The organism is Tenacibaculum skagerrakense, assembly GCF_004345825.1.
GTDB lineage: Bacteria > Bacteroidota > Bacteroidia > Flavobacteriales > Flavobacteriaceae > Polaribacter > Polaribacter skagerrakensis.
In genome coordinates, this window is the sequence record NZ_SLXM01000011.1 from 1 (window position 1) to 94,067 (window position 94,067).

Annotated in this window: 86 protein-coding genes and 1 other RNA gene; 50 read left to right on the forward strand and 37 right to left on the reverse strand. The window is 31.2% G+C overall.

Features of this window, described 5'->3' with window-relative positions:
* The 3 genes from EV195_RS14950 to EV195_RS14960 form a co-directional block, all read left to right on the forward strand.
* A partial coding sequence (locus tag EV195_RS14950; RefSeq protein WP_132795778.1) for an Ig-like domain-containing protein occupies positions 1–2,250 on the forward strand: 2,250 nt, incomplete at its 5' end.
* Positions 2,251–2,267: 17 nt separating this feature from the next.
* Positions 2,268–3,206 (forward strand): PorP/SprF family type IX secretion system membrane protein, encoded by a 939-nt coding sequence (locus EV195_RS14955; RefSeq protein WP_132795779.1) that lies wholly within the window; start codon positions 2,268–2,270, stop codon positions 3,204–3,206.
* 14 nt (positions 3,207–3,220) lie between these two features.
* Positions 3,221–5,359: an OmpA family protein gene (locus EV195_RS14960; RefSeq protein WP_132795780.1), complete on the forward strand. Its 2,139-nt coding sequence runs from the start codon at positions 3,221–3,223 to the stop codon at positions 5,357–5,359.
* 107 nt (positions 5,360–5,466) lie between these two features.
* Here the strand turns inward: EV195_RS14960 and EV195_RS14965 are convergent, their stop codons facing one another.
* From EV195_RS14965 to hglS, 4 genes are all read right to left on the reverse strand, one after another.
* A complete protein-coding gene (locus EV195_RS14965) occupies positions 5,467–5,916 on the reverse strand; it encodes a DUF4199 domain-containing protein (RefSeq protein ID WP_132795781.1) in 450 nt (149 codons plus the stop codon).
* 62 nt (positions 5,917–5,978) lie between these two features.
* Positions 5,979–8,876 (reverse strand): FAD-binding and (Fe-S)-binding domain-containing protein, encoded by a 2,898-nt coding sequence (locus tag EV195_RS14970; protein WP_132795782.1) that lies wholly within the window; start codon positions 8,874–8,876, stop codon positions 5,979–5,981.
* Between the two features lie 152 nt (positions 8,877–9,028).
* Positions 9,029–9,484 (reverse strand): Lrp/AsnC family transcriptional regulator, encoded by a 456-nt coding sequence (locus EV195_RS14975; RefSeq protein ID WP_132795783.1) that lies wholly within the window; start codon positions 9,482–9,484, stop codon positions 9,029–9,031.
* Between the two features lie 23 nt (positions 9,485–9,507).
* Positions 9,508–10,938: a 2-oxoadipate dioxygenase/decarboxylase HglS gene (hglS, locus tag EV195_RS14980; RefSeq protein WP_132795784.1), complete on the reverse strand. Its 1,431-nt coding sequence runs from the start codon at positions 10,936–10,938 to the stop codon at positions 9,508–9,510.
* Between the two features lie 313 nt (positions 10,939–11,251).
* Here hglS and EV195_RS14985 point away from each other — a divergent pair, with 313 nt between their 5' ends.
* Positions 11,252–11,410: a YqaE/Pmp3 family membrane protein gene (locus EV195_RS14985; protein WP_132795785.1), complete on the forward strand. Its 159-nt coding sequence runs from the start codon at positions 11,252–11,254 to the stop codon at positions 11,408–11,410.
* Here EV195_RS14985 and EV195_RS14990 read toward each other — a convergent pair whose 3' ends face one another.
* The 8 genes from EV195_RS14990 to EV195_RS15025 form a co-directional block, all read right to left on the reverse strand.
* Complete coding sequence (locus EV195_RS14990; protein WP_207899796.1) at positions 11,411–11,746, reverse strand: tRNA-binding protein; 336 nt, start codon at positions 11,744–11,746, stop codon at positions 11,411–11,413.
* Positions 11,746–12,210, reverse strand: coding sequence for an Mpo1 family 2-hydroxy fatty acid dioxygenase (locus EV195_RS14995; RefSeq protein WP_132795787.1), 465 nt, complete (start codon positions 12,208–12,210; stop codon positions 11,746–11,748). The genes EV195_RS14990 and EV195_RS14995 overlap by 1 nt, the downstream gene beginning before the upstream one ends.
* A gap of 79 nt (positions 12,211–12,289) precedes the next feature.
* The gene (locus EV195_RS15000) at positions 12,290–13,366 is read right to left on the reverse strand and encodes an energy transducer TonB (RefSeq protein WP_132795788.1); all 1,077 of its coding nucleotides are present in this window, start codon (positions 13,364–13,366) and stop codon (positions 12,290–12,292) included.
* A gap of 172 nt (positions 13,367–13,538) precedes the next feature.
* A complete protein-coding gene (locus tag EV195_RS15005; protein ID WP_132795789.1) occupies positions 13,539–14,216 on the reverse strand; it encodes an energy transducer TonB in 678 nt (225 codons plus the stop codon).
* Between the two features lie 306 nt (positions 14,217–14,522).
* Positions 14,523–15,452, reverse strand: a complete 930-nt coding sequence (locus tag EV195_RS15010) for a peptidylprolyl isomerase (protein ID WP_132795790.1) — start codon at positions 15,450–15,452, stop codon at positions 14,523–14,525.
* 22 nt (positions 15,453–15,474) lie between these two features.
* Positions 15,475–17,034: a hypothetical protein gene (locus EV195_RS15015; protein ID WP_132795791.1), complete on the reverse strand. Its 1,560-nt coding sequence runs from the start codon at positions 17,032–17,034 to the stop codon at positions 15,475–15,477.
* 6 nt (positions 17,035–17,040) lie between these two features.
* Positions 17,041–18,630: a peptide chain release factor 3 gene (locus EV195_RS15020; RefSeq protein ID WP_132795792.1), complete on the reverse strand. Its 1,590-nt coding sequence runs from the start codon at positions 18,628–18,630 to the stop codon at positions 17,041–17,043.
* Positions 18,631–18,717: 87 nt separating this feature from the next.
* The gene (locus EV195_RS15025; RefSeq protein ID WP_207899797.1) at positions 18,718–19,437 is read right to left on the reverse strand and encodes a peptidylprolyl isomerase; all 720 of its coding nucleotides are present in this window, start codon (positions 19,435–19,437) and stop codon (positions 18,718–18,720) included.
* 105 nt (positions 19,438–19,542) lie between these two features.
* Here EV195_RS15025 and idi point away from each other — a divergent pair, with 105 nt between their 5' ends.
* The 8 genes from idi to EV195_RS15065 all read left to right on the forward strand — a co-directional run bounded on the left by idi (position 19,543) and on the right by EV195_RS15065 (position 24,337).
* Positions 19,543–20,073, forward strand: coding sequence for an isopentenyl-diphosphate Delta-isomerase (gene idi, locus EV195_RS15030; RefSeq protein ID WP_132795793.1), 531 nt, complete (start codon positions 19,543–19,545; stop codon positions 20,071–20,073).
* Positions 20,074–20,487 carry a 6-pyruvoyl trahydropterin synthase family protein gene (locus EV195_RS15035; RefSeq protein WP_132795794.1) on the forward strand — a complete coding sequence of 138 codons (414 nt, stop codon included), beginning with the start codon at positions 20,074–20,076 and terminating at the stop codon, positions 20,485–20,487.
* Positions 20,488–21,468 carry a type I phosphomannose isomerase catalytic subunit gene (locus tag EV195_RS15040; protein ID WP_132795795.1) on the forward strand — a complete coding sequence of 327 codons (981 nt, stop codon included), beginning with the start codon at positions 20,488–20,490 and terminating at the stop codon, positions 21,466–21,468.
* Positions 21,469–21,675: 207 nt separating this feature from the next.
* Positions 21,676–22,416, forward strand: coding sequence for a 3-deoxy-manno-octulosonate cytidylyltransferase (kdsB, locus tag EV195_RS15045; RefSeq protein WP_132795796.1), 741 nt, complete (start codon positions 21,676–21,678; stop codon positions 22,414–22,416).
* Positions 22,406–23,098 carry an HAD family hydrolase gene (locus EV195_RS15050; RefSeq protein WP_132795861.1) on the forward strand — a complete coding sequence of 231 codons (693 nt, stop codon included), beginning with the start codon at positions 22,406–22,408 and terminating at the stop codon, positions 23,096–23,098. The genes kdsB and EV195_RS15050 overlap by 11 nt, the downstream gene beginning before the upstream one ends.
* Entirely contained in the window at positions 23,098–23,727 is a 630-nt protein-coding gene (locus EV195_RS15055) for a chloramphenicol acetyltransferase (protein ID WP_132795797.1), read from the forward strand. Before EV195_RS15050 ends, EV195_RS15055 begins: the two co-directional genes overlap by 1 nt.
* 20 nt (positions 23,728–23,747) lie before the next feature.
* Positions 23,748–24,014 carry a hypothetical protein gene (locus tag EV195_RS15060; protein ID WP_132795798.1) on the forward strand — a complete coding sequence of 89 codons (267 nt, stop codon included), beginning with the start codon at positions 23,748–23,750 and terminating at the stop codon, positions 24,012–24,014.
* A gap of 122 nt (positions 24,015–24,136) precedes the next feature.
* Entirely contained in the window at positions 24,137–24,337 is a 201-nt protein-coding gene (locus EV195_RS15065) for a hypothetical protein (protein ID WP_132795799.1), read from the forward strand.
* A 47-nt stretch (positions 24,338–24,384) separates the two neighbouring features.
* Here EV195_RS15065 and EV195_RS15070 read toward each other — a convergent pair whose 3' ends face one another.
* The 4 genes from EV195_RS15070 to EV195_RS15085 are packed head-to-tail and all read right to left on the reverse strand — an operon-like array spanning position 24,385 to position 27,596.
* On the reverse strand, positions 24,385–24,840 hold the full coding sequence (locus EV195_RS15070) for a hypothetical protein (protein WP_132795800.1): 456 nt from the start codon (positions 24,838–24,840) through the stop codon (positions 24,385–24,387).
* Between the two features lie 25 nt (positions 24,841–24,865).
* Positions 24,866–25,519, reverse strand: a complete 654-nt coding sequence (locus tag EV195_RS15075; RefSeq protein WP_132795801.1) for a hypothetical protein — start codon at positions 25,517–25,519, stop codon at positions 24,866–24,868.
* A gap of 33 nt (positions 25,520–25,552) precedes the next feature.
* Positions 25,553–26,098 carry an RNA polymerase sigma factor gene (locus tag EV195_RS15080; protein ID WP_132795802.1) on the reverse strand — a complete coding sequence of 182 codons (546 nt, stop codon included), beginning with the start codon at positions 26,096–26,098 and terminating at the stop codon, positions 25,553–25,555.
* 58 nt (positions 26,099–26,156) lie between these two features.
* A complete protein-coding gene (locus EV195_RS15085) occupies positions 26,157–27,596 on the reverse strand; it encodes a TonB-dependent receptor (protein WP_132795803.1) in 1,440 nt (479 codons plus the stop codon).
* Between the two features lie 83 nt (positions 27,597–27,679).
* Between EV195_RS15085 and EV195_RS15090 the strand changes: the two genes are divergently transcribed.
* A complete protein-coding gene (locus EV195_RS15090; RefSeq protein ID WP_132795804.1) occupies positions 27,680–28,465 on the forward strand; it encodes an MBL fold metallo-hydrolase in 786 nt (261 codons plus the stop codon).
* Positions 28,466–28,479: 14 nt separating this feature from the next.
* Here the strand turns inward: EV195_RS15090 and EV195_RS15095 are convergent, their stop codons facing one another.
* The 3 genes from EV195_RS15095 to meaB all read right to left on the reverse strand — a co-directional run bounded on the left by EV195_RS15095 (position 28,480) and on the right by meaB (position 30,838).
* On the reverse strand, positions 28,480–28,827 hold the full coding sequence (locus EV195_RS15095) for an RDD family protein (protein ID WP_132795805.1): 348 nt from the start codon (positions 28,825–28,827) through the stop codon (positions 28,480–28,482).
* Between the two features lie 90 nt (positions 28,828–28,917).
* Positions 28,918–29,616, reverse strand: a complete 699-nt coding sequence (locus EV195_RS15100; RefSeq protein WP_132795806.1) for an energy transducer TonB — start codon at positions 29,614–29,616, stop codon at positions 28,918–28,920.
* Positions 29,617–29,761: 145 nt separating this feature from the next.
* Positions 29,762–30,838 carry a methylmalonyl Co-A mutase-associated GTPase MeaB gene (gene meaB, locus EV195_RS15105; protein ID WP_132795807.1) on the reverse strand — a complete coding sequence of 359 codons (1,077 nt, stop codon included), beginning with the start codon at positions 30,836–30,838 and terminating at the stop codon, positions 29,762–29,764.
* Positions 30,839–30,942: 104 nt separating this feature from the next.
* Between meaB and EV195_RS15110 the strand changes: the two genes are divergently transcribed.
* From EV195_RS15110 to lgt, 6 genes are all read left to right on the forward strand, one after another.
* A complete protein-coding gene (locus EV195_RS15110) occupies positions 30,943–31,500 on the forward strand; it encodes an RNA polymerase sigma factor (RefSeq protein WP_132795808.1) in 558 nt (185 codons plus the stop codon).
* Positions 31,484–32,044, forward strand: coding sequence for a hypothetical protein (locus EV195_RS15115; protein ID WP_132795809.1), 561 nt, complete (start codon positions 31,484–31,486; stop codon positions 32,042–32,044). The genes EV195_RS15110 and EV195_RS15115 overlap by 17 nt, the downstream gene beginning before the upstream one ends.
* Positions 32,025–32,993, forward strand: coding sequence for a hypothetical protein (locus EV195_RS15120; protein ID WP_132795810.1), 969 nt, complete (start codon positions 32,025–32,027; stop codon positions 32,991–32,993). The genes EV195_RS15115 and EV195_RS15120 overlap by 20 nt, the downstream gene beginning before the upstream one ends.
* 95 nt (positions 32,994–33,088) lie before the next feature.
* Entirely contained in the window at positions 33,089–34,570 is a 1,482-nt protein-coding gene (gene cysS / locus EV195_RS15125) for a cysteine--tRNA ligase (protein WP_132795811.1), read from the forward strand.
* Between the two features lie 4 nt (positions 34,571–34,574).
* Entirely contained in the window at positions 34,575–34,820 is a 246-nt protein-coding gene (gene yidD, locus EV195_RS15130; RefSeq protein ID WP_132795812.1) for a membrane protein insertion efficiency factor YidD, read from the forward strand.
* 8 nt (positions 34,821–34,828) lie between these two features.
* Positions 34,829–35,683 (forward strand): prolipoprotein diacylglyceryl transferase, encoded by an 855-nt coding sequence (lgt, locus tag EV195_RS15135; RefSeq protein WP_132795813.1) that lies wholly within the window; start codon positions 34,829–34,831, stop codon positions 35,681–35,683.
* Between the two features lie 54 nt (positions 35,684–35,737).
* On the opposite strand, the gene EV195_RS15140 is transcribed toward lgt, so the two are convergent.
* The 5 genes from EV195_RS15140 to EV195_RS15160 form a co-directional block, all read right to left on the reverse strand.
* Entirely contained in the window at positions 35,738–37,114 is a 1,377-nt protein-coding gene (locus EV195_RS15140) for a S41 family peptidase (protein WP_132795862.1), read from the reverse strand.
* Positions 37,115–37,180: 66 nt separating this feature from the next.
* Positions 37,181–38,314 (reverse strand): helix-turn-helix domain-containing protein, encoded by a 1,134-nt coding sequence (locus EV195_RS15145; protein WP_132795814.1) that lies wholly within the window; start codon positions 38,312–38,314, stop codon positions 37,181–37,183.
* A 148-nt stretch (positions 38,315–38,462) separates the two neighbouring features.
* Positions 38,463–41,036: a beta-mannosidase gene (locus EV195_RS15150; RefSeq protein ID WP_132795815.1), complete on the reverse strand. Its 2,574-nt coding sequence runs from the start codon at positions 41,034–41,036 to the stop codon at positions 38,463–38,465.
* Between the two features lie 176 nt (positions 41,037–41,212).
* On the reverse strand, positions 41,213–43,663 hold the full coding sequence (locus EV195_RS15155; protein ID WP_132795816.1) for a TonB-dependent receptor: 2,451 nt from the start codon (positions 43,661–43,663) through the stop codon (positions 41,213–41,215).
* Positions 43,664–43,669: 6 nt separating this feature from the next.
* Positions 43,670–45,361 carry a M23 family metallopeptidase gene (locus EV195_RS15160; protein ID WP_243693134.1) on the reverse strand — a complete coding sequence of 564 codons (1,692 nt, stop codon included), beginning with the start codon at positions 45,359–45,361 and terminating at the stop codon, positions 43,670–43,672.
* A 147-nt stretch (positions 45,362–45,508) separates the two neighbouring features.
* Between EV195_RS15160 and EV195_RS15165 the strand changes: the two genes are divergently transcribed.
* The 4 genes from EV195_RS15165 (at position 45,509) to rny (ending at position 47,886) form a co-directional block, all read left to right on the forward strand.
* Entirely contained in the window at positions 45,509–45,799 is a 291-nt protein-coding gene (locus EV195_RS15165; RefSeq protein ID WP_132795817.1) for a hypothetical protein, read from the forward strand.
* 16 nt (positions 45,800–45,815) lie between these two features.
* Positions 45,816–46,106: a cell division protein ZapA gene (locus EV195_RS15170; protein ID WP_132795818.1), complete on the forward strand. Its 291-nt coding sequence runs from the start codon at positions 45,816–45,818 to the stop codon at positions 46,104–46,106.
* 51 nt (positions 46,107–46,157) lie between these two features.
* A non-coding RNA gene (gene ssrS, locus EV195_RS15175) (6S RNA) lies at positions 46,158–46,263 on the forward strand.
* A gap of 57 nt (positions 46,264–46,320) precedes the next feature.
* A complete protein-coding gene (gene rny, locus EV195_RS15180) occupies positions 46,321–47,886 on the forward strand; it encodes a ribonuclease Y (RefSeq protein WP_132795819.1) in 1,566 nt (521 codons plus the stop codon).
* Positions 47,887–47,954: 68 nt separating this feature from the next.
* Here the strand turns inward: rny and EV195_RS15185 are convergent, their stop codons facing one another.
* Together EV195_RS15185 and EV195_RS15190 are read right to left on the reverse strand one after the other, a co-directional pair.
* A complete protein-coding gene (locus EV195_RS15185) occupies positions 47,955–49,751 on the reverse strand; it encodes a DEAD/DEAH box helicase (RefSeq protein WP_132795820.1) in 1,797 nt (598 codons plus the stop codon).
* A 109-nt stretch (positions 49,752–49,860) separates the two neighbouring features.
* On the reverse strand, positions 49,861–51,219 hold the full coding sequence (locus tag EV195_RS15190) for a TlpA family protein disulfide reductase (RefSeq protein WP_132795821.1): 1,359 nt from the start codon (positions 51,217–51,219) through the stop codon (positions 49,861–49,863).
* A gap of 180 nt (positions 51,220–51,399) precedes the next feature.
* On the opposite strand from EV195_RS15190, the gene EV195_RS15195 reads away from it, so the two are divergent.
* Positions 51,400–53,022, forward strand: coding sequence for an ABC-F family ATP-binding cassette domain-containing protein (locus tag EV195_RS15195; RefSeq protein WP_132795822.1), 1,623 nt, complete (start codon positions 51,400–51,402; stop codon positions 53,020–53,022).
* Positions 53,023–53,050: 28 nt separating this feature from the next.
* Here the strand turns inward: EV195_RS15195 and EV195_RS15200 are convergent, their stop codons facing one another.
* Complete coding sequence (locus EV195_RS15200) at positions 53,051–53,992, reverse strand: LysR family transcriptional regulator (protein ID WP_132795823.1); 942 nt, start codon at positions 53,990–53,992, stop codon at positions 53,051–53,053.
* A 106-nt stretch (positions 53,993–54,098) separates the two neighbouring features.
* Between EV195_RS15200 and EV195_RS15205 the strand changes: the two genes are divergently transcribed.
* From EV195_RS15205 to EV195_RS15225, 5 genes are all read left to right on the forward strand, one after another.
* Entirely contained in the window at positions 54,099–54,572 is a 474-nt protein-coding gene (locus EV195_RS15205; RefSeq protein ID WP_132795824.1) for a Dps family protein, read from the forward strand.
* 260 nt (positions 54,573–54,832) lie between these two features.
* The gene (locus tag EV195_RS15210) at positions 54,833–56,365 is read left to right on the forward strand and encodes a PhoX family protein (RefSeq protein WP_132795825.1); all 1,533 of its coding nucleotides are present in this window, start codon (positions 54,833–54,835) and stop codon (positions 56,363–56,365) included.
* Positions 56,366–56,368: 3 nt separating this feature from the next.
* Positions 56,369–58,159, forward strand: a complete 1,791-nt coding sequence (locus EV195_RS15215) for a cytochrome-c peroxidase (protein WP_132795826.1) — start codon at positions 56,369–56,371, stop codon at positions 58,157–58,159.
* Positions 58,160–58,274: 115 nt separating this feature from the next.
* The gene (locus EV195_RS15220) at positions 58,275–59,045 is read left to right on the forward strand and encodes a DUF6503 family protein (protein ID WP_132795827.1); all 771 of its coding nucleotides are present in this window, start codon (positions 58,275–58,277) and stop codon (positions 59,043–59,045) included.
* Between the two features lie 144 nt (positions 59,046–59,189).
* Positions 59,190–60,917 carry a sodium:solute symporter gene (locus EV195_RS15225; RefSeq protein WP_132795828.1) on the forward strand — a complete coding sequence of 576 codons (1,728 nt, stop codon included), beginning with the start codon at positions 59,190–59,192 and terminating at the stop codon, positions 60,915–60,917.
* 4 nt (positions 60,918–60,921) lie between these two features.
* Here EV195_RS15225 and EV195_RS15230 read toward each other — a convergent pair whose 3' ends face one another.
* Together EV195_RS15230 and EV195_RS15235 are read right to left on the reverse strand one after the other, a co-directional pair.
* Entirely contained in the window at positions 60,922–61,443 is a 522-nt protein-coding gene (locus tag EV195_RS15230; protein ID WP_132795829.1) for a PaaI family thioesterase, read from the reverse strand.
* Between the two features lie 89 nt (positions 61,444–61,532).
* Complete coding sequence (locus tag EV195_RS15235) at positions 61,533–62,378, reverse strand: DUF2911 domain-containing protein (RefSeq protein ID WP_132795830.1); 846 nt, start codon at positions 62,376–62,378, stop codon at positions 61,533–61,535.
* A gap of 102 nt (positions 62,379–62,480) precedes the next feature.
* Here EV195_RS15235 and EV195_RS15240 point away from each other — a divergent pair, with 102 nt between their 5' ends.
* A complete protein-coding gene (locus tag EV195_RS15240) occupies positions 62,481–63,143 on the forward strand; it encodes an MIP/aquaporin family protein (RefSeq protein ID WP_132795831.1) in 663 nt (220 codons plus the stop codon).
* Positions 63,144–63,263: 120 nt separating this feature from the next.
* On the forward strand, positions 63,264–64,043 hold the full coding sequence (locus EV195_RS15245) for an NAD(P)H-binding protein (RefSeq protein ID WP_132795832.1): 780 nt from the start codon (positions 63,264–63,266) through the stop codon (positions 64,041–64,043).
* 70 nt (positions 64,044–64,113) lie between these two features.
* Here EV195_RS15245 and gldG read toward each other — a convergent pair whose 3' ends face one another.
* Genes gldG through EV195_RS15270 form a run of 5 tightly spaced genes read right to left on the reverse strand, consistent with a single transcriptional unit; the run spans position 64,114 to position 68,280 of the window.
* The gene (gene gldG, locus EV195_RS15250) at positions 64,114–65,754 is read right to left on the reverse strand and encodes a gliding motility-associated ABC transporter substrate-binding protein GldG (protein ID WP_132795833.1); all 1,641 of its coding nucleotides are present in this window, start codon (positions 65,752–65,754) and stop codon (positions 64,114–64,116) included.
* Entirely contained in the window at positions 65,747–66,466 is a 720-nt protein-coding gene (gene gldF, locus EV195_RS15255) for a gliding motility-associated ABC transporter permease subunit GldF (RefSeq protein ID WP_132795834.1), read from the reverse strand. The genes gldG and gldF overlap by 8 nt, the downstream gene beginning before the upstream one ends.
* A 3-nt stretch (positions 66,467–66,469) precedes the next feature.
* A complete protein-coding gene (locus EV195_RS15260) occupies positions 66,470–67,096 on the reverse strand; it encodes an outer membrane beta-barrel protein (protein ID WP_132795835.1) in 627 nt (208 codons plus the stop codon).
* 18 nt (positions 67,097–67,114) lie between these two features.
* Positions 67,115–67,411, reverse strand: a complete 297-nt coding sequence (locus EV195_RS15265) for a putative quinol monooxygenase (protein ID WP_132795836.1) — start codon at positions 67,409–67,411, stop codon at positions 67,115–67,117.
* Between the two features lie 11 nt (positions 67,412–67,422).
* Positions 67,423–68,280, reverse strand: a complete 858-nt coding sequence (locus EV195_RS15270) for an SAM hydrolase/SAM-dependent halogenase family protein (RefSeq protein ID WP_132795837.1) — start codon at positions 68,278–68,280, stop codon at positions 67,423–67,425.
* 119 nt (positions 68,281–68,399) lie between these two features.
* Between EV195_RS15270 and EV195_RS15275 the strand changes: the two genes are divergently transcribed.
* The 3 genes from EV195_RS15275 to EV195_RS15285 are packed head-to-tail and all read left to right on the forward strand — an operon-like array spanning position 68,400 to position 70,911.
* Positions 68,400–69,353 carry a PhoH family protein gene (locus EV195_RS15275; RefSeq protein ID WP_132795838.1) on the forward strand — a complete coding sequence of 318 codons (954 nt, stop codon included), beginning with the start codon at positions 68,400–68,402 and terminating at the stop codon, positions 69,351–69,353.
* Between the two features lie 5 nt (positions 69,354–69,358).
* Complete coding sequence (locus EV195_RS15280; RefSeq protein WP_132795839.1) at positions 69,359–69,925, forward strand: hypothetical protein; 567 nt, start codon at positions 69,359–69,361, stop codon at positions 69,923–69,925.
* 38 nt (positions 69,926–69,963) lie between these two features.
* Positions 69,964–70,911, forward strand: a complete 948-nt coding sequence (locus tag EV195_RS15285) for a phosphoribosylaminoimidazolesuccinocarboxamide synthase (protein ID WP_132795840.1) — start codon at positions 69,964–69,966, stop codon at positions 70,909–70,911.
* A gap of 51 nt (positions 70,912–70,962) precedes the next feature.
* Here the strand turns inward: EV195_RS15285 and EV195_RS15290 are convergent, their stop codons facing one another.
* A complete protein-coding gene (locus EV195_RS15290) occupies positions 70,963–71,520 on the reverse strand; it encodes a fasciclin domain-containing protein (RefSeq protein WP_132795841.1) in 558 nt (185 codons plus the stop codon).
* Between the two features lie 89 nt (positions 71,521–71,609).
* Between EV195_RS15290 and EV195_RS15295 the strand changes: the two genes are divergently transcribed.
* The 11 genes from EV195_RS15295 (at position 71,610) to acs (ending at position 81,892) form a co-directional block, all read left to right on the forward strand.
* A complete protein-coding gene (locus tag EV195_RS15295; RefSeq protein ID WP_132795842.1) occupies positions 71,610–72,005 on the forward strand; it encodes a glyoxalase in 396 nt (131 codons plus the stop codon).
* Between the two features lie 4 nt (positions 72,006–72,009).
* Entirely contained in the window at positions 72,010–72,489 is a 480-nt protein-coding gene (locus tag EV195_RS15300) for a hypothetical protein (protein ID WP_132795843.1), read from the forward strand.
* A gap of 110 nt (positions 72,490–72,599) precedes the next feature.
* Complete coding sequence (locus tag EV195_RS15305; RefSeq protein ID WP_132795844.1) at positions 72,600–73,016, forward strand: IS1/IS1595 family N-terminal zinc-binding domain-containing protein; 417 nt, start codon at positions 72,600–72,602, stop codon at positions 73,014–73,016.
* 110 nt (positions 73,017–73,126) lie between these two features.
* Entirely contained in the window at positions 73,127–74,341 is a 1,215-nt protein-coding gene (locus tag EV195_RS15310) for a hypothetical protein (protein ID WP_132795845.1), read from the forward strand.
* An 11-nt stretch (positions 74,342–74,352) separates the two neighbouring features.
* Positions 74,353–74,610, forward strand: a complete 258-nt coding sequence (locus EV195_RS15315) for a DUF4212 domain-containing protein (protein ID WP_132795846.1) — start codon at positions 74,353–74,355, stop codon at positions 74,608–74,610.
* 31 nt (positions 74,611–74,641) lie between these two features.
* Positions 74,642–76,354 (forward strand): sodium:solute symporter family protein, encoded by a 1,713-nt coding sequence (locus tag EV195_RS15320; protein WP_132795847.1) that lies wholly within the window; start codon positions 74,642–74,644, stop codon positions 76,352–76,354.
* Positions 76,355–76,447: 93 nt separating this feature from the next.
* Positions 76,448–76,642, forward strand: coding sequence for a hypothetical protein (locus EV195_RS15325; RefSeq protein WP_132795848.1), 195 nt, complete (start codon positions 76,448–76,450; stop codon positions 76,640–76,642).
* Positions 76,635–79,322 carry a sensor histidine kinase gene (locus EV195_RS15330; protein ID WP_132795849.1) on the forward strand — a complete coding sequence of 896 codons (2,688 nt, stop codon included), beginning with the start codon at positions 76,635–76,637 and terminating at the stop codon, positions 79,320–79,322. Before EV195_RS15325 ends, EV195_RS15330 begins: the two co-directional genes overlap by 8 nt.
* Before the next feature lie 13 nt (positions 79,323–79,335).
* Positions 79,336–79,701 (forward strand): response regulator, encoded by a 366-nt coding sequence (locus tag EV195_RS15335; protein ID WP_132795850.1) that lies wholly within the window; start codon positions 79,336–79,338, stop codon positions 79,699–79,701.
* Between the two features lie 50 nt (positions 79,702–79,751).
* On the forward strand, positions 79,752–79,979 hold the full coding sequence (locus EV195_RS15340; RefSeq protein ID WP_132795851.1) for a hypothetical protein: 228 nt from the start codon (positions 79,752–79,754) through the stop codon (positions 79,977–79,979).
* Positions 79,980–79,984: 5 nt separating this feature from the next.
* Positions 79,985–81,892, forward strand: coding sequence for an acetate--CoA ligase (acs, locus tag EV195_RS15345; RefSeq protein ID WP_132795852.1), 1,908 nt, complete (start codon positions 79,985–79,987; stop codon positions 81,890–81,892).
* 45 nt (positions 81,893–81,937) lie between these two features.
* On the opposite strand, the gene EV195_RS15350 is transcribed toward acs, so the two are convergent.
* Positions 81,938–82,582: a 3'-5' exonuclease gene (locus EV195_RS15350; RefSeq protein ID WP_132795853.1), complete on the reverse strand. Its 645-nt coding sequence runs from the start codon at positions 82,580–82,582 to the stop codon at positions 81,938–81,940.
* A 1-nt stretch (position 82,583) separates the two neighbouring features.
* On the reverse strand, positions 82,584–84,488 hold the full coding sequence (locus EV195_RS15355) for a DUF294 nucleotidyltransferase-like domain-containing protein (protein WP_132795854.1): 1,905 nt from the start codon (positions 84,486–84,488) through the stop codon (positions 82,584–82,586).
* Between the two features lie 158 nt (positions 84,489–84,646).
* Between EV195_RS15355 and EV195_RS15360 the strand changes: the two genes are divergently transcribed.
* The 5 genes from EV195_RS15360 to EV195_RS15380 all read left to right on the forward strand — a co-directional run bounded on the left by EV195_RS15360 (position 84,647) and on the right by EV195_RS15380 (position 93,225).
* Positions 84,647–85,108, forward strand: coding sequence for a (2Fe-2S)-binding protein (locus EV195_RS15360; RefSeq protein ID WP_132795855.1), 462 nt, complete (start codon positions 84,647–84,649; stop codon positions 85,106–85,108).
* Positions 85,109–85,120: 12 nt separating this feature from the next.
* On the forward strand, positions 85,121–87,346 hold the full coding sequence (locus EV195_RS15365; RefSeq protein WP_207899798.1) for a xanthine dehydrogenase family protein molybdopterin-binding subunit: 2,226 nt from the start codon (positions 85,121–85,123) through the stop codon (positions 87,344–87,346).
* Between the two features lie 289 nt (positions 87,347–87,635).
* Positions 87,636–91,088 carry a pyruvate carboxylase gene (locus tag EV195_RS15370; RefSeq protein WP_132795857.1) on the forward strand — a complete coding sequence of 1,151 codons (3,453 nt, stop codon included), beginning with the start codon at positions 87,636–87,638 and terminating at the stop codon, positions 91,086–91,088.
* Between the two features lie 66 nt (positions 91,089–91,154).
* On the forward strand, positions 91,155–92,408 hold the full coding sequence (locus tag EV195_RS15375) for an aminotransferase class I/II-fold pyridoxal phosphate-dependent enzyme (RefSeq protein ID WP_132795858.1): 1,254 nt from the start codon (positions 91,155–91,157) through the stop codon (positions 92,406–92,408).
* A gap of 79 nt (positions 92,409–92,487) precedes the next feature.
* Positions 92,488–93,225 carry a DUF4294 domain-containing protein gene (locus EV195_RS15380; protein ID WP_132795859.1) on the forward strand — a complete coding sequence of 246 codons (738 nt, stop codon included), beginning with the start codon at positions 92,488–92,490 and terminating at the stop codon, positions 93,223–93,225.
* The last annotated feature ends 842 nt before the right edge of the window (positions 93,226–94,067 follow it).

Consider the following 94,067-nt stretch of genomic DNA (forward strand, 5'->3'; position numbering starts at 1 on the left):
ATTGATGATGGAGGTACACCAAATGATCCAAGTGATGATATTGTGACGTATGTTCCAAATCCAGATTTCAATGGAACGGATACCTTTACGTATACGATTTGTGACAATGCAAGTCCTGCAAACTGTTCAACAGCTACGGTAACGGTAACAGTTGATGCTACACCAGATGCAGTAGATGATACAGCTACGGTAAATGAAGATGGAAGTGTTGATATTGATGTAACAGCTAATGATAATGATGTTCCGAATGATGGTACTTTAACAGTTACAGACCCATCAAATGGTACGGTTACGATTGATGATGGTGGTACACCAAATGATCCAAGTGATGATATTGTGACGTATGTTCCGAATCCAGATTTCAATGGAACGGATACCTTTACGTATACAATTTGTGACAATGCAAGTCCAGCAAACTGTTCAACAGCTACGGTAACGGTAACAGTTGATGCTACACCAGATACAGTAGACGACACAGCTACGGTAAATGAAGATGGAAGTGTTGATGTTGATGTAACAGCTAATGACAATGATGTTCCAACCGATGGTACCTTAACAGTTGGTACTCCAACAAATGGAACAGTAACAGTTGATGATGGCGGTACACCAAATGATCCAAGTGATGATATTGTGACGTATGTTCCAAATCCAGATTTCAACGGTACGGATACGTTCACATATACAATTTGTGACAATGCAAGTCCAGCAAACTGTTCAACCGCTACGGTAACGGTAACAGTTGATGCTACACCAGATGCAGTAGACGACACAGCTACGGTAAATGAAGATGGAAGTGTTGATGTTGATGTTACGGCTAATGATAATGATGTTCCAACTGATGGTACGTTAACAGTTACAGACCCATCAAATGGTACGGTTACGATTGATGATGGAGGTACACCAAATGATCCAAGTGATGATATTGTGACGTATGTTCCAAATCCAGGTTTCAATGGAACGGATACCTTTACGTATACGATTTGTGACAATGCGAGTCCTGCAAACTGTTCAACAGCTACAGTAACGGTAACAGTTACACCTCTTGATGAAGTTCCAGTTGCGAATGACGATACAGCGACAGTAGCTGAGGATGGTTCAGTAGATGTAGATATTTATGGAAATGACAGTAATGTTCCAACCGATGGTACCTTAACAGTAACGAATCCATCAAACGGAACAGTAACAATTGACGATGGTGGTACACCAAATGATCCAAGTGATGATATTGTGACGTATGTTCCAAATCCTGATTTTAATGGAATGGATACCTTTACGTATACGATTTGTGACAATGCGAGTCCTGCAAACTGTTCAACAGCTACAGTAACTATTACAGTAACAGTAACTCCAGTTGATGAAACTCCAGTTGCGAATGACGATACAGCTACCGTTGCAGAGGATGGTTCAGTAGATGTTGATATTTATGGAAATGACAGTAATGTTCCAACCGATGGTACGTTAACAGTAACGGACCCATCAAACGGAACGGTAACAATTGATGATGGTGGTACACCAAATGATCCAAGTGATGATATTGTGACATATGTTCCAAATCCTGACTTTAATGGTACGGATACATTTACCTACACAATCTGTGACAATGAGAATCCGGCTAACTGTTCGACAGCAACTGTTATTATTACGGTTATTCCTACACCAGATACAGTAGATGATACAGCTACAACAAATTCTGGTGAAGATGTAGATATTGATGTAACAGCAAATGATAACGATGTTCCTACTGACGGTACGTTAACAGTAAGCGATCCATCAAACGGAACGGTAACAATTGATGATGGAGGTACACCAAATGATCCAAGTGATGATATAATTATTTATACTCCTAATGATGGATTTACAGGTACAGATACATTTACTTATACAATTTGTGATAACTTAGTACCGCAAAATTGTAGTACTGCTACAGTAACAGTAATTGTTGAAGACGCTTGTTTGACTGTTTATAATGAGTTTAGTCCAAATCAAGATGGAATAAATGATTACTTAAAGATTAATTGTATTGAGAATTATCCAAATAATACAATTGAAATTTTCAACAGATGGGGTAATACCGTTTATAAAATCGAAGGGTATAGTAATAATGATTCTAACAGAAGATTTGAAGGAATTTCTAATGGAAGAGCAACCATTCAAACAGATGATAAGTTGCCAGTTGGAACATATTATTATATCTTAGACTTGGGAGATGGAAGTGATGTTAAAAAAGGTTGGATATATATTAATAGATAAAATACGAAGAGTAAACGATGAGACTATTTTTGTCAAGTAAAGCAATATTGCTTTTGTTGTTAAGCATTTTTGTTCAAATAAATGTTTTTTCACAACAAGATCCCCACTATACTCAGTATATGTTAAATACCATGTCTGTTAACCCTGCTTATGTAGGTTCTAAAGGTCATACAGTTTTAACAGCACTGGGAAGAACACAGTGGGTTGGTTTTGATGGAGCTCCTGATACCCAAACTCTAAGTTATGATACCAGTTTAGGGTTAAATCGTGTAGGTTTAGGTTTTAATTTAGTTAATGATAAATTAGGTCCTTCACATGAATTATACTTAGATGGTAATGTTTCCTATACCATAGAAACAGGTGAGGAAGGAAATTTAGCATTTGGACTAAAATTAGGAGGTAGAATTTTAAATGTTGATTGGAGTATTGGAAACCCTAATGGAGATGGTAATGATCCAAGTTTTGCTCAAAATATTGTTAATAGATTTTTACCAACAGTTGGAGCAGGTATTTATTATTATGAACCAGAATGGTATATCGGATTATCAGTGCCTAACTTTTTAAGACAAGAACATTACGACGCTCAAAGAGCTAGCGGTGAAGTAGCTGTTGAAAGATTACACTATTTTTTAATCGCAGGTTATGTTTTTGATATTAGTGATGATATTAAGTTCAAACCAGCAGCATTAGCAAAAGTAGTTTTTGGAGCTCCAATGTCTTTAGATATTTCTGCAAACTTTTTGTTCAGCGAGCGTTTTAGAGTTGGAGCAGCCTGGAGATGGGATGATTCTATTGCAGCATTATTAGGAGTACAAGTAAGTGAATCTTTACATATTGGATATGCTTATGATTTGACTACTTCAAATTATAATGTTGTGAACTCAGGAACTCATGAAGTTTTACTTCGCTACGAAATATTTAAACAGGCTAGAATTAAATCCCCTAGATTTTTTTAAAGCATATAACTGTAATGAAAATTATAAAAACCAAATTAGTCATCTTATTTCTTTGTTTGTCTGGTATCATAGTTAACGGACAAAGTAGGAGAGTTGCAGATAAGTACTTTGAAGAGTTTGCTTATTTTAAAGCAGCTAAAATATATGAAGCAGTCTACCAAAAGGGAGATACAACTACATATCTTTTAAAAAGATTGGGAGATGCTTATTATAATAATTCTCAAACCGAAAACGCAGAGTTTTGGTATAAAAAGTTAATAGAAGATAAAAAAGAAAAAGATCCTTCTTATTTATTTAAGTATTCACAGGTTTTAAGAAGTAATGGTTCTGTTCAAAAAGCTGATTCTATTTACAATCTTTTAAAGATAACCATAGATTCCCAAAGTGGAGAAAAGTATGTAAATAAGGAAAATAATTTACAAGATTTTCTAAATAACGGAGATAAAAAAATTAGCCTTAGAAATTTGGCAATTAATACACCTTACTCAGATTTTGGAGGGGTTATTTTTGAAGATAAAGTTTATTTTGCCTCAGCATCTCCTAAAGGAGAGAAAAGAGAAAAATTATATCGATGGAATAATCAACCTTTTCTGAATTTATATAAATCAGATAGTTATTTTGAAAGAGTAGACGAGGCTAAAACAGATTCGATCTTTGAATTGGAAAATAAAACGATTTTATCTCCTGGAATCAATACTCAATTTCATGAGTCTTCTCCTGTTTTTACTAAGGATGGAAAAACCATGTACTTTAGTAGAGTTAATTTTAACGGAAAAAAGCTAGGGAAAGATAAAAAACTAACGGTTAATTTAAAGCTTTTTAAAGCTGAAAGAGTAGGTGACGATTGGGGCAATGTTGAAGAATTACCGTTTAATAGTGATGATTATTCTGTAGCACACCCAGCTTTAAGTCCGGATGGAAAAAGCTTATATTTTGCTTCAGACATGCCTGGAACTTTAGGAGAGACAGATATTTTTAAAGTTGAGATTAAAGAAGATGGTTTTGGAGAACCTGTTAATCTTGGTAAGAATGTAAATACTACAGCAAAAGAGATGTTTCCTTTTATATCTGATGATAATGTTCTTTTCTTTTCTTCAAATGGACACAAAGGATTAGGGTTGTTAGATATTTTCCAAACAAAAATTTACAACGATAGTACGTATAGTCAAATTACTAATTTAGATCATCCTTTTAATAGTAAAAAAGACGATTTTTCATTCTTTATAGCGAAAGATGGAAAAAAAGGATTCTTTTCTTCTAATAGAGCAAAAGGTAAAGGAGATGATGATATTTATAGTTTTTATATAACTGAAATTCCAGAGTCTGAGAGATGTTATCAGTATGTAACTGGTGTGGTAACCGATAAAGTTACTAAAGAAAGAATTCCAAATGCTATTGTAAAATTAGTAGATGATTTAGGAACCGTTTTAGAAGAAAAACTAACAGATAGTAGAGGAAGTTATAATTTTAAGTTAGAATGTAAGCAAGAAAATTACGTTGTTATAGCAGATAAGCGAGATTATAGGAATCCAGATAAGAAAAATATTTCTGTATTAGGTAAAAATAAAGATGAAAGGTATACAGCTGATTTAGTGTTAGATCCGTTAATTATTGGCGATCAAATTGTCATAAAACCTATTTATTTTGACTATGATAAAGATTTTATTCGTGAAGATGCACAATATGAATTGGAAAACATCGTTACTGTCATGACTAACCATCCAAAAATGGTGATTAAGATTGAATCACATACGGATAGTCGGGGAGCAAAATCTTACAATAGAAATTTATCAGATAGAAGAGCAAAATCTACCAGAGATTTTATTATTTCTAGAGGAATTGAACCTGAAAGAATTGAAAGTGCAATAGGTTACGGTGAAGATAAATTGTTAAACCATTGTGATGATAAGAATAGTAAGAAGTGTACAGAGGAGGAACATCAATTAAACAGAAGATCTTATTTTTATATAGTAAGAGGGAAAGAAGTTTCTATAGATAATGTTAAACCAACTGTAATTGATAAAAAAGGGTATAACAATCAAAAAGATATGCTTGAAAAGCTGAATAAGTTTAAGGCCAATAAAACTAAAAAGTTAAGGTCAAAATCTGAAAACGACAAGTGTTTTAAAGAAGACAACGACTGTGGAAAATAACAATTAAAGTAATCCCTAAATTATTTTATTGTACGTAAGTATGTTTAGAAAAGCGAGAAAGAAATTTCTCGCTTTTTGTTTTTTTAGTAAGTATATGTGGATATATGTTATATAGTAGCCTGAGTGCTTTTATAACTCTTATAGTATTGCATAATAATAAAAGAACACATTACAGAAGAAGCAATACCTTCAATAGCTAAAGCAAAAACAACCATTTGTAAACTTAATTCTTTACCCCAAAAAGAGGAGTTTTCTAAAACAGTAATGAAGTTAGGATCTATAAACCCTACATAAATAATTAGTCCAATAATTGTAAGTCCAACACCAATTACTGATGCACCAAAGCCAGCATAAAAGTTACTGAAATATGAATGCTCATTATTGAGTTCTATATTCATTTTTATAGCTCTATTAACACCCCAAAAAACAAAGAGGAAGTTTAAGAAACGTAACTCTGAAACATTATCAAGTCCAAATAGTTTCATTATTAAAAAATAGATAACTATTAGACCATATATCAAAAAAGCATTTTTAAAAATAATTTTATTTGTACTCATAAGAGAAGTTTTAGGATTCGACTCTTATAAATATACGAAATAAACAGATGAAAGTCAATATATTATAAAAGAGCCTCTTTTAATAAAGTTACAGGATGCTTTGCAGTTCTTCCTGTACCATCAAAAATTTGATGTCTGCAACTAGTTCCAGGTGCAGCAATTTCTGTTTGACTACTACATTTTCGTATTTTAGGAAACAAAGTATCTTCGCCAACTTGCATACTAACTTTGTAATGCTCTTTTTCATATCCAAAAGAACCTGCCATTCCACAACACCCAGTATTAAGTACAGTAACTTTATAATTTTTAGGAATATTTAGCATCGTAAAAATTGAATGTGTAGTGGAAAGTGATTTTTGATGACAATGTCCATGGATTTTTATTTCTTTTTCTTCTGAAGTAAATAAGGCTTCATTAATAGAACCATTATTTATTTCTTTAGTTAAAAACTCTTCAATAGTAAAAGTATTTTGAGCAATCTTTTCAGCCTCAGATTTTTGATCTGCTAAGCGTATGTATTCATCTCTAAAACTTAAAATTGCAGAAGGTTCTATCCCAACTAAAGGTGTTTCTTCAGAGACTAAATCTTTAAAAATGGCAATATTTTTATTTGCGATTTCTTTCGCTTCTTTTAAAAATCCTTTTGACAAATAACTTCTTCCACTTTCTTCATGGTTTACAATTTCTACTTTATAGCCAAGTTTATCTAAAAGTTCAACAGCATCTTTACCGATAGTTGCATCGTAGAAATTGGTGAATTCATCATTAAAAAGGTACACTTTCTTTTCTTGTTGACTTTGATAGTTCTTAGAATACCAATTTTGAAGCGTTTTAGAGGCTAATTTTGGAACTTTTCTTTCAATGGCTACTCCCATTATAGTTTTTGCTAAATAAGAGTTTGTAAGAAGGTTTGTAAGTTTTGGAAATTTACTACCTAGTTTATTATACTTTGCATTATTAGCAAAAAGCTTACTTCTAAAAGAATATCCATTGGTTTCTTGATATTGATATAAAAATTCTGCTTTTAAAGAAGCTACATCTACATTACTTGGACATTCACTAGCACAGGCTTTACAGCTTAAGCATAAGTCAAAAACAGTTTTTAGTTCTTGGTGGTTAAACTTGTTAGCTTTATCAGAGTTTGTTAAAAATTCTCTTAATGTATTTGCACGTGCACGGGTGGTATCTTTTTCATCTCTTGTAGCACGGTAGCTCGGACAAAGTGTTCCACCTGCTTCCGGGCTTTTTCTACAGTCACCAGAACCATTACATTTTTCTGCTAATTTTAAAATACCTTCACTATCAGAAAAATCAAGTAAAGTATCAATGTTAGGTTCTTTTCTGTCTACTTCATAGCGTAAACTTTTATCCATAGGAAATGCATCAACAATTTTTCCTTGATTAAAGATATTAAGAGGATCAAATCCTTTTTTGATTCTTTTTAAAAGCTCATAATTCTTCTCTCCAATCATTAATGGGATAAATTCAGCACGTACTATTCCATCTCCATGTTCACCGCTAAAAGAACCTTTATATTTCTTAACTAGTTCAGCTGTTTCAGTAGTTATCTTTCTAAACAAAACTACATCTTCAGATTTTTTAAGGTTTAAGATAGGACGTAAGTGAAGTTCTCCAGCACCCGCATGAGCATAATAAACAGCTTGTTGTTGGTATTTATCCATAATTGCTGAAAACTCTTCAATATACTCAGGTAAATCATTTAAATCAACTGCGGTATCTTCAATACATGCAACTGCTTTTCGATCTCCAACCATATTTCCTAGCAAACCAAGTCCAGCCTTACGTAAATCCAAAACTTTGTTTATATCATTTCCATAAACTTTTGGAAAATGGTATCCAAAATTATGTTTTTGTAAGTCTTCAATCAAAGCATTTGCTTTTTCTTCTGCCTTTTCTGGAGTATCTTCTTTAATTTCTAACATTAAAACAGCTTCAGGATCTCCATCTAAGAAAAAGCGGTTTTGAACCTGCTCTCTGTTATTTTTGGTACAATCTAAAATCACTTTGTCCATTAATTCACAAGTGTATAGATTGTGATTCATTGCTATTAAGGTTGCTTTTAAACTTTCATTTACACTGGTAAAATGAGGAGCAACCATAACACTTGAAGTAGGAGGCAGGTCGTCCAGTTGTATTTTTATAGCTGTTGAAAACGCCAAAGTCCCTTCAGATCCAGATAAAAACTTAGCAACATTAATAGTTTCTTCAGTACCTCCGAATAAATCAGATGTTAAAAATTCATCTACAGCATATCCAGTATTTCGTCTATGAATTGAGTGTTTTGGAAATTGAGATTTTATTTCTTCTTGAGCTTCAGAAGATTTCAATTCGTCATAAATACATCTGTAAATAGTTCCTTCAAAAGAGTTTTCAAAAGTCTTTTGTTTAAATGCTTGTGAAGATATTTCTTCAAAAGTAGCTAAACTTCCATCCGCTAAAATAGCATCAATAGCAATAACCTTATCTCTGGTAACTCCATATTTAATTGAGGTACTTCCTGAAGAATTATTTCCAACCATTCCACCAATCATACATCGGTTAGATGTAGATGTGTTTGGGCCAAAAAACAATCCGTATGGTTTTAAAAACCGATTCAAATCGTCTCGAATAATTCCAGGTTCTACGGTAATGGTTTTATGCTCTTGATCAAACGCTAAAATATTGGTAAAATGTTTTGAAACATCAACTACAATTCCTTCTCCAACACATTGTCCAGCTAACGAAGTACCTGCTGTTCTTGGAATCAACGTAATCTTATGTTCCTTAGCAAAAGAAATTAGTTTTTGAATATCTTCAATGTTCTTAGGATAGGCAACTGCTAAAGGGATTTTTCGATAAACCGAAGCATCTGTGGCATACATTCTTTTATGTAAATCATCAAATAAGAATTCTCCAGTTAATTGTTTAGAAATTGATTGTAGTTGTTCGTTAGCTATCATTGTTAACCTTTTTAAGGTATAATTTATCAAGTTGTGTAAGTAAGAAAAACTGAGTGTAAACTAACTCAGTTTTCTCATTTACAAATATCATTATTTTATGAAACTTAATTACTAAATGTATATTCTTTTCTTATAAAGAAAAAGGAAGAAAATTAAATCAAAATATTCCTTTTGAAACAAGTGTCAAAACAAATAAAAGTATCAGTTCCTGCAACACCATTAATTAAATGTACTTTATCGTATAAGATTTTTTGAAGATGCTCATTGTCTTTTGCATAAATCAAAATAAAAATAGCATAATTACCAGAAACAAAATTACACTCTACAATTTCATCTATTTTTTCAAGCTCTCTCATAACTTCTTTAGCAAAACGAGCTTCTCTTAATCGTATACCTGTATATGATTTGGTTTTGTATCCTAATTTTTTTTCATCTAATACAAATGCTGCATTCTTTATAACACCTTCAGAAGTTAGTTTCTTAATACGTTGGTGAATTAAAGAATTTGAAACCTTCAATTCTTCAGCAATTTGAGAATAGGCTTTACGAGCATCTTTTCTAAGCTGTAAAAGAATTTGTTTGTCTATGTAATCAAATTGATCTTTCAAAGGATAATATTAATTAAAATGAATTAAGCATTTATTTCTGCTAAACATTTCTGAATAGTTTCATCCTGCATATCTTCATACCATTTCATTAGCTTGTATACAGGTTCTCCTAAATCTTTTTCGAATAACGATTGATTTGAGGTTCCTTCATATTCACGTTTAGCATCATCTGTACCTAGGTTAGAAGCAAATATTCCGGCAGCACTTACTGGTAAAAAATCTTCATAAACCATTGGCTCAATTGTCAAATATCCCTCTTTTAATAATTGATTGATATCTTCCTTTGTGTAAACTTTGTCTTTTGAAATGTTTTTCACTTTATCGGTAGTAAAGTAGTGAAAGTAAGCAAGCTCTTCAGATTGTAACTCTCTGTAATCATCAGGAAAAGCTTTGAAGTTTTCAGAAAGTAATCGATTATATTCCGAAGCGTTTTCCGCTGTTGGAGATCCTCCTATAGCTTTACGTGTTTTGCTCAATAATTCATTATATAAGTCAAGACCTTTTTGAGTTACAGCAACTCCACGTTGTTCAATTTCTCCAAAGCGAGCTTTATGTTCACCTGTTTTACCAGTACCAGAATCATTTTTAAACGTTACTTTTTCTGTTAACGCCTTAAAACTAGTTTGACGTAATAAAATAGGGCATTTTCTTGCAGGAGGCCCTTCGATAGTATCTTTTGGTGGAATATTACGAGCTTCCATGCCAGCTTGTACTTTATCAATATCTAATGTTCTAGGAGTTAGGTGATTAATATGTGGTCCTTTAAATGCAACTACATCAGCAATTAATCTGTGTTGACCAAGTAAGGCTTCATACATTTCATAATCTACAGTAGCAGTATCATGCCATCTAAAAGTCTCTAACGCTTCCTGAACAAAGATTTCTGCATCTTCTTTAGTTAAACCACCTTCTTTTTCAGATTTGTCAATTAACTCAAGAGCTTTATCTGTAAATATTTGTCGATCTTCTAAAATAGTTTCTACACTATTACGAAGATTATCATCAGTGATTAAATCTAAACGTAATAGAGAAGTAAAAACTCTAAACGGAGCTTGATTAAGCGCTGTGTTTTCAATAGCTCTAAATGCAGTAGAATGTACAGGAACTCCAGCCGGAGCTAAATCATAATACCCTACAGGATACATTCCCATAACTTTAAACAAACGTCTCATAGTAAATAATTCGTAAGGTTTTCCTAATCGAATTGCTCCATGACGTTCCATGTTCAAACGAGTAATTTCTCCTGTATTAGCTAATTGTTTTTTGGTCTCTTCAGATGTTGTAAGAATATTGTCATTAATATCATGAACCAAATTAAGTAGTTCACCATAAAGAGGTACTTCGTCTTTATACATATCAGACATAATAGTAGCGAAGCGATTACGAATATATTCTGATGACACAAATGCTTTAGTTGTATCATTTAAATTTTCAACCATATTTTTTGATGACATAATTTGTTTAATTTTAATACAAAATAAATGAATTTAATTTTCAAATACCTTTATTATAATGAAATTTACTTTATACGTGATGTTTTTGTGTTATAATGTTTTTCTTAAGTCTATTTTTTTAAATAATTATGGAAATTTTAATCGAATAATGGTTTTTAATAGTCAATTTGACTTTATAATTAAATCAATATAATCACTTATTTGTAAAAAGTAATAATGTTACTGTTTATAAAAGTTAATTAAGCTATTGAGAGAAAAACATTTTGTAACATAAAGAAGTTAGAATCGTCTTTTTAATAAAAACGATTGTTATATGAGCATCTTTAGAGTATTATTAGCTATACTTTTTCCTCCACTTTCTATAATAGATAAAGGTTGTGGATCTTTTCTAATTATTTTTATCTTGACTTTATGTGGTTGGATTCCTGGTGTAATAGGAGCGTTAGTAATATTAAATAATCCAGAGCGATAATTAAGAAACGTTTTCCCCGTTCTTAATTTTTTTATTGCTATGTAGAATTATTACTTCATTGTTTTTATTATGAATTCCAAGTACTAAGCATTCACTCATAAAGTTTGCAATCTGACGTGGTTTGAAATTTACAACAGCACTTATTTGTTTACCTACTAAGTCTTCTTTAGTATATAAATTTGTAATTTGAGCGCTTGATTTTTTAATGCCTAAAGTCCCAAAATCTATTTTTAATTGATAGGCTGGTTTTCTAGCTTTCGGAAAGTCGTTAACTTCTAGGATAGTTCCAATCCTAATATCTACTTTTAAAAAGTCTTCGAAATTAATTTCTTCCATTATCTTTTACTAAGTTTTTCAATAACCCAAAGTGGTCCCACTAATAAAAATTGAAGATCTTTTAAAAAAGAAGGTTTCTTCCCCTCAATTTTATGACCATAAAATTGCCCAATCCAAGCTAACACAAAAAGTATTATCGAAACTAAGAATAGGTTAGTAGTATTATTAATCCAATTATTTCCTGCTATACATATTAATATAACTGCTAGCATCTTAATAAAATACCAAAAAGATAACCTTAAATAAAATCCAACAGATATGAGAATACCAAATACAAATCCCCAATTTTCAATCAAAGGGTTATATAGTTTAAACGTGTTTTTTAGAATGTCATTAGGAATACTCATTATCAATCCTATAACACTAAAGAATATAATAGGGACGCATATATAATGAATAAGTTGGTTTTTTTCGTTTTGATGGCTCTTTGAATATTCTTCAAATAATTTTTCTGCTTTTTTCATTTGTTCTCTATTTGGGTTATAAATATAAAAAAAAGGTCAGAAAATATTTCTGACCTTTTAAATATAAGTAAACTCTTAATTATTGTAATCTGAAGTTAATTGGGAAAGCGTATTTAACGTTTACCGGCTTACCATCTTTCATCGCTGGCTTAACTCTAGGTAATTTCTCAATTAATTTTTTAGTAGCATCCTCTAAAACTTTACTTCCTTGAGGACCTCTAGTTCTAACATCTGCTACATCTCCATTTGCATCAATAACAAAGTACGCATTAATTTTACCTTCGATGTTTTGATCAACTGCTTCTTGAGGATAAGCAAAATACTTATTGATGTGCTTGCTCATTTCAGTATTAAAGCATTCTAAAGAACCATCACTAGAACAATTTTTAAAAGCTGGAATAGTTTGAACTTCATCAAATCTAAAAACTTGAGCAGTTTTCTCTATAACCTTAGAAGTTTTAACGTTTGAAGCTTTCTTTCCAGGGATTACGAAAGCAATTGGTACACCATACTTAACTTTTACAGCTTTACCATTGTGCTTACCTGGCTTAAATTTTGGTAACTTACGTACGATTCTTTCAGCTTCAGCTTCAAGTAACTCTCCTTGGTAAGGACCTCTAATATTTAAGTTTTCTACGTCTCCTACTTTGTTAATAACAAATTGTACAAGAACACGACCTTGAATACTTTTATCATAAGCCTCTTTTGGATAAGTAAAGTTTCTTTTAATGTGCTCTGCAATATTAGCTTTAAAACATTTTTCTTGTTGATAGATTGCTACAGATTCACAATCTTCAAAAAGTGGAATTTCCTCTACTAAATTGAATGGAACTTTTTCAACAACTTCTTCACTACTTAAATCTAAAGTACCTACTAATGATGCTTTTTTCTTTAAAGCAGCTAATTTGTTTGATGTAGCACTAGAAGAATTAACACCTGTTACAGCGTCTCTCTTTCTAATTACTCTTCTACGAGAAGTAACTTCAACAGAAATTTGTTTTGATTTAGCGTCTTTGTCTTCTACCGAACATTTTGTAATGCTATTTAAATCTAATGCCGGTTCTCCGTTTGGGGTATCACAAGTCTCTTTTGATTGAGACACAACATACTGCGTGCTGAACGCTACAGCAGCAACTACTAGTAACTTTTTAACCATATTCTTAGGGATTAAGAGATTAACTTCGCGTCTAAGGTAGGTATTATTACTGATTAAAAAAAATTTTTTAAGATGTTTTGTGTTAATTCTATAGGTAAATGACGATTATCTGTAGATAAACGTAATTAATTAATGGATGAGTTGCAGATTTATGATATTTGCGACTTTGATTTTATTCCGCACTAAAGTTAATTGGCAAACTATACTTAACATTTACAGGTAATCCTTTATGACGACCAGGTGAAAAATTAGGTAATTTACTAATCACTCTTTTTATTTCACTTTCTAGTAAATTGTCCTTTTTTCTAGCTTTAACTAGTAAATCAATTACTTGACCTTTAGTGTCTATAGTGAATTGTATAAATACTCTTCCAGTAACGCCTTCTTCTGATGCTCTTTCTGGATCAAATGTATTGGCAAAGTGATTTGAAAATTGATTATTAAAACAATCTATAGAACTATTACTATTTTTTTCACAATCAGGGAATAAGGGAACATTTTCTACTATATTAAATAGTACTACTTCAGCTTCCATTCTTTTAGTTACAATATCGTTCTTAATTTCTAATTGTGACTCAGTAACATCTGTATTCAAATCTTTAGTATTTCCATCTAGTGAAGTAACTTTTTCTCTTTTTCGAACAATTCTTTTTCGTGTTTTTTTAGCAGCAACATTAAGTATTACATTATTTGAATTGTCTTTGTCTTTTTCAATAGCACATTTAGAAATGGTATTCAAATCTAGAGAAGCTTCATTATTTGGTGTGTCACACTGCTTATTAGTTTGTGAGATAGCAGTAGTGCTTAATAATAGTAAAACTGTTAGCGAAAGGAGGAAAAAATTTTTCATTTAAACTGGGGTATTTAAATTAGATACTTGATTATTGCATTACAAATTTCGTTTAAGATGTTTTAAATGATGTTAATTGTAGCTTATAGAAAAGTTAAGTTCTAAAAATTACGTAACAATCAATTCAAAAAAAAATTACATTAAATTAATATATCGGGGTCAGCGAAGAAAGTTCTTCTATCTACTCAAATATATTAAATAAAAAAGCCAACATAATTAACATATGTTAACTAGGTTGGCTTTTGTTTATAAACTTAAATTATTAATTAATAAATAGTTATAAGTTTTAAGTTTGTTAATAGAAGCTTACTTAACATTCATAAGTTCTACGTCAAAAATTAGTGTTGCATTTGGAGGAATTACACCGCCAGCACCTCTTTCTCCATAAGCTAAATTAGATGGGATAACTAATCTTGCTTTGTCTCCAACTTGTAATAATTGAATTCCTTCATCCCATCCAGCTATTACTTGACCTACCCCGATAGCAAAGTCAATTGGTTGTTTTCTTTTATAAGAAGAATCAAATACAGTTCCGTCTAATAACTGACCTTTATAATGTACAGACACCATTGCTCCTTTAGTAGCTTTTTTTCCTTCCCCTTTTTGGATGATTTTATAACGTAAACCACTTGGAGTTTCATCGTAACCTGCTGCAACTTGATCTAACAATTCTTTTTGCTTAGCTTTTTCAGCAGCTTCTCTTTTTTCACGTTCTCCTTCAAAAGTTCTAAAAGCTTCAACAGCGTTCCATTTTTCAGCAGTTTCTCCTAGACGTAAAATTTCTACTTGCATTTCATCGTCTTGTTCGACAGCATCAACCACCTCTTGACCTTCAATTACACTACCAAAAACAGTGTGCTTTCCATCTAACCAAGGAGTAGCTACATGTGTAATAAAAAACTGAGAACCATTAGTTCCAGGTCCAGCATTTGCCATAGAAAGTTTTCCTGGTGCATCGTGCTTTAAATCTGGATGAATCTCATCATCAAACTTATAACCTGGATTTCCAGTTCCAGTTCCTTGAGGGCAACCACCTTGAATCATAAAATCAGCAATAACTCTGTGAAATTTTAATCCGTTATAATAAGGTTCCCCTTGAGGACGAGCAGCGTTTTCTAAATCTCCTTCAGCTAAAGCAACAAAGTTACCAACTGTTCCAGGTGTCTTTTCATATTCTAAATTCACTAAAATATTTCCTTTAGGAGTAGTGAACTTTGCGTATATTCCGTTATTCATTATTAAGTGTTATTTATCTTTATTATTGTTTTTTTGCTAAAAGTGATGCAAAGTTAAAACTTACACCAATATTTATATTGTTAGAATTTACATTACCAAATGGAGCATATAATTTTCCTCCAGATAGTTGTAACGCTAAGTTGTCTTTTAAATGATAATTTAATCCAAGAGTAGGTCTTACTACAATTCCTTCATCTGTATCAACACCAGCACCTCCAGCAGCACCACCAGTTAAATTGATAAAAGCTTCTATCTTATCATTGATAAATCTATTTGTTTTAAAGCCTAATCCAACTAAACCGTGTGCATAACCACCTGATCTTCCTCCGTAAGCAAATCCAGCTTCACCAATTACATAAACGTTATTGAAAATATCATAATTAAACAGTAAAGCTATTAACTGTAGATCTGTAGAAAGCACATTGTTAGGATCATCTGTTTTGTTTACATCAAAATAAGTTTGATTTTGTAAAGCAGCAGAAATTCCTTGTGTTTCATAGGTGTATTTTTCACCAGAGGTTGGAGTTTTTGTTCCTCCTGAAAGATTCATGTATTTTAGTCCAAAACCTAATGTGTAAGCTTCAAAATCTCCATCAAGAGCTCGGTAATAACCTCCATGCCCGCTAAGCGCTAAATGGTCTGAAATTTTTAAATCTAAGCCAGCTGAAGGATAAATGGTCAAGCCGCCTTCAGGTGCAATTCTACCACCAGCAGCACCAATTCCTAATTTCCCGAAAAAGTTAATGTATTTAGATTGATAAGGATGATAACCGGCCCCAAAGAATAAGTCCATAAACCCAGCCCTTAATCCTTTGTAGATAGCATCAGTGTGTGCGAATAAAAACACATTATCATTCAAATAGCGTTGATACTCAAAACCCAAAACATACAATGTAGTGTCTAACGATGTACCGTTATCTCTTTTCGATTCTCCTCTAGGAAAGAAAAAATCAAAACGAACTTGTTGTGCATTTTTAACACTAGGTTTTTTCCAAAAGAAATCAGTAGTATCTCCTAATACAAATTCTTCATTTGCATTTTTATAATTAGAATATCTAAAAATGCTTGGAATTTCAAAGAAAACAGAGATGCTATTGTCCTTTATTTCTCCAGTGTAAAAATTTACATGACTATATTGAACACCAAAGGCATAATTATTCTTTTTGTATTGTAATCCGATATTAGGATTGATAAATGCACCATCATTTACCAAATAGCGATAACCACCACCGCCACCAAAATGAACATTCGCATCTACATAAAAATCCTTGTAAACTCTTTTAGTTACACCTAACTCTGCACCAAGTGTAAAAAGACCACCTTGGTCTCCTGTAACTGCAAAATGAAAACCAGCCCCACCATATAACCAATCATTAAATGGAATTTGATAATGTAAACCAACTAAACCCATCGTAGCAGCAAGAGAGGGAAACTCATTTGTAGGCATAGAAACGGGAATAAAATTCAATCGAATTTTATTAGTCAGTTTCGTACCTTCAAGCGTTGAAATATCTTTTTGAGAAAAAGAAAATAGTACGCTTACAAGACAAAAAAGAACAGTAAGTTTGGTTTGTATTTTCATGGTTACTTATTTGAATTCACTCGTAAAGTGAAGTTTAACAGTAGGATATTTACTTTGTGTCATTTGAATAGTAAAAGCAGAATCGGCTAAGAATACTAATTGACCTTGCTTATCTTTTGCTAAATAACGTTGCTTTACTCTTTTAAACTCTTTGAATTCTTCATTTTTCTCATCTTCAGGCTGAACCCAACAAGCTTTGTGTACAGCAATATTTTCATAAGAACACTTAGCACCATATTCGTGTTCTAAACGATATTGAATTACTTCATATTGAAGCGCACCTACAGTACCGATAATTTTTCTACCGTTCATATCAAGTGTAAATAACTGAGCAACACCTTCGTCCATTAATTGGTCTAAACCTTTATATAATTGTTTAGCTTTTAAAGGGTCAGCATTATTCACATAACGGAAATGTTCTGGAGAGAAACTAGGAATTCCTTTGAAGTTTAATTTTTCTCCTTCTGTAAGTGTATCTCCAATTTTAAAGTTACCAGTATCGTGTAAACCTACAATGTCACCAGCAAAAGATTCTTCAACAATCTCTTTCTTTTCTGCAAAGAATGCGTTAGGACTAGAAAATTTCACTTTTTTATTGTGGCGGACATGTAAATAAGGTGTGTTTCTTTTGAATGTTCCAGATACAATTTTCACAAAGGCTAATCGGTCTCTGTGTTTTGGATCCATATTCGCATGTATTTTAAATACAAATCCAGTTAGTTTTTCTTCTTTGGCATCAACCAATCTTGAGTCAGACATCTTTGGTTGAGGATTCGGAGCAATATCAATAAAACAATCCAACAATTCTTTTACACCAAAGTTATTTAATGCCGAACCAAAAAATACAGGTTGTAACTGACCTTCATCGTATTCTTTCTTGTTGAAATCTGGATACACTTCATATACCATTTCTAATTCTTCTCTTAGGGTATTCGCAGAAGTTTCTCCAACAAGTTTATCTAATTCAGGGGTGTTTATATCATCAAATTCAACACCAGCCGAAATAGTTTGCTTATTGTCGCCAGAAAAAATATTGATTTTCTTTTCCCAAATATTGTAAATTCCTTTAAAATCATACCCCATACCAATAGGGAAACTTAATGGTGTAACTCTTAATCCAAGTTTTTGTTCTACTTCATCTAATAAGTCGAATGCATCCTTTCCTTCACGATCTAACTTATTGATGAAAACAATCATTGGAATATTTCGCATTCTACAAACTTCAACTAATTTTTCAGTTTGCTCCTCAACCCCTTTAGCCACGTCGATAACTACAATTACACTATCAACCGCAGTTAATGTTCTAAAAGTATCTTCAGCAAAATCCTTGTGACCAGGAGTATCAAGAATGTTGATTTTTTTATCTCTATAATTGAATGCTAATACAGAAGTAGCTACCGAAATACCACGTTGACGCTCAATCTCCATAAAATCGGAAGTAGCACCTTTTTTAATTTTGTTACTTTTTACTGCACCAGCTTCCTGAATTGCTCCACCAAATAACAATAATTTTTCAGTTAAGGTAGTTTTACCAGCATCGGGGTGAGATATAATTCCGAATGTTCTTCTTTTCTGTATTTCTTTTAAAAAACTCATCTATAAAATTTGAAGTGGCAAAGATAGTTTTTAAAAGAAAAAGAGCCAAGTATCTATTACTGTATGTATGAGAATGATTTAGTTGTATTATTTCACAACTTCAATTTTCATTGGAATATCAATTATAGGCCATTCACTCGTGCCTGTTTTTACTTTTGATATCTTTCTTATTGTGGAAAATCCAGAAATAACTTCACCAAAAACAGTATAATCTCCATCTAAATGTGGTGCTCCTCTTTTATCACTAATAATGTAAAAGTTAAAAGGATTTGATTTCTTATACGGATTATAATCCAACTGACGTGCCAATGCCAAAGAACCATATACATGCTTTCGGTGATTTAAAATTTCATTCGGAATCCTGTAGTTTTTGTACTTGTTTTTGATGTCTGTAGATTCTTGTCCGTCTGATTCACCACCTTGAATAGCCATTTCTTTAGCTATCCTATGAAAAACGGTAGTATTAAAGTAACCGATTTTAGTTAAGAATATAAAACTAGCTCTATGTAAAGGTGTTTCCTCAAATAATCTAAGCTTAATATTACCAAACTTTGTTTTAATGAGTACTTGAGTTTCTTTGTTTTGTTTGCCGTATTCCGTTAGAAAAGCAGTAACGTTTTTATGATTTAAACTGTCCCAGGCTTTAATTACAGGTTCTTCTACTTTCTGAATTATTTTTTCAACGGAGTCAACTTTTTGTTCGATAATTTTTTTAGGAGGAACTTCTTTTTCTTTTTTAGGAGCTTCCTTGCAATTGTAAATGAATAAGGTAGTTGATAAAAAGATAAGAGTTCTCAATAATTTCATGTAAAAAAAGATTTAAATGAGCCACAAATATAGTTTATGTATCTATAAGAATGATTTATGAGGAATATTTTGTGAGCGTTACTATTTTAGTACATTTGTCTTTATATGATAGAAAATGTAATTTTAGTAGACGAGCAAGATAATGAAGTAGGTTTCATGGAAAAGATTGAAGCTCATGAAAAAGCACTATTACACAGAGCTTTTTCAGTTTTTGTGTTTAATGATAACAATGAATTGATGCTTCAGCAAAGAGCAAAAGGAAAATATCATTCTCCTTTGTTATGGACTAATACATGCTGTTCTCATCAAAGAAAAGGTGAATCTAATATTGCTGCAGGTAAAAGAAGATTACAAGAAGAAATGGGATTTACGTGCGAGTTAGAAGAGGTATTTTCGTTTATTTACAAAGCACCATTTGATAATGGTTTAACAGAACATGAATTAGATCACGTAATGGTTGGAACTTATAATGGTGAGCCACATATCAATCCTGAAGAAGTTGAAAGTTATAAATGGATGTCTTTAGAAGATGTAAAAAGAGACATTGAAAATAATCCAATGCATTACACCGCTTGGTTTAAAATTATTTTTGAAAAATCGTACGAGAAAATAGCTAACTTTAATTCTAAGAAATAAATGCCTAGAGTTACAGTACATAGAAAAGCACATTTTAATTCAGCACACCGATTGTATCGAAAAGATTGGTCGGATGAAAAGAATTTTGAAGTTTTTAATAAATGTAGCAATCCTAATTTTCATGGTCATAATTATGAACTTATCGTTTCATTAACTGGAGAAATAGATGAAGAAACAGGTTATGTGTATGACTTAGGAAAATTAAAACAAATAATTAAAGAAGAGGTAGAAGAGCCTTTTGATCATAAAAATTTAAACCTTGAAGTTGAAGAATTCAAGAATTTAAATCCAACTGCTGAAAATATTTCAGTAGTTATATACAATAAGTTGCGTACTATTATTCCTAATACGTTGGATATAAAAATTACGTTATACGAAACACCTAGAAATTTTGTAACCTATTCTGGTAAGTAAATGCAAAAACTAAATCAATTTTTAAAGTTTGAACCTATTCTAAAAGAGAAAATCTGGGGAGGTGAAAAACTTGCTACTCTTTTAAAGAAGCAAACCAATAAAAAAAATATTGGAGAAAGCTGGGAAGTGTCTGATGTTGAAGGAGATACTTCTGAGGTTGTTAATGGTGATTGTAAAGGCAAGAATTTAAAAGAATTAATAGCAGAATTTAAAGGTGATTTAGTAGGAGAAAAAGTTTTTAAAAGTTTTGGTACTAAGTTTCCTCTTCTTATTAAGTTTATTGATGCTAAAGAGGCTTTAAGTATACAATTGCATCCTAATGATGAGCTAGCAATGAAGCGTCACAATTCGTTTGGGAAAACAGAAATGTGGTATATCATGCAAGCGGATGATAAAGCAAATTTGATTGTAGGTTTTCAAAAAGATAGTAATAAAGAAGAATATCTTCATCACTTAGAAAATAAATCACTTTTAGAAATCCTTAATGTTGATGAAGTTAGCAAAGGAGATGTTTATTTTATTCCAACGGGAAGAGTTCATGCGATTGGAGCAGGAGTACTGTTAGCTGAAATTCAGCAGACCTCAGATATTACGTATCGTGTGTATGATTGGGATCGACAAGATGATCAAGGAAATTATCGTGATTTGCATACCGATCTAGCTTTAGATGCTATTGATTACAAAGCAGAAAAAAAATACACAACTAGTTATTCTAAACAAGAAAATAAGAGTTCTGAAATTGTTTCATGCCCATATTTTACTACTAACGTGTTACCTGTAAATGGAAAAATTGCGTTAAATCACAATGATAAAGATAGCTTTGTGATTTATATGTGTGTAGAAGGAGAAGTTACTCTATCAAATGAATTTACCACTGAAACGATAGCATTAGGTGAAACTATTTTAATTCCAGCTTCAATCAAGGAATTTTCAATTACTTCTTCTGTGAAGTCAGAATTATTAGAGGTATATATACAGTAAAAAGCTCGAGATTTTAATGCCCCGAGCTTTTTAACAAACAAACCAAATTAACTTACAAAAGAATCTATTCAAACTTAAAAGGTTTATAATCAGCGGCAAAACCAAGTCCGTAGTTTAAGTGTTAAAGTTTTACCTTTTTAACATTTATTCAATTCTATTTTCAGAATATGGAAATATGTATCTTTGAGCTATTCTAATTCACATTTTATGAAAATCATTGCGATGATTCCAGCTCGTTATAATGCGAGTCGATTCCCAGGAAAACTATTGAAAGATTTAGGAGGTAAATCGGTAATTGTAAGAACCTATGAAAGTGCTGTTCAAACTAAATTGTTTGATGAAGTTTATGTAGTTACAGATTCTGATGTTATTTTCTCGGAAATAGAAAATGTAGGAGGAAAGGTGATTATGAGTAAAAAAGAACATGAATGTGGTTCTGATCGTATTGCTGAGGCTGTTGAAAATATGGATGTAGATATTGTTGTGAATGTTCAAGGTGATGAACCTTTTATAGATAAAGTATCTTTAGAAAAGTTAATCAACGTTTTTCATCTAGATACAAATAAAGAAATTGATTTAGCATCGCTGAAAGTAAAAATGACTCAAAAAGAGGAGATTCAAAATCCTAATAATGTAAAGGTTATTACCGATATTAATAACTTTGCAATCTATTTTTCTAGGTCAGTAATTCCTTATCATAGAGATCAAGATATTAAAGCGACTTATTATAAACATAAAGGTGTATATGCATTTAGAAAGGAAGCTTTAATGGATTTTTATACCACACCGATGACTCCTTTAGAAGCTATAGAAAAGATTGAAGCTATTCGTTATTTAGAGGTAGGGAAAAAAATTAAGATGATTGAAACTTCAGTAGAATCAATCGGAATTGATACTCCTGCAGATTTAGAAAAAGCACTTAAAATTATTAGAAATGATGTACAGTAATATTAAAGTAATAGCTTTTGATGCAGATGATACTTTGTGGGTAAATGAAACGTATTTTAGAGATGCTGAAAATGAGTTCGCAAAACTCTTAAATGATTATGAAACCGAGAACAAAATTCACCAAGAGTTATTTAAAAAAGAAATTGAGAACTTAAAAATTTACGGCTATGGTGTAAAAGGTTTTATGCTTTCAATGATTGAAAGTGCCTTAGAATTATCTAATAATCAAATTGAAACAAATTTAATCAATAAGATAATAGATATTGGTAAAGACATGTTAGAAAAGCCAATTGAATTATTGAATGGAGTAGAAGAGGTGTTACAGAAGCTACATGGAAAATACAAATTAATTGTTGCGACTAAAGGAGATTTACTGGATCAGGAAAGAAAATTAGAGAGATCTGGAATTCTTAAATATTTTCATCACGTAGAAGTTATGAGCGAGAAGAAAGTTCCAGATTATCAAAAATTAATAGGACATTTAGATATTCATCCTTCAGAGTTATTAATGATAGGGAATTCATTAAAGTCAGATGTTTTACCACTAATCGAGTTAGGCGCTTCTGCAGTTCATATTCCATTTCATACCACTTGGGCTCATGAAGAGGTAAATGAAAAACAAGCGCTAAATAAAGATTTTAAAACGCTGTCTTCTATAGATGAAATTTTAGAGTTCTTATAATGAAGAAATATTTAGATATTGAGAATTGGAATCGAAAAGAATTGTTTCAGCATTTTAGAACTTTAGAAAATCCAAGTTTTGCCATAACAGCGAATGTTGATGTAACAAAAGTCTATAATTTTGCTTCAAAAAGTGAAATCTCTTTTTTTGTAATTTATTTACATGCCTGTTTAAAAGCTCTAAATTCCGTTGAAAATTTTAAATATAGAATTGAGGATGATGTAGTAGTTATATATGATACAATTCATGCTTCAGCTACTATTTTGAGAGAGGATAAAACATTTGGTTTTTCTTTTATTGATTTTGATGAAGACTTAAAAGTATTCAATAAGAATTTTTTAGAAGAGAAAGAAAGGATTATCAACAGTACAAACTTATTTCCCCCAAAATATTCTTTAGGATGTATTCATTGTTCAGCGCTGCCTTGGATTCATTTTACAGGACATAAAGAACCGGTTTCTGGAAATAAAAACGACAGTGTTCCCCAACTTGCTTTTGGAAAAATAGAGAATCAAGGGAATTCAATTATAATGCCAGTAGCTATAAATGTTAATCATGCTTTAGTTGATGGATATCATGTAGGTCAGTTTTTTGAAAATTTTCAGATTGAATTAGATAAAATGGTTTAATTTTGCTAAAAATTATTATTATGGCAAGTGTTAAAAATTTAAAGAAAGACATCAACTATACTTTAGGAGATATTATCGGAGAATGTAATGTATGGGAATTAGAAAACCCTAATGAAGATGCATCAAAATCTCAAGCAATTATAGATGAAGCTATCTCAACATTTGATGAATTAATTGCTAAAGTTCATGTAAAAGACGTTGAAAATAAAAAAGCACATTTTAAGTCTATAAATGCAGAGCTAGAAACAAGAGCTAATGCTTTAGTAGGTAAGTTAAACGCTTTATAAAATGTAATGTTTTATGTGTAAAAAGTCAATTTTGTTAACAAATTGACTTTTTTTTTGTTATTACTTTAACAAAATGTACAAAACATTTTTGTATATTTAATTCGAAATTTTAATTCCCTATTATGCCAAGAGCAATGTTCGAGTATACTAAAGTTGTACTCCAAAAAGTTAGCTTCAATGCAGAATTGTTTTGTAAAGAACTTGAAAAGGCTGTAAAGAGATTATTACCATACGAGGTTAAAGAACTAGAGATTTGGTTACGAAAATTTACAGCGAATAAGCCAGAATTATATGTTTGTATGGCTGTTGTCAATAAAAATTAACATTATAAATTAAAGAAAAAAAAGAAGCATTTTAAATGCTTCTTTTTTTATCTTCTTCTTTCCATTCTTCTGTTTTTAAGACGTTCCATTAAACGTCTATTAAACTCATGCTCAGCTATTTCTAATAATAATATTTTCTTTGCAGGCAAAAACTCAATTAAACTATTATGAAATTGGATTTTATTATCATATAGTGCTTTTCTAACTTCTTGTAGTTTAGATAAGTAGGTTTCAGCCTCTTTGTCACTAATTTTTTCTATTCCACCAGCTTCTTTTACCTTTTTTCTAATCTCTTTTTTTTCTTTCTGAATAAGACTAAGATTAGTGTCTTCAAATTTATTGTAGATAGGCCAAAACTTTGCAGCTTCAGTTTCATTTAGATTTAATTTCTCTGTAATAAAGGCTATTTTAAAGGCCTTTATTTTAGGATTTCCAGGTCCTCTTTGCGCATTAACTTTAAAGGTTAAAAGGCATAAGGTTGTTAAGAGTACTATTCTTTTCATTTGCTTTTGTGTTTACAAAAAGTAATTATATATCGTTATTGTTTAAATCTATTTCTTCAAATTCAATTAAAGTCGAGGTATCAACTGTGTTTAGATAGTCCTCAATATTATCAGTACTTACATTAACTGTAAATTCATCATAATTTAGATCTTCATTAGAAAGTAATGTTGCTAGTTCATAAGCGTTAGCTTCACCATATCCATTCTGAAACCAAGTTACTATTTCTGCTTCTTTAATTTGAGATTCGGTTTCTTTGGTTGTTTTAAAAAAGTAAATAGAAACAAAAAGAATTACAGAAGCGGCAGCTGTTGCAGGTATAAACTTCTTTATTTTTTGATATAAAGAGATTACTTTTACTTCTTTACTATCAGTGTTTTCTAGCTTTATTTTATCAAAGATTGAATCTTCTAATGAATCAAAATAACCTTGTGGTACTCCTAAATCTGTTTTCTTAGGTAAAGTAATTTCAGGAATTCGTTCAATAAGGTCGTTTTCAAGTTTTTCAAAATAATTTTCTGGTGTTTTTAATCCATTTTTATCAGGAAAACTGCTAGCTATCTGATTATTTAGAATTTCATTTTCTAATTCATTAAAATAGTTTTCAGGTATCGTAAAGCCATGCTGCTTACCAACCTTGTAGTTTAAAAACTCGATACTATTTTTCAAATTATTTTCCATCTCTATTCTAAGACTCTTTATTTTATAAAAGGTTTAATTATAGTTTTTTATAAAACTTTCAATTTTTTTTACCGCATGAAAGTAGGAGGCTTTTAAAGCTCCTACAGAAGTATCTAACACTTCTGCTATTTCATTATACTTCATATCATCGAAGTATTTCATGTTAAAAACAAGTTGTTGTTTTTGAGGAAGTGAAGCGATTGCTTTTTGTAAAATAAGTTGAATTTCGTCTCCAGAAAACCAATCATCACTCTTCAAATTAGAAACTACCTGTTGTTTATAATCGGCAATATCTATATTTTGCTGTTTTGCCCTTTTGTTTAAAAAGGTAATTGCTTCATTAGTAGCAATTCGATACATCCATGAATACAATTTACTATCACCTTTAAAATTGTCAATATTTCTAAAAACTTTTATAAAAGTATTCTGTAGTACATCGTCAGTATCATCATGAATAATAACGATTTTTCTTATATGCCAATACAATCGTTCTTTATATTGGGATATAAGATTACGAAAAGCTACTTCTTTAGTCGCAGCATTTTGTAATTGTAAAACAAGTGTAGTTTCTTCAGTCAAATGAATTGTTTTTCATTATGACTATAAATTTAAGAAAAGGTTTAATTAAAAAATAAAATTAATTTCTTCTGCTACATCCAAATAGCCTTTTTTCTTTAATTACTTCTGCGATTCCAGTTGGCAACATGTCTTCCCAACCATCTTTACCTTCTTTAATCATTTTTAAAACTGTTCGAGAGAAGATATCAAGAATTTCAGGATCAAAATTTTCTATATCAACAACTCTTCCGTTGTTTTTAAAGAACTTGTATAACTCTTTCATTCTTGGATGTACCTTTAAGTTCTCAGAATCAATAAATTGTCCTGTTTCTTCTTCTTTATAAGGATACATGTATATTTTTAAATCTTTGTAGAAAAGTTTTCCAAAAGCCTCTAAAATACCACCACTTATATGTCGATAATATTTTTCGTCGAAAATTTCAATTAAGTTGTAAACTCCCATAGCTAACGCCATTCGCTCTTTGGTAAATTCACTAAAGTATTCAACTAATCTATAATACTCTTGATAGTTGGTAATCATTACATTTTGACCAAGAGAACAAAGTAGTTCAGCTCTATCTAAGAAATCACGTTCATTAATTTCTCCTTCAGCTTTTAAATTACTCAAGGTAATTTCAAAAATAACCTGAGATTTATCTGGGTCTACCTTCTTTTCATCAAAAAACATCTTTTTAGACTGTTCATACATATCCATATTAACTTTGGTAACAGGTCTAAAACTACCACGAAGTGCTAATATGTTTTTTTTGTATAAAACTTGAGCAGGTAATAGGTTATTTCCATCAGGACCAAACATTACTGCATTTGTCATTCCGTTTTTAACAAGTTGTAAACTCATTAAACGGTTATCAACATAAGTAAAACGAGGACCAGAGAAATTAATCATATCAATTTCTAATTTATCCTTGTCTATATTATCATAAAAAGATTTTAATAATTCTTTAGGATTATCATTTAAGTAAAAAGCTCCATAAATTAAGTTTACACCTAAAATACCTAGCGTTTCTTGCTGTAATCTTGCTTCAGTTTCTTTAAAACGTAAGTGTAAAATAATCTCGTTATAATCCTCTAGAGGGTCTAACTGAAAACGAATTCCAACCCAACCGTGACCTTTAAATTTTTTTGTGAAATTTATGGTAGCTACTGTATTGGCGTAACTAAAAAACAGCTTTTCAGGATGCTTCTGACGATCTAATCGATCTTCAATCAAATTCATCTCATGCTTTAGCATTTTTTTTAGTCTATCTTCCGTTACATAACGTCTGTCAGTTTCAATTCCGTAAATAGCATCAGAGAAATCTTTATCGTAGGCACTCATTGCTTTTGCAATAGTTCCAGAAGCTCCTCCAGCCCTAAAGAAATTACGAACGGTTTCTTGTCCAGCTCCAATTTCAGCAAATGTTCCATAAATATTTGCATTTAGGTTAATTTTGAGTGCTTTATTTTTAGTAGTAGGCACGCTACTAATTTTTTGATCTCCCTTTAAGGTAATTGCCATTTATAATTGTTTTTGTTTACAATGAACAAATGTACTGAAAATAGCAAGTAATAGTAAATATTTATGTTATTTTTGTTGAAAGAATGAGTAAAAAAAAACAATTAAAAATAACTTTTTTAGGTACAGCTACATCTACTGGTGTACCTATGATAGCAAGTAAAAACCCTGTCCGTTTTTCTGAGGATATCAGAGATAAACGTTTAAGAGCTTCTATATTGATTTCTTGGGATGATAATAATTATATAATTGATTGCGGTCCAGACTTTAGACAGCAAATGATTAGGGCAAACGTGGAATCGATTAATGGTATTTTATTTACTCATGAACATGCCGATCATATTGCTGGTTTTGACGAAATTCGTCCGTACTATTACCAAATGGGGCCAATACCAATTTATACTGATGAGCGTGTTTTAAACGCTTTGGAAAGAAGATATGAATATATTTTTACTACCGAAAATAGATACCCTTCAGCTCCGGCAGTAAACCCAACTATAATAAGCAAAGATGATGTTTTGAATTTCCATGGAGTAGAGGTAACTCCGATACAAGTTATGCATGGAGATCTACCAATTTTAGGTTTTAGGTTTGGAAATATGGCTTACTTAACAGATGTAAAGTACATTCCTGAAGAAGAGAAAGAAAAGCTAAAAGGATTGGATGTTTTAATTACTACTGCACTTAGAAAGGAATCTCATAAAACGCACGCTAATTTACAAGAAGCATTAGAGTTAGTTGAAGAGTTAAAACCAAACAGAGCTTATTTTACCCATATAAGTGAATTACTTGGCTTTCATGCAGAGATAGAAAAAGAATTACCTGAAAATGTATTTTTAGCCTATGACGAGCTGGAAATCTATAGCGAATAGGTTATTTGTAAAATTTAAACGTTAATTAATTTTGTCTTCGATATTGAGTCATGACCTTCTTGTCCGACTAAATAAGACATTATATCAAAAGGATTTAATCGTAATAAAGTTCGCCATAATATTCTACGAAATGTAGGTTTTTCATTAGTTAAATTTACTACTCTAGTTTTGGTAACTAATTTCCCTATAGTTTGACCATTATTCAAAAATTCTAATAGTAAATAATAGAATATATAAATTAGAAAATACATTAACTCAGAACTACTAGTTAGCAAAATACTAATAATTGAAAAAAGAATTATAATTATTAGATGGTCTATAATGTAATTTACAAAACGTGTACCTTTAGTTATTTCTTTCATAGTACAACAAAATTAAAAAACTGAATTAAACAAAAACAAAAAAGCTACCAGAAAATCTGATAGCTTTTAATATTGTATACTTTATGTCTATTAATTGTCTTCTAAAGCAAAGTTTATAGGGAAACCATATTTAACTGATACTGCCTCTCCGTTATTAGAAGCAGGTTTAAACTTTGGTAAGTTTGAAACTACTCTGATAGCTTCGTCATTTAAAAGTTTTCCACCTTTAGGTCCTAATGCTTTTATGTTGGTAACATTTCCATCTTTATCTATGATGAAACGAACCCAAACCTCACCTTCAATCTTATTAACTAGCGCTTCGTCAGGATATTCGAAATACTCTTGAATGTGCTTCATCATTTCGGTATTGAAACAATTGAATTGATCATCATCTGAATTATTACAATTTGGAAATGCTGGTATTTTGTCTACAAGATTAAATTTTTGAGCACTTCTAATTTCTTCTTTTGATAACCTATTTGTTAAAGCAGCTAAATTAGTTTTGAATTTAGAAGCCTTAGAAACATTTGAAATTCCAGTACCGCTTAAATTATTTGCGCTTGATACTACTTCTTTATTTCTTCTTTTTAAGAAACGTTTATTAGACGCAGAAACTCTAACCGCAATTTGTCTTGATTTTTTATCATCTTTTTTGTCGATTTCCTTGATAGTACATTTTGTAATACTATTTAAGTCTTCAACTGTCTTAGTATCGGTTTCGCATGTTTCTTTTTGAGAATATACAGCAGAAACAAAACCTATAGCTAAGATGTATAGTAGTTTTTTCATGGGTCTATTTGTTTACATTTAGATTGTTACTAAATCTATTTTTGTCAATATAATAAAATATTTCGTCAATAAAAGATTTTACACAAAAAAACAACTTTTTAATAAGAATATTGTAAAAATATCGATTATTGGCTTGTTTTTAACTTTAATCGGTATTATTTAGTAGATTATTTGCGGCATTAAAAGGAGTAGTTTTTCCTTTTTCTAGGTTAATAATTTCTTTTTGAAGTAGTTCGTTAATTTTTGGGTTTTCGTAAAACCGCTTTTTTAATTGATCGTTGATGGTCGTATATAACCAATGTTTATTTTGATCATTTCTTCTATTTTCAAAAGCTCCCGATTTTTTAGTAGTACTTATATATTCTGAAATCATAGTATAAATATCTTCGATTCCAGAGTTGTTAAGAGCGCTAGCTATCATTACTTTAGGTTGCCATCCGTTTTCTTTTGGAGGATATAAATGCAAAGCTCTATTAAATTCGACTTTCGCAATTTTAGCATTCTTAACATTATCTCCATCAGCTTTGTTAATTACAATGGCATCTGCCATTTCAATAATTCCTCTCTTGATTCCTTGTAACTCATCACCGGCGCCAGATAATTTTAGTAATAAAAAGAAATCAACCATAGCATGAACAGCAGTTTCACTTTGTCCAACACCAACTGTTTCAACAATAATTGTATCAAAACCAGCAGCTTCACAAAGTAATATACTTTCTTTAGTTTTTTGAGCAACTCCGCCTAAAGATGTACCAGAAGGAGATGGTCTGATAAAAGCATTTTTATCTGTTACTAATTGTTCCATTCTGGTTTTATCACCTAAAATACTACCTTTATTAATAGAACTACTAGGATCTACGGCAAGTACCGCAACCTTTTTTCCTAAACTGGTTAAGTATTTTCCAAAAGCTTCTATAAAAGTACTTTTTCCAACTCCAGGAACTCCAGTAATTCCAATTCTGATGGATTTATCAGCATGAGGCATACATGCATTTAAAATTGTGTTCGCTTTTTCTTGATGTTTTGAGTTTGTACTTTCAATTAATGTAATAGCTTTACTTAAAAAAGTAATATCGCCTTCTAAGATTTTTTCAATAAAAGTATCTGTCGAAACTTGTTTTCTTCTATTTAATTTGATTTTTTGAGCAGCTGATTTACTGGTTGTTTCAGGTTGAGAAACACCTTGTTTTTCCGATAAGTTTGATTTTGAATCTTTTGTCATTAATTACTGCGGTAAAAAAGCTATTTGTAAATTTAAAGATAAAAAAGTGGATTAAAATGCAACGTGCAGAAAAAACTATCGTCTTTAAGACAAGAAATCAATAAATGAGATCAACTAAGCAGTTACATTATAAGCTCATTCAAGAGTGTAAAAAGCAAAATACCAAAGCTCAATTGCAATTGTATAACAATTACGCACAAGGAATGCTTTCAGTAGCTAATAGATATGTGAAAGATATTCATTTAGCAGAAGATGTAATGCAAGATGCTTTTATAAAGGCTTTTAAAAACATAGAAAGCTATAAAGAGGAGGTTTCATTTGGAGCTTGGTTAAAAAGAATAGTCATTAACCAAAGTATTGATGAGCTAAAGAAAAATAAGTTAGCTATGATTTCTATTAATGAAGAAGTTTTAAATGTTGTGGAAGATGGGAATTGGGAAGTTGATAATGGTGTAACCTCAGAAATGGTTGTAGACGCTATACATAAACAAAAAGAGAAATATAGGTTAGTATTATCCTTGTACTTGATGGAAGGTTACGATCATAGTGAAATATCTCAAATTTTAGGAATTACAGAAGTAACTTCTAGAACACATTTAATGAGAGGAAAAAAATTAGTAAAAGAATATTTAAAAATTACAAATCATGCCGAAGGATATTAGAAATTTAGTGAATGATTTCCAACAAAAATCGGTTGAGTTATCTGATAATCATGAAAGTAAATTCTTGAAAAAACTTCAAGAAGAATTACCTAAGAGAAAAAAGTCGTATGCATGGTTATACGCCGCAGCTTCTGTAATTGTTTTATTAGGTGTAGGATTAAAGTTTTATACCAATATTGATCCTGTTGATCCAAAGCCATTGACAAATCCAGATGCAACACAGGTAGTTGATTTAGGAGATATTTCTCCAGAGATGCAAAAAATAGAAAATTACTATTTAACAGCTATTAATTATGAAATAGCAAGTTTAGAAGTTACTCCAGAAAATAAGGCCTTATTGGATGAGTATTTTGAGAGGATAAGTAAGTTAGATGCAGATTACAAACGTTTAAACCAAAAACTACAAAAAGAAGGTGTAAACAACGAAACAATCAATGCATTAATTACCAATCTTCAATTACGTTTACAATTATTAATCCAGTTAAAAGATCAGGTAAATGATCTACAATCAAAACAAAATAAAAATGAGAAGTATACCATATAAGTTAATTTTAGTACTCGTATTATTTGTAGTACAGCTTAGAGCTCAAAAGAAAAGCTTTAAAGAAGAGTTTAATGTAAATTCTGATGTAGTAATTGATGTGAATACAAGGCATTCTGATATTGAAATAGAAACTTGGAACAAAGATAAAGTTGTTATTGAAGCCTACATGGTTGTGGATGGGGAAGAAATTACCGAAGAGATGCGAGATAATTTCTATAATAAGTGGGATTTTAAAGCTTATGGCAATAGTTCTAAAATTACCGTAAAATCAAGGACTAATTCTTTTATAGATTTAAATACTTTTGATTTTAATTCGCCTAATTATAGTTTTTTCAGTGGAGATTTAGCTGACTTAGCCTTAGGAAGTTTAGATATTCTTGATTCAATTGATTTTGTGTTACCTGAGGAAGCTATTGTAATACCAGAAGTAGCGTTTCCTCCAATGCCACCATTACCTCCAATGCCGCCAATGCCACCAATGCCAACAGAATTTGATTTTGAAGCTTATAAAAAAGATAAGTCGTATTTAGAACGCTGGAAGAAAGAAAATAAAGAAATCATTGGAAAAAATGCAAAGGTAACTATCGGTAAAAATAACATTTCGATTAAGAGTGACGATACAGATATCACTATGCTTAAACAAAATGAAAAATATCAGCAAGAGTTAGAAAAAGCAAGAGTAGAATATGAAAAGGAAAGGTTAAAAGCCAGAGAAGAATATAAAAAAGCTAGAGAAGAACTTTTAAAAGAAAGAAAAGAGTTTCATAAAAGACGTAAAGAAGAGTATAAATCATCTATAAAAAAATATGCTCAAGAAAGGAAAGAAATTCAAGAATTACTAAAAAAGAGGAGTAAATTAAAAGTGAAACGATTGATTAAAATTAAAGCTCCTAAAAATGCTAAATTCAATATGGATGTGAAATACGGAGCATTAAGTTTTTCAAAGTAACCGTTTAAAAGTTAATTAATACAAAAAACCACCAATTTGAGTGGTTTTTTTTTGTTAAAACTTGTTACCTTTACCTTTTTGAAAAGGAATTTTTAATGGAATTATACAAGGAAAATCAACTAAAAATATACAATTCATTATCTAAATCTAAAGAAGAATTTAAACCCGTAACAGAAGGCCGTGTAGGAATGTACGTTTGCGGTCCAACGGTGTATAGCAATGTTCATTTAGGAAATGTTAGAACATTCATGTCTTTTGATATGATTTTTAGGTACTTATTACATTTAGGCTATAAAGTTCGCTACGTTCGTAACATTACTGATGCAGGTCATTTAGAAAACGATGCAGACGAAGGTGAAGATAGAATTGCTAAGAAAGCACGATTAGAAGAAATTGAACCGATGGAAGTGGTTCAGCGCTACACAGTTGATTTTCATGAAGTAACTGCAAAGTATAATTTCTTGCCTCCAAGTATTGAGCCAACAGCTACAGGTCATATTGTAGAGCAAATTGAAATGATTAAAGAAATCATGGAGAAAGGTTTTGCTTATGAAATGAATGGTTCAGTATATTTTGATGTTCTTAAATATAACGAAGCTGGAAATAATTATGGAATTCTTTCAGGAAGAAATATTGAAGACGCAATTCATAACACAAGAGCGTTAGACGGACAATCTGAAAAGAAGAATCCACAAGACTTTGCACTTTGGAAAAAAGCAGATGATCGTCATATTATGCGTTGGCCTTCACCATGGAGTGATGGTTTTCCAGGATGGCATTTAGAATGTTCGGTAATGAGCTCAAAGTATTTAGGTGAGCAATTTGATATTCATGGAGGCGGAATGGATTTAAAGTTTCCGCATCATGAGTGTGAAATTGCACAATCGCATACTTGTACAGGAGTTCAACCTGTTAATTATTGGATGCATGCAAATATGTTATTGTTAAATGGTCAAAAAATGGCTAAATCAACAGGGAATCATATTTTACCTGATGAAATTTTAACTGGAAATAATAAGATTCTTAGTAAAGCTTTTGGAGCAGGAGTAGTTCGTTTTTTCATTATGCAGGCACATTATCGTAGTATTTTGGACTTTTCAAACGATGCATTATTAGCATCAGAAAAAGGCTATAGTAAATTAATGGAAGCTGTAAGCATTTTAAAAGAGTTAAAAGTTTCTAATGAATCTACTTTTGATGTATCAGCATGGAAACAGAAATGTTATGATGCTATGAATGATGATTTTAACACACCAATTTTAATCGCGAATTTATTTGAAGCTGTTAAGTTTATCAACCAAGTAAAAGATGATAAAGCTTCTATTTCTAAAGCAGATTTAGAATTGTTAAGCGCAACTTTAAATGCTTTTGTTTTTGATATTTTAGGATTAGTTAACGATTCAAAAGAGCAAGGTTCAGATAAGCTAGAAGGTGTTGTTGAGTTGCTTATAAAGCTAAGAAAAGAAGCAAGAGATAACAAAGATTGGGCGTTGTCAGATCAAATCCGTGATGAGTTAGCAGCACTAGGAATTCAATTAAAAGACGGAAGAGAAGGAACTACTTTTTCTGTAAACTAAGACATTGAAGAAAATACTAGCATATCCATTTATACTTTTAATCCGTTTTTATCAAACGGCAATTTCACCTTTTACGCCTGCAACATGTAGATACACACCAACGTGTTCTTCGTATTCATTAGAAGCGTTAAAAAAACATGGTGTATTTTATGGTGGATGGTTAGCTACTAAAAGAATTTTTAGTTGTCATCCTTGGGGAGGAAGTGGTTACGATCCAGTACCAGAAAAGAAACAAAAAACTAAACTTTAACCAAATACATGAGTTATTTAGCAATTAAATGGGATCTTGATCCTGAGATTTTCAATATTGGCGGATTTAGCATTCGTTATTACAGTGTAATGTTTATCATCGCTTTTGTTTTAGGATTACATCTGATGAAGAAAATTTTTACAGAGGATAATATTTCTCACGAAAAAATGGATCCTCTATTCATGTACACATTCGTTTCTATGTTAATTGGAATGCGCTTAGGTGAAGTTTTCTTTTACAGTTGGGCAGATTATCAAGATAATTTATTGCAAATAATATTACCGTTTAGAAGACAAGAAGGAGCAGAGATGTTATTTGGTTTGGTAAAAGGATGGAAGTTTACTGGGATTTCAGGTTTTGCGAGCCATGGAGCTGCAATTGCAATTCCAATAGCGTTGTACTTTTATGCTAAAAAACACTTACAAAAATCATGGTTATTCATTTTAGATAGAATGGGAATTATGGTAGCGTTGGCAGGATTTTTCATTAGAATGGGTAACTTTTTTAATTCTGAGATTTACGGAAAACCAACAGGTTCTAGTTTTGGTGTTATTTTTACGAGAGCAGGAGAGAAGTATCCTTGTCATCCAACACAGATATACGAAGCAGTTAGTTATTTAATATTATTCTTTATTCTATGGAGATTATATTGGAAAACAGATAAGAAGCAAAAAGAAGGTTACTTATTCGGAGTGTTTATGATAGCGCTTTGGTCGTTACGATTTGTTATTGAGTTTATTAAGAAACCACAAGTGCAAGAAAGAGGAGAGTGGGCTTTAAATACCGGACAGTGGTTAAGTATTCCCTTAATTTTAATAGGAGTTTGGTTAATGTTTAGGAAAACAGCATCAGAGAAATCTTAATAAAAGATACTATAAAATAAAAAGGAGTAACATTTTTCGTTGCTCCTTTTTTATTTATTGCTTTATTCTTTTTAAAAGTCCATCTAATATTTCATCATTTTCATCTAAGAGGTAATCTTTAATATAAATATCCGGAATTACGCCTTCTGGTTTTGTACTTCCATTTACACGAATCATTTTTCCTTTTGACATTTGAACTTGTATTCCTGTGTTTGGAAGATTGAAATAAAAAACAGAAGCAATCAATGATGGATATTCAGCAGTTTCTTCTCCTACAATAGTTCCGAAGTTGTAATCTTGAATTTCTGCAGCGGTTACAGTTGCTTGTGAATGAGATTGTCTATTTACCAGTGAATATACTTTTCCGATGAATCTTTTTTCTTTTGGTTGAGGTCGCATCTTTTCAAAATTAAATTCATAGCGTTCGCCATTCTCATGACTAAAAATAGATTTCCAATAATCACTTTCCTTGTTTTTACTGTTCTTAACACTTTCTTTTAAAAGCGCGCTCGTTCTTAGTTTAAAACAACTACTCCAAGTAAAAGGTTTGTTGGCAATAAATGAAAGCAAGTAATCACTATAATCATTATCACCTCCTGAATTATTCCTTAAATCGATAATTAGAGTTTTACAACTCTTTGATTTTATTTCAGAAAAAGAAGCATCAATAAACGATTTAAACTTATCGATATTACCACCAAAACTTCCTGGGTTTAAATAAGCTATGTTATCGTAGAATTTTAGACTCATAGTTGAATTTAGAACTTCAGATCTTTTGCTCTCATAATCTTCTATAAGTCGAATTGCATTAAGTTTATAAGTAGTCTTTTTCTCGTTTTGTTTTAGCTCAACTTTAAACGTGTCGTCTTTTCCAAAAACCTGCCAGTAATATCTAGGAAAATTATACATTTCAATTTTTGTGTTTTTCATAAGTAAGCGTTCTCCTGAAACTTGTTGGTAGATTTTATCTAGAATTTCATTTATAGAAGTTCCATTAATACTTATAACTTCATCTCCACAGTTTATGTTTTTGTTTTTCGACCAGTTTTTTCGAACTAAAGGTTTTCCTTGTTCAAAAGCAATTTCCAAAGGAAAAATGGTTGCTGTACCTGAATAGGCATAATTCATATATTCAGAACTGGGAAAATTAATACTTGTATGTCCGTTGTTAACTAAAGCAGGTAGTTGTTGTAATAAATTTGTAGCTTCTAATAAGGAAAGAGAGTCTTGTGTAATCTTGTTTTTTATTTGTTGATATCCTCTTTCAAAAGTATCTTCTGAAACAGATTCGTATATGTTGTATTGAGCTTCAATTAGTGCTTTTTTTAAATAGGAAAGATCGTTTAAAACATGTTCTTTAGAGAATTTTGCTTGCCCGTTAATATGAATTGAACTGAATAGTAATAGTATGATGTAATGTTTAACTTTCATTGATGTAAATAATAATTTCACGTTGCAAAATTATACGCTAATTACTAACAAATCGACCGAATGCTTCTATTCGTACTTATTTTTTAGTCTTTTAATAAGCTGACTAGGAGTTTGTTGTGTTTCTTTTTTAAAAGCACTGTTAAAAGTAGATTTAGAATTAAATCCGCAGTCATATGCTAATCCTAACAATGAGATTTTTTGAAGGTCTGTAGCTTTTACTCGCTCCTGAAATTCTTTTACACGAAAGGAATTTACTAAGTCATAAAAGTTTTTTTCAAAGTTTTGATTTATTTTCATCGAAACTTGTTTGGGTTTCATTTCTAATAATTCCGAAAGTTTGGATAAGTTTAAGTCAGGGTTTAAATAAGGTTTTTCATTTTGCATCAACCTTTCTAATTTTTCTATGAAATTTTTATCTAATTCAAAGGTAATTTCCTTAGGAGAACTATTTGAGTTTTCAATAGATAACAGATCAGAAGTATTTGTTGTCAAATATCCTTTGAAACTTATCCATGTACATGCAATAGCTAATAGTACAAAGTTTGGCAAGAAATAATATTCTCTCAAGTTTCTGTCGAAAGCAAAGCGATCAATTTCTGTAAGAATATTCCAAAAAATAGGATATATAGCAAAAATAAGAATTGGAATTTTTAACCAATTATACGATCTGTTTTCAAGTTTAGAGTAAAATTGTTTTAATTGATGTTGATGTTTATACAGTATTCGAAGTGAGATGATACTATAAATTAAATTTGAAAGAACACCAATCCATTGTTGTGTTAAATACACATAAGTTATGTTTGACATTGGATCGATATATAACCCGTTTGCTCCATCTCTGTAAAACGAAGTTCTGTAGAAAATAAACTCTAGGAGCAAAGGAATGAAATGAATAAAATCCTTGTTTGAGAATTTAAAGTTCGGTTTGGTAATACTAATTGTATAAAAATACAAGGCAGGTCCCATTCCATAGAGAAGTTCTAACTGGATATATCGAAATATATGAAGCTTTCCAATATCTTTTAAAACGTTAACCAATACAATGTTTACGGCCATAATCGCGTAAAATATGATTAACATTGCTAAAAACTTATTCGCAAGAACTCTAGGTTGTTTTTTTAAAATTAGAATACTTAAAACAATTGCTTGAATAGCAAAAACACAGATTATAGTGAATAAAATGGAGTTTGAAGTAATCATTTAAAAGGATTAGAAATTTAATCTTCACTTAGAAAATCTAAAGTAATTAATATGAACGATTTTTAATCTTTTTTCCAAAAGAAAAGGAGCAGCCAAAATTGCTACTCCCAATACATCGAAATACATCGATTTTGAATAAAACTATTTTTTAATAACTATCTACCAAGCTCATGATTTTTAACTGACTATTAAAATCTGTCAATGTTTTTATGTTTCCTTTTTTGATTGTTATTTTCTTTTCTGTATTTGGTAACATGTTGAAATAATTGTCAGAGAAATTCTCGTCAAAATTTCCAGATGCAAATACTCCGATAGCTAGTTTTTTAGATTGAAGAGTTACGATATATTCTTCTTCGTTTTCACTAGCATCAAAAGTAATTTCGGGTTGAGGTAACTTCAAATTTTTAAAAGGAATAAAGAAATGTTGTTTTACGTCAATAACCTTGTTATTTACAATCAAAGTAGCGTTTAAAAATTGTTGATCATTATTCTCAGATAATGTAATCAATTCTTTTTTATTCAAACTGAAATAGCTTTGAGAATCATTTCCTTTTACTTGAATTTCCTTGTTCCAAGAATGTAATTTATTTCCTTCAAAATCCAGTAAGTTTAGCACTAGTTTTGCTGAAAAATCTGACAAGGAATCTGTGGCGATAAACAGTTTAATTTCGTCTTTTTTATCATCAAAACTCACAATTGTTTTTTTGAAAGATTCTTTAACTCCGTAATGTAACGCTTTCCATTTACCATAATAGTCAATACTTGACCAAGAAGCAACGGGCCAACAATCGTTAATTTGCCAGTATAACGAACCCATGCAACGATACCTGTTTTTTCGATGTGCTTCAATTCCAGTGGTAATTCCGTATGCCTGTAATAAATGACTTACATATAAAAAGCTCTCGAAATCCTTTGGTTGTTTATAATGACGAAGCATGTATTCTTTAATGGTTCCATTTCCAATACTAGAACGTTGATGAGATTTCATTACTTCTGAGAAAATATCATGATCTTCTGGAATTGTATATTTATTAACAGTTGCTAATTCAGGAAAAGATTGAAATCCGAATTCAGACATGAAACGCGGAATTTTTACATTATAATTATTAAATGGTTCTTTTCCCCACCAAACTCCCCAGTAATGAGCATCGCCATCGGTGTGAGATTCTGGCACACCTAATTCACTACTCGGAGAAGAAGCCCAATAGTTTCTATCAGAATCATACTGTTCAACAACTTCTGGAAGTACTTTATGAAAAATATCTACATACGATTGCCAAGTAGTATTTGCTGCTTTTTCCGATTGCTCTTTAGTCACTTTCTGTTTCCAACCCCATCGCTCCCAAGCCGATAAAACTTCATTATTTCCACACCATAAAGCAATAGAAGTGTGATTTCTTAGATGTTTTACATTGTCAATTGCTTCTTGTTTTACATTCTCTAAAAATTCTGTATCTCCTGGATACATAGCACAAGCAAACATGAAATCTTGCCAAACTAATAATCCCATTTCATCACACAAATCATAAAATTCTTTGTTTTCATAAAATCCGCCGCCCCAAACACGAATCATGTTCATATTAGCTTCTTTTGCAGAACTTAAAATGTGATGATAATTAGAATCTTTTACTCTCGGTAAAAATAAATCTTGCGGAATATAATTAGCTCCTTTCATAAAAGTTGGAACTCCGTTAACCTTAAAATAGAAGGATGTTCCAATTGAGTCTTTTTCTCGTAAAAGTTCTATTGTTCTTAATCCAACTCGATTTTGTTTTTCATCGGAATGATTTTTATGGCTCACTTTTACATTGATATCATATAAATACTGATTTCCCATTCCGTTTGGCCACCATAGTTTGGGATTTTTAATAATAAACGGGATTGTGAACTTATTTTTCCCTATAGATAAAGGAAAATCTTTTGTAACTAAAATAGTATCATTAATGCTAATTTCTAATTCACTCTTTTCTAATTCTTTGGTGCTTAAAATTTCAATTTCAGCGGAAAGTTGAGCGGAATCTTTTAGTATTTTCTGACGAATAAAAACATCTTCAATTTTAAAATGATTCCAGTTTTTTAAAATTACAGGACGCCAAATTCCAGAAGTAACCAATCTAGGTCCCCAATCCCAACCAAAATGATATCCAGCTTTTCTAGAAAATACACTTACTTTTTTATCACCTTCAACTTTTCCAATTTTGGCTAAATCATTATCTGAAACTTCAATTTGATAATCGATTGCATCGTATTTCTCAATTCCTTTTTTTATTGGAGATTCTAGAATGATTTTCAGTTCGTTATCGCCTTCTTTTAAATATTCTTTTACGTCAACTTTATAACTTCGAAACATGTTGTCTGTAGAAAGAACTTTTGAATTGTTTACATAAATATCACTGTAAGTGTCAATACCTTGAAATTCTATTTCCAATTGTTCTTTTTCGAGTATTTCTTTTGAAATGGTAAATGATGTTTTATAAACCCAATCTTCTTTATCAACCCATTGAACATGGTGTTCATTCAATCTATAAAAGGGGTTTTCAATTATGTTATGTTTTAGTAAATCAGTGTGTACTGTACCTGGAACTTCAGCAGTTCTCCATATTGTATCGTTAAGTTGTTTAAATACCCAATTATTCGAGAGATCAATTTTATTTACGGTCGATTTTTTACATCCAATTATCATAAATGACATTAGTATAGCTAGGTATTTACAGGTTTTCATTTTGGGTTGCTTGTTTGTAGATTGAAGTAGACAATATACTAAAATATCGTGGAGTCCATTTTTACTATTCTTACATAATTTGTTAGTAAAATGACAATGAAAGCCTACTTTAAAAAAGAAACCTCATTCATAATTGAATGAGGTTTTAATAGTTTTATAATTTATTTGTTAAGTTTTTAAAACTTCATTCTTAGTTTAAAGTTTAAAACTCTTCCTGTCATGTAATTTGGAATTGCAAATTGTTGTTTACTGTATACATCTCTAACCCAAGTGTTTGTGATAGAGTTTCTAATGTCAAAAATATTGAACAACTCTAAACCAGCAGTAAGTTCTTCAAAATTGTTCAGAAATTTATTTGAGGTTTTCTTATTGTTGTCGACAAAAACGTATGAAACTCCAACATCTGCACGTCTGTAATCTTCCAATCTGTTTTGAAAGCTATACACATCTGCATAGGCTGGAGCGCCACCTGGTACACCAGTATTATAAACTAGATTTAAGTATGCTTTTAAATCTGGTAGGTTTGGGACATAATCTTGAAATAATACACCCAATTTTATTCTCTGGTCTGTAGGTCTGGCAATATAACCTCTGTTATCAATGTTTTCTTGAGTTTTTAAATATCCAAAACTAACCCAACTATCATTACCTGGAACAAATTCACCATTTAAACGAACATCAAGTCCATATGCATAAGCGTTAGTTACATTGTCTGCTCTATATCGAATTCGAACATTATCAATTGAATATGCATTTACATCACTTAAATCTTTGTAATACAATTCTGTCGTCAATTTAAAAGGCCTATTCCACATCGTGAAACTGTAATCATTTCCTACTACTGCATGAATTGACTTTTGAGCTTTTACATCAGCTGATATTTGTCCGTTATAACCTCTTAACTCCCTGTAAAAAGGAGGTTGAGAGTAGTAACCTCCAGAGATTCTGAAAAGCATATCGTCATTCCAATCTGGTTTTATAGCAAATTGAGCTCTTGGACTAAAAATTAGTTGACTTTTAGATTCGGCTCCAACTGGACTTACATTCCAATATTGAGATCTGACTCCGGCATTGAACCATATTTCATGATTTCCCCAAGTAGTTTTTCTACTGAACTGTAAAAAACCAGAAAAACGATTTATATCAACAGTATTTTGAGCTCTTACATTTTGAAAAGGCTCAATAGGGCCAGTAAAAGGAGTATAAGGTTGGTCATTGCCAATATTGTGATGTGGAGGTCTAACAGAAAACCCTACACTATCAATAACTTCCCATTCTCTAATACGATCTCTTATATTTTCTTTTTGATATTTGATTCCTGCTCTCCATTCGTTATTGCCATCTTTAAGAGTGGCTTTTACTTGAGCATTTACAATTAAAGCATCTAAATCGTTACGAGCATGGTTTAATTGAGAGCCAATACCCTGAGAAAATTCAACTTCACCGAAATTTTCAGAGCCTAAATTAGTATTCACTTGCCCTAAGTTATATTGTGCAGCAATGTCAAAGTATTCTTCTTCCTGTGTGTTAAATGAAGATACAATTCCAGTTAACTCTAAATTATCATTTATTCTGTAATCCATTGAAAATGCTCCAAAAAATGTTTGGAAACGATCAACTTCTTGACCTTGATAGAATACAATTAACTCTAAAGGATTTGCAATAGTTCCAAAACGTGTTCTTCTTGATAAAGGTTTATAGTTGTAATTATTAAGCGAAAAGTTTCCTAAGAAATTGACATCAACTTTTGAAGAAAGTTTATAAGATAAAAAGGTTTGGATATCAGTAAAGTTTGGTCTAAAGTTGACTTCTGTTTGTTTGTCATTAACAAATAAACTATTATCTCTGTAACGTACACCTAAAATAGTACTTAGTTTATCGTTAAATAAAAGTCCTTCTGTAGTTACACTTGCACCTAAGAAACTCAAATCAATTTGTGTACTACTTTTTGTGGGTTTTCTGTAGGTGATATCTAAAACAGACGATAATTTATCACCATATTTAGCTTGAAATCCACCAGCAGAGAAATCAATATTCTGAATCATATGAGGATTTATAAAACTCAATCCTTCTTGTTGTCCAGAACGAATTAGAAAAGGTCTGTAAACTTCAATTCCATTTACATACACCAAGTTTTCGTCAAAGTTTCCACCTCTAACATTATATTGTGTACTTAATTCGTTATTATTGCTAACACCCGGTAGTGTCATTAAAACAGCTTCAACACCCGCATTTGGTCCAACTACAGTTGCTACTTTTTTAGTGTCGATTTTAGTAATTCCTTCCGCCTCTTTTTTTCTGTTTTTAATGATAATTTCTTCTAACTCTTCATTTTTAATTGTAAGAGTAGGAGAGAAGTTAATGGTCCTTTTACCACGAGTAGTAAATCTTTTTACAACTGTTTTGTATGAAACATGTGAATAAGTTACTTCAACAGTTTTTCTTATTGGAATTTCAAAAGAGTAATTTCCATACTCATCGGTTGTAGTTCCTTGATTAAGATAACTGATGGCGACACCTTCTATAGGGTCATTGAATTTATTGACTATTTTTCCTTTAACTGTGGATGTTTTTTGCGCAAAAACCAGTATAGGAAACAAAAGAAGGAATAAAGTTTTTTTCAAAATGATTTATTATTTACGATAAAACGTAGTAGAAATAGTTTCAGTATTTCCAACATTATCAGAAACTACAAGTTTAAAGATATGTTTGCTACCAACCAATTTTTTATCCGAAAAATCGTAGGTTAAAATTCCTTTCTTATGATTGTATTCCATTAAAACCCATTCGTTATCTATGGTAGCTCTGTATTCATCAATCCCGGATTCTTTATCTTCAATTTTTACTTTTAGAGTTTCATTATTTGTTAACCATCTTCCTTCAGCAAAATTAATAAGCGTAATTTCAGGTTTTTTATCATCAAAAAGCAATGTATAACTTCCTAATGTTTTCTGATTAGTAAAAACTTTGTCGTCTTTTTTTTTGGTCGTTACATATTTCGGGTATTTTTCTTTTGTAACATTGGCTATATACACCTGCTGTTTCTGAATTTCAGAAAGATGATTTGTAGTAAAAGTTAAGGTGAATTTTTTATCAAGTGGAATGGTAGGTTCGTGAAGTTTAACAATTCCGTTTTCAAAACTAAAATCAATAAAACAATCGTGATAAAAGGTGTTTTTAGGAAAAGCAACAGAGACGTTTTCTAACTCAAACTTGTGAAAATCTTTTGCAATAATCTTATAATTTGTGGTGTCTTTCTGAGAAAACATAGTATTGGAAGGTACTCCTTTAATAGGAATTCTTAGTGCAGTAGCATTTCCATTAAAATCTTTTGCAATAATTTCTACATTATAATTTTGATAGGCATTTATATTGATTTTACCATTATCAATTAAATCTTCATACAAGCTAAGTTTATTATTTTCTACTTTATGAGTTTTTTGAAAACGGTCTCTATAAGTATTGTAATGTTCGTAATCAATTAAAAGATTGATATACTTACTTTCTGCAAAAGAGAAAGTTTCAACATCGTGATAATATACTCTTTTACCATTTACATTCATTTCTAAGCTATAAATTCCATTTTTATTCATGGCAGCATTTTGATGATCATACACGAAAACACCCAAGCCAATAGTTCCGCTAGCATTAATTCTTTCTGCTACATAATTTCCGTTGTCTAATTCTCTAATCGGAATTAAAGAACTATTATTTGAATTATTAATTCTAGAGCTATTATCTATGGCAAAAACCTTAAGTCCTTTTATGATTGGTTTTTTAGTATCATCTGCTTGTAAACCAAACAACATAGGGTTTATGATGTTTTCAGTTTTTGTATCACGAATTTCATAATGTAAATGTGGTCCACCAGAGCTTCCCGTATCACCAGAGTAAGCTATTATCTCGCCTTTTTTTACCACAAATTGTTCAGGTTTAGGAAATAAATTTCCAATGTTACCTTTTTCTCTTTGATATTGAGTTTTTCTAACGTATTCCTGAATTTTAGGAGCAAACCTTTGTAAGTGAGCATAAACAGTTGTGTATCCATTGGGATGGTTCACATATAAAGCTTTACCATAACCATATTGTACGATTTTAATCCTTGAAATATAACCATCGGCAGTAGCTTTAATAGGAATTCCTTCTTTCTTTTGAGTTTTTAAATCAATACCTGAATGAAAGTGGTTACTTCGAAGCTCACCAAATGTGCCCGCTACAACTACAGGGATATCCATAGGAGGTGAAAAATAGTTTCTTGGATACTTCTTTTGAGAGAAAGAGTAACTATAAATAAAGGTAAAAATTAATAAGAAATAATATTTCAAAGCGATACAATTTGGTAACGAAATTACTAAAATTATACCAAAATAATAATAGGTTGTATTTCAGTTAATTAATAAAAATGTATTTAAGAGTTGCTATTGTTAAAAGAGATTGTTAATTTTGTGGAAATGGTTTTATCTCAATAATAGATGAGTAATACTTTAGAAGCAATTCATTTACTGGAACTTAAGTTACAAGAAATGTTAGCTAGATATGAGTTCTTAAAAGAAGAAAACGAGATATTGCTTCAACAAAATGGAGAATTACAACAGCTATTAAATGAAAAACAGCAACAATTGGTTAGTCAGAGAAAACAATATGATGTATTAAAAGTTGCCAAAACCATTGAAGGCAGTAATGAAGATTCGAGAAATACAAAACTCAAAATAAATGCTTTAATTCGAGAGATAGATAAATGTATCATACTCTTGAATGCATAAAAGTTCTTTTAAAAAAATGGAAAAATTAAAAGTTAATGTGGTCATAGCTGGAAGAACTTATCCTTTGATTGTAAAAGATGCATTGGAAGAGGAAGGGATGAGAAAAGCCGCTAAGCAGATTAACAATTTAATTTTAAATTTCGAACAAAATTATGCTGTAGCTGATAAACAAGATGTTTTAGCCATGTGTGCATTACAGTATGCATCAAAAATGGAAATAAATTCAATTAAAGCATCTGAAGAAGCTACAGAAGTATTAAATAAAATAAATGACCTGACAAATTTGTTAGATAATCATTTAAAATAAGTTCATTATATAACAGTAAACATACTGCCTATATTAGTAAAAGTTTAATAAACTCAACACTATTCAATTAAAAAGAATGAGTCTTGGTTAGTAAAGCAAGCCGTTAATTCGGATCCTTGAGCAACCGGTTAGTTCTAAACCTGTTTATCAGGAGTTTATAAAATCACTACTAATATGGGCTTTTTTTATTTTTAAGAATATAGATATTCAATTTATGGAAGGATTAGTATTACCAATTTTGGTAGGTGTTGTAGGAATTGTAATAGGTTTTATTATTGCAAAAATGCTTGAGAAAACTAAAGCTAATAAGCTTTTAAAAGAGACAAATAAGGAAGCACAAAGCATACTAAAAGAAGCAAAAATAGAGGCAGAGGCTATCAAAAAAGATAAAATTTTACAAGCGAAAGAAAAGTTTATAGAACTTAAATCAGAGCATGAGAAAGTAATTTTATCAAGAGAAAAAAAGATGTCTGATGTGGAGAAAAGGATTCGTGATAAAGAATCTAGAGTTTCTTCTGAATTAGACAAGAATAAGAAACTAACACAATCTTTAGAAAAAAAGACTTCTGATTTAGATTTTAAATTAGACTTTTTAGAAAAAAGAGAATCAGAAGTTGAAAAGTTGCATAAAAGGCATGTAGATATGCTTGAACAAATTTCTGGGTTTTCTGCTGATGAGGCAAAAACAGAGTTAGTTGCTTCTCTAAAGGAAGAGGCAAAAGCGGATGCTATGAGTTTTATTCAAGAAACGTTAGAAGAAGCTAAAATGACTGCTCAGCAAGAAGCAAGAAAAGTAGTGTTAAATACTATTCAACGAGTAGGAGTAGAGCAAGCAATTGAAAACTGTGTTTCTGTTTTTAACCTTGAGTCTGATGATGTAAAAGGAAGAATTATTGGTAGAGAAGGTAGGAATATTCGTGCTTTAGAAGCTGCAACAGGTGTAGAGATTATTGTGGATGATACACCAGAAGCGATTATTCTTTCTTGTTTTGATCCAGTTCGTAGAGAAATTGCAAGGTTATCAATGCATAAATTGGTAACAGATGGAAGAATTCATCCAGCTAGGATTGAGGAGGTAGTTCGTAAGACTGAAAAACAAATTAGCCAAGAGATTATTGAAGTAGGTAAGCGTACTGTTATCGATTTAGGTATACATGGTTTACATCCTGAATTAATCAAAACAGTTGGTAGAATGAAATATCGTTCTTCTTATGGTCAAAACTTATTACAACACTCACGTGAGGTAGCAAATTTATGTGGTTTGATGGCTGCTGAAATGGGCTTAAATGCAAAAGCAGCAAAAAGAGCAGGTTTATTACATGATATTGGTAAGGTTCCAGAAACTGAAAGTGAATTACCGCATGCTTTACTTGGAATGCAATGGGCAGAAAAGTATGGAGAAAAACCAGACGTATGCAACGCTATTGGTGCTCACCACGACGAAATTGAAATGAAGAGTTTAATAGCACCAATCGTTCAGGTTTGTGATGCGATTTCAGGAGCTAGACCTGGAGCTAGACGTCAAGTTTTAGACAGCTACATTCAACGTTTAAAAGATTTAGAAGATATTGCATTTGGTTTTACAGGTGTACAAAAAGCGTATGCTATTCAGGCCGGAAGAGAATTAAGAGTTATGGTAGAAAGTACCAAAGTTAATGATGAAAAAGCTGCTGAGTTATCATTCAATATTTCTCAAAAAATACAAAATGATATGACCTATCCAGGGCAAGTTAAAGTTACTGTAATTAGAGAAACAAGAGCAGTTAATGTAGCGAAGTAATAGATAAAATATACTCAATAAAAAAACCACTGTTGTAAACAGTGGTTTTTTTTATGGTATAATTTTTCTTAAGATCTTCTTCTTGATCTTCTAGAATCTTTATTTTTGAAATCTCTGTTTTTAGTATTCTCTTTTTTAGGAAAAGATTTTTTCTCAGAACTGTTTCTGGTTCTTCCAAATCCTTTAGAAGGACTGTCATCATTTCTTTTCTTGGTTCTTCTACCTCCACCACCTTTTCTTTCCGTCTTTGTAATTTCAATATTCACTCTTCTTCCATTAAATTCAGGAGAATTGGCAGCAAACGCATCAAGGGTATTGTTTTCGTAGTTCTTATCTATTTCAAAGAATGAAAAAGTGTCTAATATATCAATAGCACCTATTTCAACATTATTATTAATTCCTTGCTCGTTGATTAATCCCATTAGTTTAGCAGGATTTAATCGATCTTTTCTTCCTAAATTAATAAAGAAACGTGTCATATCTTCACTAGGCATTCTTCCGTTTCTACCATTGCTACGACGATCACGTTCATTTGAGATGTCATTATTTAAGTCAGGTGCATTTTCATAATATGATAGGAATGAATTAAATTCAAGTGAAACAAATTTTTGAATTAATTCTTCTCTTGAAAAATTCTTAAGCTTATCGTAAATATTTGGTAAATAAGTGTCAATTTCAGACGTGTTTACTTCTGAGTTTTCAATCTTGTCAATTAAATGGAATAATTGTTTTTCACAAATTTCTTTTCCAGTAGGAATTGAAGTCTCAACAAACTTCTTCTTAAGTGCTCTTTCAATAGGGTTTAATTTGCTTCTTTCTTTCCTGTTTACTAAAACAACTGAAACTCCTTTATTTCCCGCTCTACCTGTTCTTCCACTTCTGTGGTTGTAGTTTTCAATTTGGTCTGGCAATTTATGATTGATTACATGCGATAGGTTATCAACATCTAAACCTCTAGCAGCAACATCTGTAGCAACTAACATTTGGATATTTTTCTTTCTGAATTTTTCCATAACACTATCACGTTGCGCTTGTGATAAGTCACCATGTAATGAATCTGCATTATATCCATCCTGAATAAGTTTATCTGCAACTTCTTGAGTCTCTCTACGAGTACGACAAAACACAATTGCATAAATATCAGGATTAATATCTGCTATTCGTTTTAAAGAAGCATAACGAGTTTTTTCTGATACTAGATAGTATTCGTGAGAAACGTTATCAGAACCTTGGTTTTTTTCTCCAGAAGATATTTCAACTGGATTATGCATATAGTTTTTAGCAATAGATTCTACTTCTTTTGGGAAGGTAGCCGAAAATAATAATGTTTGCTTTGAGCTAGGAGTTGCATCAAGAACTTGGTCTAACTCGTCTTTAAAGCCCATGTTTAACATCTCATCAGCTTCATCTAACACTAACCATTTTATGTTTCCTAGTTTTAAAGCTCTACGTCTAATTAAATCTACGGTTCTACCAGGAGTTCCTATTACTATTTGCGCGCCTCTTTTTAATTGCTTTATTTGTTGCTCAATATTAGCACCTCCGTAAACGGTAACCACTTTTAAATCTGGTAAATATTTAGAAAAATCTTCAATGTTTTTTCCAATTTGTACAGCTAATTCTCTTGTTGGAGATAAAATTATGGCTTGAGAGTTATCATCTTTATCATCAATTAGTTCAACTATAGGTAAACTAAAAGCAGCTGTTTTACCTGTACCGGTTTGTGCAAATGCTTTTAAATCTTTAGAAGATGATAAAATTTGTGGAATAGCTTTTTCTTGAATAGTTGTTGGAGTTTCATAACCTAAATCTACCAACGCCTTACTAATAGGTTCTTTTAAACCTAAGTCTGCGAATTTTGACATAATGTGAATTTAACGAATTCACAGATGCCCTATCCGCGAATTCTTATATTAATATATTTTAAGGACGGCGCAAAAGTAGTAAATTAAAAACAAACTGATTCTTAATTATTTAATAAAGTTCAGTTATTTGTTTTTCAATCTTTTTTGAAGACAAAGCACAAAAACCGTTTACTACAGTTCCTTTTTTATCTATTAATACCATTCTAGGGTATTTACTTGTTAAAAACTTATGAGCGTCACTCTCTTTATGAAGATAAAATTGATGCTTAATGTTCAAGTCTTTAATATATTCATTCTTGTTATCATTTATATTGATAACTAAAAATTTGACTTCAGGATGATTGTTGATTAAATAATTCATTCTTGAAGACACCCAATTATCAGAAGAAAAATCTTTATTTCTGAAATAAATTACGGTGCTATTTCCTCGGATAATATCATTAATATTCTCCATTGAACCTTGTGGAGAATATAACTTAAAATTAGGGAATAACTTGCTTTTTGGTATTAACTTCACATCAGATAACAAACACGCAATTTCTTCTTTGTCTGCATCATTAGATGAAAAGTTAGAAAAATAATTGTAAGCTTTTTTATTAAGATTACAACTTGTCTTTGTATAGAAATGCCTTATTATAGTTTCTTTTAATAATTTATTCTTTAGTTCTTGAGAATTTATTTTATTGTTAACGGTCTCTAAAACGGCAACTGTGAATTCATCACTATCGTCTTTTATGTTTTTAGCATATACATCGTAATATATGTTATTGTAAACATATTTTCTGTAAGGAGAGAAAAACATCAGAGAGTCACTGTTAATATTTACATTTTCTCTATGAGCAATAAATTTACTCTCGTTAATATCCTGAGGGTTATCTTTCAAACGATTGTTTATAACGTATGTTTCTAACTTAGTATATAAAGGATAATACAAAGCTATTTTTAAAACGTCAAGATATTTTGTAGAAGTTTCTGGATAGTCTGATGTAAAACTGTTTATGTAAGATTCTTTAATTGATTTTAAAGAGTCTACAGTTTTTAAAAAAACATCGTTTGGTAGTTGATAGTACTTGTAAAAATCTTTAACCTGTTGTTCATTGATTAAAAAATTTTCAATCAAAGCATTGTTTTTCTCTGCATTACTTCCACTAAAAACTAAAGATTCATCAAAATCCCATGTATTCAAGCGAATTAGTAAACTGTCTTGAGGCTCTAAAAAGATATATTGGAATTCGGCTCCGTGTTTAAAAAGGTATAATCCTGTTTTAATATTTTTAAAAGTCCCTGTAAAAGTATTGTCAGATTTTAACTTAACTGTGTCTATAAGTTCTTCATAATGATTGTGTAAGGTGATAAAATCAGATTTGGGATTGATGATTTTTCCTCCAACATAAGTGTAGTTCTCTTTTTTTACGTCATTACAACTTATTATAAAGATTGATAAAAGGGGAACTAAATATTTAATCATTTTATTCAAAACGGCACATAAATTAACGCTCAAAAATAGAAATATAGAGGGGATCAAGATGTTAATTCGATGTTAATATTCAAAAAAATAAGAGATTTTTAACGATATAATTTATCAGCTATAAATGCTAGAAAAGAGAGGAGATTTCATACTTTTGCATAGAATTTTAAAAAACGAAAAATGTTAACAGTTTCTAATTTATCAGTTCAGTTTGGTAAGAGAGTATTGTTTGATGAGGTTAATACTAAGTTCACGCAAGGAAATTGCTATGGTATTATTGGAGCAAATGGTGCAGGGAAATCTACTTTTTTAAAGATTTTATCAGGTCAGATTGATCCAACTTCTGGTCAAGTTCATTTAGAGCCTGGAAAAAGAATGTCTGTATTATCTCAAAATCACTATGCTTTTGATGAGTTTCCGGTTTTAGAAACTGTGGTGATGGGTAATAAAGATCTGTACGAGATTAAAAAAGAAATTGATGCATTATATGCAGATTATACTGATGAAAATGCTGAAAAGATAGGGGAGTTACAAGTTCAGTTTGAAGAGATGAATGGTTGGAATGCTGATGCAGAGGCAGCGGCAATGTTATCAAATTTAGGAATTAAAGAAGATTTACATTATTCTTTAGTTAAAGATTTAGATGGTAAACAAAAAGTACGTGTGTTATTAGCACAAGCATTATTCGGAAATCCTGATGTATTGATTATGGATGAGCCTACCAACGATTTAGATTTTGAAACTATTTCTTGGTTAGAAAATTTCTTAGCTAATTATGATAACACCGTAATTGTTGTATCTCACGACCGTCACTTTTTAGATGCAGTTTGTACGCATATTTCTGATATAGATTTTGGAAAGATTAATCACTTTTCTGGAAACTATACGTTCTGGTATGAGTCAAGTCAGTTAGCAGCTAAGCAAAGAGCGCAACAAAACAAGAAAGCAGAAGACAAGAAAAAGGAATTAGAAGAGTTTATTCGTCGTTTTTCTGCAAACGTAGCAAAATCTAAACAAGCAACTTCTCGTAAGAAAATGATTGAGAAGTTAAATGTAGATGAAATAAAACCATCTAGCCGAAGATATCCTGCTATTATCTTTGAAAGAGATAGAGAAGCTGGAGATCAAATTTTAAATATAGAAGGTTTATCTGCTAAAGATGCAGAGGGAGAATTATTATTTTCTAATGTTGATTTAAATCTAAATAGAGGAGATAAAGTAGCTGTAATTTCTAAAAACTCTAAAGCTACAACTGCTTTTTATCAGATTATTGCTGGAAATGAAGAGCCATTAGAGGGAACATACAATTGGGGTGTAACAACTACTCAATCTTATTTACCTTCGGATAATTCTGAGTTTTTCCAAAATGGAGATTTAAATTTGGTAGATTGGTTACGTCAGTATGCTAAAACAGAAGAAGAAAGAGAAGAAGTTTTTTTACGTGGATTCTTAGGGAAGATGATTTTCTCTGGAGAAGAAGCTTTAAAGAAAAGTAATGTATTGTCTGGAGGTGAGAAAGTTCGTTGTATGTTATCAAGAATGATGATGACTAGAGCAAACATTTTAATGTTAGATGAGCCAACAAATCACTTAGACTTAGAATCAATTCAGTCGTTAAATAATTCGTTAATCAACTTTAAAGGAACAGTATTGTTTACAACTCATGACCACGAGTTTGCGCAAACCGTAGCTAATAGGGTTGTTGAGATTACGCCAAATGGAGTAATTGATAAGTATGCAACTTTCGACGAGTACTTAGATGATCCTAAAATAAAAGAATTAAGAGAAAAAATGTATGTATAAAAAAAGGAAGCTGAAAAGCTTCCTTTTTTTATTCCTTTCGTATAGGACTTATTATATCTACATCACTAAAAGCTATTGCTCCTCTTATAATTCCATCAATATTAGACTTTAAAGCTTCAATTAATTGCATTTTTAATTGCGATTTATGATAAATCAAACTTACTTCTCTTGCAGGAGGCGGAGTTTCAAACTCACGTAAATGAGTTTTATCTTCATCATTTAAATCTAAAGTATTTAAATAAGGAAGTAAGGTCATTCCCAATCCATCTTTAGAGAGTTTTATTAATGTATCAAAACTTCCGCTTTCTAAATGAAATTTTTTGTGATCGTCTTTTTTATTTACTTTACATAAATTGATAACACTGTTTTTAAAACAATGCCCATCTTCTAGAAGTAAAATATCTTCTAACTCTAAATCTTCAATAGATAATTTATCTTTTTGAAACAAACGATGTTCATTTGGAATTAAACCAACAAAAGGTTCATAATATAAAACACGCTCTTTAATAGATTCGTTTCCTAAAGGTGTAGCAGCAATAGCAGCATCAATATGACCGTCTGTAAGTTTTCTGATGATTTCTTCGGTTGTTAACTCTTCAATAATCAATTGAACTTTAGGATAGGTTTTAGTAAAGTGTTTTAAAAACATTGGTAGCAATGTTGGCATAATTGTAGGAATTATACCTAACTTGAATTCTCCTCCAATGTATCCTTTTTGTTGATGAACGATGTCAATAATTCTATTACTCTCATCAACAATTACTTTTGCTTGTTCAACAATTCTTTTTCCTACAGGAGTTAACTCTATTGGTTTTTTAGAACGATTAAAAATTTTAGCATCTAACTCTTCCTCCAGTTTTTGAATTTGCATACTTAACGTAGGCTGTGTTACAAAACAATGTTCTGCAGCAACAGTAAAATTTTTGTGTTCGGCTACGGCTAATGTATACTTTAATTGTGTAATGGTCATTAATAATAATTTTCGATAAAGATATTAAAACTATCAATTATACTAATGGTTGAGACGCTTTATTTTGGGGTAATTTTGTAGTAACGTAAGACAAAAGATTAAAAACATGGCAAAAACAATAATAGGATTAGATAAAGAGAAATCAAGTAAATTAGTAGATGATTTAAATGTATTACTAGCTAATTTTCAGTTATATTATCAAAATTTAAGAGGGTTACATTGGAATATTAAAGGAAAAAATTTCTTTGAACTTCACATGAAGTTTGAGGAATTGTATACCGACTCTCAATTAAAAATAGACCTAATAGCTGAAAGAGTACTTACATTACAAGGAGAGCCTTTACATACTTTTGAAGATTACATCAAAAAAGGTTCAGTGCCAGTTGGGAAAGGTATTAGTAATGATGAAAAAGCAGTAACATTGGTTGTAAATTCTTTATCTGAATTATTAAAGATAGAACGTACTATTTTAGAAACTTCTGATAATGCAAATGATGAAGGAACAAATTCTATGATGAGTGATTTTATCGCAGAGCAGGAAAAAACAGTTTGGATGTTAAACGCTTGGTTATCTAAATAGGATTAACATATTATTTACAATAGGTTTGAGAAGAGTAGTTGTTTTTAACTACTTTTTTTTATTTTATAGTATTGATTTTCATTGTTTTATTACTCTTTGTTTTTCTGTTAAAAATTCTATTTATAATCATTCTAATTATTAAGGCTAGCTTTAATTGTGTAACATTTTCTTAAAGAGAAATTAAAGTAGGATTGATTTAAACTTTAAACTCGTGCTCTTGATTTGTACCATCAAAAAAACAAAACTTAAATAAGGACACGATGAAAAATTTAAAACTAAGCTTAACTGCATTATTAGCTTTGTCAATTGGTTTTACTACACTTACTTCTTGTGAAGATGGAAAAGACGGTATTGATGGAGTTGATGGTGTAAATGGTCAAAACGGACAAGATGGCGCTACAGGTGCAACTGGACCAAATGGTTCTGATGCTTCTGTATATTTAGCAGCTTCTAAAACGCCAAACTTCTTAAAAGTAACTAGCGATTTCGTTGGATTAAAAATTACAACAATTTTATCTTCTGAAGATGTAATTCCAAATACACCAGATTTCGTTTATGGATCTATGGCTGACGGAGCTGGATTATTAAGAGAAGCAGATGGAACTTTCACTTTAATCAATAATATCGAAGCTGATTATTCTATTGCTAGAATCAAATTAAATCAAAACTTAAGGCCAACAGAAGGAGAGTACATTTTAAATGCTGCTGCTACTGCTGAAACTGCTCAATGTTCTGGTTCAATGATTACTATGGAAGAACATGGTTTTGGACCAATGTATTTATCTGGTGGAGAATGGGGTGGATCTTCAAAAGGTGTATTTGCAACTGATCCATATAAGCCTGCTACCGAAGCTGGAACAGGGAGATTATTATCTGCTTTTGGTCAATGGTCTACAGAAAATGCTGTAGTTATAGGTAAAGATGCTTACCCAAACAAAACGGTTGCTTTTATTGGTGACGATCATTCTGATAACGATGTGCCGTCAGGACAATTAGGAATGTATGTTGGAAACAGAGGAGACTTAGAAGGAGGTAAATTATACGGTTTAAAAGTTTCTACTGCTGGAATCACTTATGAAGTCGATATGGTTGAAGGAACTGAGTATGATGCTGAGTTTGTTGAGTTAACTGAAAGAGAAATCAACGCTTTAGATGCTGAAGCAAAGTCTAAAGGTGTTATGGGATTCTCACGTTTAGAGGATATCGACTGGAGAAGAGGAGTTGCTGGAAATCAAAGAGAGATTTACTTTGCTGTTACAGGTAGAAACAAATCAGGATTAGCAGGTAAAGGAACTTTCTTAGGACGTATTTATAAGGTTGTTTTAAACGATACTGATCCAACAGGAGCTGCAAAAATTACATGTGTTTTAGATGGTGATAAAATTGGTGGTAAAGCAGAAGGTTTCCATTCACCTGATAACATTTTAGTAACTGAAAACTATGCTTACATTCAAGAAGATCCAAATGGATATTTAGATACTTCTGTAAATGGATATGCGAAGTTATACCAGTACAACTTAAATACTGGAGAAATCAAAACTGTATTAGAGTGTGATCAAAATAGAGCTGCTGATTTGGGATACGGTTCAAACACAAGAAACTGGGAAATTACAGGTATGATAGATGTTACTGAAGTTGTAAACAACGGTAAAAACACATTCATCGTAATTACTCAAAATCACGGATGGGAGCCAGCAGATGGAACTTCTTTTACAGATCCAATGGCAAATCCTGATTTAGCTAACAGAAAAGAAGGTTCAGTTTTACACATAATCACTGGATTAGAAAGATAAAAAATGAAAGACATATTTAGTCGAGCTAAGACATACCTTCGTGTATGTCTTTTGCTTTTGATAGTAGGATGCGCTAATGAGGAGAAAAAGTATAGTGCTGTAAATACATTTTCTACGGATATTTCTGCTTTGTATAATCAATATTTAACGAGTTCTATTAGTAATGTAGAGAAGTTAAATCTTGAAATTCCTTCAGAAGAGAGAAAAGAATATTACAAAGAGGCTAGGAAATATTTTAAGTTAATGGAGCCAATTTTAGCGTATTCTGATAAGAATAATTACAAGTCGCTAAACGCTCCTAATATTATTCAGGTAAAAGGAGAAGAGTCGCAAGATACTCGTGTTATAAATCCTATTGGTTTTCAGGTGATTGAAGAAAACCTTTATGAAGAAGAGATTGATACGGTAACCTTAACTAGAGCTATTACTGTTACTAAAGATCGTTTAAAGTTGATTAAGGAGAATATTTCTTTAAAGCTAAAAGATTATCATATCATTTGGTTACTAAGAGAACAAATTGTAAGAATTGCTACTACTGGGATTACTGGTTTTGATTCGCCTGTGTTAAGTCAGTCTTTATTAGAAAGTAAATACTCCTATAATACATTAATTGAGATTGTTAAGATGAATGAAAATAAGTTTTCTTCTCTTGAGGTGAAGAATAAATTCATTCAATCAATAACTGATGCACAGAAGGATTTAGATCATGATTTTGATACTTTTGATCGTTATTCATTTATTAAAAAACATATCAATAAGCAATTAAAATTATTGGTTGAAGTTCAAAAAGATTGGAATGTAAAGTTCCCATTTGAAATGGCTTTGTCAAATACTATGACGGAACTTTTTTCAAAGGATGCTTTAAACATTGATTATTTCTCAGATCAGTTAAGTGATACTACAAGTCTTGCTGAAAAAGTTGAATTTGGTAAAGAACTGTTTAACGACAAATCATTGTCAAAAAATCACAAAATGGCTTGTGCTACATGTCATGTAAAGGAATTAGCTTTTACAGATGGTAAGAAAACATTTGATAAAAATCAAATTAGAAATACACCAACAGTAACATATTCAGCATATCAACAAGCATTTTTTATGGATGCAAGAGCTGGAAGTTTAGAAGGTCAAGTAGTTGGAGTTGTAAAAAACCACAACGAGTTTAATATGTCTATGGATTCAGTGGTTAAGCGAGTTCAACAAAATGATATTTACAAGAATAAACTTCTGAAATTATACAGTAATAAAAGAATCGATTATAATATTAGACATGCCATTGCTTCTTATATCAGAAGTTTGAATTCTTTTAATTCGAAGTTTGATAGAAACATTAGAGGAGAGGAAAATACGTTAACAGAAGAAGAGCAATTAGGCTTTAATTTATTTATGGGAAAAGCAATGTGTGCTACGTGTCATTTTGCGCCAGTTTTCAACGGAACCGTTCCTCCAAATTATACGGATACTGAATTAGAATTTATTGGAGTACCATCAAGTATGGACACCATGAATGCAAAATTATCTGCCGATTTAGGGAGGTATGAATTGTTTAAAACACCAGAGCGCAAACACTTTTTTAAAACACCAACAGTTAGAAATACTGGAGTTACAGCTCCTTACATGCACAATGGTGTTTATACAACGTTACAAGAAGTAATGGATTTTTATAACAAAGGAGGTGGAGCTGGATTAGGAATTGAAAATGAGTATCAAACTTTACCTTTTGATAATTTGAGTTTAACTCAGCAAGAGATTGATGCGCTAATTGCGTTTACTAAGACTTTAACAGATGCCGAATAAAAGGTCTTTGTAGTTGTGTTGTAAAAACTCTTTGATACTATTCAAGGAGTTTTTTTATGTTAAAAATGTAATTTTACAAAAGAACTCCGACGAAGTAGTATAAAATCAATTTTCAATGAAAAAACTAATAGCAGTATTTCTACTAGTAGCTTTAATTAGCGCTTGTAAAACCGAAACAAAAAAAGAAGAAAAAGAGGAAGTTAAAAAAGAAGTAAAAAAAGAACCAGCCTATCCAAAAGCATTATCAGAAGTTTTTGAAAAACATGGAGGTATCGATGCTTGGAGAAAAGCAAGATTTTTATCGTACAAAGTAAAAGGAGAGGAGCACACAACAGATTTACATTCAAGAAAAGCTGTGGTTAATGCAGATAATTACTCATTAGGTTTTGATGGAAAAGAAGTTTGGTTACATCAAAAAGATTCTACAGCTTTTACAGGGAATCCAGAGTTTTATTACAACTTGTATTTTTACTTTTATTCAATGCCGTTTGTATTAGCTGATGATGGAATAATTTATTCCGATACAGCACCTATAGAGTTTGAAGGAGTTAGTTATCCAGGAATAAAAATATCGTACAAAGCAAATGTGGGAGTTTCACCAGATGATAATTATTTTATATTTTACCATCCAGAAACCAAACAAATGGCTTGGTTAGGGTATACTGTAACTTATTTTAGCAAGAAGCCATCTGAAAATTTTAAAATCATTAGATATAATGATTGGGAAAACGTTAACGGTTTTTTATTACCAAAATCAATAACTTGGTACAACAAAAACGATCAAGGTGTACCAACAGAACCTGCAGGTGAGCCAACTGAGTTTTCATCAGCATTAGTAAGTCAAGCACCATTAGCAGATAGCTTTTTTAGTAAGCCTGCTAAATAAGTAGAAACTATCAACTAACAAACTAATTATTATGAGTAAAAAGTATATGTGGAAAAAAGAATACACATTCGTTCTATTGGCTAACCTAGTGTACATTGTTCTTTTTTATTTTATTACTAACACATATACTAAATAAGTTTACTCATGCAAGTTTTAGATTGGATTGTACTTTCGATTACCTTATTGTTTATTGTATTATACGGAACGTGGAAAACAAGAGGTAGTGAAAATGTAGAGCAATATATTAAAGGTGGGAACCAAACAAAGTGGTGGACTATTGGATTGTCGGTAATGGCAACTCAAGCTAGTGCCATCACTTTTTTGTCTACCCCTGGTCAAGCCTTTCATAGCGGAATGGGATTTGTTCAATTTTACTTCGGATTACCACTTGCTATGGTAATTATCTGTTTAGTATTCATACCTATTTATCATAAATTAAATGTGTATACTGCTTATGAGTATCTAGAAAGTAGGTTTGATTTAAAAACGAGAACATTAGCAGCCATTTTATTTTTAATTCAAAGAGGATTAGCTGCTGGAATTACCATTTTTGCACCGGCTATAATATTGTCAGCAGTTTTAGGATGGGATTTAGTCTTTCTGAACATCATTATCGGTCTTCTAGTAATCATTTACACGGTAAGCGGAGGAACAAAAGCTGTAAGTGTTACTCAAAAACAGCAGATGGCAATTATTTTCTTAGGAATGTTTATCGCGTTTTATTTAATCTTACATTATTTACCAGATGGTATTACTTTCGGAAAAGCACTTGAAATTGCTGGAGCAAGTAATAAAATGAAAGTCTTAGATTTTTCTTGGGATTTAAATAATCGTTATACTGTTTGGACAGGTTTTCTTGGAGGAACATTTTTAATGTTGTCCTACTTTGGAACAGATCAAAGTCAGGTTCAACGATACCTTTCTGGAAAGAGTGTTAGAGAAAGTCAGTTAGGTCTTATTTTTAATGGATTGTTAAAGGTTCCGATGCAATTCTTTATTCTTTTAGTAGGAGTGATGGTTTTTGTTTTTTATCAGTTTAACACATCACCTTTAAACTTCAATCCAAAAGCTCAAGAGGCAGTTATTAATTCTCAATATGTTTCAGAATATAAAGTTTTAGAGGATAGGCATAAAGAAATTGAAGCGGAAAAGAAAACACTTATTTTATCTGGAATTACTGATACAAATAAACCACGACTACAAGCCTTAAATGAAGAAGATTTAAAGCTGAAACAGGAGGCTAAAACAATTATAGAAAAGTCTGATGCTACTGTGGAAACCAATGATAAAGATTATGTGTTCATTCACTTTATATTGAATAATCTTCCTAAAGGTTTAATAGGTTTGTTATTGGCAGTGATTTTATCGGCCGCTATGTCGTCAACAGCTTCTGAATTAAATGCACTAGCATCTACTACAGCTATTGATTTATATAAACGAAATGTTACTGAAGAAAAAAGTGATCAGCACTACGTTAAAATGTCCAAATGGTTTACACTAGGTTGGGGTATTTTAGCAATTTTAATTGCTTGTGTCGCAAACTTATTTGATAATTTAATTCAGTTAGTAAATATTATCGGGTCTATATTTTATGGTAATGTATTGGGTATTTTTTTAATCGCATTCTTTTTAAAGTTTATTAAATCAAACTCTGTATTTATTGGTGCAATTATTACTCAATTACTAATAATAGGAATTTACTTTTTTGGGATATTTTTACCTGAACAAAATGGAGAGCAAGCATTGATTAGTTATTTATGGTTAAATGCTTTAGGTTGTGGTTTAGTTATCGTAATCGCTTCAGTATTACAGGCAATCAAAGGTAATTCAAAAGAAGGAAACCTAAGTGTAAGTCAAATAGGAGAAGAGTAAATTATTACTTTTTACTATTTCGTTTGTTTTTATAAAACTGTTTATCTGCTACATAAATTGTTTTTCGAACTTCACAGTAGGTTGTACTTTTATCTTTGCTAGTTAGTAAAGTGATTTTTTCTATGTTAATTTCATTTTCTTCTGAAACACGTTTTTTAATTTCTTCCAATTCTTTAGTTGAATAGGTGAAATGGGCATACACATGTTCTTTAGCAGGTCTTTTAAATTTAATTTCTGCTGATTTATCCCAAACAACATAATCGTCTCCAATTAAATTGATTAATTGTACCATCGGTATTGGATCTACAGACGAAAATAAACTTCCTCCAAAAATTGAGTTTACGTAATTCTTGTTTTTGTAACTGATAGGAACTTTAACAACTACTTTTAATAAATCATCAGAAACGGCAATAATTCTACCAGTGCTTCTTCTATACATTGGAGATAAATTAAAACCATGTTTAAATAGTTTAGATTTTGGGATAAACTTAGTTCCAATTTCCGCGATTTTTTTATAAATTGACATAGTACTTATTTAAAAATGTAAAAGTATAAAGAATAAAAAAACTCGAGCTGGTTACACTCGAGTTTTACTTTTAATTTAATTTAGATATACTAAGCTCCCCATTCTTTTAGAGATTCTTTGTTCATCTTTACGTAGTCAGCATTTTTAGCTTTCTCAGCGTGCATTAAAGAGGCTTTAGCAGCTTTAATAGCACCTTTTTTATCACCAGCTTTAGCATGAATTAAAGACTGCTTACGTAAGTACCAAAAACGAGGTTCGCTTTTAGTCATCTCAACAGCTTTATCAATCCACATCATAGCTTTTTGAATATCTTTACCTTCATCCATATAGTAAGAAGCAGCAGCATAATAATCATTAGGAGCTGGACCTGCCATAACAGCCGAAATACTTGATTCAACAGCTTTATCAGTTGGAACGTTAAATTTAATTCCAGCATAAGAGTTTTCCCATAAGATTCCTAAAACCGCCGAACTATTTGTTAAGTCATCAATAGTAATAGTAAAAGTTTCAATACTCATAGGCATTTTTTCAACTTTAGCAGTAGTGGTTAAAGCAACTTTACTGTCGTCCCATTTTCTTGGTGTTCCCCAGTTGTTTGTATCACTGTAAAACATAACTTCCCATGAGTTAGCTTCAGGTTTTGTAAAAATAGCATAAGAACCTTTCTTTAATGTTTTTCCATCAATTGTAACGTCTTCGCTAAATGTTACTGTAGTATTTTTATTAGCTCCAGTTCTCCATAATTTTCCAAAAGGAACTAAATCTCCAAATATTTTTCTTCCTTTTGCTCCAGGTCTTGAGTATTCCACAGTAACATCAGTTAAACCAACTTTTTGCTCTAACTTAGAAAGTGGACTTGGTTGAGGGGTTGTAATTTGAGCATTAACAGATACTGTTAAAGAAGCAACAAATAATCCTAAAAGTATTTTTTTCATGATAATAAATTAGTTTGTTTTTTTCGTCTGTATAAAATTACAGCTTAAAGATGCTTTTAATGTTAACAAAAACTTAAAAAACGAGATTGTATCTTTGCGAGTATGAAAAAATATATTTCTGAATTTATTGGAACTTTTGCACTTATTTTTTGTGGTACGGGAGCTATGACAATTAATGAAGTTACCAATGGTTCTATTGGTCATGTTGGGATTGCAATTACTTGGGGTTTAATTGTAATGGCAATGATATATGCTTTTGGAGAAATCTCTGGAGCACATTTTAATCCAGCGGTTACTATTTCATTTGCTTATGCTAAAAAATTTCCTTGGACAGAAGTACCAAAGTATATCGCTTTTCAAATTTTAGGAGCCGTTTTTGCAAGTTTAGTATTGTGGTTTTTATTTCCTGAAAGTGAGTTTTATGGAGCTACTGTTCCCTCCACAGATGCCATGAGAGCTTTTGTTTTAGAGTTACTATTGACTTTTTTCTTGATGGTTACAATTATTAATGTTTCTACCGGAAGTAAAGAAGTAGGAATTATGGCAGGTATTGCTATTGGGGGAGTTGTATTACTTGAGGCTATGTTTGCAGGTCCTATAACAAAAGCTTCTATGAATCCAGTAAGATCGATTGCTCCAGCTCTAGTTTCAGGACATTTTGAGCATTTATGGTTGTATATATTAGCGCCAATAATTGGTGCTTTGCTAGCTGTAGTAACATGTAAATTAGTAAAAGATGATAACTGTTGTGAAGGTGAATGTTGATTTATAGTATCAAGTAAATAGTACTATAACTGAATACTGTGAACTGAAAACTGCAAACTAAAAAACCGTGAGCTAAAAGAAAAGACACATAAATTTAATTCTAATAGAGATTTTAATAATTTGAAAAATAATCAAAGAACATATAGCATTTTAGGTTGTGGCTGGTTAGGTATTCCTTTGGCGGAATATTTTATTCAGAATTCAATTACAATTAAAGGATCTACCAGGTCAGAAGATAAGATTGAAAAGTTAGAAAATCTGGGAATAAACCCTTTTATTATTGATATTGAAGATGAAATAACAAATAATGAATTCTTTGATAGTGAGGTTCTTTTGGTAATGATTACCTCTAAAGATACCAATGCGTATAAAAGATTGATCCATCAAATAGAAAAATCGTCTGTTAAGAAAGTAATTTTTATAAGTTCTACTTCTGTTTATCCTAGAAATAATAAAACCTATACCGAAGAAGACGAAACAGTAAAAGATTTTTTATTGATTGATGTTGAAGAGTTGTTCAGAAAGAATGAAAACTTTACAACAACTATAATTCGTTTTGCAGGATTATATGGAGGAAATAGACAACCAGGGAATTGGTTTGCTGAAAAAGAAATTCCACAACCGGAAGGTTTTGTAAATATGATTCATCGAGATGATTGTATTCAAATCATTAATAAGTTAATAGAGGAAGATATTTTTGGAGAAACATTTAATGCGTGTGCGAATCACCATCCAACACGAAAAGAATTTTATATAGCAGCCAGAAAAAAAATAGGTAAACCAGAACCTGTATTTAAAACTGAAAATGAATTACAATTCAAAAAAATCAGTCCAGCCAAATTGATAAACCGGTTGAATTATCAGTTTATACATAACAATTTGTTGGATTTGAAGGAGTAATACTAATTTTACTGCCTACTGCCTACTGCCTACTGCCTACTGCCTACTGCCTACTGCCTACTGCCTACTGTTAGCTATACTTCCTTTTCCTCCAATAATTAAACCCAAAGCCAAAAGCTAAAAGAATAGTAAGTGGTAAAACAATATTGAAAAACTGCCAAAAACCACGCTCTTCAAAAGCTTTTTTCTTGTCTAAATTATTTAATTGGACGGTTTTATTTCTTAGTGTAATTAAACCAGTATCGTCTAATAAATAATCAACCGTGTTTAATAGGAAATCTTTATTTCCAAAACGCTGTTGTGTCCATTTATCTAAACCTAGGTCGTATGGTTTTCCTTTCAAAATCTGATTTCTAGCAATATCTCCATCTGCAATAACTACCATTTTATTATCTGTAGAAATCTTCTTGTAATCTGGATAATCAAATGGTTTTGTTCTGTTTTCATAAGCAGAATTAAAACTACCTTCTAACAAAACAGCTAATAATTGACTTCCCGCCGTGTATTCTTGCTGAATAGGTTCTTTTGCAATACTTTCTAATTCAATAATAGCAGGTGTTCCTGTTAGTTTTGATAAAACCGAACTCACTAAAAGTGGCGTCTTTTTGATGTCTTTTTTCAACGTATCTATTTGTGTAGTAAACTGGAATCGAACAGGTAAGACATTCTTTGTTATTGGGTGATTTGGATTTCCTTTAACTAATGGATGATAAAACCAATCGTAACTTTCAAATTGAGCCTGATTTCCTAGGCTTCCTGATGCTAAAGTTAATTTAGAAGCATATAAATCTTGAACTAATTTATTATTGATGCGAACACCATAACTGAATAATAAATCGGTTAAATCTAACTCACGATTATAGGCAAGCATTTTTCCTGCGTTGTATAAACTATCCGTATCAGCATTTAAATTATCAATCATCCACAACGATTTACCACCGTTCATGATGTATTGATCTAATACTAATTTTTCTTCGTGTGTAAACTTTTCAGAAGGTTTAGCAATAATTGATAAATCGTATTGCTTCAATTGCTCTATTGTTTTTGCTGGATTCTTCTCAACGGAATCTAGTGTGAATTTTCCTAAACTATATTTTTTTCCTAGCTCACTTAAAAAGCTAAATAATCGTATGTCTTCTAATTCACCATTTCCAGATAAAACGGCAATCTTTTTTCTTTTGTTTTGAGTAATTAAATTTATAGCATTTCCAAAAGCATACTCCAAAGAAGAAATGGCATTCGATAACTGTTCTTCTTGAGATTTTGCCATAGTGTTTGGTAGTAACGGAACTGTAATTGCTTTCTGACCATAAAACAGTTCTGCCCAAGGAAAGATTAAAGCTTCAGAAAGTTTTCCGTCTTCTTCAACAGTGAGTTGACTCGGCATCATCCCGTTTTTAACAAGCTCTTCTCTAATATCATCTGGATTGATAAAACGAAAACGAATATTGGTATTTTCAGCTTGGAGTTCTTCTAAAAACTGACGAGTTTCAATTTGTAAGCGTTTAAATTCTGAAGGAAAATCACCTTCCAAATACACATTAATAATCAAGGTGTTCTCTAATTTATTAACGATGTTTTTGGATACTTCTGAAAGCGTGTAACGTTTGTCCTTGGTCAAGTCAAAACGAGTAAAGAAAGACGAACTAACAAAATTAATAAACACTAAGCCGGCTAAAACAAAAAGAATCTTTTTCAAATTTTTACTCATGATCTAATTGTTTTTTAGTTATAAATAAAAAGAAGAATGTCACACTTATAAAGTAGATAATATCTCTAGTATCAATTACACCACGACTGATACTTTTAAAATGCTCGTTAAATCCAAACTGACGCACATAAAAATCAGAACTTCCTAATAAATTAGCAATCGCATCAAATCCATAAAACATAAAAAATGAAATGAATACGCTTAAGATAAACGCCACAATTTGATTTTTAGAAAGCGTAGAAGTAAATAAACCAATAGCACAATAACCAGAAGCTAAAAACAGCATTCCAAAATACGATCCAATAATACTTCCTATATCTAGGTTTCCAACAGGATTTCCTAATGCATAAATAGAATACACATACGTAAGTGTTGGTAAAAGTGCTACGATAACTAAAAAAAGTGAAGCTGTATATTTACCTAAAACAATTTGCCAATCGGTTAAAGGCTTGGTTTTTAAAATTTCTAGCGTTCCTGTATTGAATTCATCTGCAAAACTCTTCATTGTAATTGCAGGAATTAAAAATAAAAACAGCCAAGGAGCTATATAAAAGAATGAGTTTAAATCAGCAAAACCAGCATTTAAAATATTAAAATTGTCTTTTAAAACCCATAAAAACAATCCGTTTACTAATAAAAATACTCCAATAACTAAATAGGCTACAGGAGAAGCAAAAAACGAGTTGAATTCTTTTTTAAATATTGATTTCATTAATTATAAAAATAAAGAAAATCCGATGGATGCGCCAAATGTATCAATGGCTAATTGATTTCCGTTGAAATTAGCATAGCTATCATAAAATGTATTTTGATAATTTATTGATAGCTCTATATTTAATATTTCATGAACAAAATAACCTATGCCTAACCCAACTACAAGTTCTTCCATATTACTTTCAGAAATTTGGGTAGATGGAACAGGTGAGTTAATTAAGCCAATAGTGTTTAGTTCGGATGTATATTGACCAAAACCATATTTAAATTGTCCAAAAAAATTAAAATCATTACTTGACGGATAGTAGTATTTAACAAAGGGAGAAAGAATATATGAGGTTGAGTTAAATTCAGCAGCTTCATTGTCTCTGCTGCTAAATGAAAGCGTTGCATCTATTCCTACAAAAAGATTATCAATAATTGAATACCCTATCTGTGGAGAAAAAGTAAATGTTGAAGTTGACTCATTAGTTAAACTATTTCCAGAGTTATCTATAATTCGAGATGAACTATTTGAAAAAGATAATGGAGTATTTAGTCCGATTAAAAATTTTCCTTTTTCAGTTTGAGCAAAAGATGACGCAACAGTCATCATTACAAATAGCAATTTTAACGTTTTAATTTTCATATTATAATTTTTTAAAATTTAAGCCAAACTTACAACTTTATCTACACTCCATGCTTGTGGTTTATCGTTAAAAAACACCTTGGTTTCTGCCCAAATGTTTTTAAAGAGTTCAGAGTGTCTGTAATTTTCTAAATCTTCTTCTTTATCCCAATAGCTATAAGTGAAAAATATATTCGGATTTGTTTTGTCTCTATATAATTCTAATAAACGGCATCCTGGAAAGTTTCGTATATTTTCTTTTTTTTGATCAAAATTTTCTAAAAAAGTAGGAATCTTTTCAGGTTGAAAACTCATTTTTACAATACGTACAAACATAAATCTTAACATTAAATAGTGGTAAACTCTGGAGTGCTTGGGTTTATAAATTCTACCGTAATACGGTCTCTATAATCTAAGCCTAATAAAGTAGATGCACCTCCAACAGTTTTTAAATTACTTCTGTAAATAGCGATTTCTAAATAATTGGCGGAGTTGAATAAAGCTAGTTTTTTACCGTCAAACTGACGAATATCTGTAGATTCAAAATTTACAATGTCGTTATATTGAGTATAAATTTTGTCAAAAGTATAACGCCTTGCTGTAATTTTGAAAGGGCGATCTTTACCAATTTCCTCAAACATTTTCTTGCTTATATTACTAATTACATTACCATAATTATCAATATAAATAACACCGCCAACAATAATTGTCTTCTCTTGATTAATTTTTGGCTGAATTTCAACCATTTTTTTATAATCTTCAATCGCTTTACCAATTACATCTAACTTTCCTCCACGAGCAATAAAACTGGCAACTTTTACAAAAACATCTAATACAGGAAAACTACTTTCAATATGATCGTGTATGTTAATCTCAACAATTTTGGTAGGATTGATTTCAGAAGCAATCATTGAAATAATTCCATTATCTGGACATATAAAATAGTGATCGTCTAAATAAATGGCAATGTGTTTATTTTGAATACTCAACTCAGAATCAACTCCAACAATATGTATAGTTCCTTTTGGAAAGCTTTTGTAAGCGTTTTTTAAAATATATGCAGTTTCAGCAATATTAAATGGTGTAATTTCATGAGTAATATCAATAATAGTAGCTTCTGGTAACTCCGAATAAATAGCACCTTTAACAGCACCAACAAAATGATCCTTAAGGCCAAAATCGGTTGTTAATGTAATAAGCGCCATCTAAACTATTAGTTGTTAATTATTTTGTGAAAAACTCTAATGAAATTTAAGACAAAGCTACATAAATGAATAAAATAATTACTACATTTAAACATAATAAAATTAAAAAAGCTTAGCATTTGAACGAAAGAGTAATTGAACTTACAGAAATCAACCCAAAAGAATTTTTTGGCGCTCAAAACAGTACAATCTCCCTTTTAAAAACAAACTTTCCTAAAATTAAGATTGTTGCTCGTGGTAATAAACTAAAAATTTACGGTGATCCTGAAATTCTAGATGAATTTGAGAGACGATTAGAGCGTTTAATCAATTATTATAATCGCTATAATAAATTAGATGAAAATAGTATTGAGCGAATTTTAACGTCTAACGGGAAAGAAGAGGAGGAAAGAAAGTTTGGTGATAATAAACAAATTTTAGTGCACGGTGTAAGTGGAAAAATAATTAAACCACTTACAGAGAATCAACGCAAAATGATACAACTCATGCGAGAAAATGATTTGTTATTTGCTGTTGGTCCTGCGGGAACCGGAAAAACATACACTGCTGTAGCGTTAGCTGTTAAAGCATTAAAAGAAAAAGAGGTTAGAAGAATTATATTAACTAGGCCTGCGGTTGAGTCGGGAGAAAATTTAGGTTTCCTTCCAGGAGATTTAAAAGAAAAATTAGATCCGTATATGCAACCGTTATATGATGCATTAAGAGATATGATTCCTTTTGAAAAATTACAAGTTTATTTAGAAAATGGAACCATTCAAATTGCGCCGTTAGCATTTATGCGTGGAAGAACCTTAGACAATGCATTTGTAATTTTAGATGAAGCTCAAAATACAACACATGCACAAATGAAAATGTTTCTAACTCGTATGGGAATGCATGCAAAGTTTATTATTACTGGAGATCCAGGACAAATTGATTTACCAAGAAAACAAGTTTCAGGATTAAAAGAAGCGTTATTAGCATTAAAAAATATTGATGGAATTGGGCAAATTTATTTAGATGATAATGATGTTGTTCGCCATAGATTAGTAAAAAAGATTATTAAAGCTTACAAAAGCATAGAAACTGAATAAAATTCATGTTTAAAAATCTTAACTTTCAGGAAATATTGTCTCTTGCTTATGTGTTGTTGATAATTGTGGGTGTTATTAGTGAGAGTATATTTTATGGTGTTTTAGGAGTTCATTATTTAGAGTACACATCAATATTAGACGCACTAATTTCTCCTTTTAGTTTAATTACGAGCGATTTAAGAGTTTTTTTAGTTATAGTCGTTTTAATGATTTTCTATTATCTGTATATGGTAAAGTTTTTACCTTGGATATTCAAGAAAGCTAATAAAGAAAAATCTTTAGAGGAGATTCAAAACAAGAAGACTTTATATTTTGCTTTAATACTAGCTTTTGTTATTTTATTTCCTAGTATGAGAATTGGAATGGCTATAAGTTATAAAAATCGATTAGAAGAAAAAACTTTTGAGAATGACCATTCGCTTGTATTTAAGGGTGGAGATGTTTTGAATGTAAAAAAAATAGGGCAGAATACTAGCTATGTTTTTTATGTGCAAGAAGATGATAATGTGGTTACAGTTACACCAATATTAGATAATATAAAGCAGATAAAAAGAATTCCAAAAGAAGATTAAAAAGTTTACTTTTGCCGTTTACAACAACGCAACACTAAATGAATACAATTAACGAAACGAGTTTTAACTTTCCAGGTCAAAAATCGGTTTACAAAGGGAAGGTTAGAGAGGTGTATAATATAAATGATGAAGTATTGGTAATGATTGCCTCAGATCGTTTATCTGCTTTCGACGTAATTATGCCTCGTCAAATTCCGTACAAAGGACAAATCTTAAATCAAATTGCAACTAAAATGATGAACGAAACTTCTGATATTGTTCCGAACTGGTTGGTTGCAAATCCAGATGAAAACGTAGCGGTAGGATATCTATGTGAACCTTTCAAGGTAGAAATGGTTATTAGAGGTTATTTGTCTGGTCATGCGGCACGTGAATACAATGCTGGAAAAAGAGTATTATGCGGAGTAACAATGGCTGAAGGAATGAAAGAAAATGATAAATTTCCAGAGCCAATTATTACGCCATCAACAAAAGCAGATAACGGAGAGCACGATGAAGATATTTCTAGAGAACAAATTTTAGCTAAAGGAATAGTTTCAGAAGAAGATTATCTAGTGTTGGAAGATTACACAAGAAAATTATTTGCAAGAGGAACTGAAATAGCCGCTAAACGTGGTTTGATTTTAGTTGATACTAAATATGAGTTTGGTAAAACTAAAGACGGAAAGATTGTTTTAATTGATGAAATTCATACACCAGATTCTTCTCGTTATTTTTATGCTGATGGTTATGCAGAGCGTCAAGCTAAAGATGAAAAACAAAAGCAGTTATCTAAAGAGTTTGTTCGTCAATGGTTAATCGAGAATGGATTCCAAGGAAAAGAGGGACAACAAATTCCAGAAATGAACGATGAAAAAATTATTGAAATTTCTAATCGTTATATAGAATTGTTTGAGCAAATTACAGGAGAACAATTTGTAAAAGCAGATACAGCTAATATTTTAAGTAGAATTGAACGTAACGTTACTAACTACTTAACTAAATAAAAAAAGAGAAGTTTAACTTCTCTTTTTTTATATGAAATAGATTAGGAAATATTATTCAGGCATTATAACAGTATCTATTGCATGAATGATTCCATTACTAGCTTCTACATCAGTAATAATTACTCTAGAGATGTTGCCTTTTGCATCTTTTAATAAAACATCACCACCTTTCATCATTGCAGTTAACGAGTTTCCTTGTACAGTTTTTATTACAAATTTTCCATTATTAGCTTTAATTGCTTTTACTACTGCTTTTGCATCAAACTTTCCACCTATAACATGATAGGTCAAAACTGTAGTTAATATTTTTTTGTTTTCTGGTTTAAGTAAAGAATATAATGTGCCTTCTGGTAATTTTCCAAAAGCATCATTGGTAGGAGCGAAAACTGTAAAAGGTCCGTTACCGTTTAATACATCAACTAAGTTGGCAGCTTTTACAGCAGCAACTAGTGTAGAGAAGTTTTCATTTGATGCTGCTACACCAACAATAGTTTCTTCTATTTTCTCTTTCTTTTTATCATTAACGGGGTCTGTAGATAGTGCTTTTACAGTGTAAGTCATAGATGAAAAAGATAGCAGTAATAAGAATGTTAAGTTTTTGAATTTCATAATATTAGTTTTATTTTTTACGAAGTTATGATTTAATAAAACACAAATTGTTTAATGTTTTGTTAAAAAAAATAAACAAAATAGTATTTTTGGAAAATCAAATAAAAATTATGTTGAGTAAAAAAGATATTAGACCAAAATTAGACTTAGATGCTGTTGGTGAAACAGAAGGATTTCAAAATAAAACGTTACGTCCTATTTTAAAATTACAGCATGAAATACTTTTATTAGTCTTTAAAACATGGTCTGAAAAACACAGAATAAATTTGTTTTCTTTAAATGTTGAGAGATTTAATTCAATTCTTGAAAAAGAGTTTTCAAAAAATAATGTGGTAAAAAATCAATTAGTAGGAATTGTTATTGGGCAATTTACCGCAGACGAGTATAAAGAGTACATCATAAAATCCTCTGAGTACAATAAAAGAATTTTTAACATGATTAAAAAAAGACTTTTTGATAGCTTTGAGGAATTAAAGAAGAAGTAACTTTATGAAAACAGCTACGATTAAAATTTTAAAAGATGAATTAAAACATCAATCTTCGGATGAATTATTGGAGTTGTGTTTAAAGTTAGTTCGATTTAAAAAAGAAAATAAAGAGTTATTAACCTATTTGTTATTCGAAGCTTCAAATGAAGATCGCTATATAGAATCTATTAAATTAGAAGTCGATGAGCTATTCAATGAAATAAACACCAAAAGCTTTTTCTATATTAGAAAAAGTGTGCGCAAAATACTTTCTACACTAAAAAAATACATTCGCTATTCCAAAAAGAAAAACACAGAAGTAGAACTACTATTATATTTCTGCTTAAAATTAAAGCAGTTTACGCCTTCAATTTTAAAAAGTCCACGTCTACAAAATATCTATGATACACAAATGAGAATGGCTAAAAAAGCTATGGAAAATCTTCATGAAGACTTACAGTATGATTATAATATGTTTATTGAAGATCAGGATTTAATTTAATGATTTATCAATAAATACCTTTTATTATTAATGGTTGTTTAATTTTGTAACATTTTTGTTAGTAATATTTTATGCTAAATTAATATATTTATGCTAAAATAGTATATCTAATGATTGAGTCTTGCCCTAATTGTAATTCAGAAGAGGTAATTAAAAGCGGAATTATTAAAAACAGACAACGCTATAAGTGTAAAAAATGCAGCTATTATTTCACAGTAAATAAGTTGGGAAAAAAAATAGATGATTACTATGTAAATAAAGCTCTTCAGTTATATTTAGAAGGTTTGACTTATAGAGAAATTGAACGAATTTTAGGAGTATCCCATGTGTCAGTTTTAAACTGGGTAAAAAAATATAATATCAAACGACCTTATTCAGGAAATTATCATCCTACCTATAAAATTTTAAGCGCTTCAGAGCTATCAAAATACTTTCAAAATACTGAGAATTTATACAAATCAGGTGTGCTGATAACTGAGTTAGGAGATAAGTTTATGATGATTAAATGGGAACGTTTTAAAGATTAACTATAGTTATTTAACAATTAAGTATACTGTTTTTTATAAAATACTTGAATTTTAAGAGATTAGCGATGCACACAAAACCAAGTTTAACGTATAACTAATTCTTAAAACTTATGAAAAAATCTTTAGTCTTACTGTTTGGGTTGTTATTATCCTTGCAGTTTTCCTTTTCTCAAGGCTCTCCTGATTACAAAGGAGGTTTAAAAGTAAAACTTGATGAAGATGGGAAAAAATATCTACGTATAATTTCATGGGCGCAAGTTCAGGGAGTATATAATTTTGATGCGTCTGCCAATAGTGCAGATGTTAGTTTTAATTTAAGAAGAGCAAGAATATTAATGTTTGCTCAAATTAATCCTAAATTTTTAATCCTTACACATTTCGGTTTAAATAGTTTAACAGGTGATACCATGAGTCCTACTGGAAAAGGTGAAGGCTCTCAACTGTTCTTTCATGATGTTTGGGCGCAATATAGTGTTGGTAAAGATCATGTAGTTGGAGCAGGATTACATTATTTTAATGGTATTTCAAGATTGAACAATCAGAGTACTTTAAACATGATGACACTCGATAATAACCGTCAATCATGGGCTACTATAGGTTTGTCAGATCAGTTTGCACGTCATCTAGGAATATTTGCAAAAGGTAAATTCGGTAAATTACAGTATCGAGTTTCTATAAACGATGCTTTAACAAATAGTTTAGATGCACGTGATCCTAATGCTGAAACGTCTGCTGTATATGGCGGTAAAAGAATTTTAGGTTCTGCGGATGCTGGTAAAACGTATTCTGGGTACTTCGATTATCAACTTTTAGATGAAGAATCTAACTTTTTGCCATACAAAGTAGGCTCTTATTTAGGAGGAAAGAAAGTATTTAATGTTGGAGCTGGTTTCTTTTTTCATCCAAGCGGTTCCGTATTTAATGATAATGGAAATTTAGTAGGTGAAGATGTAAGCATTTTTGCAGTTGATGCATTTTATGATTCTCCAATTGGAACAGATGGAAGTGCTATCACTGCCTATGCTGTTTATCAGAATAATAACTATGGTACTAACTATTTAAATAGTGCTTATGGAACTGGAAATATGATGTATGGTCATGTAGGTTATGTGTTTGCAGGTGATACTGCTAAAACAAGATATCAACCTTATGTTTCTTTTGCTTCTAATAGTTATGATGCCGTTAATGATAATCGAAATATTTTCGGTTTAGGAATTAATGCCTACCTGAGTGGACATAATTCGAAGTTAACACTTGAGTATCAAAACCAAGATTTTGGAACTTCTACGAGTTCTTTAACACTTCAAGCAATGATTTACTTATAAAAAATACAATTATGACAGATAGAGATAAAGCAATGGCATATTGGAAAGAAAACCTACGATATTTAGTAATTCTACTAGCTATTTGGTTTGTAGTTTCATATGGCGCAGGAATAATATTTAAAGATGCTTTAAATGCAATCAAAATAGGAGGTTTCAAATTAGGTTTCTGGTTTGCGCAACAAGGATCTATTTATGTATTTGTTGTTCTGATTTTCGTATACGTTCGATTGATGAATAAACTAGATAAAAAATATGGCTACGACGAGTAGTGGCTTAAACTAATTTTAAAAATTTACTATTATGAGTGTTCAAATTTGGACTTATATTATCGTTGGAATCACTTTTGCCTTATATATTGGAATAGCAATTTGGTCTAGAGCTGGTTCTACTAAAGAATTTTATGTTGCTGGTGGAGGTGTTTCTCCTTTAGCAAACGGAATGGCAACAGCAGCAGATTGGATGTCGGCAGCTTCATTCATATCAATGGCAGGATTAATCTCTTTCATGGGATATGATGGTTCGGTTTATTTAATGGGATGGACAGGTGGTTATGTGCTGCTAGCATTATTACTAGCTCCTTATTTAAGGAAGTTTGGAAAGTTTACAGTTCCAGATTTTATCGGAGAACGTTATTATTCTAAAACAGCTAGAATTGTAGCAGTATTATGTGCCTTAATTGTTTCCTTTACCTATGTAGCGGGACAGATGCGTGGTGTTGGTGTAGTGTTTTCTCGCTTTTTACAAGTAGATATTAATACAGGTGTAATCATCGGAATGATTATCGTTTTGTTTTATGCTGTTTTAGGAGGGATGAAAGGAATTACATACACACAGGTAGCGCAATATTGTGTTTTGATTTTTGCATTCATGGTTCCGGCAATATTTATTTCAATTCAAATGACTGGAAACCCGATTCCACAATTAGGAATGGGATCAACATTAAATGATGGATCAGGAACTTATTTGTTAGATAAATTGAATGGATTATCAACAGAATTAGGTTTTGCTGAGTATACCGATGGATCAAAATCATTAATTGATGTATTTGCCATTACATTAGCTTTAATGGTTGGTACTGCTGGTTTACCACACGTTATCGTAAGATTTTTCACAGTTAAAAAAGTGAAAGACGCTCGTAAATCTGCCGGATTAGCATTGTTATTCATTGCTATTTTATATACCACAGCTCCTGCAGTTGCGGTGTTTGCTAGAACTAACTTAATCAACACGGTAAGTGAGAAAAAATATGCAGACATGCCAGCATGGTTTACAAATTGGGAAGAAACAGGTTTGCTAAAATATGAAGATAAAAATCAAGATGGTGTTATTCAGTATGTAGCAGATAAAAGTAAGAATGAACTAACAGTAGATAGAGATATTATGGTGTTAGCAAATCCTGAAATTGCTAACTTACCAAATTGGGTAATTGCATTAGTTGCTGCGGGAGGATTAGCAGCTGCGTTATCTACTGCGGCAGGTTTATTATTGGTGATTTCGGCAGCAGTGTCGCATGATTTAATAAAGAATGTCTTCAAACCAGATATAACAGAAAAGCAAGAGTTGCTTGCTGCTCGATTATCAGCAGTGGCAGCAGTAGTGGTAGCGGGTTATTTTGGTATCAATCCACCAGATTTTGTCGCCGCGGTCGTCGCATTGGCTTTTGGTTTAGCAGCGGCATCATTCTTTCCAGCAATTGTTCTTGGGATTTTTTATAAGAAAATGAATAAAGAAGGGGCTATAGCAGGTATGGTAGTAGGAATTGTTTTAATGATTTTTTATATTTTAAAATTCAAATTTGGAGTTTTTGATGGAGGAAAAGAAGCTGTAGCAGGATTAAAGTCTAGCTGGTGGTTTGGGATTTCTCCTGAAGGATTTGGAACTATTGCCATGATTGTGAATTTTGCAGTAGCTTTAGTTGTAAATTCATTTACACAAGAGCCGCCTCAAGATGTTCAGGAAATAGTAGAAAATATTAGAATACCAAGCGGTGTTGGCGAAGCTGTTCATCACTAAGTAAGATGTCTTGCATATTTAATTTTTAAATAGCTAAATTGAAGCAGTGTTATAATTAATTTTAGAACACTGCTTTTCAACTACAATAGAAAAATGAAAAAACGTCACGAACAAAAGTTGGTAGTATTATCTATAGCATTAATAGTACTAATTAATATTCCTATGATTCTCATTTTTAATCATAAAGGAGAGATATTTGGATTTCCTGTTTTGTATTTTTCAATTTTTATTTTGTGGATTTTATCGGTGCTAATTTCATATTACGTTTTAGTTAAGTATTATGAATAACTACACACTTTTCCTGATAATAATAATTTACTTGTTTGGACTGTTTTTTATCGCATTCATAGCAGAAAGAAACATCAAAAGTAAATGGGTAAATAACTCTTATGTGTATGCTTTATCGCTAGGAGTGTATTGTTCCGCATGGACATATTATGGAAGTGTTGGAATTGCAGCAACATCCGGAATTTACTTTTTACCTATTTATCTAGGTCCGTTAATAGCCATTCCACTTTGGATAGTTGTCATGCGTAAAATTATCAGAATTTCAAAGCAACATAAAATATCTTCCATAGCAGATTTTATTTCTCTTCGTTATGGAAATAGCAGATTTTTAGGTGCTTTGGTAACTATTGTTTGTGTGTTGGGTATTGTTCCTTATATCTCATTACAATTAAAAGCTGTTTCTGAAACATTTATCATAATGACAGGTAGAGAGCATAATACCTCTCTTGGAATATTGTCTGATTCTACATTTTACATTGCTGTTATTTTAGCAATTTTTTCAGCTTTCTACGGAACTCAAACCACAGATGCTACTATAAAACGTAAAGGAATTGTAGCAACGGTAGCATTAGAATCTGTAATTAAATTAGTTTTTTTTCTAATAGTTGGAGTCTATGTAACTTTTTTCTTGTTTGATGGAACTGAAGATATTTACAATCAAATTTCAGTTACCGATGGCTTTGAAAAATTGGTAACTATAGATAGTTTAGAAAGTGGGTTTAATTGGTCGTTTACCATAGCATTATCTTTTTTTGCTATTTTTTTATTACCTAGACAGTTTCAAGTTACAGTACTAGAAAACACGAGAACAAAGCATTTGAAAAAAGCTGTTTGGTTATTTCCTTTGTACTTGTTATTGTTCAATGTCTTTGTGATTTTTATTGCATGGGCAGGAAAACTTCAGTTAGATGAAAGTTTTAATCCAGAGTATTATACATTGTTTTTGCCATTACAAAATGATAATACTTTACTAGCTCTTTTGGTTTTTTTGGGTGGATTTTCAGCAGTTATTTCAATGGTAGTAGTATCTACACTTGCACTTTCTACTATGGTAAGTAATAATTTAATTATTCCTTATGGATATTTAGATACATTTATAAAAGGACAATCAGCTGAAAATGCCACTTATATTAAAACAATTCGTAGAGTTTCAATTTTTATATTGATTATTGCGGCTTACTTATTCTATTATTATTTTTCAATTCAGTTGTCTTTATATTCTATAGGATTGATAGCTTTTGTAGTGATTTCTCAGTTAGCTCCATCATTTTTTATTGGTTTATATTGGAATAGAGGTTCATCTAAAGCGGCCATAATTGGAATTTTAATTGGATTTATGATTACGGTATACACGTTAATCTTACCATTTACTATAGAAGGATTAACAGGTTCTCGCGAGTTTACTGAGAATGGTATGTTTAGTTTAGAAATTTTAAAGCCTCATGCATTATTTGGAATTGACTTTTTAACACCGCCAGCACATGCGTTTTTTTGGAGTATTATGCTAAACTTACTTACATATCTTATAATATCTCTTACCTCTAAAGGACATTACAGAGAGCGTAATTATGCTGAGATGTTTGTAGATTCTAGTAATTTTTCCTCGTTACAAGACAACGCTTTGGTATGGAAAGGTAAGGCTTATGTAGCAGATATTAAAAATGTATTGATTAAATTTTTAGGTGAAGAAAGAACCGAAAGAGCATTGAATTTATTTTTTGAAAAGTATAAACTATCAAAAAGTGCTCATATGGCAGATGCAAGATTGGTAAATTTCTCTGAAAAATTATTGACAGGAAGTATTGGTTCTGCATCCGCAAAGATTCTAATATCTAGCGTAGTTAAAGAGGAAGAAATAAGTTTGGTAGAGGTACTTAAAATTTTAGAAGAGTCTAAAGAAGCTAAGGCTGTTAATAGGGTATTAACGGAAAAGTCAAACGAATTAACTGAACTTACTGGGCAATTACAAGAAGCTAATAATGAACTTATTCAAAAGGATAAGCAAAAAGATGAGTTTTTAGATACTGTAGCGCACGAGTTAAAAACACCTTTAACTGGAATTAGGGCTGCTACTGAGTTGATTTTAGAAGATGAAGAAATGCCTTCTGAAATAAAGTCTCAATTCTTGCAAAATATTTTACATGATTCTGATCGTTTATCAAGATTGATTAATAATATTTTGGATTTTGAAAAGCTATCAACGGGAAGGGATAAGTTGGATTTTGTTGAGCAAAATATATTAGATACAATTTTAAAAGCAGTTAATAGTACTAAACATATAGCTTCAAAAAAAGGAATTACAATTGATATTGAAAAGGAAAAGAACTATAGGTTAAAATATGATGAAGATAGAATTGTACAGGTTTTAACCAATTTAATTTCAAACGCAATTAAATTTTGTGGACCTACTAAAGGTCGTGTACATATAGCTTATGGTGTAAAAGACAATTTTATAGAGGTATATGTGAGAGATAATGGAAAAGGAATTGCAGAAGAGGATTTTGATTATATTTTCGATAAGTTTTATCAATCCGAAAATCAAAATATAATTAAGCCTTTAGGAAGTGGTTTAGGATTGGCTATCAGCAAGCAAATAATAGAAAAACACAATGGTATAATTTGGGCAGAAAAAGGAAATAAAATCGGCGCAACCTTTGGTTTTAAGTTACCTTTTAAGTAAATTGTACCTTCATATGAATAGAAAAATATTAATTGTTGATGATGAGCCAAATATTGTAATGACTTTAGAATATACGTTCAAAAAAAATAATTTTGATGTATACATTGCAAGAGATGGAGGAGAGGCAATAGAAATAGTTAAGAGTGTAAAACCTGATGTTGTTCTATTGGATATTATGATGCCGAATGTAGATGGTTATCAAACACTTGAATTTATTAAAAGTAATAATGAATTAAGAAACATTAAAGTAGTGTTTCTTACAGCAAAAAATAAAGCTTCAGATATTGATAAAGGCTTAAAACTTGGGGCAGATAAATATTTATTAAAGCCGTTTTCAATAAAAAAAATAGTTACTGAAATTAATGAACTATTAAATTAAAACTTGGTGAAGTGTGCAAAGTATCTAGTTTTAATTAATAGCATATAAACATGAAATTTCAAATATCACCACGAGCATCAGACATGATCATATTGTTTTATGTTGTTGGCTCTTTATATCTTCGATTTTACCTCGAGAGTAAAGTCCAAATTAGTCCATTAAATTCTATAGTGATTGGTTTATCATTTGTGGTAATTATTTGGTCACTTATCAAATTAAAAGTCTTAGTTCCAAATTGGTTCGGACTTTTTAAAACTCAATCAAACCTTAAAGAATAATTAAAATGAGTAATTATCATATAAAACATTTAGAAGAATACTATCAAGTTTATAGGAAATCCGTAAGAAATCCTGAAGTTTTTTGGGAAGAAATTGCCGAAGAACATTTTTTATGGCGAAAAAAATGGGATAATGTGTTAAGTTGGGATTTTACCAAACCCGAAGTAAAATGGTTTGAAGGAGCACAACTGAACATAACCGAGAATTGTATCGATCGTCATTTATATACAAGAGGGGATAAAACTGCAATTATTTTTGAACCCAATGACCCGAATGAAAAAGCTGAACATATTACGTACACACAATTACATGAAAGAGTTTGTAAGTTCGCTAATGTTTTAAAAGATAAAGGAATTAAAAAAGGAGATCGAGTTTGTATTTATCTTCCAATGATTCCTGAATTGGCAATAGCTGTTCTTGCTTGTGCTCGTATTGGAGCAATACATTCAGTGGTATTTGCTGGTTTTTCATCAACAGCATTAGCAACCAGAATTAATGATTCGGAATGTAAAATGGTTTTGACGAGTGACGGTTCGTATCGTGGAGCAAAAACTATCGATTTAAAAGGAATTGTAGACGAGGCGTTAAAAGAGTGTGATTGTGTAGAAAGTGTGTTGGTCGCTAAACGTATTAATTCTGATATTGATATGAAAGAGGGGAGAGATCATTGGCTACAGCCGTTGTTAGATAATGCTTCTGAAAGTTGTAAACCAGAAATAATGAATGCCGAAGATCCATTGTTTATCTTGTATACCTCTGGATCTACCGGAAAACCAAAAGGAATGGTTCACTCAACAGCAGGCTATATGGTGTATACAGCATATACGTTTAAAAATGTTTTTCAATATAGAGAGCAAGATATATACTGGTGTACTGCAGATATTGGTTGGATTACTGGACACAGCTACATTGTTTACGGACCTTTATGCAACGGAGCAACTACCGTAATGTTTGAAGGTGTTCCTAGTTATCCTGATTTTGGGCGTTTTTGGGAGATTGTAGAAAAACATAAAATAAATCAGTTTTATACTGCACCAACTGCAATACGAGCATTGGCGAAAGAAGGAGTAGGTCATCTTGAAAAACACGATTTATCATCTTTAAAAGTATTAGGAACTGTTGGAGAACCAATTAATGAAGAAGCATGGCACTGGTATGATGATAATGTAGGTAAGAAAAAAGCTCCGATTGTAGATACCTGGTGGCAAACAGAAACGGGTGGAATTATGATTACGCCCATAGCATTTGCTACTCCGACAAAACCAACATATGCTACACTTCCTTTTATAGGTATTCAGCCTGCACTGATGGATGAAAGTGGAAACGAAATTAAAGGAAATCAGGTAGATGGCCGTTTGTGTATTAAGTTTCCTTGGCCAAGTATGGCACGAACTATATGGGGAAATCATCAACGCTACAAGGATACTTATTTTTCTGCCTATGAAAACAAGTATTTTACAGGTGATGGTGCATTGAGAGATGAGGTTGGTTACTACAGAATTACAGGTAGAGTAGATGATGTAATTATTGTGTCTGGTCATAACTTAGGAACAGCTCCTATAGAAGATGCAATTAATGAACACCCTGCTGTAGCAGAATCAGCTATTGTTGGTTTTCCACATGATATCAAAGGAAATGCATTATACGGGTATGTAACGTTAAAAGAAACTGGTGAGGGAAGAAATCAAGATAACTTGCGTAACGAGATTAATCAATTAATTACCGAACAAATTGGTCCAATAGCCAAATTAGATAAAATTCAATTTACTGAAGGATTACCTAAAACACGCTCTGGAAAAATCATGAGAAGAATTCTTAGAAAAATAGCCTCGAAGGATATTAGTAATTTAGGAGATACAAGTACGCTGTTAAATCCTGAAGTAGTACAAAGTATTATAGATAATGCATTCTAATTTTTACAGGTATAAATAAAATACGCAGCTTTTGCTGCGTATTTTTTATATCCAAGTAAACAGGTGTTTAAGTTGTAACTTCGAATTTTTACGTTTTAATAGAGATAAGATTTTTAAAAAGATTAAAGCAGTTAAAAAAGCATCGCCAGACGCAGTATGTCTATCGTGTTTGGTTATTTTAAAAATCTCACACAATTCATCTAAGCTGTAAAAATTATTTCTATTAACATATTTGGTTTTCTTGTATAATACACCGGTGTCTAAAACTTTGTTTTTTAGTTTAGGTAGACCTAATCTATGTAATGCTTCGTTAATCATTTGAATATCAAAATTAGCATGATGGGCTATCAAAACAGCATTTTTAATATGATTTAAGAATTGTATTATAGCTTCTTCTTCTGTAATTTTCGTAATATTTCCTTCCTTTAGAATACCGTGAATAGGCACAGTGTCCGCATTAAAATTTTCTTGAATTACATAACATTCTAAACTGTCTGCAACATCAATTGAAAAATTAGAGACAGCTACGGTACCAATTGAAAGAATCTTATCTACTTTCGGATTTAAACCTGTAGTTTCTGTATCAAAAACCACAAATCGAGTAGTTTTTAAATCGTTTTGTTTTGCTTTAAATGAATCTGTATAGTTCTTCCAGAAATCAGGATATGCTTTTCGTTGAAACCATTTCATATTACATAATTTGAGAAAGTTTGAAACGAACGCGAATCAATTCTTGAATATCTTTTACAGCTTTAAAAGAACCTTTTAATTTTAACCTTTCGGCTTTACTTAATTTTTGAATCTGAATAAACCTACCGGAATCATTATTATGTAAACCTTGTTGAGTTCTGAATCTCAAAAATACCTTAAAAGCATTGATGCAAGAATCGAACAAATCTTTATTTTGAGGTTCAATTTCCTTGAGTTTATCAAATCGGGATATAGTATTATTAAAATCTTTTAGTTTGTGATATAAAATTAATAAGCGAGCTGCATCCACTAAAGGCATAATAGCTCGTGCTTTAATATCAAAAAGATCTTTATGTTCTCCAGAATCTTCCACTAAAAAGTTTCTAAAAAAACTCAATGGAGGAGGGTTCTTAATAGCATTTAAACCTAAATAATTTAAGAAAATTTCATATTTGCTAATTGCATCAAAAATACTTTCAGACATTTGACTTACCAGTTCTTTATTACCGTAAGTCATATCATAATCAAAGAAGATAGTGCAAAGCATTATTTTATCTTCATTAGGTTTCGTAATCCAATTCGTAAATTGATTTTTCCATTCGGTGAGAGATAAACACCATTTTGGGTTACTTGTCATCATTTCTGCTGGACAATATTCAAATCCTACGATATTTAATTTATGGTTTATTGATTTAGCAAGAGTTAAAAAATAGGTTCTGACTTCTTCAATGTTAGTTGGCTCCACATCGTCAAAAACTAGTGCATTATCTTGATCTGTTAATAAAAGTTGTTCTTTTCTTCCTTGACTACCAATTGCTAGCCAAGAAAATGTAGTAGGGGGCGATTTTAATTCGAGTAAACTTAAATCGATAATTCGTTTGGTAATAGCTTCATTAATTGCGGATATGATATTTGCGACAAATGAAATAGGAATTGCTTGTTCAATATAATTTTGCAATAACACCTGAGCTTTCTCTCTTATAAATTTTAATTCATCTGCAGTTTTTGCTCTTTTAATTTCTTTTATCAATACAGATGGATTATTTCCGTGAATAACAATTATATCGTGATCTGAGAGTATTCCGATTAGTTTTGTTTCAGTAGTTCCATCTTCTGTAATACATAAATGTGAAATATCGTTTTTTAACATGCCTATTTGTGCTTCGCTAACCGTAATGTTGGGTGAAAAAGTTATTACAGGAAAAGACATAATTGACGTAATATTTTCTGAAATTCTAATGTTACCTGTGGCTACTTTATTTCGTATATCTTTATCAGTAACAATTCCAATTGGTTTGTTTTCTTCAATAATAACGATAGAGCCAACTTTGTTGTTACTCATAATAATAGAAGCTTCTTGAATACTAGTATCTTTGGAGCACACAATTGGATTTTTTGAAAAGTTTGCAGATTGTACTTCGGTAAAATTGGTGGAATTTGGATTTAAAAAATTTTCATTAGTGAATAAAGTATCTTTTTGTTCATTAGAATATGGATTTCGGGTATTGGTAGCAAAACTTTCAATTAAAAATTGATTGAATTTAGAATTGTGATTAATAATTTCTTTTAACGCTAGAGAAGAAATACTATATATAATGCTCTCTTCAATAGCTCGAGCATTTAATAAATATTGATCTTTTCGTACCACCGCACGCAAACCAAAAATATCACCTTCATCACATTTGTCTACTAATTGAGAATCTTTATAAATACCAATGGCGCCATCTTTTACTACATAAAAAAAATCATGAACTTCCTCTTTCTCTTCAAAAACAAAATCATTTTTCTCAAAATATAGAACTTTTACTTGAGATGAAATTGAAAGAAGTTCTTCATGAGATAATAAATCAAAAGGAGGAAAATCTTTTAAAAAATCTAAAATACGTTGAGCTATAGTATTTTTCATTTCACTAATTTATTGAAATTTAGGAGGACATGGTATGAGTAAAATCATCTTTCATCGTAAATCGATGCTTCTTTTATTAAAATAATCTTAAAACAAGATTAGAGAATTTTAATAACGATATTTTTTGTAACTTAAAATCGATTAAAAACTTACATATAATGCCAACCTATAATTTAAAAATCAATGGAGAATTGGTAACTGTTACTGCCGATTCTGATACTCCTTTGTTATGGATTTTAAGAGACAAACTTAATTTAGTTGGAACAAAATTTGGTTGTGGTATAGCACAGTGTGGAGCTTGTACAGTTCATGTAGATGGTGTAGCTACTAGAAGTTGCCAATTACAAATTTCTCTCATCGACAAAGAAGAGATTACAACTATTGAAGGATTGTCAAAAGACGGAAATCATCCTTTACAAGAAGCATGGGAAGAGGTTGATGTTCCTCAGTGTGGTTATTGCCAAGCTGGACAAATTATGACAGCAGCATCTTTCTTAAAAGAAAATCCGAATCCTACTACTCAAGAAATTCGTGAAGCAATGCATGGAAATCTTTGTAGATGTGCATCATATAATAGAATTGAAAAAGCAGTTGCAAAAGCAGCAACAAAAATGTCCTAAAAACTAATAACCATGAGCACACAAGAAAACAATTTAACATTTAGTAGAAGAAATTTTTTAAGAACTTCTGCATTAGCAAGTGGAGGTTTGTTGGTAGGATTTAATTTATTTACAGCTTGTAAACCAGAAGCGAAACCACCAGTTGATATTGCAAACTTAAATTTCAATGATTTTAATGCTTTTATTAAAATAGCAGATAATGGTTATGTGACTATTTTTTCACCAAATCCAGAAATAGGACAAGGGGTGAAAACGTCAATGCCAATGATTATAGCTGAAGAATTAGATATAGAATGGGATAAAGTTACTGTTGCACAAGCACCGTTAGATACAAAAAATTACGTTCGCCAGTTAGCTGGAGGAAGTCAGTCTATTCGTCAAGGATGGGATGCTTTACGACAAACGGGTGCTACCACTAAGCAAATGCTAATTAATGCAGCTGCGGCAAAATGGGGTGTAGAAGCATCTACATGTAAGGCTTCAAAAGCTGTTATTACCAATGAAAAGGGAGAGACTTTAGGATATGGAGATGTTGTTAAAGAAGCAGCAACTATTGATGTTCCAGAAAACGTAGCTCTTAAAAAGCCTTCAGAATATACAATTATAGGTAAGGATGCTGTAAATGTAGATATAAATAAAATAACTACAGGAAAGCCTCTTTTTGGATTGGATTATAAAGAAGAAGGTATGTTGTATGCTTCTGTGCTAAGACCACCAGCATTCGGACAAACTTTGGAATCGTTTGATGCTTCGGAAGCTAAAAAAGTCAATGGGGTTATCGATGTAATTACTATTGGAGATAAAGTAAGAAGTTTTGTAGATAAAGGAAAATCTAATTGGACCTTCAAACTTTCAACAACAGATAAAGTTGTTGTTATTGCTCAAAATACGTGGGCAGCAATCAAAGGTAAAAAAGCTATTAAAGCTACTTGGAAATCAGATAAAGAATTAGAAAGCACAGAGTATCAAGAAAAGGTATTAAACAATATTTTAGATGGTGATAAATTTGATGTTAGAAGAGAGGACGGTAATGTGAAAAATGCATTTGCGCAAGCAGATAAAGTGATTGAACGAACATATCATTCACCTTTTTTACCGCATAACTGTTTAGAACCAATGAATTTCTTCGCCAACGTAACTGATGAAAAAGTTCATTTAATAGGACCAGTGCAAACACCAGAATTTGCAGCTATTGTTGTTGCTGATATGTTGGAAAGAGATATAAATGATATCCAAGTTGATATGACAAGAATGGGTGGAGGATTTGGTCGTCGCTTGTATGGAGACTTTGTTTATGAGGCCGCTGAAATTTCAGATAAAATAAAAAAGCCAGTAAAGGTTATTTCTACTAGAGAAGATGATATGACTACTGGTATTTATCGACCAGCCATAAAATATAGAATTGCAGCATCAATAAAAGACGGTGAAATAACTGGATATCATTTAAAGGAAGCAGCAATAAATGATAATATGTATGGATTAATTCCTCATTTTTTTCCAGCAGGATGTATTCCAAACTTTAAGGTTTCTACTCAAAATTATAAAAGCGATGTTACAACTGGAGCTTGGAGAGCACCGTACACTAACTTCTTAGGTTATGCAGAACAAAGTTTCTTTGATGAATTAGCGGAAGAATTAGGTAAAGATCCTGTTCAACTTCGATTAGAGTTGTTGCAAAAAGTCAAAGGCACAGCCGACAAGAGAATTCAGTATTCAGGTGAACGAATGGAGAATACCATTAAGTTAGCTGCTGAAAAAGGAAATTGGGGTAAAGCTAAAGAAGGAGTATACCAAGGATTTTCTGCTTATTATAGTCATAATACCCATGTTGCCGAAGTTGCTGAGATTGAATTTAAAGATGGCTTACCAGTAGTTACAAAAGTTGTTGCCGCTGTAGATTGCGGAATTGTAGTGAATCCAACTGGTGCAATCAATCAAATACAAGGTGGAGTGTTAGATGGAATTGGTCATGCGATGTACGGTAATTTTTCTTTTGAAAACGGGAAGCCATTAAATAAAAACTTTGATACCTATCGTTTAATTAGAATGAACGAAACTCCGCAAGTTGAAGTTCACTTTGTGGAAAATGAATTATCTCCTACAGGATTAGGAGAGCCTGGACTTCCGCCTGCTGGTGGAGCAGTAGCAAATGCCATATATAAAGCCTACAATAGCAGGTTGTATAGTCAACCTTTTATAAAAGAACTCGAAGCTAAAAAAACTGAAGTTAAAAGCTAGGTTTAAAAATTTAAAAAAGATGTCTTTGTAGGCATCTTTTTTTGTTTTTAGACAATAAGAAAAATTAATGTTCGAAACGAAAACGTTTTTGTTTGATTCATAGAAACAACCAAAAATTATCAAATTAACAAATCGATAATAAAATAATACGAAATCGTTTTTTCTCTAAACATATTTTTATGAATCTGTTAATTTATTAACTTCAATTGGTAAAAGTGGTTGATTTTTTCAATAAAAATGATTTTTAAATTAACTTTGAAGACAAACAGAATCACAACAAAACAAAAGAATGAACATTAAAAAAGTACTCGTTGCCAATCGAGGAGAGATTGCAATTAGAGTTTTTAGGGCCTGTGTAGAAATAGGTATTAAAACAGTGGGGATTTATACATATGAAGATCGTTATTCTTTGCATAGGTATAAAGCTGATGAATGTTATCAAATTGGGGAAGATAATGAGCCCTTAAAACCATACTTAGATATCGATGCGATTATTAAGGTAGCGGTCGAGAATAATGTAGATGCAATTCATCCAGGTTATGGTTTTTTATCTGAGAATGCCGAATTTGCCCAGAAATGTGAAGACAATGGAATTATTTTCGTTGGTCCAAAAGTTTCAGTTTTAAAAGCTTTAGGAGATAAGATTACAGCAAAAGAAGTAGCAGTTGCTAATAATGTTCCAATTATTCAGAGTAGTGATCAAGATTTGACTTCTATTGAAATTGCTTTAGACGAGGCGGAAAAAATCAGTTATCCTGTAATGTTAAAAGCAGCATCAGGTGGTGGAGGTAGAGGTATGAGAGTTATTCGAAATGCCAATGATCTTAAAAAAGCATATCCAGAAGCTCAGAGAGAAGCGTTAAATGCTTTTGGAGATGATACCGTTTTCTTAGAAAAGTTTGTTGAAAATCCTAAACATATTGAAATACAGATTGTTGCCGATACGCAAGGTAATATGGTGCATTTGTATGAGAGAGATTGTTCGGTACAAAGGCGTTATCAAAAAGTAATTGAGTTTGCTCCTTCCTATGGTTTACCTGAGGAAACTAAAAATAACTTGTATAAATATGCTTTAGATATCTGTGGTGCGGTAAATTATAATAATATAGGTACTGTTGAATTTTTAGTAGATGATGATGGTAGTATTTATTTCATTGAAGTAAACCCTAGAATTCAGGTTGAACATACAGTTACAGAAATGGTAACTAATATTGATTTAGTTAAAACTCAATTGTTCATTGCTGGGGGGTATAAGTTAGAAGATAAGCAAATCAAGATTCCAAGCCAGGAATCTATTACAGTTTCTGGTTATGCTTTACAATGTAGAATTACAACGGAAGATCCTGCTAACGATTTTAAACCTGATTATGGAACGGTAACTACCTATCGTAGTGCATCTGGATTTGGAATTCGATTAGATGCTGGAAGTATTTATCAAGGAGTAAAGATTTCTCCATTCTTTGATTCGATGTTAGTGAAAGCTTCTGCAAGAAGTAGAACTTTAGATGGAGCGTGTAGAAAAATGTTACGTGCTTTAGTAGAGTTTAGAATTAGAGGTGTACAAACCAATATTGCTTTCTTAAGAAATATTCTAGAGCATTCTACTTTTAGAAATGGAGAAGTTACCGTAAACTTTATTAAAAACGAACCAAGTTTATTCGAATTTAAAGAACCTAAAAACAGGGCAAATAAGTTAATAAACTTTTTAGGAGAAGTTGTTGTAAATGGTAATCCTGATGTAAAAAAAGTAGATCCTAAACGTAAGTTTTCAATACCAAGAGTTCCTAAGTATCCTAAATTAGAAGCTCATCCAAAAGGAACAAAAGATTTATTAACCGAATTAGGTCCCGAAAAGTTTGCTGAGTGGTTAAAGAAAGAAAAGAAAATTCACTTTACAGATACCACAATGCGTGATGCGCATCAAAGTTTATTAGCAACAAGAATGCGTACTATAGATATGATGAAGGTAGCGGAAGGTTATGCTAAGAATTTTCCAGATATCTTTAGTATGGAAGTTTGGGGAGGTGCTACTTTCGATGTCTGTTTACGTTTTTTACAAGAAAATCCATGGGAACGTTTAGCATTGTTGCGCAAAGCGATGCCAAATGTTTTACTTCAAATGTTAATTAGAGGTTCAAATGGTGTTGGGTATACAGCGTATCCTGATAACTTAATAGAGAAGTTTGTTGAAAAATCATGGGAAACTGGGGTAGATGTTTTTAGAATTTTCGATTCTTTAAACTGGATGAAGTCAATCGAACCATGTATTCAACATGTTCGAAATAGAACGGAAGGTTTAGCAGAAGCATCTATTTGTTATACGGGAGATATCTTAAACCCTAACAAAACAAAGTACGATTTAAAGTACTATATTCAGTTAGCTAAAGATGTTGAAAATGCAGGAGCACATATTTTAGGAGTAAAAGATATGGCTGGTTTGTTAAAACCTCAGGCTGCTTATGAATTGATTTCTGCATTAAAATCTGAAATAAATATTCCTATTCACCTACATACTCATGATACTTCTTCAATTCAATCTGCTACCTATTTAAAAGCAATTGAAGCAGGTGTAGATGTGGTTGATGTTGCTTTAGGAGGTTTGTCTGGGTTAACTTCACAGCCAAATTTCAATTCAATGGTTGAAATGTTGCGTTTCAATGAAAGAGAGAATCCATTAGATATGCATAAGTTGGCTGAATATTCTAATTACTGGGAAGCCGTTCGTGGGTATTATTATCCTTTTGAGTCTGGGTTAAAGTCTGGAACTGGTGAAGTATATGAACATGAAATTCCAGGTGGACAATATTCAAATCTTAAAGGACAAGCTATTGCGCTTGGTTTAGAAGATAAGTTTACAGAAGTTACAAAAATGTACGGAGAGGTTAATCAGTTATTTGGTGACATTATTAAGGTTACACCAAGTTCGAAAGTGGTCGGAGACATGGCTCAGTACATGATTAGTAACAATTTAACAATTCAAGATGTTAAAGAACGAGGAGATACTATTTCCTTTCCACAGTCAGTTATCAGTTTCTTTAAAGGAGATTTAGGTCAGCCAGTTGGTGGTTTTCCGGAAGATATTCAAAAGATTATCTTAAAAAACGAAAAACCATATACCGAGCGTCCAAATGCACATTTAGAACCAATTGATTTTGATAAGGAGTTTGAAAAATTCAAAGAAGAGTTTACTAAAGGTATGGGTAGGGAGTTGGAAATAACAGATTTCTTATCGTATAAATTATATCCTAAAGTATTTACTGATGCTTATAACAATCATTTGAAATATGGTAATGTAATGAATATTCCTACCAAAAACTTCTTCTTTGGTTTAGAGATAGGAGAGGAGATTATGGTAGATATCGAGCCAGGTAAAAGAGTTTTAATTTCTTTAGTACATAAAACAGAACCTGATGAAAATGGAAATGTAACTGTATTCTTTAAAATTAATGGACAAATGCGAGTTGTTTCTATTAAAGACAATTCAATTAGTGTAGAAAAAATAGAAAATGTAAAAGCAGATACAAGTGATGACAATCAAATTGGTGCACCTTTACAAGGTTTATTATCTACGGTATTAGTTAAAGAAGGGGATATTGTTCAAGAAAACCAACCGTTATTCATTATAGAGGCAATGAAAATGGAAACTACAGTAACCGCAATTACTAGAGGAATCATCCAAAAAGTACAATTATCAGCAGGAACTTTGGTTGATACTAATGATTTAGTAATTAAAATGAAGTAACTAGTAGGTAAGTTTTTGATATACCCGTAAAAAAACTTAGTTTTGCGTCCCAAACAAGTAATATATATGGTAAAGGATTTATTTGATAGAATTAAGAGCGATAAAGGACCATTAGGTAAATGGGCAGACAAAGCAGAAGGATACTATGTGTTTCCTAAATTAGAAGGTCCAATTTCTAATAGGATGAAATTTAATGGAAAGTCTGTAATTACTTGGAGTATAAACGATTATTTAGGTTTAGCAAATCATCCAGAAGTTTTAAAAGTAGATGGTGAATCTGCAGCAGTAGATGGAATGGCTTACCCAATGGGAGCTAGAATGATGTCTGGTCATACAAAATATCATGAACAATTAGAAAGAGAGTGTGCTGAATTTGTTGGCAAAGAAGCCTCTTATTTAGTGAACTTCGGATATCAAGGTATGGTATCGGCTATCGATGCATTGGTTTCTAAAGATGATATTATTGTGTATGATATGGATACACATGCTTGTATTATTGATGGTGTTCGTTTGCATGCGGGTAAAAGATTTGTATATCGTCATAATGATATAGAAAGTTGCGAGAAGAACTTGAAGAGAGCTACTAAAATGGCTGAAAAAACTGGAGGAGGAATCTTATTGGTTTCTGAAGGTGTTTTTGGAATGAGAGGAGAGCAAGGTAAATTAAGAGAAATTGTTGCTTTAAAAGAAAAATACAATTTTAGACTTTTAGTTGATGATGCTCACGGTTTTGGAACTCTTGGAGAAGGAGGAAGAGGTACAGGTTTTGAGCAAGGTGTTCAAGATGGTATCGATGTGTATTTCGCAACATTTGCTAAATCAATGGCAGGTATCGGTGCTTTCTTTGCTGGAGATAAAGATGTAGTTCAATATTTACAATATAACATGCGTTCTCAAATGTTTGCAAAATCGTTACCTATGCCTATGGTTAAGGGAGCGTTAAAACGTTTGGATATGATTCGTACAATGCCAGAGTTAAAAGAGAAACTTTGGGATATTACAAATGCATTGCAAAGCGGGTTAAGAGCAGCCGGTTTTGATTTAGGAACTACTGAAACGTGTATTACTCCAGTATATTTAAAAGGAGACATTCCAGAAGCTATGGCTATGGTTCATGATTTACGTGAAAATCATGGAGTATTTTGTTCAATTGTAGTGTATCCAGTAATTCCTAAAGGAATGATTATTTTACGATTAATTCCTACTGCGCGTCATACTATTGAGGATGTAAACGAAACTATAGAAGCATTTACAGCCATTCGCGAAAAATTAGAAAATGGTACGTATAAAAAAATAGCAGAAGCTATTATGACAGCTTAATAAAAAAAACTCGTGAGAAATCACGAGTTTTTTTTTAGAGAAAAAGTAAATTTGGAACTGTATTTGACAGTATAACGTTATGAGAAAATTGTTTTTTTATTTTTTTATTGCATTCTCTTGCTTAGTAGATGCGCAAATAAAAGACACCCTTCCCGATTTTAATAATGACTATTTTTTGGTTAGAGATGGAGATACTTTAATGATTAAGTTAAATGAGGTTTCTGTATTGCCAAAGCATAAGTTTAAAAATAAAATTGATGTTAATTACTATTATTGGTTTAAGAAGAAGGTTTTCAAAGCATATCCTTATGCTGTTCTGGCTTCTAAAAGAATAGATAGTTTAAATGCTCGTTTAGGTAGAATAGAATCTAATAGTAAAAAACGTAAATATGTTAGAAGGGTACAGAAGTATCTTGAGGAAGAGTTGACAGATCAGATTAAAAAGATGACTAAAACCGAAGGTCGAATTTTAATAAAGTTGATTCACAGGCAAACAGGTAAAACTGTTTTTGAAAACATAAAAGAATTAAGAAGTGGCTGGAAAGCATTTTGGTATAATACCACAGCTAACGTTTTCAGCTTATCTTTAAAAGATGAATATCATCCTGAAACTGAAAATGAAGATTATTTAATAGAAGATGTATTGCAGAGAGCTATTATTGAAGAAGTCATAGAAGCTCAAGAGCCCAAACTAAAGATTGATTCGTATGCTATTTTATCTGCAAAAAACGGATCAGTAGATGTCGAAAAGTATAAAGAGATGTTTGCTAAACTCAGAAAGAAAAGAGATAGAAAGAAAAAAAGAGATAAAAAATAGTAGATGTATAATTTGTAAATTGATATAAATGACGTTACATTATATAGTATAAAGTGTATTTATCAAGATTTCTTTTTTGTTTTTTCTCTCTTAATTATGATGATTTATATTAATCATCATTTTTTTTGCTTCAATAATTAGGTGTTTTTAAGTTGGGTTCCTAATTACAATCAAGTATAATTTTAGGAATAGATGGTTTTCATTCTATGTACATAGGTAGTAAAAATTGAATTCTTGGGCTAACTTTAAGCTATTTGTTGATGTATTTGTTGGGAGATAAGGTTAAATAATTAAGGTTGATTGCAGTTTTTTAGGTGTAATTCTACTTAACTTCTTTAATAAAGATTAATGCTATCATACATATATAATAAGATTGTTTCTTGCTTTATATATTATAGTAAAAAGGGTTATTGTTTTTGAGGTAAAAAAACTTTTAGATGTAAGTGTTTGTTGGTAAGTCGATTAGTATTTTTATTTAAAAAAAGTTTGATTTATTTATTGAAAAAGCTTGTGGGATTAAAAAGTGGTTGTATATTTGCACCCGCAAACGGAGAAACGCAGGTTTGGAAGTTTAAAAGTTCATTAACAGATTGTAAATAAAAGTTCAGTAAAAAGTTAAAAAATAGTTTATTTTTTTCTTGCTGGTTTGAAATAAAAGCTTGTATATTTGCAGTCCGTTTTTACGGAGACGTTCATTGAGATTTTGGTTGTGATTTTAGGTTAAAAAATAGGCTTAAAAAAATTTTAAAAAAAAGTTTTGGTAGTTTAAAAATAGTTTCTAAATTTGCATCCGCTTTCAGAAATGAAACGAAAAAAGTTCTAGAGATTTTGGAATAACAATT

Coding starts and splice junctions, on each gene's coding strand:
- EV195_RS15025 (WP_207899797.1), bottom strand. CDS start 19,437: ATGAAATTATTGAGAACTCTTATCTTTTTATCAACTACCTTATTCATT.
- EV195_RS15200 (WP_132795823.1), bottom strand. CDS start 53,992: ATGACCATTACACAATTAAAGTATACATTAGCCGTAGCCGAACACAAA.
- EV195_RS15230 (WP_132795829.1), bottom strand. CDS start 61,443: ATGTCAATTTATAAAAAAATCGCGGAAATTGGAACTAAGTTTATCCCA.
- gldF (WP_132795834.1), bottom strand. CDS start 66,466: ATGAAATCAATATTTAAAAAAGAATTCAACTCGTTTTTTGCTTCTCCT.
- EV195_RS15070 (WP_132795800.1), bottom strand. CDS start 24,840: ATGAAAAGAATAGTACTCTTAACAACCTTATGCCTTTTAACCTTTAAA.
- rny (WP_132795819.1), top strand. CDS start 46,321: ATGGAAGGATTAGTATTACCAATTTTGGTAGGTGTTGTAGGAATTGTA.
- EV195_RS15220 (WP_132795827.1), top strand. CDS start 58,275: ATGAAAAAACTAATAGCAGTATTTCTACTAGTAGCTTTAATTAGCGCT.
- EV195_RS15085 (WP_132795803.1), bottom strand. CDS start 27,596: ATGGCAATTACCTTAAAGGGAGATCAAAAAATTAGTAGCGTGCCTACT.
- EV195_RS15350 (WP_132795853.1), bottom strand. CDS start 82,582: ATGAAATGGTTTCAACGAAAAGCATATCCTGATTTCTGGAAGAACTAT.
- hglS (WP_132795784.1), bottom strand. CDS start 10,938: ATGTCATCAAAAAATATGGTTGAAAATTTAAATGATACAACTAAAGCA.
- lgt (WP_132795813.1), top strand. CDS start 34,829: ATGAGTTATTTAGCAATTAAATGGGATCTTGATCCTGAGATTTTCAAT.
- EV195_RS14985 (WP_132795785.1), top strand. CDS start 11,252: ATGAGCATCTTTAGAGTATTATTAGCTATACTTTTTCCTCCACTTTCT.
- EV195_RS15365 (WP_207899798.1), top strand. CDS start 85,121: ATGAGCACACAAGAAAACAATTTAACATTTAGTAGAAGAAATTTTTTA.
- EV195_RS15140 (WP_132795862.1), bottom strand. CDS start 37,114: ATGAAAGTTAAACATTACATCATACTATTACTATTCAGTTCAATTCAT.
- cysS (WP_132795811.1), top strand. CDS start 33,089: ATGGAATTATACAAGGAAAATCAACTAAAAATATACAATTCATTATCT.
- EV195_RS14960 (WP_132795780.1), top strand. CDS start 3,221: ATGAAAATTATAAAAACCAAATTAGTCATCTTATTTCTTTGTTTGTCT.
- EV195_RS15120 (WP_132795810.1), top strand. CDS start 32,025: ATGAGAAGTATACCATATAAGTTAATTTTAGTACTCGTATTATTTGTA.
- EV195_RS15010 (WP_132795790.1), bottom strand. CDS start 15,452: ATGAATAACGGAATATACGCAAAGTTCACTACTCCTAAAGGAAATATT.
- EV195_RS15145 (WP_132795814.1), bottom strand. CDS start 38,314: ATGATTACTTCAAACTCCATTTTATTCACTATAATCTGTGTTTTTGCT.
- EV195_RS15235 (WP_132795830.1), bottom strand. CDS start 62,378: ATGAAAAAAATACTTTTAGGATTATTTGTTGCTTCTTTAACAGTATCT.
- EV195_RS15370 (WP_132795857.1), top strand. CDS start 87,636: ATGAACATTAAAAAAGTACTCGTTGCCAATCGAGGAGAGATTGCAATT.
- EV195_RS15090 (WP_132795804.1), top strand. CDS start 27,680: ATGAGTAAAAAAAAACAATTAAAAATAACTTTTTTAGGTACAGCTACA.
- gldG (WP_132795833.1), bottom strand. CDS start 65,754: ATGAGTAAAAATTTGAAAAAGATTCTTTTTGTTTTAGCCGGCTTAGTG.
- EV195_RS15210 (WP_132795825.1), top strand. CDS start 54,833: ATGAAAAATTTAAAACTAAGCTTAACTGCATTATTAGCTTTGTCAATT.
- EV195_RS15110 (WP_132795808.1), top strand. CDS start 30,943: ATGAGATCAACTAAGCAGTTACATTATAAGCTCATTCAAGAGTGTAAA.
- EV195_RS15225 (WP_132795828.1), top strand. CDS start 59,190: ATGCAAGTTTTAGATTGGATTGTACTTTCGATTACCTTATTGTTTATT.
- idi (WP_132795793.1), top strand. CDS start 19,543: ATGATAGAAAATGTAATTTTAGTAGACGAGCAAGATAATGAAGTAGGT.
- EV195_RS15300 (WP_132795843.1), top strand. CDS start 72,010: ATGAAAACAGCTACGATTAAAATTTTAAAAGATGAATTAAAACATCAA.
- EV195_RS15060 (WP_132795798.1), top strand. CDS start 23,748: ATGGCAAGTGTTAAAAATTTAAAGAAAGACATCAACTATACTTTAGGA.
- EV195_RS15285 (WP_132795840.1), top strand. CDS start 69,964: ATGAATACAATTAACGAAACGAGTTTTAACTTTCCAGGTCAAAAATCG.
- EV195_RS15325 (WP_132795848.1), top strand. CDS start 76,448: ATGAAAAAACGTCACGAACAAAAGTTGGTAGTATTATCTATAGCATTA.
- EV195_RS15170 (WP_132795818.1), top strand. CDS start 45,816: ATGGAAAAATTAAAAGTTAATGTGGTCATAGCTGGAAGAACTTATCCT.
- EV195_RS15100 (WP_132795806.1), bottom strand. CDS start 29,616: ATGAAAAAACTACTATACATCTTAGCTATAGGTTTTGTTTCTGCTGTA.
- EV195_RS15165 (WP_132795817.1), top strand. CDS start 45,509: ATGAGTAATACTTTAGAAGCAATTCATTTACTGGAACTTAAGTTACAA.
- EV195_RS15330 (WP_132795849.1), top strand. CDS start 76,635: ATGAATAACTACACACTTTTCCTGATAATAATAATTTACTTGTTTGGA.
- EV195_RS15035 (WP_132795794.1), top strand. CDS start 20,074: ATGCCTAGAGTTACAGTACATAGAAAAGCACATTTTAATTCAGCACAC.
- acs (WP_132795852.1), top strand. CDS start 79,985: ATGAGTAATTATCATATAAAACATTTAGAAGAATACTATCAAGTTTAT.
- EV195_RS15260 (WP_132795835.1), bottom strand. CDS start 67,096: ATGAAAATTAAAACGTTAAAATTGCTATTTGTAATGATGACTGTTGCG.
- EV195_RS14970 (WP_132795782.1), bottom strand. CDS start 8,876: ATGATAGCTAACGAACAACTACAATCAATTTCTAAACAATTAACTGGA.
- EV195_RS15360 (WP_132795855.1), top strand. CDS start 84,647: ATGCCAACCTATAATTTAAAAATCAATGGAGAATTGGTAACTGTTACT.
- EV195_RS15340 (WP_132795851.1), top strand. CDS start 79,752: ATGAAATTTCAAATATCACCACGAGCATCAGACATGATCATATTGTTT.
- EV195_RS15320 (WP_132795847.1), top strand. CDS start 74,642: ATGAGTGTTCAAATTTGGACTTATATTATCGTTGGAATCACTTTTGCC.
- EV195_RS15270 (WP_132795837.1), bottom strand. CDS start 68,280: ATGGCGCTTATTACATTAACAACCGATTTTGGCCTTAAGGATCATTTT.
- EV195_RS15115 (WP_132795809.1), top strand. CDS start 31,484: ATGCCGAAGGATATTAGAAATTTAGTGAATGATTTCCAACAAAAATCG.
- EV195_RS15185 (WP_132795820.1), bottom strand. CDS start 49,751: ATGTCAAAATTCGCAGACTTAGGTTTAAAAGAACCTATTAGTAAGGCG.
- EV195_RS14955 (WP_132795779.1), top strand. CDS start 2,268: ATGAGACTATTTTTGTCAAGTAAAGCAATATTGCTTTTGTTGTTAAGC.
- EV195_RS15190 (WP_132795821.1), bottom strand. CDS start 51,219: ATGATTAAATATTTAGTTCCCCTTTTATCAATCTTTATAATAAGTTGT.
- EV195_RS15280 (WP_132795839.1), top strand. CDS start 69,359: ATGTTTAAAAATCTTAACTTTCAGGAAATATTGTCTCTTGCTTATGTG.
- meaB (WP_132795807.1), bottom strand. CDS start 30,838: ATGACAAAAGATTCAAAATCAAACTTATCGGAAAAACAAGGTGTTTCT.
- EV195_RS15265 (WP_132795836.1), bottom strand. CDS start 67,411: ATGTTTGTACGTATTGTAAAAATGAGTTTTCAACCTGAAAAGATTCCT.
- EV195_RS14990 (WP_207899796.1), bottom strand. CDS start 11,746: ATGGAAGAAATTAATTTCGAAGACTTTTTAAAAGTAGATATTAGGATT.
- EV195_RS15075 (WP_132795801.1), bottom strand. CDS start 25,519: ATGGAAAATAATTTGAAAAATAGTATCGAGTTTTTAAACTACAAGGTT.
- EV195_RS15335 (WP_132795850.1), top strand. CDS start 79,336: ATGAATAGAAAAATATTAATTGTTGATGATGAGCCAAATATTGTAATG.
- EV195_RS15000 (WP_132795788.1), bottom strand. CDS start 13,366: ATGGTTAAAAAGTTACTAGTAGTTGCTGCTGTAGCGTTCAGCACGCAG.
- EV195_RS15380 (WP_132795859.1), top strand. CDS start 92,488: ATGAGAAAATTGTTTTTTTATTTTTTTATTGCATTCTCTTGCTTAGTA.
- EV195_RS14995 (WP_132795787.1), bottom strand. CDS start 12,210: ATGAAAAAAGCAGAAAAATTATTTGAAGAATATTCAAAGAGCCATCAA.
- EV195_RS15305 (WP_132795844.1), top strand. CDS start 72,600: ATGATTGAGTCTTGCCCTAATTGTAATTCAGAAGAGGTAATTAAAAGC.
- kdsB (WP_132795796.1), top strand. CDS start 21,676: ATGAAAATCATTGCGATGATTCCAGCTCGTTATAATGCGAGTCGATTC.
- EV195_RS15150 (WP_132795815.1), bottom strand. CDS start 41,036: ATGAAAACCTGTAAATACCTAGCTATACTAATGTCATTTATGATAATT.
- EV195_RS15020 (WP_132795792.1), bottom strand. CDS start 18,630: ATGAGTTTTTTAAAAGAAATACAGAAAAGAAGAACATTCGGAATTATA.
- EV195_RS15355 (WP_132795854.1), bottom strand. CDS start 84,488: ATGAAAAATACTATAGCTCAACGTATTTTAGATTTTTTAAAAGATTTT.
- EV195_RS15040 (WP_132795795.1), top strand. CDS start 20,488: ATGCAAAAACTAAATCAATTTTTAAAGTTTGAACCTATTCTAAAAGAG.
- EV195_RS15015 (WP_132795791.1), bottom strand. CDS start 17,034: ATGAAAATACAAACCAAACTTACTGTTCTTTTTTGTCTTGTAAGCGTA.
- EV195_RS15195 (WP_132795822.1), top strand. CDS start 51,400: ATGTTAACAGTTTCTAATTTATCAGTTCAGTTTGGTAAGAGAGTATTG.
- EV195_RS15205 (WP_132795824.1), top strand. CDS start 54,099: ATGGCAAAAACAATAATAGGATTAGATAAAGAGAAATCAAGTAAATTA.
- EV195_RS15290 (WP_132795841.1), bottom strand. CDS start 71,520: ATGAAATTCAAAAACTTAACATTCTTATTACTGCTATCTTTTTCATCT.
- EV195_RS15095 (WP_132795805.1), bottom strand. CDS start 28,827: ATGAAAGAAATAACTAAAGGTACACGTTTTGTAAATTACATTATAGAC.
- EV195_RS15310 (WP_132795845.1), top strand. CDS start 73,127: ATGAAAAAATCTTTAGTCTTACTGTTTGGGTTGTTATTATCCTTGCAG.
- EV195_RS14965 (WP_132795781.1), bottom strand. CDS start 5,916: ATGAGTACAAATAAAATTATTTTTAAAAATGCTTTTTTGATATATGGT.
- EV195_RS15375 (WP_132795858.1), top strand. CDS start 91,155: ATGGTAAAGGATTTATTTGATAGAATTAAGAGCGATAAAGGACCATTA.
- EV195_RS15240 (WP_132795831.1), top strand. CDS start 62,481: ATGAAAAAATATATTTCTGAATTTATTGGAACTTTTGCACTTATTTTT.
- EV195_RS15050 (WP_132795861.1), top strand. CDS start 22,406: ATGTACAGTAATATTAAAGTAATAGCTTTTGATGCAGATGATACTTTG.
- EV195_RS15065 (WP_132795799.1), top strand. CDS start 24,137: ATGCCAAGAGCAATGTTCGAGTATACTAAAGTTGTACTCCAAAAAGTT.
- EV195_RS15055 (WP_132795797.1), top strand. CDS start 23,098: ATGAAGAAATATTTAGATATTGAGAATTGGAATCGAAAAGAATTGTTT.
- EV195_RS15005 (WP_132795789.1), bottom strand. CDS start 14,216: ATGAAAAATTTTTTCCTCCTTTCGCTAACAGTTTTACTATTATTAAGC.
- EV195_RS15215 (WP_132795826.1), top strand. CDS start 56,369: ATGAAAGACATATTTAGTCGAGCTAAGACATACCTTCGTGTATGTCTT.
- EV195_RS15315 (WP_132795846.1), top strand. CDS start 74,353: ATGACAGATAGAGATAAAGCAATGGCATATTGGAAAGAAAACCTACGA.